Below are 97101 nucleotides of genomic sequence, written 5' to 3'. Positions count from 1 at the left end.
AGACGCGCCCAGGGGTCGTCGAACGCGTGCGCGACGTGATGATAGAACTCCTTGTACTGCTCGTCGGTGATGTCCGACTTCGAGCGGGTCCAAAGGGCGTTGCCCTCGTTGATCTGCTCGGGCGCCTTCGACGCCGCGCCGTCCTTGGCCTCCCCGTCCGGCTTGGCCGCGGTCTGGAGGAGGATCGGCACGGCGATGTGGTCCGAGTAGTTTCGCACGACCTGGCGCAGGCGCCACTCGTCGAGGAACTCCTTGGCGTCGTCGCGCAGGTGCAGGATCACCGTGGTGCCGCGCGGCGCCGCGTCCGCCGCCTCGATGGTGAAGCCGCTGCGGCCGTCGGATCGCCAGCGCCAGGCGTGCTCCTCGCCGGCCCGACGCGAGACGACCTCGACCTCGCTCGCGACCATGAATGCGGAATAGAAGCCGACGCCGAACTGGCCGATCAGGTTCAGATCCGAGGCGTTGTCGCCGCTCAGCTGCTCGACGAACCGCTGGGTGCCGGAGCGGGCGATGGTGCCGAGATTGTCGGCCAGATCGTCCCGGTTCATGCCGATGCCGTTGTCGATCACCGTGAGCGTGCCCGCTACCTGATCGGGCACCAGGACGATCTTCAGCTCGGGATCGTCGCCCAGCAGGCCTGGCTCGGTCAGAGCGGCGTAGCGCAGGCGATCGCAGGCGTCCGAGGCGTTGGAGATCAGCTCGCGCAGGAAGATCTCCTTGTTCGAATACAGCGAGTGCGTCACCAGGTGCAGCAGCTGCTGCACTTCGGCCTGGAAGGAAAGGGTCTGCTTGCTCATGTCGTCGATCTCGTGCGGGTGAAGTCGTCGAAAGCCGGTGCGGCGGCGAGGATTCTGGGGGCGCATCGAAGCAGTTCAAGGCATCCGCTGACAGACGTGTCCTGATTTCGCGGCTATGGTGCGGCTCCTTTTTTTGTGCCCGCGCAATCCATGGATCCGGTCGTCGCCACGCAAAACTTCGCCGCCCGGCTGGCCGCCTCCGCGCCAGGTGCGGAGAGCGTGCCGCTGTGGACGCTCGAAGGCCTGCGTCGCGCCGACCCGGTGCTCGGCATCGCGCTGCTGGTGATCGTCGCGGTGGTGGTCGGCGAAGCGGTGCGGCGCTTCACGCGGTTGCCGCGCGCCTGCGGTCACATGCTGGTCGGCGTCGCGGCGAGCCCGCTGTTCCTGCGGCTGCTTGAGCGCACCGACCTCGACCCCTGGAAGCCGCTGCTCGATCTCGCGGTCGGCGTGCTGGTCTTCGAACTCGGCACGCGCATCCGTCCGCGCTGGCTGCTGGACAACCCGCTGCTCGCGCTGCAATGCGTTGCCGAGGGCCTGCTCGCAGGCGTCGCGGTGACGGGGGTGCTGATCATGCTCGGCGTGCCGGCGCTGTCGGCCGCGTTCGCCGGTGCGGTCGCGATGGCGACCTCGCCGGTGATCGTGATGGCGGCGGTGCACGACGCCGAGCCGCGCGGCCAGGTCACCGAGCGTCTGCTGATGATGACCGCCGTCAGCGGCGTGCTCGCGGTCCTCGCCCTGAAAACCTGGCGCGTGATCGCGCTGGCCGACGCGCCGATCGCCACCGAATGGGTCAGCGCGCTGGTCAACGGCGTGGTTGTGCTGAGCGGCTCCTTCCTGCTCGGTGCGGCGATCGGCCTGCTTCTGACCTGGCTCTCGAAGCCGATGCGGCGCACCTCGGCGAGCGCGGTGCTGCAGATCGGCCTGCTCGTGCTCGGCGCCTTCCTGGCGGCGCAATGGGCCTTGTCGCCGCTGCTGGCGCTGCTGGTGGCCGGCGTCCTGGCGCGTGACCGCATGGGCCACAGCCTCACCGTCGAGCCGCATCTCGGCACCGCGGGTGCGGCGCTTACCGTGCTGCTCTTCGTGAGCATCGGCTTGCTGAGCACGGTCGAGAACGTGACGACGCTGTGGATCTGGGTGCTCGCGATCGTGCTCGCGCGCGCGGCGGGCAAGCTCGTCGCGGTGGTCACGCTCGCGCGGCCGAGCGGCCTGGGCACGCGCCAGTCGCTCGCGCTCGCGCTGGCGCTGCAGCCCATGGCCTCGTCGACGCTGCTGCTGTCGGCCACCACCTTCGGCTGGCCGGCCGACACCCCGCAGCTCGAGGCCGGCCTGCTGCAGGCCTTGTGGATCGCGACGACGCTGATGCAGCTGAGCGGGCCGATCTGGATCGAGCTTGCGCTGCGTCGCGCGGTGCGCGAAGCCGCGTCGAGCTGACGCTTCTCGAGGACAAACGATGGCGCTGCAAGCCTTCACCCCATCCGAGCCGCTGACGCTCGGCGTCGAGCTCGAACTGCAGCTCCTCAGCACCCACGACTTCGACCTCGCACCGCAAGCCGAAGACCTGCTGCGCGAGACCACCAAGCACACCGGCGCCTGGGACATCAAGCCGGAGATCACGCGCTCGATGATCGAGATCGGCAGCTCGATCCAGCGCCGCCACGCGCCGCTGCAGGCCGAGCTGCGCGACATGCGCAAGCAGCTCGCCGCCGCCGCGAAGAAGCTGAACATCGCGATCGCCGGCGGCGGCACGCACGCCTACCAGCACTGGAGCCAGCAGAAGATCTTCCCCGGCGAACGCTTCCACTACATCAGCGAGCTCTACGGCTACCTCGCCAAGCAGTTCACCGTGTTCGGCCAGCACGTGCACGTCGGCTGCCCCGACGGCGACAAGGCGCTGTGGCTGCTGCACGCGCTCTCGCGCTACGTGCCGCACTTCATCGCGCTGTCCGCGTCCTCCCCGTTCGTGCAAGGGCAGGACACCGGCTTCGACTCGGCACGGCTCAACTCGGTGTTCGCGTTCCCGCTGTCGGGCCGCGCGCCCTTCGTGCGCAGCTGGGAGGAATTCGGCAGCTTCTTCGACAAGATGACGGCCACCGGCGTCGTGCAGTCGATGAAGGACTTCTACTGGGACATCCGGCCCAAGCCCGAGTTCGGCACGATCGAGCTGCGCGTGTGCGACACGCCGTTGTCGGTCGACAAGGCGGCGGCGCTCGCCTGCTACCTGCAGTGCCTGTGCCGCCAGCTGGTGGAGGAGCGGCCCTTCGAGCCGACCGAGGACGACTACCTCGTCTACACCTTCAACCGCTTCCAGGCCTGCCGCTTCGGGCTCGACGGCGAGATCGTCGACCCGAAGACCAAGCAGCGCACGCGCTTGCGCGACGACATCCTGCGCAGCATCGCGCGCCTCGACGAGCATGCGCTCGACCTGGAGGCGCTCGATGCGACGCAAGCGCTGCGCGAGTCGCTGTTCGACGGCAACGATGCGCACTGGCTGCGCCAGCTGCGCCAGCCGGCGCGCGGCGCGCCGTTGCCGCTGGCCGCGGTGGTCGAGGCCGCGGCGCGGCGCTGGCTCGACTGACCCACCCCGTTGCGGCTTCGCCGCTCCCCTCAAGGGGCGCCCCGCACGCACCGGCGAAGCCGGACCCGTCGCCGCTGGTCGGCTTCAGGCTGCGCTGGCCCGCTTCGCGGGCGCGCGCTTGACGGCGGCCTTGCCTACCGGCGCCCTCTTGGCGGGAGTCTTCGCGCCGCTCTTGGCCGCCGCCTTCTTCACCGGTGCCGCGCGGCGGCCCTCGAGCGCGGCGACGCGCTTGCCCAGCTCGGCCATCTCCTTGGCCGTCGGCACGCCGAGCCGGCCCATCGCCTTGGCGACGCGCTCCTCGAAGATCGCTTCGAGCTTGTCCCAGTGCTGGCCGGCCTTGTTCTGCACTTCCTCGGACAGCTTGGTCATGCGGCCGCTGACCTCGCCGAGCTTCTCCTCGGCCACCGCCTGCGTCTTGCGCTGGATCGACATGCCTTCCTTGACCAGCGAGTCGAACACCTTGCTGCCCTCGCCCTGCGCCTTCGCGAAGGCGCCGAGGCCGGCCTGCCAGATCTGCGCCGCCGAATCCTTGATCGAGCTGGCGAGCTGGCTGTCGAACAGCTGGGCCATGTTGGGTGCGCCGCCGGTGGCGGCCTTCTTGTCGGCGATCTTCTGCAGCTTCTTGACCATGGCGATGTGCTCCGCACGAGTGAACGAGGCGCGAAATTTAGGAGCCGGCCATGGAGGCCGCAGCCTAAAGCAGTAGGGGCCTTTCCCTAGCAGCGCGTGCTCGGAGCGCCGACAAGAATCGGCGCGGCTCGATCACAACGCCCATCGAGGAGGTTCCATGCGCTACTTCGTCACCGGTGCGACCGGCTTCATCGGCAAACGGCTCGTCAAGCGCTTGCTCGAACGCAAGGGCGCGACGGTGCACTTCCTGTTGCGCAAGGAAAGCGAAGGCAAGCTCGCCGAGTTGCGCGCGTACTGGGGTCTGGCGGGCAACGCGACGAGCCGGGCGGTGCCGGTCTACGGCGACCTCGCGGCGAAGAAGCTGGGTGTCGCGGCCGACGATCTGAAGTCGCTCAAGGGTCAGGTCGATGCGGTCTACCACCTCGCGGCGATCTACGACCTGAGCGCCGACGAGGAGTCGCAGATCGCGGTCAACGTCGAAGGCACGCGGCATGTCGTCGAGTTCGCGCAGGCGGTGCAGGCCGGCCACCTGCACCACGTCAGCTCGATCGCCGCGGCCGGCCTTTACGAAGGCGTGTTCCGCGAAGACATGTTCGACGAGGCGGAGGGCCTCGACCACCCGTACTTCGCGACCAAGCACGAGTCCGAGAAGATCGTGCGCAAGGAATCGAAGACGCCGTGGACGGTGTACCGGCCCGCGATGGTGGTCGGCGACTCCACCACCGGCGAGATGGACAAGATCGACGGGCCCTACTACTTCTTCAAGCTGATCCAGCGCATGCGGCAGATCCTGCCGCCATGGATGCCGAGCGTCGGCCTCGAAGGCGGCCGGGTGAACATCGTGCCGGTGGACTTCGTCGTCGCGGCGCTCGATCACATCAGCCACGCGAAGATCGAGCTGGACCGCCAATGCTTCCATCTCGTCGATCCGGTCGGCTACCGCGTCGGCGACGTGCTCGACATCTTCAGCCGCGCCGCGCACGCGCCGAAGATGAACCTGTTCGTCAACGCCGCGCTGCTCGGCTTCATTCCCAAGAGCTTGAAGAAGGGCCTGATGGCACTCGCGCCGGTGCGCCGCGTGCGTGCCGCCGTGCTGAAGGACCTGGGCCTGCCCGAGGACATGCTGACCTTCGTCAACTACCCGACCCGCTTCGATTGCCGCGGCACGCTCGCGGCGCTGAAGGGCAGCGGCATCGAATGCCCGAACCTGCGCGACTACGCCTGGCGCCTGTGGGACTACTGGGAGCGCCACCTCGACCCGGCACTGTTCATCGACCGCAGCCTGCGCGGCACGGTCGCGGGCAAAGTGGTGCTGGTGACCGGCGGCTCGTCGGGCATCGGCCTGGCGGCCGCCTGCAAGTTCGCCGAGGCCGGCGCGATCACGGTGATCTGCGCGCGCGATGCCGACAAGCTCGACGAAGCCGTGAAGGAGATCAAGGCCTTCGCCGGCAAGGCCGCGACGGTGCACAGCTACTCGGTCGACATCGCCGAGGAGGCCAGCTGCAAGGCCTTCATCGAGCAGCTGACGGCCGAGCACGGCGGCGTCGACTTCCTGATCAACAACGCCGGCCGCTCGATCCGCCGCGCGATCGAGAACAGCTACGACCGCTTCCACGACTTCCAGCGGACGATGGACCTGAACTACTTTGGCTGCCTGCGGGTGACGATGGGGCTACTGCCCGGGATGGTGCAGAAAAAGCGCGGCCACGTCGTGAACATCAGCTCGATCGGGGTGCTGACGAACGCGCCACGCTTCTCGGCCTACGTCGCGAGCAAGGCCGCGCTCGATGCGTGGACGCGCTGCGCGTCCAGCGAGTACGCCGACACCGGCATCACCTTCACCACGATCAACATGCCGCTGGTGCGCACGCCGATGATCGCGCCCACCGCGATCTACAAGAACGTGCCGACGCTCGCGCCCGAGGAGGCGGCCGAGATGATCGCCAACGCCTGCATCAACAAGCCGGTGCGCATCGCGACGCGCATGGGCATCACCGGCGAGCTGCTGCACGCGGCGGCGCCGCGCGTCGCCCAGATCGTGATGAACACGAGCTTCCGCATGTTCCCGGACAGTGCCGCGGCGAAGGGCGACAAGAGCGCGAAGCCCCAGCTGAGCGCCGAGGCGGTGGCGATGCAGCAGATGATGCGGGGCATCCACTTCTGACACGCGGGCCACCTGACGGCGGCTGGCGTCGTGGACTCGAGCCGACTCAGCCCGGCTCGACCTTCGCCGGCTTGCAGGCCGACACACGGGCGTCGGCCCGCTCGCTGCCGCGGCAGCGGTTCACTTCGACCGAGACATGTGCGAGCGACGGGATGTCGCGCAGCCGCTCGCGGTAGACGTCGGCGCTGAGGGGGACGTCGGCCACCAGCGTCACGTGCGCGGAAAAGCAGGTGTCGCTGACGCGGCTCAGGTGCAGGTCGGCCACGCGCGCGTCGCCATCGGCTTCGAGGCGTTCGCGCACGCGGTCGGCGACCGGGTCGTCCATCTCGCGGTCGAGCAGGATCGTCGAGGTGCGGCGCAGCAGGCCGATCGACCACACCGCGATCAGCACCGCGCCGAGCAGACCGACGGCCGGGTCGAGCCAGGTCCACGCGAAGAACTTGCCCGCGAGCAGCGCGGCGATCGCGAGCACCGAGGTCGCCGCGTCGGCGAGCACATGAAGGTAGGCGGCGCGCAGGTTCAGGTCGGCGCCGTGGTCGTCGGCGTGCGGGGGCTCGTGCTGATGTTGGTGCTCGTGATCATGCGCGGCACCGTCGTGCGACGCAGGGCCGTGGGCGTGCCGATGCGCAGCCGCATGCGCCTGGCCGTGGCCGTGGCCCGCGTGCAGCAGCTTCGCGCACACCGCGTTGACGACCAGCCCCAGACCTGCGACGAGCAGCGACTCGTCGTAGGCCACCGCCTGCGGCGTCCACAAGCGCAGCGCCGATTCCACCGCGATGCCGAGCGCGACGACGCCGAGCAGCACCGCGCTGGTGTAGGCGCCCAGCACCTCGACCTTCCACGGCCCGAGCGAGAAGCGCGCGTCGCCCGCCCAGCGACGCGCGAGCGCGTAGCTCAGCGCGGCCACGCCGATGGCCGCCGCGTGCGTGCCCATGTGCCAACCGTCGGCCAGCAGCGCCATCGAATGCCACCACATGCCGGCGCCGATCTCCGCGACCATCGTCGCCAGCGTAATCGCGATGACCCAGCGCGTGCGGCGCTCGGAGGCGCCGCGGTCGGCGCCGAAGGCATGCGCGTGCTGCCAGGGGCTGAGGTCGTGGGTGTGCTCGGGGGCGTGATCGGCCATCGCCGCGCCAGCTTATCGAAGCGGCGATGGCCGCACGCCCGGCCGGGCCGCGTTCAGCCGCGGCTTGCGAGCCACGGCAGCGCAAAGGCGAACGCGCCGCCGATCGCGAACACCACGACCGACGCCAGCCACGTCCGCCACGACCACGCGCGCGTGCGCAGGCAGGCCGCGCGCAGCGCCGGGTCGACCGGGCACGGCGCGCCGCGGTTGCGCCACTGCAGTGCACCGGCGGCCGCGAGCATGGCGCCGGCCGCACCGAACACCGCGGCCTTGTGCTCGCTCAGCCACACCAGCTGCGGCACCGCGGCGACCAGCGACGACAGCGCCGCGCCGGCACCGGCGGCCACCAGCAGCGCCGGCAGCGCGCAGCACACCAGGGTGCCGCCCGAGGCGAGCAGCGCGGCCAGCGAGCTCCATGCGCCGGCGCGCAGCCGGGCCTGGCCGTCGCCGCCGTCTTCGCCGGCTCGTGTCGATGCGGCCGCGCTCACTTCTTCGCCTTGGCCGCGGCGCGGATCGCGTCGATCGGCTGGTCGACCGTCTCGACCTTCACCACGTCGTAGCCGGCTTCCTTGACCTCGGCGCGCAGCTTGTCGACGTCGTTCGTCTGGCCGTCTTTGGCCTGCACCGCGACGATCTTCTGCCCGAGGTTGACGTAGACCGCCTGCGTGGTCGGCAGCGCGCCGAGGCGCTTCTCGATGCCCTGCGCGCAGAACGCGCAGACCATGCCGTTGACGGTGAGCTTGGTGGTCGAGGGCGTCGCGGCCTGGGCCGCGATCGAGGCGAGCGCCAGCGTGCAGGCCAGCGCGAGCTTTTGGATGGAACGCATGATGAAGATGTCCTTTCGATTCAGAAGGTGTACATGAAGCTGAGGCGGGCCTGGCCTTCGATGCTGACGCCCGCCTCGACGAAATAGCTCTTGTGGATGAGCCGGACCATCGGCGTGATCTCGGTCTTTTCCGACAGCCCGCGCATGCGCCGCGCCTCGACGATGAGCCACGGCTGCGTCTCCTCGTACTCGGCCTCGTAGAACGAGAAGCCCGCGCGCACCGCGCCGTAGTCGTGCTTCAGGCCTTCGGCGCGGAACAGCCGGCCGAAGGCCGCCACGTAGACGCGCGTGGTCTCGTAATCCAGCTGGAAGCCGGGCGCGAACAGCGTGCGGGTGCCGGTGAAGTCGTTGCCGCGCACGCCGCCGAGGCCGCCGACGAACCAGGCGTTCGCCTGCGCATGCGGCAGGTTCCAGCGCGCGAGCAGCCGGGTGTAGGTGAGCTCGACGGCTTCGCGCGTGAGGCGCTCGTCGTCGCTGCGCATCCACAGGCTGCCCGCGCCGGCGGCGTCGCGCGCGGTGAAGGCATGGTTGACCCAGGCCTCGCGCCAGTTGGGGCCGAAGTCGCCCATCACCATCTGGCTGCCGGCGAAGCCCATCGGCGCGGCTTGCGCGAAGCCGCAGATCAGCAGCGCCCCAAGTGCGAACAGGCGGCGCCATCGGCGGCGCGGCCTCGGAGGTGAAAGCATGGAAGTCCTCGCGGGATCGTCGGTGGGACCGGCGGCGGAGCCCGCCGGCACGGCGTCGACGACGAGGCCGGCGCGCCGCCCGCAGGCAGCCGCGACCAGGGCCTCGTCAGGCGAGGAAGCTTCGAGGCGGGCGTTCGAGCCCGTCGATCAGCGCGCGGCCGGTGTCGCGGTGGATCGAGCGCGCCGGCACATCGCGCAGTGGCGGCGTGGCAGGCAACTCGACGGCCGGCGGCATCGCCAGCGCGGTATGGCAGGCGTCGCAGGCCTGGCAGGTGGTCGACGCCGCCGGCGCGGCGCCGCCGTCCGCCGCGTCGGCTGCTGCCGTATGACAAGGCATCGCGGCCGTCGCTTCGCCCTGCAGCGCCGCGGCCTGCGTCGCTTGCGCCGCCGTCGGCAGCCCCAGCCCCATGCCGGCCAGTGCCCACCCGCGCAGCGGCAGCAACGCGAGCATCAGCACGAGGATCCAGGAGGTGCGACGCATGGCCTGGAGTCTAGGAGCGCGCAGGCCGGGCCGGGCCCAATCCCGACTTCGCGGCATCCCCGCAGCCGGCGTACGTGAAGCCCTTGACGGCGAAGGCCAAACCTAGAATCCGGCGCCTCGCCAACCACCCTGCCGGAGCCCGCGCCATGGCCGACGCCGCGACCCCCGACCTGACGCACATCGCGCCGCGCGAGCAGGCCGAGATCCTGGCGCAGGCGCTGCCCTATATCCGCCGCTTCCACGGCAAGACGCTGGTGATCAAGTACGGCGGCAATGCAATGACCGACCCGGCGCTGCAGGCCGATTTCGCCGAGGACATCGTGCTGTTGAAGCTGGTGGGCATGAACCCGATCGTCGTGCATGGCGGCGGGCCGCAGATCGACGACGCGCTGGCCAAGATCGGCAAGAAGGGCAGCTTCGTGCAGGGCATGCGGGTGACCGACGAGGAGACGATGGAAGTCGTCGAATGGGTGCTCGCGGGCGAGGTGCAGCAGGACATCGTCGGCCTGATCAACGCCGCCGGCGGCAAGGCCGTGGGACTGACCGGCCGCGACGGCGGACTGATCCGTGCCCAACAGCTCAAGCTGGTCGACAAGGACGACCCGAGCAAGCGGCACGACGTGGGTGCGGTCGGCGAGATCACCGCGATCGACCCGAGCGTCGTGAAGGCGCTGCAGGACGACCAGTTCATCCCGGTCATCAGCCCGATCGGCTTCGGCGAGCACAACGAGAGCTACAACATCAACGCCGATCTGGTCGCCGCCAAGCTGGCCACGGTGCTCAAGGCCGAGAAGCTCGTGATGCTGACCAACATCAAGGGCGTGCTCGACAAGCAGGGCGAGCTGCTCACCGAGCTGAGCGCGCGGCAGATCGACGAGCTGATCGAGGACGGCACGATCTCCGGCGGCATGCTGCCCAAGCTGGCCGGCGCGATCGACGCGGCCAAGAGCGGCGTGAACGCGGTGCACGTGGTCGACGGGCGGGTGCCGCACGCGATGCTGCTGGAGATCCTGACCGACAAGGCCTATGGAACGATGATCCGTTCGCACTGACGCCGAAGCATCAGGCTTCGGCCGAATCGGTCGACCGGAACACGGGCAAGACGCGGATGTAAGCCTTTTCAATCAGGCTCTTCAAAGGCTGACCGTTTTGTTCGATGAGCGAATCGATGTGATTCATCAGCAGCGCGGCGACCAATTCAGGCAGCTCTTCGGATGCGGCCTCGAAGACTCCCGCGTTGGACTCGAAGATCCGGAAGCGGTCGCCCGCCTTTTCACAGGCCCACGCGTGCGGCATCGGGTAGATGTCGATCAGATGATGCTGCCCAGCGCGGGCGTGCAGCAAGCGCGCGCTTATCTGGTCCGCCAGATCGGAGAGCGTTATATCGGGACCGCCTTTGCACAACAGCAGTTTGCCCAACTTGATGCCCTGCAAGTAGCTCGATGATTCGGCGATCTCCTTGTACGAGTGGTACCGGCGAAACGGCATTTCGAGCTGCACCTTGCCGACGTCGCTTTGCAAACGGATCGCATTGGCGGTCTCTTCGCTCGAACTCAGGAAATCGATCCGCTCCTGCGACGACATCGACGGGTTGGCGATGCCCGATTGAAGCCAGAGCAGAGACAAGCCGGCGCAGACGCCCGGATTGTCGCGAGCGCCGAAGCGCTCCAGATATTCCAATTGCGTGAACTGCACGACCGCCTTGGCGACGGCGATCTTGACGAAGTTTTCCTTCAGATCGTTCGTCTTCGACTCGAAGCGCTCGGCTCTGGCCTGGGGATCCATCGATTCGAGCAGCTTCGCGAGCGAGGTCTTCGGAACGTTGTCGAACTCTCCATCTTCGCTGTCGCTGTCGTATTCATCGGAGCGGAACTTGAAATCCCAGCCGATCTGGAGTTTCATCTGCCGCTCGTATTTCTTTTCGTCGAACCCGGGCCCCGCGAATTCGCGCCAGTGCTCTGCCCTGATCGTGCCCGGGTTGCCGATCTTCGCGGGAGGCATGCCGTGGAAGGGACCGGTCGGGTTCTTCAACAAGGCGTTTCTCCGCCCTGCAAAGGGCGAGGCCGACGATGCCATCGACACCCGTCGTGCAGGCGGTCCTGCGGTGAGGGAGTTCGACGCGGACGTCGAGGCGCTCGCCTGCGCTGCAGGACGACCGGTGTTCTGCAGGCCGCTGGAACCAGGAGCGGTGGAATACGCGGCGGCTTGCGATGGCGAAATCTTTTTCAAGGGAAGCTCTTGCGGGTCGAACTGCGACCGCGCGATCACCGAAGCCTACGGACAGGCGGCCTCGCTCGGCCGAAGGGCGGCGAAGAGGCGGCGAGAGGACCGAAACTGGCGCGCCGGCCGTCGCAGGACGTCCACCGGGTCATAGGCAAGCCTCGACGACCGCCCGCCACTTCTTCAAGCGACATGCGACCTTCAAGCGCCCGCGCTTGGCTGTTCGACCTCGACAACACGCTGCACGACGCCTCGCACCGGGTGATGGCGCTGCTCGACGCGTCGATGAACGCGTTCATCGCCGAAGCGCTGGCCGTCGACGAGGCCGAGGCCGACCGTTTGCGGCGCGACTACTGGCGGCGCTTCGGCGCGACGCTGTCCGGACTCGAGCGACTGCACGGCGTCAAGGCGCGCGACTTCATCGAGGCCGCGCACCGTCTGCCCGAGCTGCAGGCCGCGCTGCGCTGGGACCGGCGCGACGTACGGGCGGTCCGCGAGCTCGCGGGCCGCAAGATCCTCGTCACCAACGCGCATTCGGCGTACGCGGTCCGCGTGTTGAGGCGCATCGGTCTCGCGCGCAGCTTCGAAGCCGTGATCGGCATCGATCACATGCGCATGTTCGGGACGACACGACCCAAGCCCGACTCGCGGATGTTCCGGCGGCTGCTCGCACGCTTGAAGCTGCCGGCGAGCCGCTGCGTGCTGGTCGAGGACACGCTCGCGCATCAGCGCGCGGCGCGCTCGGTCGGGCTTGCGACGGTGTGGATGCAAGCACACCTGAAGCGCAACGCGCACGGCCCTGAAGTTGGCGCGCGCTTGCGCCGCCGGCCCGCGTACGTCCATGCAAGAATCCGGGCGCTTCGGGCCTTGCACGGCCTGTCGATCTGACCCCGACCTCCTTTCAGCAGGCGCCCGCCGAGGCGATCGCGGCCATGGCAGACCAACCCCTCGGTGATCCTTCCAGCGACCCTCTCGGCCCCGAAGATGAGGTCGAGGGCGCCGAGCCGCCGGCCGACGCGCAGCCGGCCCGCCGCCGTCCCAAGCCTGGCGAGCGGCGCGTGCAGATCCTGCACACGCTCGCCCAGATGCTCGAACAGCCCGGTGCCGAACGCATCACCACCGCCGGCCTCGCGGCCAAGCTCGAAGTGAGCGAGGCCGCTCTCTACCGCCACTTCGCGAGCAAGGCGCAGATGTTCGAGGGCCTGATCGAGTTCATCGAATCGAGCGTCTTCACGCTCGTCAACCAGGTCCAGCAGCGCGATCTCGCGGCGCGCGAGCAGGCCCGGCTGATGCTCACCGTGCTGCTGCAGTTCGCCGAGAAAAACCCCGGCATGAGCCGCGTGATGGCAGGCGACGCGCTGGTGTTCGAGAACGAACGCCTGACCGCGCGGATGAACCAGTTCTTCGACCGCTTCGAGTCGCAGCTTCGCCAGGCGCTGAAGAGCGCCGGCGATGCCGACGGCTCGGCCACGCCGACGGCCGACGCGCAGGCGCGCGCCTCGGTCGTCGCGAGCTTCGCGCTCGGGCGCATCCAGCGTTTCGCCCGTTCGGGCTTCAAGCGCGTGCCGACCGAACACCTCGACGCGGCGCTCGCGCAGCTCATCTGATCCGGCCGCGTCCGGGTTGTCGCATGTCGGCGGTGCTGTCGCCTCATCCCCAGGCCGTCGGTTGCGAGCACCGCGTCGGCGGCGCGCGGCTCGTACTGCTGCCCGAACTCGCGGTCTGGCTGCCCGAGCAGCGCACGCTGCTGGTCGCCGACGTGCACCTCGGCAAGGCGGCGAGCTTTCGCCGCTTCGGCGTGCCGGTGCCGCGCGGCACGAGCAGCGAATCGCTCGACCGGCTCGGCGCGCTGGCGCGGGCCTGCGGCGCCGCGCGCATCGTCGTGCTCGGCGACTTCCTGCACTCGGCACACGCGCACTGCGCATCGACGCTGGGCGCGCTCGCACGCTGGCGCGCCGCGCATGCCGATCTCGCGGTGACGCTGGTGCGCGGCAACCACGACGCGCACGCCGGCGATCCGCCGGCTTCCGCGGCGATCGAGGTCGTCGACGAGCCGCATTTCCTCCCCGGCCTGCCCGGCCTCGCGCTGTGCCACCACCCGCAGCCGGTGGCAGGCGCCTACGTGCTCGCCGGCCACTGGCATCCCTGCGCCTCGATCGCCTCGCGCGCAGGCGACCGGCTGCGTTTGCCCTGCTTCTGGTTCGGCGACGCGGCAGCGCGGCCGGTCGGCATCCTGCCCGCCTTCGGCAGCTTCACCGGCAAGCACCCGATCGACGCGGCGGCCGGCGACCGCGTCTGGCTGATCGGCGACGGCCGCGTCGTCGAATGGCCCCGGCGTGCCCAGCCCTCCGCTTCGAACTTGACTCGATGACCGCTGCCGACGACCTGTTCCTGCGCGCCGAAGCGCTGCTCGCGCGACTCGAAGCGCTGCTGCCGGCGGCGGGCCGCGCCTCGATCGCCGCGCCGGACTGGTCCGCGTCGATCGCGTTCCGCTACCGCCGCCGCGGCACGCTCGTCGGGGGCGGCTGGCTCGAGCCGGTGAAGCACGTCGCGCCGATCCGGCTCGGACAGCTGCGCGAGGTCGACGCACAGAAGGAACGGCTGCTGCGCAACACACGCCAGTTCGTCGAGGGCCGGCCGGCGAACAACGTCCTGCTGACGGGCGCGCGCGGCACCGGCAAGTCGTCGCTGATCAAGGCCTGCCTGAACGAGTTCGCGCCGCAGGGCTTGCGGCTGATCGAGGTGGACAAGGCCGATCTGGTGGACCTGCCCGATCTCGCCGATGCGATCGCGCACCGCCCCGAGCGCTTCTTCGTCTACTGCGACGACCTGAGCTTCGACGAAGGCGAGCCGGGCTACAAGGCGCTGAAGTCGATCCTCGACGGCTCGGTCGCGCAGGCGGGCGACAACCTGCTGATCGTCGCGACCTCGAACCGGCGCCACCTGCTGCCCGAGTACATGAAGGAGAACCTCAGTTACACGCACACCGACGACGGCGAAGTGCATCCGGGCGAAGTGGTCGAGGAAAAGATCTCGTTGTCGGAACGCTTCGGGCTGTGGCTGAGCTTCTATCCGTTCAGCCAGGCCGAGTACCTGGCGATCGTCGCGCAGTGGTTGCGGGGCTTCGGGTTCGACGAGGCGCAGATTGAAGCGGCGCGGCCCGAGGCGCTGGTCTGGGCGCTGGAGCGGGGCTCGCGCTCGGGTCGCGTGGCGTGGCAGTTCGCGCGCGATGTCGCGGGGCGTGCAGGTGGGTGAACCGCAGCGCCGGCCGGTCGACACGGTGGATCCGGACACGCGCGTTCCGGTGGACGTCGCGGTCGGCATCCTCCTCGACGACGCAGGCCGCTTCCTGATGACCTCGCGCCCCGCGGGCAAGGTCTGCGCCGGCGAGTGGGAGTTCCCGGGCGGCAAGCTGGAGCCGGGCGAGACGGTCGAGCAGGCACTGCGCCGCGAGCTGATCGAGGAGATCGGCCTCGTGATCGGGCCGGCCGAGCCCTGGCGCGTCGAGCTCGTCGACTACCCGCATGCGCGGGTGCGGCTGCACTTCTGCAAGGTGCGCGCGTGGCAGGGCGTGCTTGACATGCGCGAGCAGCAGCAATCGAGCTGGCAGACGCTGCCGGTGCAGGTCGCCCCGGTGCTCAAGGGCGCCCTGCCGGTGCTCGACCGGCTCGCCGACGAGCGCGGCTACGAAGGCGTGCGGCTCGGCTCGCCGTCGGCCGGGTCGTCGTCTTCGCGCGGCGGCGCCGCCTCGACGCGGTAGCGCTCCTCCGCCCAGGCGCCGAGGTCGCCGAGCTTGCAGCGCGTGCTGCAGAACGGCCGGTTCGGGTTGGTGGCGGCGTAGTCACACGGTTTGCTGCAGCCGGGGCAGCGGACGCGGCGGGCGGGGGTCGCGCTCGAACTCATCACCGCAAGCCGGCAAGGCGCATGCGCACAGCCATGCTCAGGCGCAAAGCGTCAGCTCGAAGGTGGCGTCGAGCGCGATCGGCCGAAGCTTGCCTTCCGCGTCGGCGCGCATCAGCCGCACCGCGACCATCAGGCGGTGGCCGGAGATCTCGGGCACGAGGCCGGTGGTCTCGTCCAGACGCACCCGCATCAGCTGGAAGCTCTTGCCGGCCGGCAGGCTCTGCTGATAGACGCCGTTGGTTGCGAGCACCTTGTGCGGCATGCCGGATTCGCGCAGCAGGCCGAGCAGCACTTGCAGCGCATCGGCCAGCGGCAGCAGCGTCGCGGCCCAGGTGCGCAGGTCGGCCTGCCGGCGTTCGCTGCTCTCGTGGCGCCAGGCGTGGTAGGCCGGCAGATCGAATTCGCAGGTGCCGCCGGGAATGCTGATGCGGCTGCGCACCGCCATCAGCCATTCGTTCGCGGTCAGCGTCGCGCCCGCCTTGCCGGGCAGCGCGTGCAGCGCAGCGTGGGTCTCGTCGAGCCGGCCCAGCACCTGGTCGAGCGTCGCCTCGGAGATCGACGGATTGCCGCGGTAGCCGGCGAGCTGGCCCCGGTGACGCTCCAGCTCCTGCAGCAGGTCGCTCTTCAAGTCGGCGCGCGAGGCGACGTCGATGATCTCGAACAGCGTCGCGATCGCGAGGTGGTGGTCGATCGCCGACTCGCGCGCGACCAGCAGCTGCAGTCGCTCGAACAGCGGTTCGAGCCGAAGCATCGTGCGGATGCCTTCGTTGAACGGGTACTCGTAGAGGATCACGCTCGGACTCTCGCGGTGGTGCGACCGGGGTCGGGCCGATCGATTCTTCCACAGGGGTCCGAGCGGTCCGCGTCAGTCGGGCGCCGCGGAAGTCCAGCGGGCCCAGATCGCATCGATGCGCGCGTGCAGCGCGTCGAGGTCGTCGTGCGCGTTGTCGACCACCGCATCGGCCACCGCGCGCCGTTGCTCGCGCGTGGCCTGCTGGGCGATCACGCGCTCGACGGCCTCGCGCGTCCAGCCGGGGCGGCGCAGCACGCGCTCGATCTGCATTTCGTGCGGGCAGTCGATGACGAGGATGCGGTGAACGCGCTGGCGCCAGGCTCCTGACACATCACCCGCCGGCCCCACCAACAGCGGCACGTCGAACACGACGACACCGGCCGTGCAGGCCGCGGCCTGCGCCTGGGCTTCGATGTTGATCAGAGGATGCAGGATCGCTTCGAGGCGGCGGAGCACGCCGGCGTCGGCGAAGGCGCGCTCGCGCATCCAGCTGCGGTCGAGGGCGCCATCGGGGGCGATGGCGACGTCGCCGAACGCGCTGCGCAGCGCGTTGATCGCGGCGCCACCGGGCAAGGTCAGCGCGCGCGCAATCGCGTCGGTATCGACCAGCGCCGCGCCAAGCGCGACCAGCCGGGCCGCCGCGACGCTCTTGCCGCTGCCGATGCCGCCGGTCAGGCCGATGCGCAGCGGTCGCACAGCCACGCGCCGGCTCAGCCGGGAAAGTAAAGGCGCGTCAGCGCGTCGCCGAAGAACACCGCCGCAAGCCCACCGCCGACGAGATACGGCCCGAAGGGCAGCGGCTTGGCCCAGCCGTGGCGCCGCAGCGCGATCAGCGCGATGCCGACCACCGCACCGACCGCCGACGACAGCAGCACGATCGCTGGCAGCACTTTCCAGCCGAGCAGCGCGCCCAGCCCGGCGAGCAGTTTGAAGTCGCCGCCTCCCATGCCGTCGACGCCGCGCACGAGCTTGAACGTCGCGTTGACCGCCCACAGCCCAAACCAGCCGGCGAGCGCGCCCCAGGCCGCGTCGCTCATCGAGACGGGGATCCAGCCGAGGCCAGCGGCGAAGAGGCCGAGCGCGAGCAGCGGCAGCGTCAGGTCGTCGGGCAGGTACTGGGTATCAATGTCGATCATCGTCATCGCGACCAGCAGCGCACCGGCGACGCACCACACGAGCGCGGCCGGCGTCGGGCCGAAGTGCATCGCGAGCGCGAAGAACAATGCGCCGGTCGCGAGCTCGACGACGGGGTAGCGCGCCGAGATCGGCGCGCCGCAGGCGCTGCAGCGACCGCGCAATCTCAGCCACCCGACCAGCGGCAGGTTCTCGTGCCAGGCGATCTTGTGACCGCAGACCGGGCAGGCGGAGCGAGGCCGGGCGAGCCCGAGCGGCGGCAGCGCGTCGAGTCGCTGCTCGACGGCCTCGCCCGCGGTGGCCAGCACCGCCGGCGGCGGCGGCTCCGCGCCGAGCCGCCGCCAGGCTTCGCCGTCCTTCAACTGTGCGGCGATTTCGCCCCACCAGCCGCGCTCCATCATCTGCGGCAGCCGGTGGATCACCACGTTGAGGAAGCTGCCGATCGCCAGACCGAACAGCCCCAGCACCCAGGGCGAAAGCCAGAAGGCGAGCAGGTCGCCGGCCGGCATCAGGGCATCAGACAACTTGGCCGAGCTTGAAGATCGGCAGGTACATCGAGACGACGATGCCGCCGATCACCGTACCGAGCACGACGATGATGATCGGTTCGAGCAGGCTCGACAGGCCCTTCACCGCTTCGTCTACTTCGGCCTCGTAGATCTCGGCCGCCTTCGACAGCATGTGGTCGAGCGCGCCTGACTCCTCGCCGATGCTCGCCATCTGCAGCACCATGATCGGGAAGATGCCGGTGGCCTGCATCGAGGTGGTCAGCGCGGTGCCCGTCGAGACGTCCTTCTGGATCTGCTCGGTCGCTTCGGCGAACACCGCGTTGCCGGCGGCGCCCCCGACCGAATCGAGCGCTTCGACCAACGGCACGCCGGCGGCGAACATCGTCGCGAGCGTGCGCGTCCAGCGCGCGACCGAGGACTTGTAGACGAGCGGGCCGAACACCGGGATGCGCAGCAGCAGGCGGTCCATCGCCTTCTGCATCTTCTCGGAGCGGCGCCAGGCCTGGAAGAAGAAGTAGGTGCCGCCGATGATCACGCCGAAGATCAGCCACCAGTACGAGACGAAGATCTCGGACATGCCCATCACGAACAGCGTCGGTGCGGGAAGGTCGGCGCCGAAGGAGGTGAAGACTTCCTTGAACGCCGGGATCACGAAGATCATGATCACCGCGACCACGACGAAGGCGACGACCAGCACCGCGACCGGATAGATCAGCGCCGACTTGATCTTGCGCTTGATCTCGAGCGTCTTTTCCTGGTACGTCGCGAGACGCTCGAGCAGCGTCTCCAGGATGCCGGCCGCCTCGCCGGCTTCGACGAGGTTGCAATACAGCGCGTCGAAGTACAGCGGGTGCTTGCGAAAGGCGGCCGACAGGCTCGTGCCGGTCTCGATGTCGGAGCGGATGTCGGTCAGCAGCTTGGTGACCCGCGGGTTGGTGCTGCCGCGCGCGACGATGTCGAACGATTGCAGCAGCGGCACGCCGGCGCGCATCATCGTCGCGATCTGGCGCGTGAAGATGGCGATGTCCTTCTGCTTGATCGCCTTGCCGCCGCTCATCCGGCGCTTCTTCACCTTGCTGACGAGGATGCCCTGGCGGCGCAGGCTGGAGCTGACCATCGCTTCCCCGCCCGCGCGCATCTCGCCGCGAACGAGCTTGCCGTTCTTGTCCTTGCCTTCCCACTCGAAGACGAATTCCTTCGCGGTGCGTGCGTTGCCGGCGGCGGCTGCTGCTGTGGCCATGGGCTCTCCGACTTTCCTTGGCCGGGCCGGTCAGCCCGGCTCGACAACCATCACTCGTTGGTGACCGAGATCACCTCTTCCAGCGTCGTCGATCCGCTGCGCACCTTCGCCAGGCCCGACTGCCGCAGATCCCGCACGCCTTCGCGATGCGCCTGCGCCGCGATATCCATCGCATTGCCCTGCGAAAGGATGATGCGCTGGATCTCATCGGTGATCGGCATCACCTGGTAGATGCCGACACGCCCCCGGTAGCCGTTGCTGCAGTTCGAACACCCGACCGCGCGGTACGGCTTCCAGGTGCCATCGAGATCGGTCTCGGCGAAGCCCGCGCGCCGCAACGCTTCGCGAGGGTAATCGGCCGGCGCCTTGCAGTTTTCGCAGAGGCGGCGTGCGAGACGTTGCGCTGTGATGAGGATCACGCTGGACGCGATGTTGAACGGCGCGACGCCCATGTTCATCAGCCGCGTCAACGTGGTGGGCGCGTCGTTGGTGTGCAGCGTGCTCATCACCAGATGGCCGGTCTGCGCGGCCTTGATGGCGATGTCGGCGGTTTCGAGGTCGCGGATCTCGCCGACCATGATGATGTCGGGATCCTGTCGCAGGAAGGCACGCAGCGCGACCGCGAAATTCAGTCCCGCCTTGTCGTTGACGTTGACCTGGTTCACGCCCGGCAAGTTGATTTCGGCCGGGTCCTCGACGGTGGCGATGTTCACGCCGGGCTGGTTGAGGATGTTCAAACAGGTGTAGAGCGACACCGTCTTGCCCGAGCCGGTCGGGCCCGTCACGAGCACCATGCCGTAGGGCCGCTTGATGGCGGCGAGCAGGCGTTCTTTCTCGATCTTCTCGTAGCCCAGCGCGTCGATGCCGAGCTTCGCGCTCGACGGATCGAGGATGCGCACGACGATCTTTTCGCCGAACAACGTGGGCAACGTGCTGACGCGGAAGTCGATCGCCTTGTTGCCGAACTTCAGCTTCATGCGGCCGTCCTGCGGCACGCGCTTCTCCGCGATGTCGAGCCGCGAGATGACCTTGATGCGCGATGCCAGCTTTTCCTTGATCGCGATCGGGGGCTGCGTGATCTCGCGCAGTTCGCCATCGACGCGGAAGCGCACGCGATAGTTGTACTCGAAGGGCTCGAAGTGCAGATCCGAGGCGCGCGCGTTGATCGCGTCGATCAGCATCTTCTGCAAGAAGCGCACGACCGGCGCGTCCTCGACGTCGGCGGTGACTTCGGCGGCTTCGGCGGCGGTCGGATCGTCTTCGGTGACATCGAACTCGAAATCGCCGGAGACCATCGCCTCGAGCGACTCGGCAGCGCTCGCGCTCGCGGCATCGACGAGGCGCAGCAACTTGTCGTATTCGACGATCACCCACTCGGGCGTCAACTGCGTCGCGAATTTGATGCGCTCGGCCGCTTCCTGGTCGGTCGGGTCGGCTCCGGCGATGAAGAGCCGGTTGCCGCGCTTGCCGAGCACCAGCACCTGGTACTGCGTCGCAAGCTTGGCATCGATGACATTGCGCGGCAGGCGTTGCGGATCGACCGCACTCAAGTCGAGCAGGGGTACGGCCAGCACGCTCGACAAGGTATGCGCGAGGTCGGCCGGATTCACCGCGCCGGACGTCAGCACCGCCGAGACGAAGCTGCGCTTTTGCTCCTTGGCGTTGCGGACGAGGTCCTCGGCCGTCTTGATGCTCAGCTTGCCGGCATGCACCAGCACACGAGCGACGCCGGAGAGCGAAGTCTGCGGCGCGTCGGCGACGGTGTCGCCCATGAAGCCGGAGGCGCTGGGTGTCAGGGAAGCCACCGAAGGATGATCGAGGATTCGCCTTGGGCTGTAAATGTCAGCGTTTCACGGCGGTCGCCTGCTTTTACAGCAACGCGACCGCATCGCACCGGAAGGAAAACTGGTCGGGGTGAGAGGATTCGAACCTCCGGCCTCTACGTCCCGAACGTAGCGCTCTACCAGGCTAAGCTACACCCCGAATGCCGCATCTCGCGGCGCTTGCAAAGGGTTCGATCAGGACGATCGGCCCAACGAAGCGGACGCGAAGTCTATCAGACCGTCCTTGTACGGAGATGCTGGCAGTGACTGGACTGCATTGCGCGCCTGCTCCACTTCCGATTTCGCAGCAGCGAGAGTCGCCTCGAGTGCACCGGTGGAACGAACGATGTCCACGACGACCTCGAGCCGATCGACCGCGCCGTTCTCGATCGCGTGGCGCAGCGTCCCACGCTGCTCGGCGCTGCCACGCTCCATCGCCAGCAACATCGGCAGCGTCGGCTTGCCTTCTCGCAGGTCGTCGCCGATGTTCTTGCCCATCGCCTCGGTGGCGCCGGTGTAGTCAAGCATGTCATCGACGAGCTGGAACGCGGTGCCGACCGCACGGCCGTAGCCGGCACAGGACGCCTGCACGCCCGCTTCGGCGTTCGCGAGCATGGCGCCGAGCCGTGCGCTTGCCTCGAACAGCTTGGCGGTCTTGAAGCGGATGACACGCAAATAGGCCTCGACCGTGATGTCGGGGTTGTGCATGTTCATCAGCTGAAGCACTTCGCCCTCGGCGATCACGTTGGTTGCGTCGGCGAGGATCTCGAGGATGTCGAGCCGACCCAGCCCGACCATCATCTGGAAGGCCCGCGAGTACACGAAGTCTCCGACCAGCACGCTGGCTGGATTGCCGAAGCGCGCATTGGCAGTGGCCCGGCCGCGGCGCATCGACGACTCGTCGACCACGTCGTCGTGCAACAACGTCGCGGTGTGGATGAACTCCACGATCGCGGCCAGCTCGTGCGCCTGCGGCCCTTGTTGGCCGAGTGCGCGCGCGAACAGCAGCACGAGCATCGGCCGCACTCGCTTGCCGCCGGCGCCGACGATGTAGCGGCCGATGCTGTTGATCAACGCGATGTCCGAGCCGAGCCGGCGTTCGATGACGGCATCGACCGCCTTCATTTCATCGGACAGCAGCGCCAGCGAAGCCAGCGGCGACCAGGGTTCGGTGCTCACGCGGAGGTTCTGAGGAGGGTCGGACGGCTTGCTACGTGAAAAATTATAGGGACGCGGATTTGCTTGCCCGCGGCCCATGGCACTGCGGACCTCCTGCGACGCCGACCGCTCTGGGCCCTGTGCTACAGTCCTCGGCTTTTCGCGATAGGCCTGCCTGCTTCTTGGGCGCCACGCCTGCCGACGAAATTCCCGACGAGACGAAGTGCCGCGACGGCACGCGAGGTGGCCTTATGTACGCATTGGTTCAAACGGGCGGCAAGCAATACAAGGTGATGGCCGGCGAGACGATCCAGGTCGAGCTGCTGTCGGCTGAAGTGGGCGCCGTCGTGACGCTCGACCATGTGCTGGCCGTCGGTGCGGGCGCCGAATTGAAGCTCGGCGCGCCGTTGGTGGCTGGCGCGAGCGTCAGCGCCACGGTGGTCAAGCACGATCGGCATGACAAGGTCCGCATCTTCAAGATGCGCCGCCGCAAGCACTACCAGAAGCGCCAGGGCCATCGCCAGGGCTACACCGAACTGCGGATCGACGCGGTCAACGGCTGATCGGAAGGAGCATTTCCCATGGCACAGAAAAAGGGCGGCGGCTCGACGCGCAACGGCCGCGACTCGCAACCGAAGATGCTTGGCGTCAAGGTGTACGGCGGACAGGTGGTCTCGGCTGGTTCGATCATTGTGCGCCAGCGCGGTACCCGGTTCCATCCCGGCACCAACGTGGCAGTCGGCCGTGACCACACCCTGTTTGCCTTGGTTGATGGCGAGGTGAATTTCGCCGTCAAAGGCCCGCAGAAGCGCAAGACGGTCAGCGTGAGCGCGGCTTAAGCCCCGCCCCGCGGCGCCGTCGAAGCCCCGGCCCGCCGGGGCTTTTTCAATTACAAGACCTGCAACGCCCCAATCTGCCGCGATGAAGTTCGTCGACGAAGCCGTCATTGACGTGATTTCGGGCAGCGGTGGCAACGGCTGCGCGAGCTTTCGGCGAGAAAAGTTCATTCCGTTCGGCGGCCCCAACGGAGGCGACGGCGGCCGCGGCGGCCACGTGTGGGCCGAGGCCGATCGCAATCTCAACACGCTGGTCGATTTCCGCTTCACGCGACGCCATGAGGCCAGGCACGGGGAGCACGGTCGCGGCTCCGACCAGTACGGCGCCGCCGCCGACGACATCGTGCTGCGCATGCCGGTCGGCACCATCATTCGCGACGCCGAGACCGACGAACTGGTTGCGGAGCTCATGACCGCCGGCGAACGCATCCTGCTCGCCAAAGGCGGCGACGGCGGTTTCGGCAATCTCCACTACAAGACGAGTACCAACCGCGCGCCGCGCCAGAAGACGCCCGGCTGGCCTGGGGAGCACAAGCGGCTGAAGCTCGAGCTGCGCGTGCTCGCCGACGTCGGCTTGCTCGGCATGCCCAACGCCGGCAAGTCCACGCTGATCACCGCGATTTCGAACGCTCGGCCGCGCATCGCCGACTACCCGTTCACCACGCTGCATCCGAACCTTGGCGTCGTGCGCGTCGGGCCTGAGCAGAGCTTCGTCGTCGCCGACGTGCCCGGGCTGATCGAGGGCGCGGCCGACGGGGCGGGGCTCGGGCATCGCTTCCTGCGCCACCTGCAACGCACGCGGCTGCTGCTGCATCTCGTCGATCTCGCGCCCTTCGACGGCAGCGACCCGGTCCGGCACGCACACGCCATCGTCGCCGAGTTGAAGAAGTACGACTCCGAACTGCACGGCAAGCCGCGCTGGCTGGTGCTCAACAAGCTCGACATGGTCCCGGCCGACGAACGCGCCGAGCGCGTCCGCGACTTCGTCAAGCGCTACAAGTGGAAGGGGCCGGTGTTCGAGATTTCGGCACTGACGCGCGAGGGCTGCGAGGCGCTGGTGCAGGCGGTGCACCGGCACGTCGCGAGCTTCCAGACGCGGCATGTGGAGCCGGACGTGCGCTTCGCCGACGACGCGGCGCCCGCCGCGCCGGCGTCCGACGATCCGCGCTTTCGCTGAAGCCGCGGCGATGGCTTTGGACTGGTTGCGCAGCGCGCGCCGCATCGTCGTCAAGGTCGGCTCGAGCCTGGTGACGAACGAGGGCCGGGGCGTCGATCCGGTCGCGATCGGCAACTGGTGCCGCCAGCTCGCAGCGCTCGCCACCGAAGGGCGCGAGCTGGTGATGGTCTCGAGCGGCGCGATCGCCGAAGGCATGAAGCGTCTCGGCTGGTCGGTGCGCCCGCACCAACTGCACGAGTTGCAAGCCGCCGCTGCCGTCGGGCAGATGGGCCTCGCGCAGATGTACGAAAGCAAGTTGTCCGAGCACGGCGTCGGCAGCGCGCAGGTGCTGCTGACGCACGCCGACCTGGCCGACCGCGAGCGCTACCTCAATGCGCGTTCGACGCTGCTCACGCTGCTGGCGTTGAAGGTCATCCCGGTCATCAACGAGAACGACACCGTCGTCAACGACGAGATCAAGTTCGGCGACAACGACACGCTCGGAGCGCTGGTCGCGAACCTCGTCGACGCGGACGCTCTGGTGATCCTGACCGACCAGCCCGGCCTTTACACCGCCGACCCGCGCAAGGACGCGAACGCGCAGTTCGTGCACGAGGCGCGCGCCGGCGACGCCACGCTGGAAGCGATGGCCGGCGGCACCGGGTCCGCGCTCGGCCGCGGCGGCATGCTGACCAAGGTGCTCGCCGCGAAGCGTGCGGCCAGCAGCGGCGCCTCGACCGTGATCGCATGGGGCCGCGAGGCCGACGTGCTGCTGCGCCTCGCGCGCGGTGAGGCCATCGGCACCCGGCTCGTCGCCGGCACCGCGAAGCTGGCGGCGCGCAAGCAATGGATGGTCGATCACCTGATGCTGCGCGGCGCGGTCGTCGTCGATGCCGGCGCCGTCGTGAAGTTGCGCGATGAAGGCAAGAGCCTGCTGCCGATCGGGATGGTCGAAGTGCGCGGCGAGTTCGCGCGCGGCGACGTGATCGCGGTGCTCGACGCCGCCGGCTCCGAGCTGGCGCGCGGCCTGGCCAACTACGCCAGCGGCGAGGCGCGCCGCATCGCGCGCAAGCCGTCGTCGCAGATCGAGGCGCTGCTCGGCTTCTGCAACGAGCCGGAGATGATCCACCGGACCAACCTGGTGCTGCGCTGATGCCCGGCGAGACGACGCGGCTGGACGCGCTCGCGATCGTCTGCCTCGTCGGCTGCTGCGCGCTGTGGGGCTTGAACCAGGTGTCGATCAAGGCGGCGCTGCCCGAAGTGCCGGCTTTCGTGCAGCTGTCGATCCGCAGCGTCGTCGCCTGCGTGCTGCTGCTCGGCTGGATGCGCTGGCGCGGCATCGGGCTGCCGCTGCGCGACGGCACGCTCGCACCCGGCCTGCTCGCGGGCCTGCTGTTCGCCGTCGAGTTCGGCCTGATCTTCTTCGGGCTGCAGTACACGACGGCCGCGCGCTCGGTGGTGTTCATCAACACCTCGCCCTTCGTCGTCGCCGCGGTGCTGGCCGCCGTGCTGCCGGCGGAGCGGTTGAAGCCGCTGCAGGCGCTGGGGCTCGTCGTCGCGTTCGCCGGCGTCGCCTACGCCTTCGTCGAGCCGCCTGCGCAGGCCGCGCAGGCTTCACGCTGGCCGTGGCTCGGCGATGCGCTGATCGTCCTCGCCGCAGCGCTGTGGGGCGCGACGACGATCACGATCCGGCTCAGCGTGTTGCGCCGCGCCCCGGCCGAGACGACGCTGGCCTACCAGTTGATCGTCGCGTCGCTGCTGTCGCCGTTGGCGGCCTGGGCGACCGACAGCACCTGGCCCGCGTCGTGGAGCGCGCTAGCGATCGGCTCGCTCGCCTACCAGGCGGTGATCGTCACCTTCGCGAGCTACCTGCTGTGGTTCTGGCTGCTGACGCGCTACCCGGCGACCAAGGTGCAGGGCTTCGTCGTGCTCACGCCGGTGTTCGGGACCGCCTTCGCGGCCGTTCTGCTCGGCGAAAGCCTGGGGCCGAAGCTGCTGGTCGGGCTGGGCGCCATCGTGGTCGGCCTGACGCTGCTGAACCGCCGCACGTGACGTCGGCCTCGCTCAACGCCCTGTGCCGGGCGCAGCCGGCTCGCTCCCCTCGGGCGGTGGTGCCTGCCAATCGTCGCGCTTTTGCATGCGCACGCCCGAGCGCAGGTAGCGGTTGTGGTGATGCATGCGCGGCAGGAAGCGAGCGAGCTCGGTCAGCGCCATCTGGTAGACGTCCCGCTTGAACTCGATCACCACGTCGAGCGGCACCCAGTACTCGTTCCAGCGCCAGGCGTCGAACTCGGGGTGGTCGCTCGCACGCAGGTTCATGTCGCAGTCGCGGCCCGTCAGCTGCAGCAGGAACCAGATCTGCTTCTGGCCGCGGTAATGACCGCGCGCCTCGCGGCGGATGAAGTGATCGGGGACCTCGTAGCGCAGCCAGTCGCGGGTGCGCGCGAGGATGCGCACGTGCTCGGGCAGCAGCCCCACTTCTTCCTGCAGCTCGCGGTACATCGCCTGCTCGGGCGTCTCGCCGTGTTTGATGCCGCCCTGGGGGAACTGCCAGGAGTGACTTCTGATGCGCTTGCCCCAGAAGACCTGGTTGCGCACATTGAGCAGCACGATGCCGACGTTCGGCCTGAAGCCTTCACGGTCGAGCATGATGAAACCTCGAATCAAGTCTTGAATTTATTATTCCACCGGGCCTGCACCACGCAAGCCTCGGCTGCCCTGATCGACGGGCATGCACCGCCCCCCTCCCGCCCTGCACGGCGCCGCCGCTCGCGTCGCCCCAGCGACATCGCGACATGAAAGCGTCCCAGTTCTTCGTCTCCACGCTCAAGGAAGCGCCGGCCGATGCCGAGGTCGTGAGCCACAAGCTGATGCTGCGCGCCGGCCTCATCAAGCGGCTCGGCGCGGGCATTTACAACTACATGCCGATGGGTCTGCGGGTGATCCGCAAGGTCGAAGCGGTGATCCGCGAGGAGATGGATCGCGCCGGCGCCGTCGAGCTCCTGATGCCCGTCGTGCAGCCGGCCGAGCTCTGGCAGGAAAGCGGCCGCTTCGAGAAGATGGGCCCCGAGCTGCTGCGTGTGAAGGACCGCCACGAACGCGACTTCGTGATCCAGCCCACGAGCGAGGAAGTCGTCACCGACATCGCGCGCCAGGAGCTGCGCAGCTACAAGCAGCTGCCGAAAAACTTCTATCACATCCAGACGAAGTTCCGCGACGAGCGCCGGCCGCGCTTCGGCTTGATGCGCGGGCGCGAGTTCACGATGAAGGACGCCTACTCCTTCGACCGCGACGCGGCCGGCGCTGCGAAGAGCTACCAGGCGATGTTCGACGCCTACAAGCGCATCTTCGACCGCCTCGGCCTGCATTACCGCGCGGTCGCCGCCGACAGCGGCGCGATCGGCGGCGACCTTTCGCAGGAGTTCCACGTGATCGCCGACACCGGCGAGGACGCCCTCGTCTACTGCCCGACCAGCGACTACGCGGCCAACATGGAGCTGGCCGAATCGGTGTCGCTGCTCGCGCAGCGCGTGGCGCCCGGCGAGCCGCTCGCGAAGACGCCGACGCCCGGCAAAAGCACCTGTGCCGACGTCGCGGCGTTCCTGGGCCTGCCGCTCGAGCGCACGGTGAAGTCGCTGGTGCTCGCGACCGACGAACGCGACGAGCGCGGCGACATCACCGGCGCGACGATCTGGCTGCTGCTGCTGCGCGGCGATCACGACATGAACGAGGTCAAGGTCGGCAAGCTGCCTGGTCTGAAAGCGGGTTTCCGCTTCGCGACCGTGGCCGAGATCGAAGGCCACTTCGGCACCAAGCCCGGCTACCTGGGCCCGATCGGCACGCCCGAGCCGGTCAGGGTGATCGCCGACCGCACCGTCGCGAACATGAGCGACTTCGTTTGCGGCGCCAACGATGCCGGCTTTCACTACACCGGCGTCAACTGGGGCCGCGATCTCCCCGAGCCGGAGCTGGTCGCCGACCTGCGCAACGCCGTCGCCGGCGATCCCTCGCCCGACGGCCAGGGCGTGCTCGCGATCCAGCGCGGCATCGAGGTCGGCCACGTGTTCTACCTCGGCACGAAGTACAGCGTCGCGATGAACGCCAACTACCTCGACGAGACCGGCAAGCCGCAGCCGATGGAGATGGGCTGCTACGGCATCGGCGTCACCCGCATCCTCGGCGCCGCGATCGAGCAGGGCCACGACGCCCGCGGCATCGTCTGGCCGGCCGCGATCGCGCCCTTCGAGGCGGTGATCTGCGCGATCGGCTACGAGCGTTCGGCCGAGGTGCGCGAACGCGCCGACGCGCTGCATGCGCAATTGCTCGCGCTCGGCATCGACGCGATCCTCGACGACCGCGGCGAACGACCCGGCGCAATGTTCGCGGACTGGGAGCTGATCGGCGTGCCGCAGCGCGTCGTGATTTCCGAGCGCGGCTTGAAGGAAGGCCAGCTCGAGCTGCAGGGTCGCAGCGAGACGGCGCCGGTCAAGCTCGCCTTCGATGCCGTCGGCGCGGCGCTGCGCGAGCGGCTCGCGCGCGTGCCGGCCTGAACCCGCGCGGCATTGGCTCGCGAACCCTTGATCGACGCCCTGCGGGTCGCCGCGCTCGCGCCGGTGTTCGTCGTCAACCTCGGCAGCTACTCGACGGCCTTCGCGTCCGGCCCGCTGGTGCCGCCCTTCCCGGCCGACGATCCGCTCGCGCAGGCGGCGGCCTTCATCGTCGCCGCGCTGTTCCAAGCCAAGGGCTATCCGCTGCTGGCCTTCGTCTTCGGCTACAGCTTCGCGCTCGCGCGCACGAGCCGCGGGCACGGCGCCGCCGAACGGGCCGACGCGCTCGCGCACCGGCGGCGGCGCATGCTGCGGCTGCTCGGCATCGGCGTCGTGCACGGGCTGTTCGTCTACTGGGGCGACGTGCTGACGATCTACGCCGTCGGCGGTCTGCTGCTGCTTGCCTGCTCGCGCTGGCGGCTGCGCTCGCTGCGCCGGCTGCTGATCGGGCTGGCGGCGCTGGCCTTGCTGCTGCTCGTCGTGCTGATGAGCCTGGGCCCGATGCCGCCGGCGGCCGCGCCTGCGCCGGCCGATCGGCTGCAGGCCGTGCTGCACAACGCCGGCTACTACGGCTTGAGCCTGGTCAACGCGGTCTTCTACCTGCCGCAGACGCTGGCACTGATGCTCGCGGGCTTCGTGGCCGGCCGGCTGCGGCTGCTGCGGCATCGCCGCTGGCGCCCGAGCCTCGCGCGGGTCGCCGCGTGGGCGCTGCCGCTCGGTTTGCTGGGCAACCTGTGCTGGGCCGCGGCGGTCCATGTGCCGGCGGGCTCCGCCCCGCGATCGGGCTTCGATGCAGCGCCGCTGGTCGACGTGCTCGGGCCGCTGCTGCTGGTCGGTCTGGTGGCGCGTGCTGCGATCCGGTGGCAAGCCGGCCGCGCGCGGCTGCTCGCCGCACTGGCGCCGGCAGGACCGCTGGCGCTGTCGATCTACCTCGCCAGTTCGCTGGTGGGCGCGCTGCTGCTCGGCAACGTCGGCCTCGGCTTGCGGCCGCCGACCGGGCTGCTGCTGGTCGGCGCGCTCGCGGCGTGGGCGGCGCTGGTTGCGTTCGCACGCGCGGCGGCGCGGCGCGGCGAGCGCTGGCCGCTCGAAAGCTGGCTGGCTCGCGCATGAGCGCGCTCCTGCCGTTTTCGCCGAAGAGCCCGCGACGCCGCCGGCTGCTGGGCGTGGCGCTGGGCCTGCCGCTGGCGTGCAACGCGCCATGCGCGCATGCCGGCAGGCAGATCGAGGAGCCGCTGGCCGACTCGGTGCGTACCGCGATGTCCGCCGCCATCGCCCAGGACGCGCCGCCGCGCAACGAGTTCGCGAGCACCGAGGCGCGCCTTGCCCACCTGCGCTGGCTCGGCGAGATGAGCCAGCGGCTGCGCCGGCGCAAGGCCGAGCACCCCGCGCGCATCGAGTTCCTGCAGACGCTCTGGTACGAATGCGGCCGCGCGGGGCTCGCGACCGACCTCGTGCTCGGCTTGATCGAAGTCGAGAGCGGTTTTCGCAAGTACGCGATCTCGAGCGTCGGCGCGCGCGGCTACATGCAGGTGATGCCGTTCTGGATCCGCACGATCGGCCGCGACAGCAACGTGGCCGACGCGAGCCGGCTGTTCCACCTGCAGACCAACCTGCGCTTCGGCTGCGTGATCCTGCGCCACTACCTCGACATCGAGCGCGGCGATCTCTTCCTCGCGCTCGGCCGCTACAACGGCAGCCGCGGCAAGGCCGAGTATCCGAACGCGGTGTTCGCGTCGCGGCGGCGCTGGCAGTTCAAGGACGGCGAGCCCATCAAGCCGCCGGCCTGACGCACGCCAGCCGCGTCAGAGCCCCTGCCAGGCACGCGGCCGCGCGCCTTCCAGACCCAGCAGCGCAAGCGCCCGCTCGACGGTGTCGTCGACCATCTCGTCGATGCTCGCCGGCCGGTTGTAGAAGGCCGGCAGCGGCGGAAAGACGATGCCGCCCATCTCGGTCACTGCGGTCATGTTGCGCAGGTGCGCCAGGTTGAACGGCGTCTCGCGCACCAGCAGCACGAGGCGGCGGCGCTCCTTCAGCGTCACGTCGGCCGCGCGGGTCAGCAGGTTGTCGCCGTAGCCGTGGGCGATCGCGGCCAGCGTCTTCATCGAGCAGGGCGCGACCGCCATCGCCGCCGCGTCGAAGCTGCCGCTCGCGATGCAGGCGCCGACGTCGCCCGGCGCATGCGCATGGTCGGCCAGCGCCTCGAGCGCGGACCGGTCGAGCCCGAGTTCGTGGTGCGCATTGAGCACGCCGGCCGGCGTCGCGACCAGGTGCGTCTCGGCGCCGAGCGCCTTCGCGCGTTGCAGCAGCCGCGTGCCGTAGATCGCGCCGCTCGCGCCGGTCAGGCCGACGACCAGGCGCGACGCGCCCACGCGCTTCAAGCCTTCAACAGGTTCTGCAACTCGCCGGCCTGGTGCATCTCCATCATGATGTCCGAGCCGCCGACGAACTCGCCATCGACGTACAGCTGCGGGATCGTCGGCCAGTTGGCGTACTGCTTGATGCCCTGGCGGATCGCCTCGTCCTCGAGCACGTTGACGGTCGCGAAATCGGCGACGCCGTTGGCTTTCAGGATCTGGATCGCGCGGCCCGAGAAGCCGCACATCGGGAACTGCGCGGTGCCCTTCATGAAGAGGACGACGCGCTTGGATTTGACCAGCTGGTCGATGCGCTGCTGAACGTCTTGGGTGGTGGCGTCTGTCATGGGGCGGCCCGTTCGGTGGAAGGCGAGCGGCGGTTATACGGCAAGGCCGCGCCGCCCGGGTCGCCCCCGAGGCAAGCCCCCGGCGCGACGCCGCTCAGAACGAGTACGCCGCGCCCACCTGCAGCAAGGGGCTGAACTGCAGCTCGCGCAGCGCCTCGGCGGCCGGCTGCGCGCCGAAGCGCACCGCCGAGCGCGGCTGCAGCGCCATCACGCCGACGTCGGCGCTGAAGGCCCAGCCGCCGCCGGTCGCACGCAGCGCCTTCAGGCCCGAATAGCCCACGCCGACATAGGGCACCGACGATGCGTCCGGCACATCGCCGGACGCCGCCGGCGCCGCCGGCAGCGCGAGGCCGAAGCCACGCCCCGCGCGGCCCGACGAGCCCAGCGCCGACAAGCCCGAAGCCGACAGGCCGAGCCCGCTGCGCGGCCCGACGAACAGCCCGCCGGTCGCGCGAAAGCCGCTGGACAAGCCCGGCGCGTCGAGTCCGCCGCGGCCGAAGTAGTAGTCGCCGAACAGGCTCAGGCTGCTGCGCGACGACCAGCTTTCGCCGAAGCGGGCGCTGGCGCGGTCGCCGGCGTCGCTGCGATCGACGCGGCCCTGCCAGCCGCGGGCGATGTCGCCGCTGCCGGCGGCCAGCCCGTCGGCGCGTGCCGCGGCGGCGGCGCCGGCGAGCCACGCGGCGGCGATCAGCAGCGGCAGGCTCGCGACGAAGCGGCGCAGGCCGTCGCGAAGCGGGATCGAACGACGCGAAGCGGGGACATCAGCCATGGCAGCCTCCCGAACACGGCGCGCCGCGAAGACGGCGCTGCAAGCCTGAGGGGCATCGTAGGCAGTCGCGGCAGCGACAGGGGCGCGAGGTTGTTGCTCGACCACACCCGCTGTGTCCGCATGCGACGTGTTGCACGCTCAGGCGAAGCGCCCGCCGGTGCAGCGCGGCCGGCCGGCGAGATCGCGGCGGGTCTCGATGCCCGTGAAGCCGGCCGCCTGCAGCAGTCCGGCGACCGCCGCGGCCTGGTCGTGGCCGTGCTCCAGCAGCAGCCGGCCGCCGGGTTGCAGGTGCGGCGCGGCCTGCGCGGTGATCAGCCGCAGGGCGTCCAGGCCGTCGGGCCCGGCGACCAGTGCCAGCGCCGGCTCGTGTTGCAGCGCGGCGAGATGCGGGTCGGCTTCGGCGATGTACGGCGGGTTCGAGACGATCACGTCGAAGCGCCGCCGCGGCTCGCCGGCCAGCGCGTCGAACCACGAGCCGAGCCGCCATGCGACCGCGAAGCCCAGCGCGGCGCCGTTGGCGCGCGCGACGGCCAGCGCGTCGGCGCTGGCATCGACCGCGACGAGCTGCGCGGCCGGCGCGCGCCGGGCGATCGCCAGCGCGATCGCGCCGCTGCCGGTGCCGAGGTCCAGCACCGCGGCCGGGCGGGTCGCGATCGCCTCGAGCGCCCAATCGACCAGCGTCTCGGTGTCGGGCCGCGGCACCAGCACCGCCGGGCTCACCGCAAGCTCGAGGCCGTGGAACTCCTGCCGGCCGCGCAGGTAGGCCAGCGGCTCGCCGCCGGCGAAACGCGCGAGCCATTCGGCGCAGCGCGCGGCCTGCGCTTCATCGAGCACCGCGTCGCCGTGCGCCAGCAGCCAGCTGCGCGGCACGCCGAGCGCGGCCCCCAGCAGCGCCTGCGCCTCGTGCCGTTCCAGCCCCTGCCGGCGCGCCTCGGCCAGGGCCGCGTCCACCCGCAGCACGCTCATCGGTCGCCGATCTCCAGCGCCGCGAGCAGCTGCGCCTCGCGCGCCGCGATCAGCGCCTGCACGACCGGGCCCAGCTCGCCGTCCATCACCGCGCCCAGCTGGTAGAGCGTCAGGTTGATGCGGTGGTCGGTGAGCCGCCCCTGCGGGAAGTTGTAGGTGCGGATGCGGTCGCTGCGGTCGCCGCTGCCGATCAGGCTGCGGCGCTCGGCCGCTTCCTTCGCCTGGCGCTCGAGCTTGTCCTTGTCGCGCAGGCGCGCGGCCAGCACCGCGAGCGCCCGGGCCTTGTTTCGGTGCTGCGAGCGGTCGTCCTGGCACTCGGCGACGAGCCCCGTGGGCAGATGCGTCACGCGCACCGCCGAGTCGGTCTTGTTGATGTGCTGGCCGCCGGCGCCGCTGGCGCGGAAGGTGTCGATGCGCAGCTCGGCCGGGTTCAGCGTGACTTCCTCGGCCTCGTCGGGCTCGGCGAACACCGCGACGGTGCAGGCGCTGGTGTGGATGCGCCCCTGCGTCTCGGTGGCCGGGACGCGCTGCACGCGGTGGCCGCCGGACTCGAACTTCAGGTGCCCGTAGATGCCCGCGGCCGGCGCGTCCTCGCGCGCGGCGCCGTCGATGCGCAGCACCGCGTCCTTGTAGCCGCCGAGTTCGCTGTCGCTGGCCGACAGCAGCTCGACGCGCCAGCCCTGCGCCTCGGCGTAGCGCGTGTACATGCGCACCAGGTCGCCGGCGAACAGCGCCGACTCGTCGCCGCCCGTGCCGGCGCGGATCTCGACGAAGGCGGCGCGCGCGTCGTCCGCATCGCGCGGCAGCAGCAGGCGCTGGAGTTCGGCTTCGAGGCGTTCGAGTTCGGCGGACGCGCTCACGATCTCGTCGGCCGCCAGCCCGGCCATCTCGGGGTCGCGCGCCAGCTCCTCGGCGGAGTGCAGATCCGCTTCGCGTCGCGCGTGCCGATCGGCCCGCTCGACGACACCGGCTACCTCGACGTGCTCGCGGCTCAGCGCCCGAAAACCGGGGCCGTCGCGCATCACCGCGGGGTCGGCGAGCAGGCTGTCGAGTTCGGCGAGGCGCTCGCGGTAGCGGGCGAGTTGCTGGCGCAGGGCGGGTTTCATCGGGCCGGGGAAGGAAGCGTTCGCATGCCGCGACACGCGGCACGCGCGGCGAACGGGTAAGCGTCGCTAGAGCGACGGGTCGCCGCGGGTGGCCGGCGCGTCGGACTGCGCGGCGCGGCGCAGGAACAACCGCGAGACCGTCGCTGCCACCTCGCCGCGCCGCTCGGGCTCGGCGCCCTGCAGCTCGGCGAAGGCGCCGTGCAGCATCTTCTGCGCGAGGCCGCGCGACAGCGCCTCGAGCACCGCATCGACGTTCTCGCCGCGCGCGAGCTGCTTGCGAGCGCGCGCCAGTTCGTGCTCGCGCCAGCTGTCGGCCTGCGCCTGCAGCGCCTGCAGCAGCGGCACGGTGCCGCGCTGGCCCAGCCAGTGCACGAAGCTCTGCACGCCGGCATCGACGATCGCCTCGGCCTGCGCGACCGCGGCCTGGCGCTTCTCGCCGCCGGTCGCGACGATCGCGGAGAGGTCGTCGACGGTGTAGAGGTAGACGTCGTCGAGCCGAGCGACTTCGGGCTCGATGTCGCGCGGCACCGCCAGATCGACCATGAACATCGGCCGGTGTCGGCGCAGCTTCAAGGCGCGCTCGACGGCGCCCAGCCCGATCAGCGGCAACGAGCTCGCGGTGCACGACACCACCGCGTCGAACTCGTGCAGCCGCTGCGGCAGCTCGGTCAGGCGGATCGCCTCGACCGGCGCGCCGCCGGCCGCGAGGCGCGCCGCCAGCACCTCCCCGCGTTCGAGGCTGCGGTTGGCGATCGCCATCGCGCGCGGGCTGCGCGCGGCGAAGTGCGTCGCGGCCAGCTCGATCATTTCGCCGGCACCGACGAACAGCACGCGGATCTCGCGCAGGTCCTCGAACAGCTGCGACGCGAGCCGCACCGCCGCCGCGGCCATGCTGACCGAGTGCGAGCCGATCTCGGTGGCGCTGCGCACCTCCTTCGCGACCGCGAAGCTGCGCTGGAACAGCTGGTGCAGCGTGCTGCCCAGCGTGCCGGCGGCATCGGCCTCGCGCACCGCCTGCTTCATCTGGCCGAGGATCTGCGGCTCGCCGAGCACCATCGAGTCGAGCCCGCTGGCGACACGGAAGGCGTGCCGCGCGGCGGTGGCGTTCTCGAGCACGTAGCTGTGGTCCGAGAGCGTCGTCGCGCCGACGCCGCCCACCCCGGCCAGCCATTCCATCGCCGGGCGCACCAGCTGGGGCTCGGCGGCGACGTAGAGCTCGGTACGGTTGCAGGTGGACAGGATCGCCGCCTCGGCGGCGATCGGCGCCGGACCGGCCGGCGCACCGTGCAGCCGCTCGCGAAAGCTCTGCAGCGTCGGCGCGAGCTGGTCGAGCGTGAACGCGAAACGACCGCGCAGATCGAGCGGCGCGGTCGTGTGGTTCAGGCCCAGGGCGAAGACCGACATGGGGCCGGATCATAAAATGCGGCTTCTTTTTCGCGCTTGTGCGCTGCCGCATCGCGGCCCGCGGGCCCGGCGACCGGTGCCTCGCAATCGCCCTCGGCGCCCGCCGTGCCCTGGCCCTCGGCCGCGGTCCGTTCCTTGCCGCATCGCTCCGTGTCCCCGCTCGACGCCCTCCTCCACCTGTTGAACTTCGCGCTAATGCCGCTGCTGTTCGCCGCTCTCGCGGCCGCGCTCGCGAAGGCGGCCTGGCCGCGCCGGCTCGCCTCGTCCGGCTGGCTGCGTCTGGCCTCGGGAGGCACGGCGGGCGCGCTTGCCGCGCAAGTCGCCGGCGTCGCCTTCAGCGGCCGCGACGGCGCGATCGCCGTCTACCTCGCGATGCTCGCGGGCTGCGCCGCGGGCCTCGCCTGGGCCGGGCGCGGCGCGCTGCTGCGGAGCTGAAGCGGAGCCCGGCGATGAGCTACAGCGTCAAGGAAGTCTTCTACACGCTCCAGGGCGAAGGCCGGCACGCGGGGCGGCCCGCGGTGTTCTGTCGCTTCGCCGGCTGCAACCTGTGGAGCGGGCGCGAGGCCGACCGTGCCGCGGCGGTGTGCCGCTTCTGCGACACCGAGTTCGTCGGCACCGACGGCATCGGCGGCGGGCGCTTCGAGACGGCCGCGCGGCTCGCCGCGCACATCGCCTCGCAGGGGCCGGCCGGCGACGACGGCACACGTTTCGTCGTGATCACCGGCGGCGAGCCGCTGCTGCAGCTCGATGCGCCGCTGATCGACGCGCTGCATGCCGAAGGCTTCGAAATTGCGGTCGAGACCAACGGCACGCTCGAAGCGCCGGCCGGCATCGACTGGCTGTGCGTCAGCCCGAAGGCCGGCGCCGCGCTGAAGCAGCGCAGCGGCGACGAGCTGAAGGTCGTGGTGCCACAGGAAGGCATTGACCTCGAGGCGCTCGAGGCGCTCGACTTCGGCCAGCGCCGCGTGCAGCCGATGGACGGCCCGCGCCTGGCCGAGAACACCGCCTTCGCGGTGCAGTGGTGCCTCGCGCATCCCCGCTGGCAGCTGAGCCTGCAAACCCACAAGATGCTCGGGATCCGATGACACCCACCCGCGCGCAAAGCGATGTTTGAGCTGAGCCAGTCCTTCTATTTCGAGTCGGCGCACACGCTGAAGCGCGCGGTCGAGCGCAACGAGGCCGACGGCAGCCGGCGCGTGCACGGGCACACCTACACCGCGCGCGTCACGGTGCGCGGCGAAGCCGATGCGGCGAGCGGCATGGTGATCGACCTCGCGACGCTGCGTGCCGCGATCGCCGAAGTGCGCGAGCGGCTCGACCACCACTTCCTCGACGAGGTGCCCGGCCTGGACGTCCCGACGCTCGAGAACCTGTGCGTCTTCATCCACCGGGCGATCGCGCCTGCCGTGCCGCAGGTGGCCGAGGTCAGCGTCGAGCGGCTGAGCAGCGGCGACCGCTGCTGCTTTCGTCCATGACGCAGCGGCGAGCGCTGCACCCGCCGAGCATGACGACGGCCGACGACCTCGCCGAGCGCAGCCGGCGCGCCGTCTGGCATCCGTGCACGCAGATGAAGCGGCTCGAGACCGAGCCGCTGCTGCCGATCGCGTCGGCCGAGGGGCCGTGGCTCGTCGGCACCGACGGCCGCCGCTACCTCGACGCGGTCAGCTCCTGGTGGGTCAACCTGTTCGGCCACGGCCATCCGGCGATCCGCGGCGCGATCGAGGACCAGCTCGCCACGCTCGACCACGTGATGCTCGCCGGCCTGACGCACGAGCCCGTGGTGCGGCTCGCCGAGCGGCTCGGCGAGCTTACCGGTCTCGGCCACGCCTTCTTCGCGAGCGACGGCGCCTCGGCCACCGAGATCGCCTTGAAGATGAGCGCGCACGCCTGGCGCAACGCCGGCAAGCCGGCCAAGTGCGAATTCGTCGGCCTGCAAGGCGGCTACCACGGCGAAACCATCGGCGCGCTGGCCGTCACCGACATCCGCCTGTTCCGCGAGGCCTACGCGCCGCTGCTGCGGCTGGCTGCGGTGCTGCCCTCGCCGGACACCCGCCACGCGCTCGCGGGCGAGGACCCGCGGGCGCAGGCCGAGCGCTGCGCGCAGGCGCTGGAGCGCTACCTCGCCGAACACGAGGACCGCACCGCCGCGCTGATCGTCGAGCCGCTGGTGCAGTGCGCCGCCGGCTTCGGCATGCACGACGCGCACTACCTGAAACTCGTGCGGCAGATCTGCCGGCGCCACCAGGTGCACCTGATCTGCGACGAGATCGCGGTCGGCTTCGGCCGCACCGGCACGCTGTTCGCGCACCAGCAGGCGGGGATCGTGCCGGACCTCGTCTGTCTGTCGAAGGGCCTGACCGGCGGCACGCTGCCGCTGTCGGTCGTGCTGAGCAGCGACGCGGTCTACGAGCGCTTCTACGACGACCGCGGCGTGCGCGGCTTCCTGCACTCGCATTCCTACACCGGCAACCCGCTCGCTTGCCGCGCGGCGCTGGCGGTGCTCGACCTGTTCGAGCAGGGCCTGGAAGGCGAGCCCGTCTTCGAGCGCAACCGCCGCAGCACCGAGACGCTGAACGCGCTGACCCGGCCGCTCGACGAGCACCCGCGCGTGCGCGGCCGGCGCCAGCTCGGGATGCTGTGGGCCTGGGACATCGACAGCCGTGGCCTCGACGGCTTCGCCGGCGCCTACCACTTCGCCGCGCGCGAGCAGGGGCTGCTGCTGCGGCCGATCGGCGACACGCTGTACTTCATGCCGCCGTACGTGTGCGACGACGCGGCGCTCGAGCAGCTCGCCGAAGGCGCGCTCGCGGCGCTCGAAGCGGTGACGGCGCAAGCGAGCGGCTGGAGCGTCTCGCTGCGATGAGCGAGCCGGCGCGCGGCTGGTTCGTCACCGGCACCGACACCGGCGTCGGCAAGAGCCGCTGCGCGGTCGCGTTGCTGCATGCGCTGCGAGCGCGCCATGCGCGCTGCGTCGGCATGAAGCCGGTGGCGGCGGGGCTCGATGCGAACGGCGACAACGAGGACGTGCTCGCGCTCGCCGCCGCCGGCACGCAGCCGGTGCCCCGCGAGCGGCTGAACCCCTACGCCTTGCCGCTGGCGGCGTCACCGCATGTCGCGGCGGCTCAGGTGGGTGTCGAGATCGATCTCGGCACGATCGTGCGGGCGCAGCGAACGCTCGCGGCCGAGGCCGATGCGGTCGTCGTCGAAGGTGCCGGCGGCTTTCTCGTGCCGCTGTCGGCGCGCGAGGACGGCGGCGATCTCGCGCAGGCGCTCGGCCTGCCGATCGTGCTGGTCGTGGGCCTGCGGCTCGGCTGCCTGAACCACGCGCTGCTGACGCGCGACGCGATCCGCGCGCGCGGCCTGCGGCTGGCCGGCTGGGTCGCGAACCGGCTCGATCCCTCGATGCCCGCGCAGGACGAGAACCTCGCCTACCTCGCCGAGCAGCTGCCGGCACCGAGGCTGGCCGACTGGCCCTGGGCGCCGGCGCTGGCGCCGCGCGAGCTGCGCTTCGAGCGGCTGCCCGACTGAGCCGTGAGCGAGCTCGCCGCCGCCTTCGCCGCCGAACTCGACGCGCTCGAAGCCGGGCACGCGCGCCGCACCCGGCGCATCGCCGAGCCCGGCCCGGCCGACGCCGGCGCGACGCTGCGGCTCGACGGCCAGCCGCGCCTCGCGTTCGCGAGCAACGACTACCTCGGGCTCGCCGCGCACCCGGCGCTGGCCGAGGCCGCGGCGCGCGGCGCGCGGCGCTACGGCAGCGGCTCGACCGCCTCGCCGCTGATCTGCGGCCACGGGCCCTCGCAGGCCGCGCTCGAGGACGAGCTCGCGCGCTTCGTCGGCCTGCCGGCGGCGCTGTACTTCACCTCCGGCTATGCGGCGAACACCGGCGCGCTGCCGGCGCTCGCGGGCCGCGGCGACGTGCTCGTCTGCGACGCGCTGAATCACGCCAGCCTGATCGACGGCGCGCGGCTCTCGCGCGCCGAGGTCGTCGTCGTGCCGCACCAGGACGTGGGCGCGATCGAGGCGGCGCTGCAGAACGCGAGCGCCGCGCGGCGCCGCTGGATCGCCGTCGATGCCGTCTTCGGCATGGACGGCGATCTCGCGCCGCTGGCCGCGCTGCTCGCGCTGTGCGAGCGCCACGACGCCTGGCTCTACATCGACGACGCGCACGGCTTCGGCGTGCTCGGCGCCGGCGGCCGCGGCAGCGTGGCGCATGCGGGGCTCGACCTCGCGGCGTGCGCGCGGCGGCTCGTCTACATGGCCACGCTCGGCAAGGCCGCCGGGGTCGCGGGCGCCTTCGTCGCCGCCGCCGCGCCGGTGATCGACTGGCTCGCCAACCGCGCGCGGCCCTACTTCTTCGCGACCGGCGCGCCGCCGATGCTCACCGAGGCGCTGCGCGCCAGCCTGCCGCTGATCGAGCACGACGACTGGCGGCGCGCGCGGCTGGTCGAGCTGCGCGAGCGCCTCGCACGCGGCCTTGGCGCGCTGCCCTGGGCCGCGCCGGCCTCGGCCTGCGCGATCCAGCCGCTGATCGTCGGCAGCAACGAGCAGGTGCTCGCGGTGATGCGCGCGCTCGACGCGCAAGGCCTGTGGGTGCCGGCGATCCGCCCGCCGACGGTTCCGGCGGGCAGCGCGCGGCTGCGGATCTCGCTGTCGGCGCTGCACGAAGCGGCCGACGTCGACCGGCTGTGCGCCGCGCTGCACGCGGCGGCGCAGCGGTCGGGCTGAGCCCGGCAAGCCCGTGCGGCGCGCTCAGCCGCGCGCCGAAGCGGGGCGGGCCGGCGAGTCCGGCGCTCGCCGCCGCTTGCCGCCCGCCTGGTTCGCCTGCCGGCTCTTCTTCGCCCCCGCCTCGAGCCGCAGGTAGACGACGATCGCGATCGCCAGCGGCGCCAGGTAGTAGATCGCGCGGTAGGCGATCAAGGCCGCCAGCAGCTCCGGCTTCGCGATCTGGCCGCCGAGCAGCGCGACGAACACCGCCTCCAGCACGCCGAGCCCCGCCGGGATGTGCGCCACGACGCCGGCCACCGCCGCGAGCAGCAGCACGCCCAGCACCACCGGGTAGTCGATGCGCTGGCCCAGCAGCACGAACACCACGCCCGCGATCAGGCTCCAGTTCAGCGTCGACACCCCGAACTGCAGCAGCGCGAGCCGCAGCGGCGGCAGCTCGAAGCTGTGCCCGCGCACGCTCCATTCGCGCCGCTTCGAGAAGGCGCACAGCAGCAGGTAGGCCAGCGCCACGAACAAGAGCCCCGCGCCGAGCCCGCGCAGCGCCAGCGCACCGATCTTCCAGCCTTCGGGCGGCGTGACGATGCCGAGCGCGAACACCACGCCGGCCAGCGCCAGGTAGCCCAGCCAGTTGGTCACCAGGCTCGCGGCGAGCACGCGCGTGGTGGTCGCGTTGTCCAGGCCCAGTCGCGCATAGAGGCGGTAGCGGAACGCGATGCCGCCGACCAGCGAGCCGAGGTTCAAGTTGAACGCATAGCTGACGAAGGTGACCGGCACCACCTGGCGCACGGGCAGGGTGTGGCCGGTCCAGTGCTTGCCGATCAGGTCGAAGCCGCTGTAGATCGCGTGGCTCGCGGCGGCCAGCGCGGCGGCGAGCGCGAGCGTGGTCCACGGGTAGCGCGCGAGCGTCGCGCCGACCTGCGACCACTCGATCTCGCGCGCCTGCTCGTAGAGCAGCCAGCCGACGAGCGCGAAGAAGGCGACGAGCAGCGTGCGCTTCGCCGCCGGCCACCAGGGCCGGCGCGTCAGGCCGGCACCGCGCCGCTTCGGCGCCTGCGCGGCCTTCATGCGGCGTGCTCCGTCGTCGCTGCGCGCTCGGCGCCGTTGCGCAGCGCGGGCGTGGGCTCGGGCGGCGGCGGCTCGCCGGGCTCGCGCACGACGCCCTCCGGCATCGAGGCGATCGTCGGCTTGTGCGCCGGCAGCCGCAGCGCCCAGGCCGGGAAGCGGCGCACGAGGTGGAAGGCGACGACGCCGAGCAGCATCTTGACGAACGAGGCCTTGCGCTTCGGGTCGGCGCGGATCTCCTTGCAGCTGTCGCGCATCAGCCGGTCGAGCCGCTCGCGCAGGTTCGCGACGAAGGCCGCGTCGCGCACGACGACGTTGGCTTCCAGGTTGAGCGACAGGCTGAGCGGATCGAGGTTGCTCGATCCGAAGGTCGCCCATTGATCGTCGATCCACGCGACCTTGCCGTGCAGCGGCCGCTCGCAGTATTCGTGGATGCGCACGCCGGCGCGCAGCAGGTGTTCGTAGAGCGAGCGGGCGCCGAACTTGACGATCGGCATGTCGGGTTCGCCCTGCAGGATCAGGTTGACGCGCACGCCGCGGCGCGCGGCTGCGCGCAGCTCCCGCAGCAGTCGCCAGCCCGGGAAGAAGTAGGCGTTGGCGATCGTGATCTCGCGGCGCGCCGCGCGGATCGCCGCGCGGTAGTGGCGTTCGATGTCGGTGCGGTGGCGGTGGTTGTCGCGGGTGACGAACAGCGCCTTCGCTTCACCGGCCGGCGGCAGCGCGGCCTCCGGCGCGTCGGCACGGCGGCGCCAGCGCCGCTGCGGCGGCGCGCCCGCTTCGTCGGGCAGGCGCAGCACCGCGCGCACGAAGCGGTGGATGTCGCCCACGATCGGCCCGCGGCACTCGACCGCGTAGTCCTGCTTGGCCTGCGGGCCGTAGTCGCCAAGGTGGTCGGCCGAGTAGTTGATGCCGCCGACGAAGGCGAGCCGGCCGTCGATCACGACGATCTTGCGGTGCATGCGCCGCAGGCTGTTCAGGCTGCGGCCGAGCACGCGCCAGATCGGATCGAAGACGTGGAAGGCGACGCCGGCCTCGGTGAGCGCGTGGACGAAGCCAGCGCTCAGGTCGTGCGAGCCCCAGCCGTCGACCGTGAGATGCACCTTGACGCCGCGGCGCGCGGCCGCGATCAGCACCGCGTGCAGCTCGAGGCCCACCTTGTCCTCGAACAGGATGAAGGTCTCGATCAGCACCTCCTCGCGCGCCTGGCCGATCGCGGCGAACACCGCCGGGAAGAAGGCCTCGCCGTTCTCCAGCAACTCGAAGCGGTTGCCGTCCCGCCAGCGGCTGCTCACAGCGTCACCTCCGCCGCCAGCGGCGCATGGTCCGAAAGGTGGGCCCAGGCCTTCGGCGGCAGCGCGATCGGCCGGTGCGATTCGACGTTGCGAACGTAGATGCGGTCGAGCGGCAGCAGCGGCCAGCGGGCCGGGAAGGTGCGCGCGCTGCGGCCGTGCGCGTGGCGGTGCACGTCGACGAGGCCGGCGCAGCGCGCGAGGATGCGGTGCGCTCGCACGCGCCAGTCGTTGAAGTCGCCGGCGATCACCAGCGCCGCGTCGGGCGGCACCTCGATCGACACCATGTGGCACATCAGATCGAGCTGCTGCTTGCGCTGCGCCTCGCCGAGGCCGAGGTGCACGCACACCGCATGCACCGCCTGGCGCGCGCCGGGCACGTCGAGCACGCAATGGAGCAGGCCGCGCTTCTCGCCGTCGCGCCCGGCGATCGAGACGTCGCGGTTCTCGTGGCGAAGGATCGGGTACTTCGACAGCAGCGCGTTGCCGTGGTGGTCGCCGTTCGGGTAGACGGCGTTGCGGCCGTAGGCGAACTGGCCCCAGAGCGCGTCGGCGAGGTATTCGTGGTGGGGCGTCGCTTCCCAGCCGTTCACCCGCTTGGCGTGACGCTCGTGCGCGCCCATCACCTCCTGCAGGAAGACGAGGTCGGCCGCAGTGCTGCGCACCGCCTCGCGCAGGTGCGCGAGCGTGTAGCGGCGGTTGAGGAAGCCGAAGCCCTTGTGGATGTTGACGGTGAGGACGCGCAGCGGGGACATGTCGAGTTCGGTCGGCACGGGCCAGGAGCGGCGAGCTTGCGACACGCGGCGCCGGCCGGCCGTAGGGCCAGTCCGACACGGCTGTCGGCGGATGCCGGCTTTTCGCCCGGTCAGCCGCCCTGGCGCGTCGCGAGCGCGACGGCCGCGGTGCGCGTCTCGACGCCCAGCTTCTCGAACACGTGCTCCAGGTGCTTGTTCACCGTGCGCGGGCTCATGCCGAGGATTTCGGCCACGTCGCGGTTCGTCTTGCCCTTGGCGATCCAGCTCAGCACCTCGGCCTCGCGCGGCGTCAGCGCGGCGAGCCGCGCGTCGGCGGCGGCCGGCGGGCCGGGCTCGGTGAGCAGCCACATCGTCTCGCCGAAGCCGACGCTGCCGAGCCGGCGCGCGACGCGCGCGCCGAGCCGCCGCGTGTCGGCCTCGGCGCCGGCCGCGCTCCAGTCGATCGCCGCGGCGCCCGGCTGCGCTAGCCACGCGCGCGCCCGGGGCGACTGCCACGCCAGCCGCCCGTGCGCATCGACGACGACGAGCCCGTGGCCGCCGATGTCGAGCGCCTCGCGCGCCAGCCGCGTGGCGCGCGCGTTGCGCACGTGCGTCGCCAGGCGCGCCAGCACCTCGGCGGCGCGCACCGGCTTGACGACGTAGTCGACGCCGCCGGCCGCGAAGCCCTCGACGATGTGCGGCGTCTCCGACAGGCCGGTCATGAAGATCACCGGCACGTGCGCCCAGGCCGGCTCGGCCTTGATGCGGCGGCAGGTCTCGAAACCGTCGAGGCCGGGCATGCGCGCGTCGAGCAGGATCGCGTCGGGGCCGACCCATTCGAGCCGCTCGAGCGCCGCCTCGCCGCTGGGCGCGACCAGCACCGTGTAGCCCTCGGACTCCAGCTCGCGGCACAGCGCGCCGAGCGTGTGCGCGGCGTCGTCGACGAGCAGCACGACGTCGCTCATCCGGCGGTCTCCTCGTCGGGCGCGGCTTCGAGCGCGCGCTGCAGCGCGTCGATCAGCTCGGGCCACGCGAAGGCTTCGACGAGCCCGCGCAACGGCGCCAGGCCCGCGGCGGCGGCCGGATGCGCGCGGGCCTGCGCATCGAGCGCGTCGCGCAGCCCCTGCGCGTGGCCGAGCCGCGCGAGCTTCAGCAGCGTGCGCGCCGACTCGGCCGGCAGCGCCGGTGCCGCGGCGCTCGCGAGCGCCGCGCCGCCGTCGCGCCAGCCGGGCATCGGCAGCTCGGCGATCCATTCGAGTTCGAGCTGGCGCTGCAGCACCGCGAGCAGCGCCGACTCGATCACCGGCTTGTCCACGAAGGCCTGCGCGCCCGCGTCGGCGAGCTTGTCCTCCTGGTTCTCGAAGGCGCTGGCCGAGACCATGACGATCGGCATGCCGACGAAGCCGTGCTCGCGGATGCGGCGCGCGGTGGCCCAGCCGTTCATGTCGTCCGTGCCGCCCATCGCGATGTCGAGCAGCACCGCGTCCGGCGGCTGCTCGAGCACGCTTTCGATGCACTCCGGCCCGCTGGCCGCCTCGCGGATGCGAAAGCCCAGCGGCAGCAGCAGGCCGGCGAGCATCTGGCGCTGGATGGGCTGGTCGTCCACCACCAGCAGCGTGCGGCGCGCGCCGAGGTAGCCGGTGACCGGCCGCTTCAGCAGCCCGTGCGGGCCGGCCGGCGGCTCGGCGGTCTCGCTGAGGTAGAGCCGCACGGTGAAGCGGCTGCCCGCGCCGGGCTCGCTGTGCACGGTGAGCTCGCCGCCCATCAGCTGCGTCAGCAGCCGGGTGATCGTGAGGCCGAGGCCGGTGCCCGGCTCGCCGGTGCGGCGGCCCGCGGCGCCGCGCTCGAAGGGCAGGAAGATGCGCTCCAGGTCCTGTTCGGCGATGCCGATGCCGGTGTCCACCACGGAGAAGCGCGCCACCTCGCGGGTGTGGTCGATGTGCAGCACGATGCGCCCGCGCTCGGTGAAGCGCACCGCGTTGCCGAGCAGGTTCAGCAGGATCTGCCGCAGCCGCTTCGCGTCGGCACGCACGAAGCGCGGCATGCGCCCGGCCGTCTCCACCGCGAACGCGAGGCCTTTCGCCTCGGCCTGCGGCGCGACCATGCGCACCAGGTCGTCGACGAACTCCGGCATCGCGAGCGGCGCGATGTCCAGCCGCAGCTTGCCGGCTTCGATGCGCGCGAGGTCGAGCAGGCCGTCGATCAGCCCGTGCAGGTGCTCGCCGCTGCGATGGATGGTCGCGACCGCGGCGCGCCGCTCGCCGCGGACCTGCTCGTCCTTCAGCAGGATCTGCGCGTAGCCGAGGATGCCGTTCAGCGGCGTGCGCAGCTCGTGGGTGATGCCGGTGACGTAGCGCGTCTTGGCCTGGTTCGCGGCCTCGGCGAGATCCTTCGCGGTCTGCAGCGCGGCATCGGTGCGGCGGTGCGCCTCGATCTCCTCGGCGAGCAGCCGGTTGTGGCGGCTCGACTCGGCCTCGGCCATGCGCCGGCTCTCGCTGCCGAGCACGATCCACCACGCGCCCACCGCGATGCCCAGCGACAGCAGCGCGAAGGCCTGCCAGAACGCCGTGCGCAGCGCCGAGCGCGCATCGACGTCCGGCGCTCCGGCGTGGAGCACCGCGTCGTGCAGCGCCTGCTGGTCGTAGACGACGCCGAGCGTGCCGGCGAGCAACGCGATCAAGGACACCGCGACCACCAGGTAGTGCGCGACGCGCAGGTCGACCAGCGCCGAGACCCGCGGCGGCAGCAGCCGGCCGAGCGCGGCGCGCACCTGCTCGGCGGCGCGCGCCTCGGGCTTGCAGCGGTCGTGGCAGCGCGACTCGAGGGTGCAGCACAGCGAGCAGATCGGCGCGCCGTAGGCCGGGCAGCCGGCCATGTCCTCGGACTCGAAGCGGTTCTCGCACACCGCGCAGCGCACCCAGGCGCCCGGCTTCCAGGTGCCTTCGTCCTTGCGTGCGAGGTAGTAGCGCCCGCGGGTCGCCCAGGCGATCGCCGGCGCCGCGGCCATCGCGGTGAACAGCGCGATGAAGGGCGCGTAGGCCTGCGCGGCCTCGCCCATCGCGCCGGCATAGGCCGCGATCGAGAGCGCGGTCGCGATGCCGGTCGCGCCCAGGCCCACCGGGTTCAGGTCGTAGAGGTAGGCGCGCCGGAACTCGATCGCCTTCGGGCTCCAGCCCAGCGGCTTGTTGATGACCAGGTCGGCCACCAGCGCGCCGACCCAGGCGATCGCGACGTTGCTGTAGAGGCCGAGCACGCGCTCCAGGGCCTCGAACACGCCCAGCGTCATCAGCAGCACCGCGATCACCACGTTGAACACCAGCCAGACGACGCGGCCGGGGTGGCTGTGCGTCAGCCGCGCGAAGAAGTTGCTCCAGGCGAGCGAGCCGGCGTAGGCGTTGGTGAGGTTGATCTTGACCTGCGAGACCACGACGAACAGCGCCGCCGCGCCCAGCACCCAGGCCGGGTCGTCGAACAGGTAGGCATAGCCGGCCAGGTACATCTGCATCGGCTCGACGGCCTTGTCCGCCGGCATCTGCTGCTGCAGCACGAGGAAGGCGAGGAAGGCGCCGCCCAGCATCTTCAGCATGCCCGGCACGATCCAGCCCGGCCCGGCGACCAGCACCGCGCCCCACCAGCGCCAGCGGTTCGCGCGCGTCTTCTCCGGCAGGAAGCGCAGGTAGTCGACCTGCTCGCCGATCTGCACGACCAGCGAGAAGGCCACGGTCGCCGCGGCGCCGAACATCAGGCCGTCGAAGCCGGCGCTGCCCGAGACGCGGCCGGCGAGCGTCGAGAACTCGGCGTACTTGCCCGGATCGATCGCCCACACCGCCGCGTACGGCGCGATGCACAGCACGATCCACAGCGGCTGCGTCCACAGCTGCAGCCGCGAGATCAGCGTGATGCCGTGCATCACCAGCGGGATCACACCGAGCGAGGCCACCAGGTAGCACGCCGCGATCGGCCAGCCGGTGACGAGCTCGATCGCGGTGCCGAGGATGGCCGCCTCGAGCGCGAAGAAGATGAAGGTGAAGCTCGCGTAGATCAGCGAGGTCAGCGTCGAGCCGAGGTAGCCGAAGCCGGCGCCGCGGGTGAGCAGGTCCATGTCGAGCCCGTGCCGCGCGGCGTGGTAGCTGATCGGCAGGCCGGTGAGGAAGGTGACGAGCCCGACGACGAGGATCGCCCACAGCGCGTTCGCGAAGCCGTAGCTCAGCGCGATCGCGCCGCCGATCGCCTCGAGCGCGAGGAAGGAGGTCGCGCCGAACGCGGTGTTCGCGACGCGGAACTCGCTCCACTTGCGGAAGTGCCGCGGCGTGTAGCGCAGCGCGTAGTCCTCCATCGTCTCGTTCGCGACCCAGCCGTTGTAGTCGCGGCGGATGCGGAAGATCTTTTGCGGAGCGATGGACGACACGCGGTTCCTCGGCCGTGGCAGCGCTGGCGTTTTTGCAAGAAGCGATCCCGGCGCGTCGCTACGTCGAATGACGTATTCGGCCTGCGCCCCACGGCTTGCACGATGAGCGCCATCGATCGGGGCCATGCCAAGCACACCACGCACACCGCTGGTGCCCCATGCCCCCGCAACGCTCAACCGTCACCGGCAGGAGGCCGACATGTCCCAGTCTTCCGATTCGAACTTCGACGCGCAGCGCCGCCGGCTGATGCAGGCCGCCGCGGCGATGCCGCTGGCCGGCCTGCCGGCCTGGGCCCTGGCCCAGCAGTTCCCGACCGCGAAGGTGAACACCACCAAGCTCGCGGTCACCGACACCGAAGTCACCGTCGGCCAGCTGCACTCGGCCACCGGCACGATGGCGATTTCCGAGACCGGCTCGATCCAGGCCGAGCAGCTCGCGATCGACCAGATCAACGCGATGGGCGGCGTGCTCGGCCGCAAGATCAAGGTCATCAAGGAAGACGGCGCGAGCGACTGGCCGACCTTCGCCGAGAAGAGCAAGAAGCTGCTGGTCAACGACAAGGTCGCGGCCGTGTTCGGCTGCTGGACCAGCGCCTCGCGCAAGGCGGTGCTGCCGATCTTCGAGAAGGAGAACGGCATGCTCTATTACCCGACCTTCTATGAAGGCCTGGAGCAGAGCAAGAACGTCATCTACACCGGGCAGGAAGCGACGCAGCAGATCATCTGGGGCCTCGACTGGGCCAGCAAGGAGAAGAAGGCCAAGAGCTTCTTCCTGATCGGCTCCGACTACATCTGGCCGCGCACCTCGAACAAGATCGCGCGCAAGCACATCGAGAACCAGCTCAAGGGCAAGGTGGTCGGCGAGGAGTACTACCCGCTCGGCCACACCAACTTCAACTCGCTGCTCAACAAGATCAAGGTCGCCAAGCCCGACTGCATCTACGCGGTGGTGGTCGGCGGCTCGAACGTCTCGTTCTACAAGCAGATGAAGGCCGCGGGCATCACGGCCGACAAGCAGTTCCTGCTGACGATCTCGGTCACCGAGGACGAGCTGCTGGGCATCGGCGGCGAGAACACCGCGGGCTTCTACGCCTGCATGAAGTACTTCCAGAGCCTCGACAACCCGAACAACAAGAAGTTCGTCGAGGCCTTCAAGGCCAAGTACGGCGCCAAGTCGGTGATCGGCGACGTCACCCAGGCGGCCTACCTCGGCCCCTGGCTGTGGAAGTTCACGGTCGAAAAGGCCGGCAGCTTCGACATCGACAAGATCGCCGCGGCCAGCGAAGGCGTGGAGTTCAAGGAAGCCCCCGAGGGCTACGTGAAGATCCACAAGAACCACCACCTGTGGAGCAAGGCGCGCATCGGCCAGATGCAGATGGACGGGCAGTTCAAGCTGATCGCCGAATCGCCCAACCTGATCGAGCCCGATCCCTTCCCCAAGGGATATCAATGACGCCCCCGAGGGCCTTCGGCCTTCCCCCCAGGGGACCACGCCAGTGGCCCGGCGAAGCCGGATCCACGGCGTGCGCTGGGTTGGTCAAGGCATGCACGCGGCAGCTCGCTTCTCGGTGACGCCATGACTCTTTCGGACATCCTGAACATCGGCCTGATGCAGGGCTTCGCGGGCATCAGCCTGTTCGCGGTGCTGCTGCTGATGGGCCTGGGGCTCGCGATCATCTTCGGGCAGATGGGCGTCATCAACATGGCGCACGGCGAGTTCATGGCGATCGGCGCGTACACCGTGTTCCTCGGCTCGACGCTCGCCGAGCGGTTCGCGCCGGGTCTGATGCAGGCCTACTTTCCGCTCGCGATCGCGCTGGCCTTCGGCTTCGCGTTCGCGGCCGGCTGGCTGGCCGAGTGGGCGCTGATCCGCCACCTCTACAAGCGCCCGCTCGACACGCTGCTCGCCACCTGGGGCCTGAGCCTCGCGTTGCAGCAGTGCTTTCGCAGCTTCATCAGCGCGAAGGAGGTGAGCCCGACGCTGCCCGACTGGCTGATGGGCTCGTGGGCGCCGAAGGAGGGGCTCGACATCCCGATCAACGGCCTGTTCGTGCTGGCGCTGACCGCGCTCGTCACCGCCGTGGTGATGCTCGCGCTCTACAAGAGCCGCTGGGGCCTGCGGGTGCGCGCGACGGTGGCCAACCGCGCGATGGCCAACGCGACCGGCATCGACACCAAGCGATGCGACCGGCTCACCTTCGCGATCGGCTGCGGCATCGCCGGCATCGCGGGCGCGGCCTTCACCACCATCGGCTCCACCGGGCCCACCTCCGGCTCGCTCTACATCGTCGACGCCTTTCTCGTGGTGACCTTCGGCGGCGCGGCCAGCCTGCTCGGCACGGTGGCCTCGGCCTTCGGCATCGCGCAGATGCAGTCGATCAGCGAGTTCTTCCTGACCGGCTCGATGGCCAAGGTGCTGACGCTGAGCCTGATCGTCGCGATCCTGATGATTCGCCCGCAAGGCCTCTTCGCTGCGAAGGTCCGTCGATGAAGAACGTGCTGAAGACCTGGCTCGACGCATACCGCCTCGGCAGCCTGCTGGCGCTCGCGCTGCTGCTGCTCGTCGTGTTCCCGCTGGCCCTCGACAGCTTCCGGCTCAACCTGGTCGGCAAGTACCTCAGCTATGCCTTCGTCGCGGTCGGCCTCGTCGTGCTGTGGGGCTGGGGCGGCGTGCTGAGCCTCGGCCAGGGCGTGTTCTTCGGCCTCGGCGGCTACGCGATGGCGATGTTCCTGAAGCTGGAAGCCAGCGACCCGGTGAGCACCAAGATCCAGAGCACGCCGGGCATCCCCGACTTCATGGACTGGAACCAGCTCACCGCGCTGCCGCTGTGGTGGGAGCCGTTCCGCAGCCTGCCCTTCGCGCTGATCGCGGTGGTGGCGCTGCCGACGGCGCTGGCCTTCGTGATCGGCTACGCGATGTTCAAGCGGCGCGTGGGCGGCGTGTACTTCGCGATCATCACGCAGGCGGTCGCGCTGATCCTGACCGTGCTCATCATCGGCCAGCAGGGCGTGACCGGCGGGGTCAACGGCATGACCGACCTCAAGACGATGTGGGGCTGGGACATCCGCACCGACTCGGCCAAGCTGATCCTCTACTACGTGTGCGCCGGCACGCTGCTGGCGAGCATCGCGGTGGGGCTGTGGATCCAGCGCAGCAAGTTCGGCACGCTCCTGCTCGCGATGCGCGACAAGGAAGACCGGGTGCGCTTCTCGGGCTACGACGTCGCGATGTTCAAGGTGGCGGCCTTCTGCTCGGCCGCGGCGATCGCCGGCATCGGCGGCGCGATGTTCACGCTGCAGGTGGGCTTCATGTCGCCGAGCTTCGTCGGCATCGTGCCCTCGATCGAGATGGTGATCTTCGCGGCGGTCGGCGGGCGGCACAGCCTGGTCGGCGCGGTGATCGGCGCACTGCTCGTCAATGCCGGCAAGACCTTCTTTTCGGAAAGCTTCCCGGACCTGTGGCTGTTCATGATGGCCGCGCTCTTCATCGGCGTGACCATGGCCTTCCCCGACGGGCTGGCGGGGCTGGTCGAGCAGAAGCTCAAGCCGTGGTGGAAGCGACGCCGCGCCGAGCGGCGCGAGCTGCGCGAGCGCGTGGCCGCGGCGCACGCGGCCTGGCCCGAGCCGCCGAAGCCGCGCGAACCCGCGCCTCCGCTGGCCGGCGGCATCCGTGGCCAGCACGCCTGAAAGGCGACCCGTCATGAGCACCCTGGGAAGCAACACCGACTTCGCGCTCGCGATCGAGGACCTCTCGGTCGCCTTCGACGGCTTCAAGGCCATCGACGCGCTCACGCTCTACATCGACAGGAACGAGCTGCGCGTGATCATCGGCCCGAACGGCGCGGGCAAGACGACGCTGCTCGACCTGATCTGCGGCAAGACCCGCGCCACCGAGGGCAGCATCAAGTTCAAGAACGAGGAGCTGACCAGGCTTCCCGAGCACGCGCGCGTGCGCCGCGGCATCGGGCGCAAGTTCCAGACGCCGTCGATCTACGAGAACCTTTCGGTCTTCAAGAACCTGGAGGTCTCGTACCCGTTAGGCCGCTCGGTGCTCGGCGCGATGTTCTTCCGCTGCACCGACGCCGTGTTGGCGCGGGTACAGGTCGTCGCCGAAGAGATCGGCCTCGCCGGAATGCTCGAGATGGAGGCCGGCCTGCTGAGCCACGGCCAGAAGCAGTGGCTCGAGATCGGCATGCTTTTGATGCAGGAGCCCGAGCTGCTGATGCTCGACGAGCCCATCGCCGGCATGAGCGCGCGCGAGCGCGACCTCACCGCCGAGCTGCTCAAGCGCATCTGCAAGGGGCGCGCGGTGATCGTGATCGAGCACGACATGGACTTCGTCGAGAAGATCGCCGACAAGGTGACGGTGATGCACCAGGGAAGGATCCTCGCCGAAGGGTCGATGGACAAGGTGCAGAACGACCCGAAGGTCATCGACGTGTACCTCGGCCACTGAAGGAGCACGGCGATGCTGAACGTCAAGGAGCTCCACGTGGCCTACGGGCAGAGCGAGGCGCTGCACGGCGTCTCGTTCGAGGCGAAGCCGAAGGAGACGGTCGCGATCATGGGCCGCAACGGCATGGGCAAGACCACGCTGTTCAAGAGCCTGATCGGCCTGCTGCCGGTGAAGAGCGGCTCGATCCAGGTCGGGGCGAACGACGTGACGAGGGACGAGAGCTTCCGGCGCGTCGCCAAGGGCATCGCTTATGTGCCGCAGGGCCGCATGATCTTCTCGACGCTCACCGTCGAAGAGAACATCCAGACCGGCCTGGAGAACGCGAAGGACAAGCGCATCCCCGAGGAGATCTACAAGCTCTTCCCGGTGCTGTGGGACATGCGCCGGCGCAAGGGCGGCAATCTCTCCGGCGGCCAGCAGCAGCAGCTCGCGATCGCGCGCGCGCTGGTCACGCAGCCGAAGGTGCTGCTGCTTGACGAGCCGACCGAAGGCATCCAGCCCTCGATCATCAAGGACATCGCCAAGGCGCTGAACGAGATCCGCCGGCTGCGCGAGATCACGATCGTGGTGAGCGAGCAGGTGCTGAGCTTCGCGATGGACGTGGCCGACCGGCTGTTCGTCATCGAAGGCGGCCGGCTCGTGCACGAGACCGCGCGTGCCGAGACCGACGTCGCGCACATCAAGCAGTACCTCTCCGTCTGACCCTTCCAACGCAGGAGCACGCCATGGCCGAAACGCTGATCAAGGTCGATCTCACCCAGCCCGCGCCCAGCAACGAGCAGGTGCACAACCGCTGGCATCCGGACATCCCGATGGCCTGCTGGGTCAAGCCGGGCGACGAGTTCGTGCTCGAGACCTACGACTGGACCGGCGGCTTCATCAAGAACAACGACAGCGCCGACGACGTGCGCGACATCGACCTGACCACGGTGCACTACCTGAGCGGGCCGGTCGGCGTGAAGGGCGCGGAGCCGGGCGACCTGCTGGTCGTCGATCTGCTCGACATCGGCGCGAAGGCCGACAGCCTCTGGGGTTTCAACGGTTTCTTCTCGAAGAAGAACGGCGGCGGCTTCCTGACCGATCACTTCCCGCAGGCGCAGAAGAGCATCTGGGACTTCCACGGCATGTTCACGAGCAGCCGCCACGTGCCGGGCGTGCACTTCGCGGGCTTGATCCACCCGGGCCTGATCGGCTGCCTGCCCGACCGCAAGATGCTCGACATGTGGAACGAGCGCGAGCTCGGCTTCATCGCGACCGACCCGCAGCGCGTGCCGCCGCTGGCCGCGCCGCCTTCGGCGCCGACCGCGCACATGGGCAAGCTCAAGGGCGACGCCGGCGCGAAGGCCGCCGCCGAGGGCGCGCGCACCGTGCCGCCGCGCGAGCACGGCGGCAACTGCGACATCAAGGACCTCTCGCGCGGCTCGAAGATCTTCTTCCCGGTCTACGTCGACGGCGCGGGGCTGAGCGTCGGCGACCTGCACTTCTCGCAAGGCGACGGCGAGATCACCTTCTGCGGCGCGATCGAGATGGCCGGCTGGGTGCACATGAAGGTGAGCCTCATCAAGGGCGGCATGGCGAAGTACGGCATCAAGAACCCGATCTTCAAGCCCAGCCCGATCACGCCGCACTACAACGACTACCTGATCTTCGAGGGCATCAGCGTCGACGAGCACGGCAAGCAGCACTACCTGGACGTGCACGTCGCCTACCGGCAGGCCTGCCTCAACGCGATCGAGTACCTGACGAAGTTCGGCTACTCGCGCGCCCAGGCGCATTCCATCCTCGGCGTGGCGCCGGTGCAGGGGCACATCAGCGGCGTGGTCGACATCCCGAACGCCTGCGCGACGCTGTGGATCCCGACGCAGATCTTCGACTTCGACATCAACCCGAGCGCGGCCGGGCCGATCAAGCACCTCGACGGCTCGGTGCAGATGCCGCTGTCGCCGGACCTGGCCTGAGATGCCGACCTACGACTACGCCTGCGCGGCCTGCGGCGGCTTCGACGCCTTCCGCGCGCTGGCCGCACGCAACGAGCCGGCCGCCTGCCCCGGCTGCGGCGCCGCGGCGCCGCGCGTCTTCGCGAGCGCGCCGCGGCTGGCGCTGCTCGACGGGCCAACGCGCGGCGCGATCGAGGTCAACGAGCGCGCGCGCCACGCGCCGCAGTCCTCGCGCGACTACGCGCGCCTCGCGCACCCGGCCGGCTGCGGCTGCTGCAAGCCGGGCGCGCGCGGCGCGACGGTGACGGCCGCGAACGGCGCGAAGGCCTTCCCGGGCAAGCGGCCCTGGATGATCAGCCACTGAAGCGCACGGCCGGCGCGGGGCCGGACGATGCCGCGCCGGTCTACCAGCGCGCCGGCAGCGGCTTGAGCAGCAGCAGCGCCTTGCCCTCGGCGCGCAGGTAGCCGCCGGCTTCCAGGTCCTTCATCTGGCGGCTCACCATCTCGCGCGAGCAGCCCAGGCGCGCCGCCATGTCGCGGTGCGTGAGGTGCTCGTCGATGCGGCGCGGGCCGCCCTCGGCCCCCGGCACGTCGCTCGCCTCGCTCGCCAGCGCGTTCAGCAGCGCGACCAGCCGCCCGTACACGTCGTTCAGCGCGAGCTGCTTCGCGGTGAGCGTCGCGGCGCGCGCGCGGCGGATCACCTTGGCGAGCAGCTCGAAGGCGAACTCGGGGTGGTCGGCGATGTGCTGCTCGAGTGCGATGCGGGTGACGATCGCGCACTCGCTGGCTTCCAGCGTCTCGATGCTGGCCGAGCGCGGGCCGCCGTCGAGGCTCATCTCGCCCAGGTATTCGCCGGGGCCGTAGACGCCGTAGGTGATCTCGCGCTCGCGCTCGCCGCTGGCGAAGCAGCGCAGCCGGCCGGCGACGATGATGAACAGCGAATGCCCCGGCTCGCCCTCGTGGACGATCAGCGTGCCCTTGCGGTAGCGCTTGAGCTCGCCGCGCTGCGCGAGCGGGCGCAGCGTGTCGCTCAGGTGGGCGAGTCGATCGGAGGTGGCGGAGGAACCAGGCATGCGGCGGCGCGTTCGGCGCCGCCGATGCTAGCGAGTCGCCCTTGCGCCGCGGCCGCGGCGCATGCGGCCGCCCTCACGCGGCCTGCGGCAGGCGCTGTTGTGCGCTCGCGCGCTCCGGCGGGGACAGGCCGAGCGCCCCCATCAACGGCGGCAGCACCGCCATCTGGCGCACCAGCGAGCAGATGCTGCCGGCGCCCGTCTTCGCGCGGATGCTGTTGATGTGGGTGCGCACGGTCGAGAGGGCCACGCCGAGCATGTCGGCCACCTCGCGCGCGGTGGCGCCTGCGCACAGCTCGGCCAGCACCCGGCCTTCGGTGGGCGTGAGGCCGATGCTGCGCGCGTAGCCGAGCACCGAGAGCTGGCCGACCATCTGCCGCTTGCCGAGCAGGATCAGCACGGTGGGCGCCGACTGCGCCGCGGGCGCGGACGGCTGCGCGCGCCGGCCGAGCGGCACGACCGAGATGCAAAGCTGCTCGGCCTCGCCGCCGATCTTCAGCAGCTTGCGCAGGCCCTGGTGGGCCGCCTGGTGCAGCGCGACGCGCAGCGGCTCGCGATCGCTGCTGGCGCGTGCGCGCAGGAGGCTGCCGAGCAGTTCGAGCGGGTGCGTCGCATCGAGGTCGTGGCGTGCCGCGCGGTTGTGGTGCTGCACGACGCCTTCGGCGCTGACGACCAGCACGCCGTAGTCGATCTCGTCGAGCACCGCGCTCGTCCAGTCGGCCGCGGGCTCGGGCGCGACCACGTCGATGTCGGTCGCGCGCCGGCCGACGCGGCTGGCGAGCACGGCGGCGCGCATCGCGGCGGCGGCCTGTTGCGGGTCGAAGGGAAGCGGGCGCAGGGCGGTGGCGGTGTGCATGGCGTCGTCCTTGTGCGGACGCTTCGCCCCGGAAGCGAGGGTGCCGGGTGCCTGGGAACGTCCTGCCGGTCAGCTTAGGCGGCCGCCTCCAGCGCAGGAGGGAAATACGTTGCGCGATCCCGGTGACTTATTCACCTGCGGCGTTCACGCGCCGGTCGCGCTCATTCGCGGAACAGCCCGCGTGCCGCGAACAGCGGGCTCGCCGGCGGGCGCGAGGGCTCGCGGTGGTAGAGCTCGATGCGCTCGACCTCGCTCTTCGAGCCGAAGACGAGGCCGATGCGCTGGCCGATCGCGCGCGGCACCACGCCCAGCACCGGCTGGCGGCCGGTGCTCGCGCGCCCGCCGGCCTGCTCGACGAGGAAGCCGATCGGGCTGGCCTCGCACAGCAGCCTCAGGCCGCGGGCTTCCGCGAGCGCAGGCTCGCCGCCGGGCGCGCCGGCGCCGGCCGTCGCGCTGCCGTGCGGGTGGATGAACACGCCGCCGCGCATCAGGATGCGGTGCACCTCCGCCACGGTGCTCGCGACCCAGCGCATGTTGAAGTCCTTGCCGCGCGGGCCGGCGCGGCCGGCCTCGCATTCCTCGACGTAGCGCTTGATCGGCGGTTCCCAGAAGCGCGAGTTCGAGGTGTCGATCGCGAACTCCTGCGTCTCGGCCGGCACGCGAAGTTCCGGATGGGTCAGCATGAACTCGCCGAGGTTCGGGTTCAGCGTGAAGCCGGCGACGCCGTTGCCGACGCTCAGCACGAACATCGTGGTCGGGCCGTAGAGCGCGTAGCCGGCGGCGACCTGGGTCGCGCCGGCCTGAAGGAAGTCGGCCGCGGTCGCGTCGCGGCCGCTCGCCACCGCGTCGGCGGGCGCGCGCAGGATCGAGAAGATGCTGCCGACCGACACGTTGCAGTCGAGGCTGCCGGTGCCGTCGAGCGCGTCGAACACCAGCAGGTAGGGGCCGCGCGGATCGCCGGCGGGGATCTGCCAGGGCTCGTCCACCGCGTCGCAGGCCACGCCCGCGAGGTGGCCGTTCCATTCGTTGTGGCGCAGGAAGATCTCGTGCGCGAGGCGGTCGAGCCGCTCGGCGTCGTCGCCGTCGGCGTCGAGCCGGCCCTGCGCGACCACGCGGGCGATCGACTTGCAGGCCAGCGACACGTCCAGGATCAGCCCGTTCAGGCGCCCGCTCGCCTGCGGGAAGCGGCGGCGTTCCTCGATCAGGTAGCGCGTGAGCGTCCAGCGCTGCGATAGCGGCATGGCGAGGGGCGGCGGGGCGGCGAAGGGGGCGCGAGCTTGCCGCGTCGGCCGCGGCGGCACCGGCTTGGGCGAACCGATTCGCGCGTCCGGTCGCGGCTCAGGGATGCCACGCGCCCGGCATCGCGTGCAGCAGCACCAGGGTCATCGTGAGGTAGCGCGCGAACTTGCCGATCGCCATGTAGACGACGCAGGGCCAGAACGGCAGCCGCAGCCAGCCCGCGACGGCGCACAGCGGATCGCCGACCACCGGCAGCCACGAGAGCAGACAGGCCTTCGGCCCGAAGCGCTGCAGCCAGCCCAGCACGCGCGCCTCGGCCGGCTTGTGCTGCACGCGCTCGTAGAGCTTCTCGGCGCCGAAGCCCATCCACCAGCTGATCGCGCCGCCGAGCGTGTTGCCCGCGGTCGCGACCAGGATGGCTGGCCAGAACAGCTCGGGGTTGAGCTTGACGAGCCCGAACACCGCCGGCTCCGAGCCCAGCGGCAGCAGCGTCGCCGAGATCAGCGCGACGACGAACACGGTGCTCAGGCCGAACTTCGGCAGGGCCAGCAGCACGAGCAGCTGCTCCATCCATTGCTGCATCCAGGCTTCCATCGCGCGGCATTGTGTTGGCTCGTCGCGCCACCGCGCATGGCCGAAACGCGCCGAAACGCGTCGCTATACTGCTGCCCTCTTTTTAGGCAACCACCGTCGTGAGTCCTTGCGTGAACACCGTTCGCATCGGCCCCTACACGACGGCGAACCGGTGGTTCGTGGCGCCCATGGCCGGCGTGACCGATCGCCCGTTCCGCCAGCTGTGCCGCCGCCTCGGCGCCGGCCACGCGACGAGCGAGATGGTCACGTCGCGACGCGAGCTGTGGAGCAGCCTCAAGACCTCGCGCCGCGCCGACCACGCCGGCGAGCCGGGCCCGATCGCGGTGCAGATCGCCGGCACCGAGCCGGCCGAGATGGCCGAGGCCGCGCTCTACAACATCGACCGCGGCGCGCAGATCATCGACATCAACATGGGCTGCCCGGCGAAGAAGGTCTGCAAGGCCTGGGCGGGTTCCGCGCTGATGCGCAACGAGCCGCTGGCGCTGCGCATCGTCGAGGCGGTGGTCGCCGCCTGCGCGCCGCGCGGCGTGCCGGTCACCTTGAAGATGCGCAGCGGCTGGAGCGCGGACCACCGCAACGCGGTGGCGATCGCGACGCGCGCCGAGCAGCTCGGCATCGCGCTCTTCACCGTGCACGGCCGAACGCGCGAGCAGGGCTACGGCGGGCAGGCGGAGCACGAGACCGTCGCCGCGGTGAAGGCGGCGGTGCGCGTGCCGGTGGTCGCGAACGGCGACATCGCGACGCCCGAGGAAGCGCGCGACGTGCTGGCCGCCACGGGCTGCGACGCGGTGATGATCGGCCGCGCGGCACAGGGCCGGCCGTGGATCTTTCGCGAGATCGAGCACTTCGTCGCCACCGGCGAACACCTGCCGGCGCCGCGCACGCGCGAGGTGGGGGCATGGCTCGTCGAGCATCTGCACGATCACCACGCGCTGTACGGCGACGCCCCCGGCGGCACCGGCGTGCGCAGCGCGCGCAAGCACATCGGCTGGGCGGTGCGCGGCTTGCCCGGCGGCGAAGCCTTTCGTGCGCGCATGAACACGCTGGAACGCTGCGAACAGCAGCTGGCCACGCTCGCCGACTGGTTCGATGCGCTGGCCGTCGATCACGAACGGCTGCCCCAGGGCGCGAACGACCCCGTGCTGGAAGAAGAAGCCGCATGACGAAGAAGCACATCGACGCCTGCATCCGCGAAAGCCTCGAAACCTATTTCAAGGACCTGCGCGGCGCCGAGCCGCATGCGATCTACGACATGGTGATCCAGGTCGTCGAGAAGCCGCTGCTCGACGTGGTGATGCAGCACGCCGACGGCAACCAGTCGCGCGCGGCCGACTGGCTCGGCATCAACCGCAACACGCTGCGACGCAAGCTCGTCGACCACAAACTCATCAAATGACGAGCGACCTCACCGCGCTGCTTTCGGTCTCCGACAAGACCGGCATCGTCGAACTCGCGCAGGCGCTGCACACGCTCGGCGTGAAGCTGCTGTCCACCGGCGGCACCGCGAGGCTGCTCGCCGACGCCGGCCTGCCGGTGACCGAGGTCGCCGAGCACACCGGCTTTCCCGAGATGCTCGACGGCCGCGTCAAGACGCTGCATCCCGCCATCCACGGCGGCCTGCTGGCGCGGCGCGACCTTCCGGCGCACATGGACGCGCTCGGCGAGCACGGCATCGCGACGATCGACCTGCTCGTCGTGAACCTCTATCCCTTCGAGGCCACCGTCGCGAAGCCCGGCTGCACGCTCGCCGACGCGATCGAGAACATCGACATCGGCGGCCCGGCGATGGTGCGCTCGGCCGCGAAGAACTGGCAGCACGTCGCGGTGCTGACCGACGCCGGGCAGTACGACGGCGTCGTCGCCGAGCTGCGCGCCTACGGCACCGTGAGCCGCGCGACGCGCTTCGCCCTCGCGGTCGCGGCCTTCAACCGCATCGCGGACTACGACGCGGCGATCAGCGAGCACCTCTCCTCGCTCGTGCTGCCCGACAGCGACGAAGCCGTGCCCGAGCGCAGCGAGTTCCCCGCGCGGAGCAACGCCCGCTTCGTCAAGCTGCAGGACCTGCGCTACGGCGAGAACCCGCACCAGCGCGCGGCCTTCTACCGCGACCTGCATCCGGCGCCCGGCTCGCTCGTCACCGCGACGCAGCTTCAGGGCAAGGAGCTTTCGTACAACAACATCGCCGATGCGGATGCGGCCTGGGCGTGCGTGAAAAGCTTCGACGGCCCGGCCTGCGTGATCGTCAAGCACGCGAACCCCTGCGGCGTCGCGCTCGGCGCGGACGCCACCGAGGCCTACGCGAAAGCGTTCAAGACCGATCCCACTTCGGCCTTCGGCGGGATCATCGCGTTCAACAGCGCCGTCGACGAAGCCTGCGCGCGGGCGGTCAGCGGGCAGTTCGTCGAGGTGCTGATCGCGCCGGCCTACAGCGAAGCTGCGCTCGCGGTGCTGAAGGCGAAGGCGAACACGCGCGTGCTCGCGATCTCGCTCGACGGCGTCGACCGCAACGCCGGCGACGCCTGGCACCGCGGCCTCGACGCGCACGACCTGAAGCGCGTCGGCTCGGGCCTGCTGATCCAGAGCGCCGACAACCATGCGCTCGATCCGTCGGCCTTGAAGCTCGTCACGCAACGGGCGCCGACCGAAGCCCAGCAGGCCGACCTGCTGTTCGCCTGGGCCGTCGCGAAGTTCGTCAAGAGCAACGCGATCGTCTTCGCGGGCGGCGGCATGACGCTGGGCGTCGGCGCCGGCCAGATGAGCCGGCTCGACAGCGCGCGCATCGCCGGGATCAAGGCGCAGCACGCGGGCCTGTCGCTGCAGGGCTCGTGCGTGGCCAGCGATGCCTTCTTCCCGTTCCGCGACGGCCTCGACGTGCTGGCCGACGCCGGCTGCGCCTGCGTGATCCAGCCCGGCGGCAGCGTCAAGGACGCCGAGGTGATCGCCGCCGCCGACGAGCGCGGCATCGCGATGCTGTTCACCGGCGTTCGCCACTTCCGGCATTGAGCGGGTGCTTGCCTTGCCCGTCCGAGCCACCCGAAACCAGGAGACACCGATGAACCGCCCAAGCCCCGCCGTCCGACTCGCCTGCCTCGGCGCCTTCGCCTCGATCGCCGCCGCCTCTGCCCACGCGGCCGGCGACGTCTACTTCCAGGGCGGCTTCGCCGGCGGCGGCGTCGGGTATGCGTTGCCGCTCGACGCCCGCTTCGGCCTGCGCGCCGACGTGATGACCGTCGGCAGCCGCCGCGACACCTACACCGACGACGACGGCGTCGAGTACCGCGGCAAGCTGCGCAACGACCGCGTCGCGCTGTTCGGCGACTTCTTCCCCGGCGCGGGCGGTTTCCGCCTTTCCGCCGGCGTCGGCCTGCACGACGCGCGGCTCGACTTGAGCGCGCGCGGCGCCGGCCAGGTGGTGACGATCGGCTCGCGCACGCTCGTGCTGACCGCCGGCGACCGCTTCGACGTGAAGATCGAATACCCGCGCGTGATGCCCTACCTCGGCCTCGGCTACGGCCACCACCGCGCCCAGCCCGGCTGGGGCTTCATCTTCGACGTCGGCCTGTTCTTCGGCCGCACCAAGGTCAGCGGCGGCGCGAGCGGCCCGGGCTTCGCCGCGGCCGGCCTGACGCAGGCCGACGTCGACGCCGAGCTGCAGAGCATCCGCGAGGACGAGGCGGACTGGCGCGTGCTGCCCCAGGTGACCTTCGGCGCGAGCTACAAGTTCTGATTCGGTGACCCTCGCCGTCCGCGCCGCCGAACTCGCGCTCGCCGGCGCGGCGCGGCTCATCACCGGCGCCCAGGGCCACTGGTACGGCTGCCCGCCGAAGGCCGAGCAGCGCATCTACTTCGCCAACCACCAGAGCCATCTCGACTGGGTGCTGATCTGGGCCGCGCTGCCGCGCGAGCTGCGCGCCACCACCCGGCCGATCGCCGCGAAGGACTACTGGCAGGCGACGCCGCTGAAGCACTGGATCACGCGCGAGGTCTTCCATGCCGTGTACGTCGTCAGACAGCGCAGCGACGACCAGGACCCGCTCGAGCCGCTGCTCGAGGCGCTCGCCGCCGGCGACTCGCTGGTGATCTTTCCCGAAGGCACGCGCGGCAGCAGCGGCGTGCCGCAGGCCTTCAAGAGCGGGCTGTTCCACCTCGCGCAGCAGGTGCCGCAGGCGGTGCTGGTGCCGGCGTGGATCGACAACGTGCAGCGCGTGATGCCCAAGGGCGAGGTGGTGCCGGTGCCGATCCTGTGCTCGGTGACCTTCGGCGCGCCGATCGCCGGGCCCGCGGCCGGCGAGGACAAGCGCGCGTTCCTCGAACGGGCGCGCCAGGCGGTCGTCGATCTGGAAGCGGTGGCCGCGTGAGCGCGCGCCGCTCGTTGGCTCTCACGCGATGAGCGCGCTGCGCGACCTGCCCGTCTCGACGCAGGTCGCGCTGCTGTTCGTGCTGCTGTTCGGCGTGCTCGCGCTGGTGACGCTGGCCGCGCTGCTGCACTCGCTGCGCGACGATGCAGGGGGGGACACCCAGACCGCCGAAGGCACAGCGGCCGCCGCGGATCCGGCTCTGCCGGGCCGCCAGCGGCGCCCCCTCGAGGGGGCGCGGCGAAGCCGCAACGGGGGTGAGTCATTCCACCGGGAACTGCGCGCCGTGTGGAGCGGCGCGGTGGTGTTCTGGCTCGCCTGGGTCTCCGGGCCGGCCGGCGCGACGCTGCTGTTCGGGCTGGTCAGCTTCCTCGTGCTGCGCGAGTATCTGAGCCTGATGCACACGCGCCGCGGCGACCATCGCACGCTGATCCTCGCCTTCTTCGTCGTGCTGCCGCTGCAGTACCTGCTGGTCGCGAACCGCAACTTCGATCTCTTCACCGTCTTCATCCCGGTCTACGTGTTCTTCGCGGTGCCGGTGGTCAGCGCGCTGGCCGGCGACCCCGAGCGCTACCTGGAGCGCAACGCGAAGATCCAGTGGGGCTTGACCGTGTGCATCTACGGCCTGTCGCACACGCCGGCGCTGCTGCTGCTCGAGTTCCCGCGCTTCGCCGACCGCGGTGCCTTCCTCGTGTTTTTCCTCGTCGTGGTCGTCGTCACCGCCGAGCTGGTGCAGGACCTCGCGGCGCGCCGCTTCAAGGGCGCGCCGTTCGCGCGGGCGATCAGCACGAGCTTCAGCTACCGCGCCTGGTTCGTCGGCGCCTTCGCGGCCGCCTTCGTCGGCGCGCTGCTGTACTGGATCACCCCGTTCAAGGCCGGCCAGGCCGCGGCGATGGCCTTCATCGCCAGCGGCGCCGGCACGATGGGCGAGTTCGTGATGAAGGCGCTCAAGCGCGACGCCGGCGTGCAGCACTGGGGCAACCAGGCGGCGGTGACCGGCGCGGTCGGGCTGCTGGATCGGGTCGCGCCGCTGTGCTTCGCCGCGCCGGTGTTCTTCCACTCCGCGCGCTGGTGGACCTGACCACCCCCGTTGCGCCTTCGGCGCTCCTCGTCAAGGGGGCGCCGCTGGCGGACCGGCCAAGCCGGATCCGCGGCGGCCGCCGGGGTCAATGCGCTTCGCGCAGCCGCGACAACTTGGCCTCGTAGCGCTGCCGGTCGCCGCCGGCCGGGCTGGCGCGGATCGCGCGCTTCAGATGCTCGCGCAAGCGCGCCGCGTCGCCGAGCCGCAGGTTCGCGAGCGCGAGCCAGAACTGGAACTCGTGGTACTCGCCGTCGCGCGCGGCTTCGCGCTCGAACAGCTCGCGTGCGGCGGTGAAGTCGTTGCGCGCCATCGCGGCGCGACCCAGGTCGAAGAAGTGGAACGGCGGGTGCGGATCGAGCGCCGCGAGCCGCTTGCGCAGCGCCCGCGCTTCGTCGGCCCGACCCAGGCGGTCGGCCACCGCGGCGAGGTTCGACAGCGCCGGCAGATCGTCGGGCGCCGCCGCGAGCGCCTGCTTCAGGGCCTGCTCGGCCAGCGCGAGATCGCCGTGGCGCAGGTAGACGACGCCCAGCGTGTTGTAGGCGGCCGCGAACGCGGGCTCGGCGCGCACCGCCGCGGCCGCCCAGGCATAGGCGTCGTCGATGCCGCCGGCCGCCAGCGCCTCGACCGCGCGGTTGTTGAAGAACATCGCGACCACCGTGGCGCGCCCGATCGCGCGGCTGCGCAGGCGCTGCGCCTGCTCGGGCGGCACGAAGTCGATCGTCACCGCGCCGGGGCGGCCGGGCCCCCCCTCGCGCAGGCTTGGGTCGATGGTCAGGTTCACGTGGCCGCTCTTCAGGTAGAGATCGCCGTTGCGGCTCCAGGTCTCGGGCATCAGCACGAGGTTGAAGCGCACCGGCAGCCGCAGCGCGTCGGCGAAGGCCGTGGCCATCACCACCAGCGCGAGGCAGTTGCCGCTGCGCGACGCGAAAGCCTCGCTCGCGTTGCGGGTGCGCTCGGCGTCGTAGTCGAGCTGGATGTGGCTGCGCGTGCGCAGCGCCTCGACGAGCCCCATCACGTCGCCATGCCGGCGGCGCAGCGTCGCGATGTCCTCGCGCAGGAAGCGCTGCATCGGCTCGCTCAGCGCGAAGATCTCGCCGGCGTCGATGGGCCGCGCCGGCGGCGCGAAGCGCGCGTCGTCGAGCAGCCCGGGCGGCGGCTCGGCCTTCGGCGGCGGGCTCGCGCAGCCGGCGAGCGCCGTCGCGAGCACCGCGCCCAGCAAGGAAAGCAGCCAAGGAAGCAGGCGCTTCGAAGCGAGCATCGCGACCCTCCGGTACCGGCCACTCTAGTGCGCGGCTCGGCTTCCTAGAATCCGGGCCCATGCGGATCCTCGGCATCGACCCCGGCCTGCGGGTCACCGGCTTCGGCCTCGTCGAGTGCGAAGGCAGCCGCACGCACTACGTCGCCAGCGGCACGATCAAGACCGACAGCCTCGCCAACGGCGACCTGCCCGGCCGCCTCAAGCTGATCTTCGAGGGCGTGCGCGAGGTCGTCGCGCGCTACGAGCCGAGCGCCTCGGCGGTCGAGATCGTCTTCGTCAACGTGAATCCGCAGTCGACGCTGCTGCTCGGCCAGGCGCGCGGCGCGGCGCTCGCGGCGCTGGTGTCCGCCGGGCTGCCGGTGGCCGAGTACACCGCGCTGCAGATGAAGAAGGCCGTGGTCGGCCACGGCCAGGCGAAAAAGGAACAGGTGCAGGCAATGGTCGCGCGGCTGCTCGGCCTGAGCGCGCCGCCCGGCAAGGACGCGGCCGACGCGCTGGGCATCGCGATGTGCTGCGCGCAGGCCGGGGCGATGCAGGCCCGCATCGCCGCGGTGACGCCGCTGGCGCGCCGCGCGCACGCGCAGTACGCGCGCGGGCGCAGCTACTGAGCCGCGCGAGCGGCCGGCACGGACGCGACCGCCCGGCGGCGCGCTCAGACGCTTTCGAGCATCGCGCTGTCCAGGAACGCGGTGGTCGGCGCCTCGGCCGAGTGCACGCGGTTGCGGCCGGCCCCCTTCGCCGCGTACAGCGCCACGTCCGCGCGCTGCAGCAGCGAGACGGCGCTTTCGCGGCCCTGCTCGGCGAGCGCCGCGCCGAAGCTCGCGGTGATGCCGCCGACGGACGGCAGCGCCAGCGCCTCGATCGCCGCGCGCAGCTTCTCGGCCACGTGGGCCACGCCCTCGGCGTCGGTCTCGGGCAGCACGACCAGGAACTCCTCGCCGCCGAAGCGCGCCGGCAGGTCGCTGTCGCGCAGCGTTTCGCGCAGGCAGTTCGCCAGCGCCTGCAGCACGCGGTCGCCGACCGCATGCCCGTGGCTGTCGTTGACGCGCTTGAAGTGGTCGATGTCGATCAGCAGCACGCCCAGCGAACGGCCGTAGCGGCGGTGCTGCCGCAGCATGTGGGCGAGCGCGTGATCGGCGGCCCGGCGGTTCGCCAGGCCGGTCAGCGCGTCGCGATGGGCGAGGTGGTCGAGGTCGGCGTTCGCGCGGCCCAGTTCCTCGTTCGCGCGCGCCAGCTCGGCGGTGCGCTCACCCACGCGGCGCTCGAGCTCGCGGTTCGCGTCCTGCAGCGCCTCGCCGTGCTCGACGAGGTGGTGCGTCATCAGCGCGAGCGAGGACGACAGCCGTTCCAGCTCGGACGTGCCGCGCGAGACAGGGATCGCGACCTGCCGGTCGCCGTCGAGGATGTGGTCGGCCACGATGGCGATGCGTTCGAGCGGCCGGCTGAAGCGGCCGGCGACGATCCAGACGATGACCATCGCCGCGCATGCGACGAGGCAGCCGACCGCCCAGGCGGCGCGCTGCGCGGCACGCGCCGCGGCGAGGCCGGCGGCGGCGGGCTGGCGCGCGACGATCAACCAGCCCATGTCGGTGTGCTCGCTGCGCGCCGGCAGCAGCGTGGCGGCGGTCAGGTGGCTGCCGTCGCTCCAGGCGTGCATCTGCGGCTGGATGCCCAGGGCCGGGGCGGTGCGCGCGGTGCCGGAGGCGGCGGCCGAGCCCTGCGGGTCGTGGATGACCTTGCCCGCGCGATCGACGATCAGCACCTCGACGCCCGCATCGCGCGAATCGTCGCTGTGCAGCAGCGCGATCACGTCGCGCGCCCAGCGCCAGTCGGCATGCACGCCGAGCGTGCCGATCAGCCGGCCCTCGGCGTCGCGCAGCGGCGCGGCGAAGTCGATGAAGCGCAGCGGGCCGCCGTCGTCCGACGCCGGCAGCAGCTTGGCGAGCAGCTTGGCGGTGTGCACGTCGCCGACGTAGGCGCCCTTCGTCGCGCCGACGAACCAGGGCCGCTTGGACACGTCGGCGCCGACCAGCAGGCCGTCGCTCGCGGCGACGACGGTGCCGTCGGCATCGGTCACGCCGATCCATGCGTAGTGCGGGCGGCCGCTGCGCAGCCGGTTGATCTCGGTGCGCCACGCCTGCGGATCGAGGCCGATGCGGGCGATCTCGTTGGAGCGCGCGAGCAGATCCACCTCGCGCATGCGCTCGTGCAGGCCCTCGGCCATCAGTGCGGCGGTGGCGTCGGCCAGGTGGCGCAGCGCGTCGCCGCGCTCGTTCGTGGCCTGGTGCGTCAAGCGGTTGCCGAACTCGTACGACAGCACGCCCGCCAACGCGAGGGCGAGCGTGCCGAAGAGCAGGGTCAACTGGGTGCGAAAGCTGCGGAACATGGCGCGGCGGAGCAGTAGGAGCGCGGCGCCATCGTGGCGCGGCACCACGGCGTCCGGTCGGTCGATCAGCGGCCGTGCAGCCGGCCAGATCGTTCGATGGCCGCGCGGGCTGCGCTCGCCGCCCGCGCCGCCTCAGCCGCGCCAGCCGACCCCGTGGCGCGCGAACAGCTCGCGCAGCGCGGGGCCGGCGGTCATCGCGAGCAGGCGGTCCTGCAGCACGCGCGCCAGGTCGTCGGCACCGCGCCTGACCGCGCAGCCGACCACCCAGCCGTTGCGCGGCGCGCGCGCCAGCGGCAGCGGCAGGAGCGCGTAGCGTTCGCGCGCGGCGCGCGTGCGCGCGAGCACCGATTCCAGCTCCGAGGCGAGGCCGGCCGCGGCCTCCGCGTCGCCGGCTTCGAGCGCGCGCGCGGCGTTCACGCCGTCGCCGAAGCGCGTCGACAGCGTCTCGCGCAGGGCCCCGCCGTCGGCACCGGCGAGCAGCGCGCCGGCGAGCGACTGGCCGGCGACCGCGATGCGCCGGCCACGCAGCGCGGCGGCGTCCTGGGGCGGCTCGCCGCCGCGCTCGCGGTCCCAGGCGAGCATCAGCCGCTCGCGGTAGTAGGGCCCGAACACGTCGACCTGCGGGTGCGCCTCGATCAGCAGGCGCTCCATCGGCACGTGCAGCATCACGTCGGCCGGGCCCCAGCCGAGGTAGTGGCCGCGCCAGACGGCGTTGCGCAGGTCGTCGCCGATCGACTCGCCGGCCGGGAAGTCGAGCAGCGACAGCGGCACGCCCACCGCCGCGGCCAGCTCGCCGGCCAGATCGACGTCGATGCCGTGCGGCGCCTTCGGCTCGCCGCTGCAGAACGGCGGCAGGTCCTGGTAGACCGCGACGACCAGCCGGCCCTGCCGGCGCACGCGCGCGAGCGCGGTCTCGCGAGCAGCCTCGCTCGCCGCCTGCGCCCACGCGCCGGGCGCGGTGAGCGCCGCGAGCGCGGCAGCGAGGGCGTGCCGGCGCGTCACAGCGGCTTCTCGCGGCGCGTTTCCAGGTAGCTCTTGATGGCCCACACCGCTTCCTGGTTCAGCACGCCCTCGAACGGCGGCATGTAGACCGCGCCGTTGCGGGTGCGGCCCTTGCGGACGACGCTCGCGTAGTAGTCGTCGGCGTCCTTCACGCAGGCGCTCTTCTTCGCCGCGTCCTTCAGGCTCGCGCATTCGCCGTCGAGCTTGCGCAGATCGGGCGCGATGCCGCCGGAGATCGCCTCGAGCCCGTGGCAGCGCGCGCAGTTCTGGTTGTAGGCGGAGCCGCCGATCTTCACCGCCAGCTCGTTCTTGCGGTACGGGTTCTCCGCGCGCCAGCCGTCGCCGAGCGGCGCGAGGCCCTTGGTGTCGACGGCTTGCGGCGTGACGTCGCCGTGGGCCGAGGCCGCGCCCGCCGCGGCGAGCGTGAGCAGCAGCGCGAGGCATGCGGGAAGAGCGCGGGGGCGGACAAGCAAGGTCATCGAAAGCTCCGGGGGACACATGCGCAGCCGGGGTGCAACGCCTGTGCCACCGGCGCGGGCGCGCCGCGCAGCCCCCGCGGCGGCCTCGCGGGCGGGGTTGCCACCGTCGATCTGCTCCAGCCGGGAGCAGATTCGCTCCCGCGGCGCTGCTGCCGTCGGGACTAGCGAGGCATGCCCGCCGAAGGCGCCGCTGCCTAAGATCCCGGCAGTCCGTCGCAGGACGCCGCGATCCGGGCGCCGCGAACGTGACGCCAGGAGACTTTCGATGAACAGCCCTCCTCCTCGCGTGCCGGCACGCGACGGCCGCCGCAGCGTCGGCTTCGGCCATGCCGCCACCAGCGCCTGGCTGCCGCCGGACCCGGGCCACGTCGATGCCATCCAGCAGTCGCACGAGCGCTGCACCACGCTGCGCATCAGCCCGATCCGCGCGCCCGACCATTCGCCGATGGCGCGCGCCGACCTGTCGGTCGCGCGCGAGCGCAACAGCCGGCTGTCGCAGCACGCGGTGCCGGTGATGGAGATGCTGCTCGAGCAGATCCTCGCGACGCAGAGCATGGTGCTGCTGACCGACGTGCAGGGCACGGTGCTGCATTCGATCGGCCACGACGACTTCCTCGCGAAGGCCAGCAAGGTCGCGCTCGCGCCGGGCGTGAACTGGAGCGAGTCGAACAAGGGCACGAACGCGATCGGCACCGCGCTCGTCACCGAGACGCCGACGATCGTCCACGCCGACGAGCACTTCGTCCACGCGAACCACTTCCTCACCTGCTCGGCCTCGCCGGTGTTCGACCCGCGCGGCAACCTCGTCGGCGTGCTCGACGTGACCGGCGACCACCACTCCTTCCACGCGCACACGATGGGGCTGGTGAAGATGTCGGCGCGGATGATCCAGAACCACTGGCTCATCGACGACAGCCGCCAGACGCTGCGCCTGCACTTCCATCCGCGCCCGGAATACCTCGGCACGCTGATGGAGGGGATCGTCTCGGTCGCGCCCGACGGCAAGCTGCTCGGCGCGAACCGCGCGGCGCTCGACCTGCTGCGCATGTCCGGCGCGGCACTGCGGATGAACACGCTGACCGGCCTGTTCGGCACCTCGGTCGATGCGCTCGTGGATCACTTCGGCTCGGCGCTCGCGCTGCCGCTGCAGCTGGCCGTGCCCGACGGCCGCATCGTCCACCTGCAGGCGCGCTTCAGCGGCCACCACTGGCAGGCCTTCGCGCCGGGCGCGACCGGCGGCGGCAAGGTCGTGCCCTTCGAGAAGCGCGCCGAGCGCGAGGACGCGCCCGCGCCGGCCGAGGCGCCGCCCGCGCCGGTGTTCGCGCCCGCGCCGGCGTCCACGCCGAGCCTGCGCCAGCTCCAGACCGGCGACGCGCGCATGGACGACGTCGTCGCGCGCGTCAAGCGCGTGATCGACCGCGACATCGCGGTGCTGATCCAGGGCGAGACGGGCGCCGGCAAGGAGGTGCTGGCCCGCGCGATCCACCAGGCCAGCCGCCGCGCGGGCCAGGCCTTCGTGGCGGTCAACTGCGCCTCGATCCCCGAGACGCTGATCGAGTCCGAGCTGTTCGGCTACGAGGAAGGCGCCTTCACCGGCGCGCGCCGCAAGGGCGCGGTCGGCAAGGTGCTGCAGGCGCACGGCGGCACGCTGTTCCTCGACGAGATCGGCGACATGCCGCTCGCGTTGCAGGCCCGCTTGCTGCGCGTGCTGCAGGAGCGCGAGGTGATCCCGCTCGGCGGCACCCGCGCGCTGCCGGTGGACGTGACCATCATCAGCGCCACCCACCAGCCGCTGCGCGACATGATCGAGCGCCGCGCCTTCCGCGAGGACCTGTACTACCGGCTCAACGGCCTGGTCGTGCAGCTGCCGGCGCTGCGCGATCGCAGCGACCTGATGGTGCTGGCCGAGAAGCTGCTCAAGCGCGAATGCCGCGGCCAGCGCCTGCCGCGGCTCGACGACGAAGTGGTGCGCCTGATGCAGGGCTTCCGCTGGCCGGGCAACGTGCGCCAGCTCGCGAACATGCTGCGCACCGCGGTCGCGATGGCGGGCGATGCGTCGGTCATCACGGTCGAGCACCTGTCGGAGGACTTCCTGCTCGAAGCACGCCGGGCACAGCCGGCCGCGGCGGCGTCCGAGCCGGCGCCCGGCGCCCCCGCCGCCGCCACGGCGCCCGCGCCGACCCAGCCGCCGGGCAAGAGCGTGCTGCAGCAGCTCGAGCACGAGACGGTGCGGCGCGCGCTCGCCGAGGCCGGCGGGAACATCTCGGTGGCCGCGCGCAAGCTGGGGATCAGCCGCAACACCATCTACCGCAAGCTCTACTGGCCTCCGGGTGCGGGGAGGTGACCCACCCCCGTTGCGGCTTCGCCGCTCCCCCTCGAGGGGGCGACGCTGGCGGACCGGCGGAGCCGGATCCGCGGCGTCTGCTGGCGGTCCGACTTGCCCGCGCGACGTCGGTGGTCGAGCCGCTGTGGCTTGAATGGCTCGCGCTCGGCGGCATCCTCGTCTTCGCGACCTGGCTGCTCGGCGTGCGCGGCGTCTGGGCGCTGCTGCTCGCCGCCGACCCGACCGGCATCACGCTGGTGATCCTGGTGGTGTTCGCCGCCTCGACGCTGTGGTGCGGCGCCCGCGCGCGCGAGCTGCAGCGCCAGCGCAGCGGCGGCGACCGGCCCGGTTCGTGGCTGCGCGACTACCGCGACGCGCTGGCTCGCGCGCCGCGCGACGCCGCCGCACCGCTGGACCTGCTGCTCGAACAGACGCACGGCCCGCACGCGACCGCGTGGTGGGTCAACGGCATCCAGCTGAAGCTCGGGCTGCTCGGCAAGGTGATCGGCTTTTCGATCCTGGCGCTGGAGATCGGCCGCGCGCCGAACTTCGACCCGGCGCAGTCGCAGGACCTGCTCAAGAGCCTGACCACCGGGCTGGGCGTCGCGCTGCTGACCACGATGGTCGGGCTGGTCGGCAACATCCTGCTCGGGCTGCAGCTGACACGGCTCGACCGCTATGCCGACGCGCTGGTGGCCGAGGCGCAGCGCAGCGGCCTCGACGCCGGCTGAGGCGATGCGACGACGCGGCCGGCTCGCGCGCGAGAGCGAGGTCGATCCCTTCTACGACATGTTGTTCAACATGCTGATCGCCTTCGTCTTCTGCTTCATCGTCGCGCTGATCGCGATGAACCCGAAGGCGCTGAAGGCCGGCGACATCCCGTCGAAGGCCGAGTTCATCGTCAACGTCGCCTGGCCCGACCTTGACCCGAACGACATCGACACCTGGGTGCAGGACCCGGCGGGCAACCTGGTGTGGTTCCGCGCGCGCGAGGCCGGGCTGATGCACCTGGACCGCGACGACCGCGGGCTCCAGGGCGACGTGATCCTGGTCGACGGCCGCGAGGTGGTGAACCCGCTGAACCAGGAGGTGGTGACGGTCCGCGGCGTCGAGCCGGGCGAGTTCACCGTCAACCTGCAGTACTACGAGAGCCGCAACGGCCAGCCGGTGGAGGCGAACGTCTCGGTGATCAAGGTCAACCCGCGCGCGGAGGTCGTCTTCTACGGCGCCGTGCCGCTCGCGCGCAAGGGCGACGAGGCGACCGCGGTGCGCTTCTCGGTGCTGCCGGACGGCAGCGTCGCGAACGTCAACACGCTGGCCAAGCCGCTCGTCACCACCCCGCCCTGACCCGCCCACATGACCACCCCGATCGTCCTGAGCTTCTGCGCGCTGCTGCTGGTTTGCGCGCTTGCGCTGCTGGCCTCGCGCTGGCCGGCGTGGATGAAGGCGCTGCTGGTGGCGGGCGTCAGCGTCTTCTACTTCTACGCCGACGACGCGGTGCACGGCCTGTGGGGCTGGCCGAGCGAAAACGCGCTGCCCGAGCGCTTCACGCTGCTGGCCGCGGTGATCGACGAGCCCGGCGCGAAGTCGGCCGGCGCGCTCTACGTCTGGGTCAACGCGATCGAGGAGGGCAAGCCGGCCGCACAGCCGCGCGCCTACCGGCTGCCGTACTCGAAGGACCTGCACAGCCTGCTGGACGAAGGCATGAAGAAGGTCCGCCAGGGCGTGAGCCAGATCGGCACCGCCGAGCCGAAGGCCGGCAGGCAGGGCCTCGCCTGGCTGCGGCCCGGAAGCCAGGAGCAGGAGATCAAGATCCGCGACCTGCCGACGCCGCAGTTGCCCGAGAAATGAGGCGCGCGAACCTTGTCGCCGGCGTCGTCGCGGCCGTCGGCGCGCTCGGCGCCTGCGACAGGCAGCCGCCGTCGGCCGAGCTGTTCCCGCTGGAACCCGGCCACCGCTGGACCTACCGCCAGACGCTCGAGCTCGACGACGGCAGCCGCGAGGTCACGAAGCTCGAACTCTCGACGCTTCCGAGCGAGCCCTACGAAGGCGCGACCGCCTGGCGCCGCCGCAGCGCCGACGGCAACGACTGGTGGCTGCGCCGCGACGCGAGCGGCATCTACCGCGTCGCCGCCAAGCACGACCAGCAGGCCGAGCCGCAGCCCGACGCGCAGCCGCGCTACGTGCTGAAGGAGCCGCTGGCCGCCGGCACCGAATGGCCGGCGCCGACGCTGCCCTACCTGCTCAAGCGCCGGCAGGGTTTCCCGCCCGAGCTGCGCCACGACCATCCGAGCGTGCCGATGCGCTATGCGATCGCGGCGCTCGACGAGACCGTCACCGTGCCCGCGGGCCGCTGGGAGCGTTGCCTGCGCGTGCGCGGCGAGGCCGCGGTGCGGCTCTATGCCGACGGCATGAGCGGCTGGAAGGACGTGCCGCTCGTCACCACCGAGTGGTACTGCCCCGGGCCGGGGCTGGTGAAGCTGGAGCGCAACGAGACGGTGAGCTCGCCCTTCCTTACCGGTGGCCGGCTCACGCTGGAACTGCAAGCGTGGCGCACGCCGTGAACGCGGCCTTTGCGTCGCGGTAGCACGCGAGACGGAATCCTGCAGGCCGGGCGCCGGGTGCCGCAGCGAAAGGCCGCGAAATCTTTCGTAACGCTTCGCTCGATACATTCGCCGGCTGATCCCGCGGCACGGCCACCGGGCCCGCGGCCGCGCGCCGCGCCGGCCCCGGCCGCGCCTCCCAGCCAAAGGAAGTCATGAGCGAACTCGACGAGGCCCGGCCGTCCCCGGCGTCATGGCCCGCGGTGCGGCGCCTCGCCGCCGCCGCGACGCTGGTGCTGGTCGTCGGCTGCGGCGCGCAGCGCGACGAGCCGTCGCGGCAGGCGGCAGCCGCGCCGCCGCCGGAAGTCGGCGTGGTCACCGTGGAGCTCGGGCCGGTCGGCCTGGTGGACGAGTTGCCGGGCCGGCTCGAAGCCTCGCGCGTCGCGCAGGTGCGTGCGCGTGCCACCGGCATCCTGCAGAAACGCCTGTTCCGCGAGGGCAGCGACGTGAAGGCCGGCCAGCCGCTGTTCCTGATCGACCCGGCGCCCTTGCGCGCGACGCTTGCGAGCGCCCAGGCTTCGCTGGCCCGCGCGCAGGCCAACCTCGCGCAGGCGACCGCGCAGGCCGAACGCTACAAGCCGCTGGTCGAGGCCAACGCGGTCAGCCAGCAGGAGTTCGTCAACGCCCAGGCGGCGCAAAAGCAGGCCGAGGCCGACGTCGCCGCGGGCCGCGCCTCGGTGCAGACAGCGCAGATCAACCTCGGCTACGCGAGCGTCAACGCGCCGATCGCCGGGCGCATCGGCCGCGCGCTGGTGACCGAGGGCGCGCTGGTCGGCCAGGGCGAGGCGACCCAGCTCGCGGTCGTGCAGCAGATCGATCCGATCTACGTCAACTTCACCCAGCCGGCGGCCGAGGCGCTGCGCTTGCGCGCGGCGATCGAGAAGGGCCGCCTCGCGCCCGTGTCCGGCCGCGATGCCGGCGAGGTGCGCGTGGTGCTCGAGGACGGCAGCGTCCATCCGCAAGCGGGCCGGCTGCTGTTCAGCGACCTCACCGTCGATCCGACCTCCGGCCAGATCACGCTGCGCGCCGAGCTGCCGAACCCGCAGGGCGCGCTGCTGCCGGGCCTGTACGTGCGCGTGCGCCTCGAACAGGCGCAGGCGCAGCAGGCGGTGCTGCTGCCGCAGCCGGCGGTCGCGCGCGCGAGCCAGGGCGACAGCGTGCGGATCGTCGGCGCCGACGGCCGCGTCGAGACGCGCAGCGTGCGCGTGGGCGGCTCGCAGGCGGGCCGGTGGGTCGTGCTCGAGGGCCTGAAGGGCGGCGAGCAGGTGATCGTCGACGGCTTCCAGAAGATCCGCGCCGGCGCGCCGGTCAAGCCGGTGCCGTGGCGGCCGCCCGGGGCGGCGCCCGTGGCGGGTGCGCCGGCCTCGGCGGCCTCCGCCGCGCCGGCTGCGGCCGCGTCGGCCGCGGGCCGCTGAAGGAGCGCTCGCGATGGCGCAGTTTTTCATCGACCGGCCGATCTTCGCGTGGGTGCTCGCGCTGTTCATCGTCGTGCTCGGCGGCGTGGCGATCACGCAGTTGCCGGTCGCGCAGTACCCGCCGGTCGCACCGCCCGCGATCCAGCTCAACGTCACCTACCCCGGCGCCTCGGCGCAGACGCTCGAGGACAGCGTCATCAGCGTCATCGAGCGCGAGATGAACGGCTCGCCGGGGCTGATCTACATGGAGTCGGTCACGCAGGCCGACGGCACCGGATCGATCACGCTGAGCTTCGAACCCGGCACCTCGCCGGCGCTGGCCCAGGTGGACGTGCAGAACCGCCTGAGCCGCGCCAGCCCGCGGCTGCCGCAGGCGGTGACGCAGCAGGGCGTGCGCGTCGACAAGGCCAACCCGAACTTCCTGCTGTTCGTGATCCTCTCCAGCGAGGGCGGCGCGCTCGATCCGGTCGCGCTCGGCGACTACGCCTCGCGCACGCTGCTGCCGGAGATCCAGCGGGTCAACGGCGTCGGCCAGGCGCAGCTGTTCGGCACCGAGCGCGCGATGCGCATCTGGATCGATCCTGCCAAGCTGGTCGGCTACCGCCTGTCGACCGCCGACGTGACGGCGGCGATCGCCGCGCAGAACGCGCAGGTCGCCTCGGGCACGGTCGGCGACACGCCGAACGTGCCGGGCCAGGGCATCTTCGCGACGGTGGTCGTGCGCGGCCAGCTCACCGACGCCGCCCAGTTCGCCGAGATCGTGCTGCGCGCGAGCCCGGACGGCTCGACGGTGCGGCTGAAGGACGTTGCGCGCGTCGAGCTCGGCGCGCAGACCTACGGCTTTCGCACGAGGCTCAACGGCGAGCCTTCCACGGGCATCGGCGTGCAGCTGGCCCCCGACGCCAACGCGCTCGAGACCGCGAAGGCCATCAAGCAGCGCGTCGCCGAGCTGTCGCCGTTCTTTCCGGCCGGCGTGAAGGCGACGATCCCCTTCGACGGCTCGACCTTCATCAGCATCTCGATCGAGCAGGTGGTCGTCACGCTGATCGAGGCGGTGGTGCTGGTGTTCCTGGTGATGTTCCTGTTCCTGCAGAACATCCGCTACACGCTGATCCCGACGCTGGTGGTGCCGATCGCGCTGCTCGGCAGCTTTGCGACGTTGCTCGCGCTCGGCTTCTCGATCAACGTGCTCACGCTGTTCGGCATGGTGCTGGTGATCGGCATCGTGGTCGACGACGCGATCGTCGTGGTCGAGAACGTCGAACGCATCATGAGCGAGGAGGGGCTGAGCCCGCTCGTGGCCACGCGCAAGGCGATGGGGCAGATCTCGGGCGCGATCGTCGGCGTCACCGTCGTGCTGATCTCGGTGTTCGTGCCGCTGGCCTTCTTCAGCGGCGCGGTCGGCAACATCTACCGGCAGTTCTCGGCGGTGATGGTCAGCGCGATCGCGTTCTCGGCCTTCCTCGCGCTGACGCTGACGCCCGCGCTGTGCGCGACGCTGCTCAAGCCGGTGGCCGCCGGCCACGGCCAGGCGAAACGCGGCTTCTTCGGCTGGTTCAACCGCGGCTTCACGCGCACCGCGAAGTCCTACGAAGGACTGGTCGCGCGCATGCTCCGGCGCGCGGCGTGGTGGCTGCTGCTGTACGCGGCGATCGTCGCGGTGGTGGCGCTGCTGTTCGCCCGGCTGCCCACGGCCTTCATCCCGAACGAGGACCAGGGGAACATCCTGGTCAACGTGCAGCTGCCGCCGGGCGCGACCCAGCAGCGCACGCTCGACGTGATGCAGCAGGCGGAGCAGTTCATGCTCGCCCAGCCCGAGGTGAAGGCGATGGTCAGCGTGCTCGGCTTCAGCTTCTCGGGCAGCGGCCAGAACGCGGCGCTCGGCTTCGTCACGCTGACCGACTGGGACGAGCGCGAAGGCGAGGGCCAGTCGGCGCAGGCGCTGGTCGGCCGCGCCTTCGGCGCCCTGGGCAAGCTGCGCGACGCGACCGTGTTCCCGGTAAGCCCGCCGCCGATCCGCGAGCTGGGCCGCGCCAACGGCTTCGCGTTCCGCCTGCAGGACCGCGGCGGCGCCGGCCGCGAGGCGCTGCTGGCCGCGCGCAACCAGCTGCTCGGCGCCGCGGCGAAGAGCCCGCTGCTCACCGCCGTGCGGCCCGACGGGCTCGAGGACGCCGCGCAGCTCCAGCTCGACATCGATCGCGACCGCGCGCAGGCGCTGGGCGTCAGCTTCGCCGCGATCAACGCCGCGCTGTCCACCGCCATGGGCTCGGCCTACGTCAACGACTTCCCGAACGCGGGCCGCCTGCAGCGCGTCGTGGTGCAGGCCGACGCGCCCGCCCGCATGCAGCCGGACGACCTGCTGAAGATCAACGCGCTGAACACCGCCGGCCAGCCGGTGCCGCTGGCGGCCTTCGCGACGACGCGGTGGGCCACCGGGCCGATGCAGACCGTCCGCTACAACGGCTATCCGGCGATGCGCATCGCCGGCGAGCCGGCCGCCGGCGTGAGCTCGGGCGCGGCGATCGCCGAGATGGAGCGCCTGGCGGGGCAGCTGCCGAGCGGCTTCGGCTACGAATGGACCGGCCAGACGCGCGAGGAGAAGCTCTCCGGCGCGACCGCCTTCATCCTGTTCGCCTTCTCGCTGCTCGCGGTGTTCCTCTGCCTCGCGGCGCTCTACGAGAGCTGGTCGATCCCGCTGGCGGTGATCCTCGTCGTGCCGCTGGGCGTGCTCGGCGTCGTGACGGCCGCGACCTTCCGCGGGCTGGAGAACGACGTGTACTTCAAGGTCGGCCTGATCACGATCATCGGCCTGTCGGCGAAGAACGCGGTGCTGATCATCGAGTTCGCGAAGGACCTGCACGCGCAGGGCAAGAGCACGGTGGAGGCGGTGCTCGAGGCGGCGCACCTGCGCTTCCGGCCGATCCTGATGACCTCGCTGGCCTTCATCCTGGGCGTGCTGCCGCTGGCGATCGCCAGCGGGGCCGGCTCGGCGAGCCAGCGCGCGATCGGCACCGGCGTGATGGGCGGCATGGTGAGCGCGACGGTCCTCGCGGTCTTCTTCGTGCCGGTGTTCTACGTGGTCGTGACCCGCCTGTTCAAGGGCAGCGACCGGCAGCGCCGCCGCTGGGCGCACGAAGGCGAGCCGGGCACGACGCCCGGCGGCCGCGTCGGCGAGGAGGGGCGCGGATGAAGGCGCTGCACCTGCTGCCCGCCGCCGCTGCCGCGCTGCTGATCGGCGGCTGCTCGTCGATGGCGCCGCGCCACGAGCGCCCCGCCGCGCCGGTGCCGGCCACCTTCCCGAACGCCGACGCCTCGACGGCCGGCGCGGCGACGCCCGCGGCCGACCTCGCGTGGCAGGACTTCTTCGCCGACGCCCGCCTGAAGCGGCTGATCGCGATCGCGCTCGCCAACAACCGCGACCTGCGCGTCGCGGCGCTGAACATCGAGCAGGCGCGCGCGCAGGTCGACGTGCGGCGCGCCGATCTGTGGCCCACCCTCAACGCCGGCCTCACCGCCGCGCGCCAGCCGACCGCCGGCGGCGCGCTGGCGCGCAGCTGGCAGGCCGGGCTGGTCGTCACCGGCTACGAGCTCGACCTCTTCGGCCGCGTGCGCAGCCTCGGCGACGCCGCGCTCGCGCAGTACCTGGGCACCGAGGAGGCGCGCAAGGCGGCGCAGATCAGCCTGGTCGCCACCGTCGCGGCCACCCACCTCGCGCTGCAGGTCGACGACGAGCTGCTGCGCATCACGCGGCAGACGCTCGCGACCCGCGAGGACTCGCTGCGCCTGACCCGGCTGAAGTTCGACAACGGCGTCAGCTCCGAGCTCGACCTGCGCCAGGCCGAATCGCTGCTCGAAGCCGCGCGCGTCGCGCTCGCGCAGCAGACGCGGCAACGCGCGCTCGACGAGAACGCGCTCACGCTGCTGCTCGGCCAGCCGCTGCCGGCGGACTTGCCGGCGCCCGTCGCCTTCCCGTCGGACGCGGGCCTGCCCGACGTGCCGGCCGGCGTGCCTTCCGAGGTGCTGACGCGCCGGCCCGACGTGCGCCAGGCCGAGCAGCAGCTGGTCGCCGCGAACGCGAACATCGGGGCGGCGCGGGCGGCCTTCTTTCCGCGCATCGCGCTGACCACCAGTGCGGGCAGCGCAAGCCGCGAGCTTTCCGGCCTGTTCGAATCCGGCAGCTTCGCCTGGACCTGGACCGCGCAGCTGCTGCAGCCGATCTTCGACGCCGGCCGCAACGAGGCGAACCTGTCGATCGCGAAGACCGGCCGCGAGATCGCGGTGGCCCAGTACGAACGCGCGATCCAGAGCGCCTTCCGCGAGGTGGCGGACGCCCTCGCCGGCCGCGCGACGCTCGACGAGCAGCTGCGCGCGCAAGCCGCCCAGACGCGCGCCGAGCAACGCCGCTTCGAGCTCGCCGACCTGCGCTACCGCAACGGTGCGGCCAGCTACCTCGACGTGCTCGACGCGCAGCGCTCGCTGTTCACCGCCCAGCAGCAGCTGGTGCAGGTGCAGGCGCAGCAGGTGCAGAGCCGGGTGACGCTGTACCGGGTGCTCGGCGGCGGGTGGGACGCGGGCAGCGAAGCGCCGCCGCGATGACCGCCGCTTCGCGGGCTTCGCGTACTCGAAACCGCGAACGCTCGACGAACCGCACGCAAACCGCACGAAGTGACGGCCGACCTGGTCGACGAGATGTTCCGTCAGAACGGCGTGTTCAACGCCAACGACGCGGCCGAGGTCCCCTACCCGAAGCTGCGCGACTTCTTCGGCGCCGACGCCGCCGTCTACCTGCAGGTGAAGAAGTACGGCACGAGCTACGCGGTGATCTCGAGCGAGACGCGGGTCGAAGTCACCGGCCGCATCGTCGATCTGCGCACGGGCGAGCTGTTGTGGCAAGGCAGTGCCGCCGCCTCGTCGGCCGAGCAGCAGCAGCAGGCGCAGGGCGGGCTGATCGGACTGCTGGTCACGGCGGTGGTCAAGCAGATCATCGGCACCGCGACCGACGCGGCCTACAACTACGCCGGCATCGCGAACCAGCGCATGCTGGGCGCGCCGCGATACAACGGCGTGCTGCCTGGGCCGCGTTCCCCGCTGTACGGGCAGGTACCGACGCAGCAGTGAGCTGACCCTGCGGCTAAGAACGGCGGCCTCGGCGCTTGCAGCGCCGGGGCCGTCGCCTTCGCCGCTCGACCTACTTCGCCGCGTCCGCCACCGGCGTGTTGGCTCGGCCCGCCTCGGCCGTGACACCGCCGGCGCCCATCAGCTTGAACACCCAGACGCTGCCGCCCTGCTCGAGGAAGCTGACCTTCTTCGCGACGTCGCCGCCCCACAGCGGCACCGCGCCGCCCCAGCCGGAGACGACGGCGACGTACTGCTCGCCACCCTCCTGCCAGGTGACCGGCGGCGCGACGACGCCGGAGCCCGTCTGGAACTGCCAGACGACCTTGCCGGTCTTGGCGTCGGCCGCCTTCAGGTAGCCCTCGGGCGTGCCCCAGAAGACCAGGTTGCCGCCGGTGGTCAGCACGCCGCTCCACAGCGGCGCGTTGTTCTTCACCTCCCAGACCGTCTTGCCCGACTTCGGATCGATCGCGCGCAGCGCGCCGATGTAGCTGTCGTCGATGGTCTTGATCGTGAAGCCGGCGCCGAGGTAGGCCGCGCCCTTCTTGTAGGTGACCGGCTCGTTCCAGATCTCCATGCCCCATTCGTTGCTCGGCACGTAGAAGAGCTTCGTGTCGGGCGAATAGGCCATCGGCATCTGGTTCTTGCCGCCGAGGAAGCTCGGCGCGGCGAAGACGGTGTTGCCTTTCTTGCCGTCGGCGCCGGCGGTCGGGTCGCCGGGGCGGTTCTCGGGCACGTAGTTCGGCCGCCCGGTCTTCAGGTCGATGCCGGTGGCCCAGGTCACTTTCTTGACGAACGGGAAGGCGTTGAGCAGCTTGCCGCTCTTCGCGTCGTTCACGTAGAAGAAGCCGTTGCGGTCGGCCTTGGCGCCGACGCGCTGGCCGTCCATGTCGAAGGTGACGAACTCGTTGACGCCGTCGAAGTCCCAGCCGTCGTTGGGCGTGTTCTGGTAGCTCCAGACGATCTGGCCGGTCTTCACGTCGACCGCGACGGTGCTGCACGAATAGAGGTTGTCGCCCTTGCGCAGGTGGCTGTTCCACGGGCCCGGGTTGCCGGTGCCGAAGTAGGCGAGGCCGGTGGTCTTGTCGTAGGTGCCGCCGAGCCAGGTGCTAGCGCCGCCGGCCTTGTACATGTCGCCCGGCCAGGTGGCGTTGGTCTTGCCCGAGACGCCGGCTTCCTTCTTGTTGCCGTCCTTGTCCCAGGTGTAGCCCATGTGGCCTTCGACGGTCGGGCGCAGCCAGACCATCTTGCCGGTCCTCGGATCGCGCGCCTCGACGCGGCCGATCACGCCGAACTCGCCGCCCGACACCCCGGTGAGCAGCAGGCCGCCCGCGATCAGCGGCGCGGCGGTGTAGCTGTAGCCGGCGGCGTAGTCGTCGATCTTCTCCTTCCACACCACGTCGCCGGTCTTCTGGTCGAGCGCGACGAGCTGCGCGTCGAGCGTGCCGAAGATGACGAGGTTGTCGTAGAGCGCGGCGCCGCGGTTGATCACGTCGCAGCACGGCATGATCCCCTCGGGCAGCCGGTGCTCGTACTTCCACAGCTTCTGCCCGGTCTTCACGTCGAGCGCATAGATGCGCGAGTACGAGCCGGTGACGAACATCCTGCCCTCGTGCACCAGCGGCTGGCTCTGCTGGCCGCGCTGCTTCTCGCCGCCGAAGCTGAAGCTCCACGCGGGCACGAGGCGGTTGATGGTCTGCGCGTTCACCTGCTTCAGCGGCGAATAGCGCTGGCCTTGCGAGCCGAGTCCCCAGCTGAGGATGTCGTTCGGCGTGGCCGCGTCGTTGTCGATCATCGCGTCGGTGACGCCGGCCGCATGCGCACCGAAGGTCGCGCAGGCTGCCGACACCAACACCGCGAGCAGAGGCTTGCGCATGGTCTTGTCTCCTGAAGTCGAACGCTCCCGGCAAGCCGCTCGACATGGCGGCCCCGCGCGTTCCGGAGGGCCCTCAGCGCAATCGGCATGCCATCGCCCGGATGCGGCGCGGCACGTGCCGCGGCGCGGGTAAGCCCCGCCGCGTCCGCCGCGCGCTGCTGCGCGGTGGAGCAGCGCTGCTTCCGCGCGCGGGAGCGGCTCCGTCAGCGCGACAGCAGCGCGCGCTGCTCGTAGGCCGGGTAGAGGTGCGCGACGTTGCGCGGGTACTCGGTCGCGAACGCGGCCCAGTCGCGAAACGGCGACGGGGCGGGCTGCGCGAGCAGCTCGGTCATCTCGCGGCCCTGCGTCGCGGCAGCCGTGAAGCTGCGGTCGAGCCAGCGCAGGTAGGCCTGCGTCTGCGCGAGGCCGTCGCGCCCGCGCGCCGCCGGCCCGTGGCTCGGCACGAGCCGATCGATCCCCGGCTCGCGCGCCAGTTGCGCGAGGCTCGCGAGCCAGGGCTCCAGGCGCGCATGCGGCGTCGTCGGCACCCGCTCGGCGAACACCAGGCCGCCGGCGAAGGCGGTGCGCGAGGCGCGGTCGATCAGCACGAGGTCCGACGCGGTGTGGCCCTGCCAGTGCCGCAGCTCGAAGCGGCCGGCGCCCACCGGCAAGGTCGTCGCGTCGTCGGCGAGCACGCGGTCGGGCAGCATCGCCTCGGTGCCCTTCATCCAGTCGCCGCAGGTGCGGTAGAGGTTGTCCTCGTAGGCCCGCGCCTCGGCGTGCATGCCGGCGAGCGTCGCGGCGGTCGCGTAGCGCGGCACGTCGGCGAAGGCCTGGTTGCCGAGGAAGTAGTCGGGATGCAGGTTCAGGTGCAGCACCGCGCGGATCGGCCGCGGCGTCGTGCGCTCGATCAAGGCGCGCAGCTGCTCGCCGTAGCGCCGGCTCGGGCCGGTGTTGACGACGAGCACGCCGTCGTCGGCGACGACGAAGCCGGTGTTGATGATGTTGCAGCCGTTGGCGGGCGCGAAATCGGCGTTCGCGCCTTCGACGACGTAGACGCCGGGGGCGAGCGCACGCGCTTCGAGCCGGTAGTCGAGCGTCGCGCGGTCCGCGCTGCGCGGCTGCGCGAACACCGCCGTGCCGGCGACGGCGACCGCCAGCACGAGCCCGGCCGCCCTTCGAAGGCGCCGGCTCATCCGATCTCCGTCTCGATGCGGTTGCCGTTGTTGTCGCTGCCGCTCACCCGCAACGGCCCGCTCGGCCGCTGCGCGAGATCGAAGGAGAACACCGGGTTCTCGCTGACCGGCTCCCAGGTGGCGAGCCGGAGCAGCTCGTCGCCGAGCGCGGTGCTCACGACCAGGCGGTTCAGGTAGAAGGCCGGGATGCCGGCGACCAGGCCGGTGTCCATCGGGTGCATCACCCGCACGCGCAGGCGCGCGCCGCCCTCCGGGTCGGCGAAGAGCTTGCCGCTGACCTGCCCGAGCGTGCGCGTCCAGCTGCCGTCCTGGCGCGTCGCGCCGCTGACCGTGCAGCCGCCGCCGGCCGAATCGACCCAGCCGCCGCCGACGTGCCAGAGCCCGTCGTCCGCCAGCACCGCGGCGCGCACCGCGCTCGCCTGTTCGAGCTTGAAGCGGAAGGCCACCGCTGGCTTGACGCCGCGCTTCGGCTCGAAGTCGAGCACCTTGCGGATCGGGTTGCGATCGACCAGCGCGACGATGCGCCGCACCGGCCCGAGCCCGGGCGCCACCGCCACCGAGATCGGCACGACCACCGGGTTCTCGGCGGTCACCGGGCCGCGCACCTGCACCCGCGGATCGAACACGACGCGCGCGTCCGCGCCGAGGAACTCGCGGCGCATGTCGGGCCAGGGATGGGACTTGTAGGGATCGCCTTCGAAAGGATCGCCCGCGGCGTGCAGCGACGGCGCGGCGATCGAGGCGAGCGGCAAGAGCGGAGCGAGCGCGGCGCGCTTCAGGACGTCACGGCGCTTGGGATCTGCTGCAGACGGGAACATCGGACACCTCCGGGCCCCTGCAACGCAAACCGCAGGCCACCACGGGCCTGCGCCGAGCGCTCAGCTCACGATCCCCCAGATCTGCAGCAGCGTCCAGACGATGTGCTTGAAGATCGCGATGTTGAAGGTGCCGAGCCCGAACACCACGGTCCAGCGCCAGGCGGCGGCCGCGACGTCCTTGTAGCGCTCGTCGCCGGTGGCGATGTTGGCCATGAAGGCGCCGGAGGTGATCGCGAAGCTCAGCAGCACGATGGTCCCCGCGATCCACCAGAACACCGTCATCGTCGTCCCTCCCCAGCCGTCGTTGTCGTTCGGCGGGCGGTCTCAGACCGCCATCGCCATGCGTTCGAGCGCGAGCACCGCGAAGAACGCCAGCCCCGCCACCACCGCCCACTTGACGACGGTCAAGCCGCGCCGGCGCCACGCCACCTGGCCGGTGCCGATGTACATCGCGAAACACAGGATGCCGGCGATCAACAGCAGCAACAGGACCCACCGGAACACCAGCATCGCGAAAGTCTAAGCGAGCGTTCCGGCGTGGCCGCGTGCGCCGCAGCCGCGCGGCGCGGTGGCGGCTACCAGGCCGGCGCGGGCTCGGCGAAGCCGCGCGGCGCATCGGCCGCGCGCTCGAAGCTCACCACCTCGCAGGCGCCGGGCGTCGCGAACAGCTTGCGCAGCAGCTGGTTGTTCAGCGCATGGCCGCCGCGGAACGAGGTGTAGCTCGCGAGCAGCGGATGGCCGGCGATGTAGAGGTCGCCGATCGCGTCGAGCAGCTTGTGCTTGACGAATTCGTCGTCGTAGCGAAGGCCGTCGGCATTGAGCACGCGCGCGTCGTCCACGACGATGGCGTTGCCCATGCTGCCGCCGAGGCCCAGGCCGCGCGCGCGCATCGCGTCCACGTCCTTCGTGAAGCCGAAGGTGCGCGCGCGGGCGATGTCGCGCGGGTAGCGGCCTTCGGAGAAGTCGAACTCGACGCGCTGGCCGGTCTGGTTGACCGCCGGGTGGTCGAACAGGATCTCGAAGGCGAGCTTCCAGCCGTGGAAGGGCTCGAGCCGCGCCCATTTCAGCGCCGCGCCCTCGCCCTCGCGCACTTCCACGCCCTGCAGCACGCGCAGGAATTTCTTCGGCGCCGGCTGCTCGGTGATGCCCGCGCTTTGCAGCAGGAAGACGAAGCTGGCCGCCGAGCCGTCGAGGATCGGCATCTCGTCGCCGTTGATCTCGACCAGCAGGTTGTCCACGCCCAGGCCGGCGCAGGCCGACATGAAGTGCTCGATGGTCTGCACCTTGGGCGCGCCCGCGTCGCCGCCGGCAGCAATGGTCGAGGCCATGCGGGTGTCGGACACCGAGTCGAAGCGCGCGGGGATGTCCACCGGCTTGGGCAGGTCGGTGCGGCGGAACACGATGCCGGTGTCCGGCGCCGCGGGCTTCAAGGTCAGCTCGACGCGACGGCCGCTGTGCACGCCGACGCCGACGGCGCGGGTGATCGACTTCAAGGTCCGTTGGGCGAGCATGGCGCGATTGTCTTCGCCTTCGCACGGCGGTGGCATCGCAGGGGCTCGTGCAAGCCCGCAAGGCTCGCGACCGCTCGATGAGCACAATTCATGCTCCATCCCGATTCCGCCCCGGCGGGCGCCGCGTCACGAGCGCGACGACCGCCGGCCCTGCGCTCACCTCTCAACCGGCCGGCTCGACCCCGGCCCGCATCGACGTGAAGAATCCGCCCGCCCGCGCCTTGCGCGCCGCCCTCGCCTTCGGCTTCGCCGCGGCCGGCGCCAGCCTCACGGCCCATGCGGCCGGCACGCTGATCTACTGCTCCGAAGGCAGCCCCGAGGGCTTCGACGTCGCCCGCTACACCGCCGGCACCACCTTCAACGCGAGCTCGCAGCCGCTGTTCAACCGGCTGGTCGAGTTCGAGCGCGGCGGCACCGCGGTGGTGCCCGGCCTTGCGGAGAAGTGGACCGTCAGCGCCGATGGCCTCGTCTACACCTTCGCCCTGCGCCGCGGCGTCAAGTTCCACAGCACCGACTGGTTCAAGCCGACGCGCGACTTCGACGCCGACGACGTCGTGTTCACCTTCGACCGCATGGTCAACAAGGACAACGCCTTCCACAAGGCGCAGCCGCAGTCCTACCAGTACGCGAACGACATGGGTCTGCCGGCCAACCTCGTCAAGCTCGAGAAGGTGGACGCGCACACGGTGCGCATGACGCTGAAGGAGGTGGACGCCGCCTTCGTGGCCAACCTCGCGATGGACTTCGCGTCGATCCAGTCGGCCGAATACGGCGCGCAGATGCTGAAGGCCGGTGCGGTGGGCGACATCAACACCAAGCCGGTCGGCACCGGCCCCTTCGTGCTGCGGCGCTACGAGAAGGACGCGCAGATCCGCTACGCGGCGCACGCCGCCTACTGGGGCGGCAAGCCGCAGATCGACAACCTCATCTACTCGATCACGATCGACTCCGCGGTGCGGATGCAAAAGCTCAAGGCCGGCGAATGCCACGTCGGCATCTACCCTAAGCCGGCCGAGGTGGAGGTGCTGAAGAAGGACCCGAAGATCGAGCTGCTGTCGCTGCCGGGCCTGAACGTCGGCTACCTGAGCCTGAACGTCAAGCGCAAGCCTTTCGACAACGCCGACGTGCGCCGCGCGGTCAACCTGGCGATCGACAAGAAGGCTCTGGTCGATGCCGTCTACCAGGGCGTCGGCACGCCTGCGGTGAACCCGATGCCCCCGACGCTGTGGGGCTACAACAAGCGGGTCAAGGGCTACGAGCACGACCCGGCCAAGGCGCGCGCGCTGCTCGCGAAGGCCGGCCTGCCCAACGGCTTCGAGACCAAGCTCTGGGCGCTGCCGGTGCAGCGGCCCTACAACCCCAACGGTCAGCAGGCGGCGGAGTTGATCCAGGCCGATCTGGCCAAGGTCGGCATCAAGGCCAGCATCGTCAAGTACGAATGGGCCGAATACCTCAAGCGCGCGAAGAACGCCGAGAGCGACATCGGCATGTTCGGCTGGAACGGCGACAACGGCGACCCGGACAACTTCCTCGCCACGCTGCTCGGCTGCGCCGCGGTCGGCGGCACCAACTACGGCCAGTGGTGCGACCCGGAGTACGACGCGCTCGTGGTCAAGGCCAAGCGCACGACCGACCGCGCCGAGCGCACCCGGCTCTACGAGCAGGCGCAGGAGGTCTTCCACCGCGAAGCGCCCTGGGTGCCGATGGCGCATTCGATCGTCTACCAGCCGGTCTCCAAGCGCGTGCAGGGCTACCGGATGAGCCCGTTCGGCTCGGTGCAGTTCTTTGGTGTGAGCTTGAAATGAAGGGCGTGGCGATGAAGAGATTCGGGATCGGCGCGGTGCTGTCGCTCGCGCTGTTCGGCGCCTCGGCGCAAGTGTTGACCGTCTGCACCGAGGCCGCGTTCGACGGCTTCGACCCGAGCCAGTACACCTCGGCCGTCACGCGCGACGCGATCGGCGCAACGATCTTCGACCAGCTGATGCACAACGACCGCAAGACCGGCGAGGCGGTGCCCGCGCTGGCCGAAAAGATGGAGGTCGCGCCCGACGGACTGAGCTACACCGCGCGCCTGCGCAAGGGCGTGAAGTTCCAGACCACGCCGTGGTTCAAGCCGACGCGCGACATGAACGCCGACGACGTGATGTTCTCGGTGAACCGCCTGATGGACCGCAACAGCCCGTGGCGCGCCGTCACCAAGGGCGGCTTCATCGCCTGGGACGCCTACGGGCCGGCCGAGTACATCAAGTCGGTCGAGAAGCTCGACGACATGACGGTGCGCTTCCACCTCAAGAAGCGCAACGCGGCGTTCATCGAGCACTTCGCCAACTACAACGAGTTCTCGGTCTACTCGGCCGAATACGGCGCGCAGCTGATGAAGGCCGGCACGCTGGAGAAGATCAACACAGAGCCGGTCGGCACCGGCCCCTGGCAGCTACGGAGCTACCAGAAGGACGCCGTGCTCCGGCTCAGCGCCCATCCGAACCACTGGCGCGGCAAGCAGCCGATCGAGACGCTGGTCTTCGCGATCACGCTCGACGCGAACGTGCGCGTGCAGAAGCTCAAGGCGGGCGAATGCCTGGTCGGCTCGAACATGCGCGCCGAGACCATCGAATCGCTGAAGGGCGCGCCGGTCGAGGTGCTGGGCCGCACCGCGCTGCTCAGCGGCTTCATCCCGCTGAACACCCAGCGCAAGTGGCTCTCGGACAAGCGCTTCCGCGAAGCCTTGTGGCTGGGCTTCGACAAGGCGACCTGGATCAAGTCCGTCTACGCCGGCCGCGCAAGACCGGCCGCGAGCTTCATCCCGCCCGACTCCTGGGGCCACGATGCGAGCCTTGCGAACCGCTACGACCCCGAGCGCGCCAAGGCCCTGGTAAGGGCCAGCGGCTACGACGGCAGCGAGCTGGAGATCGCCACCCGCATCGGCGGCAGCATCGACGGAAAGCGCGCCGCCGAGCTGATGCAGGCGGACTGGGCGCGCATCGGCGTGAAGACGCGCATCCAGATGATCGAGTGGGGCGAGATGCTCAAGCGCACCGGCAACGGCAACTTCGACATCAGCTTCCTCAACTGGATCGGCAGCGTCGATCCCGACGGCTTCCTCACGCCCGTGCTGACCTGCGCCGCGCTGGCCGGTGGCAACAACCGCAGCCAGTGGTGCAACAAGGACTTCGACGCGCAGGTCGACGCGGGCCTCAACACCAACGACCGCGCCAAGCGCATCGAGCTCTACAAGAAGGCCCAGCGCATCCTCTACGACGAGGTGCCGCTGATCCCGACCGTCTACCCCGAGTACTTCACCGTGGTGAACAAGCGGGTCAAGGGCTTCGTCGCCGGGCCGCTGGCCGACCTCGACTTCCGCGGCGTCAGCGTCGGCGCGCCTTGAAACCGATGCGTCTTGCGGCCGCCGCGGCGCTCGCGTCCGCGGCGGCGATGCAGGCGGGTGCCGCGACGCTGACCGTCTGCAGCGCCGCGCCGCCCGACGGCTTCGATCCGACGCAGTTCACCTCGTCGACCACCCGCGACATGGCGGGCTTCCCGATCTACGACCAGCTGCTGTCGGTCAAGCGCGGCACGAGCGAGCTCGCGCCCGGGCTCGCGCAACGCTGGGAAGCGAGTGCCGACGGCCGGCAGATCACGCTGCACCTCCGGCGCGACGTCGCCTTCCACACGACGCCGTGGTTCAAGCCGACGCGCGCGATGAACGCCGACGACGTGCTGTTCTCGCTGCAGCGGCTGATCGACGCGACGCGCACGCCGAAGGCCAGCCCGTGGCTCGCATCGGCGAAGGCCGGCTTCGAGGCCTGGGCGTCGAACGGCCTGGGCGAGCTGGTGACGGGCATCGAGAAGCTCGACGCGCAGACGGTGCGCATCGCGCTGGCGCGGCCGTCCGCGCCCTTCCTCGCGCTGCTGGCCGACGACAAGATCGCCACCGTGTTCTCCGCCGAGTACGGCGCGGCGCTGCTGAAGAACGGCCGCGTCGAGGAGCTCAACACCCAGCCGGTGGGCACCGGCCCGTGGCTGTTCAAGAGCTACCAGAAGGACGCGGTCCTGCGGCTCGCGGCGCACCCCGGCCACTGGGCCGGCAAGCCGGCGATCGACCAGCTCGTGTTCGCGATGACGCCCGACGGCAAGGTGCGCGCGCAGCGGGTCAAGGCGGGCGAATGCCTGGTCGGCTCCTACATGCGCGCCGAAGCGATCGAGGCGTTCAAGGGCACGACGGTGCGCCTGCTCGGCGGGCCGGTGCTGATCACCAGCTACATCCTGGTCAACACCCGGCGGCGCTTCCTCTCGGACCCGCGCTTCCGCGAGGCGCTGTGGCTGGGCATCGACAAGAAGAGCTACGTCGCCTCGGTCTACGGCGGCCGGGCCGAGGTGGCGAACAGCTTCCTCCCCTCGGTGATGTGGGGCCACGACGCGAGCCTCGAGCGCGCCTTCGATCCCGAGCGCGCGAAGGCGCTCGTCAAGGCCAGCGGCTACGACGGCGCGCCGATCACGCTGTCGATGGCGGTCGGCGGCAGCATCGACGGCAAGCGCGCCGGCGAGCTGCTGCAGGCCGACTGGGCGCGCATCGGCGTCAAGCTGAAGGTCGAGATGGTCGAGTGGGGCGAACTGCTGCGCCGCACCGCGCGCGGCGACTACGACCTGAGTCACCTGAACCAGGGCAACGGCGCCGATCCCGACAGCATGCTGACGCCCGACCTGAGCTGCGGCGCGGTCGCCTCCGGCGGCAACCGCAGCGGCTGGTGCGACCGGCGCCTCGACGAGCTGCTCGACCGCGCGCGCGTCACCGCCGACCGCGACGAGCGCGCCGCGCTCTACCGCCGGGCCCAGCGCATCGTCTTCGACGCGGTGCCGGTGATCCCGACCGTCTACCCGCACTACTACACCGCGGTGAGCGCGAAGGTGAAGGGCTTCGTGCCCGGCCCGCTTTCGGATCTCGACTTCCGCGGCGTGAGCCTTGATTGACCACCCCCGTTGCGGCTTCGCCGCTCCCCCTCAAGGGGGCGCCGCTGGCGGCCCGGCGAAGCCGGATCCGCGGCGGCCGCTCGGTTGAGGCCGCACGCCTTCGATCACCGCTTTAAGTTGACACTGACCTGCCGTGCTTGCCTTCATCCTGCGCCGCCTCGCCGTCGTGATCCCGACCTTCCTCGGCATCACGCTGCTCGCGTTCTCGCTGATCCACCTGATCCCCGGCGACCCGGTGCAGGTGATGGCCGGCGAGCGCAGGCTCGATCCCGTCTTCTATGCGGAGGCCATGCAGCGCCTCGGGCTCGACCAGCCGTTGTGGAAGCAGTACCTCGTCTACCTGTGGAAGGCCCTGCAGCTCGACCTCGGCGAGTCGTTCGTGACGCAGGAGGCGGTGTGGAGCGAGTTCCTCAAGCTGTTCCCGGCGACGGTGGAGCTGTCGGTCTGCGCGCTGCTGTTCGCGAGCGTGTTCGGGCTGCTGGCCGGCATGCTCGCGGCGATCAAGCGCGGCTCGCTGCTCGACCACGGCGTGATGGGGCTCGCGCTGACCGGCTTCTCGATGCCGATCTTCTGGTGGGGCCTGCTGCTCATCATGTTCTTCTCGGTGCAGATGCAGGGCATCGCGCCCGAGCTCGCGCTGCCGGTGTCGGGCCGCGTGGCGCTGCAGTACGACGTGACGCCGGTGACCGGCTTCATGCTGATCGACGCCTGGCTGTCGCCCGACGAAGGCGCGTGGCGCTCGGCGGTGTCTCACCTGGTGCTGCCCTCGATCGTGCTCGGCACGATCCCGCTCGCGGTGATCGCGCGGATGACGCGCTCGTCGATGCTCGAGGTGCTGCGCGAGGACTACGTGCGCACGGCCCGCGCGAAGGGGCTGTCGCCCGCGCGCGTGGTGTTCGTGCATGCGCTGCGCAACGCGCTGGTGCCGGTGGTCACGGTGATCGGCCTGCAGGTGGGCGCGCTGCTGGCCGGCGCGGTGCTGACCGAAACCATCTTCTCCTGGCCCGGCGTGGGCAAGTGGCTGATCGATGCGATCGGCCGGCGCGACTACCCGGTCGTGCAAGGCGGCATCCTGATCACCGCGACGACGGTGATCGTGGTGAACCTCATCGTCGACGTGATGTACGGGCTGGTGAACCCGCGCATCCGCCACGCAAGGTGAAGCCGATGAGCGCCGTCCTCTCCTCGAACGACCCCACCACCGCCGGCGCGCCGCCGTCGAGCCTCCAGGATTTCTGGCGCAGCTTCTCCGCCAACCGCGGCGCGCTCGGCGGGCTCGTCTTCCTGGTGCTCGTCGTGCTGGCCGCCTTGCTGGCCGGCGTGCTGGCGCCGCACAGCCCGATCGAGCAGTACCGCGACGCGCTGCTCGCGCCGCCGATGTGGCACGCCGACGGCAGCGCCCGCTTCCCGCTCGGCACCGACGACGTCGGCCGCGACATCCTTTCGCGCCTGCTGCACGGCGCGCGGCTGTCGCTGGCGATCGGCGTCGTGGCGGTCGCTCTTTCGATGCTGCCCGGCATCGTGCTGGGCCTGCTCGCGGCCTTCTTCCCCAGGCGCCTGGGCGTCGCGATCCTGCGGGTGATGGACGTGATGCTCGCGCTGCCGAGCCTGCTGCTGGCGATCGCGGTGGTCGCGGTGCTGGGCCCGGGCCTGTTCAACACGATGCTCGCGATCGCGATCGTCTCGATCCCGGGCTATGTGCGCCTCGTGCGCGCCTCGGCGCTCGGCGAGCTGCAGAAGGACTACGTGATCGCCTCGCGCCTCGCCGGCGCAGGCCCGTTGCGGCTGATGTTCGACACGGTGCTGCCCAACTGCATGGCGCCGGTGATCGTCACCGCGACGATGGGCTTTTCCGAAGCGATCCTGACCGCCGCCGCGCTCGGCTTCCTCGGCCTGGGCGCGCAGCCGCCGATGCCCGAGTGGGGCACGATGCTGGCGTCGGCGCGCGACTACATCGAGCGGGCCAACTGGGTCGTCACCTTGCCGGGACTCGCGATCCTCTCGACCGTGCTTGCGATCAACCTGATGGGCGACGGGCTGCGCGATGCGCTGGACCCGAAGCTGAAGAAGCTGCAATGACCCGCCCCCGTTGCGGCTTCGCCGCTCCCCCTCAAGGGGGCGCCGCTGGCGGCCCGGCAAAGCCGGATCCGCGGCGGCTGCGGGTGGGTGCCTTTTGCTGTCAGCACGTCGTGTGGATGGAGTTGCAGTGGGCCTTCTAGAAATCCGCAACCTTACGGTCGAGTTCGGCTCGCTCGACCGGCCCTTCGCCGCGGTGCAGGGCGTCGATCTCGACGTGCAGCGCGGCGAGCTGCTCGGCATCGTCGGCGAGTCCGGCTCGGGCAAGAGCGTCAGCATGCTCGCGGTGATGGGCCTGATCGACGAGCCCGGCCGCGTGCGCGCCGACGTGATGCGCTTCGACGGCGTGGACCTCCTGGCCCTGAAGCCGAAGCAGCGCCGCGAAATCGTCGGCCGCGACATCGCGATGATTTTTCAGGACCCGATGACGAGCCTGAACCCGAGCTACACCGTCGGCTTCCAGATCGTCGAGACGCTGAAGGTGCATCACAAGGGCAGCGGCTCGGCCTTGAAGGACCGCGCGCTGGAGCTGCTCAAGCTCGTCGAGATCCCCGACGCCGCCTCGCGCCTCTCGGCCTACCCGCACCAGCTGTCCGGCGGCATGAGCCAGCGCGTGATGATCGCGATGGCGCTGGCCTGCGCGCCGAAGCTGCTGATCGCCGACGAGCCGACCACCGCGCTCGACGTGACGATCCAGGCGCAGGTGCTCGACCTGCTGGTCGGCCTGCAGCGCCAGCGCGAGATGGCGCTGATCCTGATCACCCACGACCTCGCGCTGCTCGCCGGCCATGCCCGGCGCATCGCGGTGATGTACGCCGGCGAGGTGGTCGAGGTGCAGCCGGTGCCGGCGCTGTTCGACGCGCCGCACCACCCCTACACCGAGGCGCTGCTCGCGGCGATCCCCGAGCGCAGCCGCGGCGCGGCGCGCCTGCCGACGCTCGCGGGCCTGGTGCCCGGCCAGCACGACCGGCCGGCCGGCTGCCTGCTGTCGCCGCGCTGCCCGTACGTGATCGAGAGCTGCCGCGCCAAGCACCCGGCACTCGACGCGATGCCCGACGGCGGCCTGGCGCGCTGCATCCGGCCGCGGTTATGACCCACCCCCGTTGCGGCTTCGCCGCTCCCCCTCGAGGGGGCGCCCCGAACGGACCGGCAAAGCCGGATCCGTCGCGGCTGCTTGAAGGTGCTTGACGCAGAAGCTGCTGCTTTTGCCATGCCGCACTCGCCATAGCGCACTTGTCATGAACGCCCTGCCCGAATCGACGCTGCTCGCGATGCCGCATCTGCTCGAAGCCGAGGGGCTGACGCGCCACTACAGCGTCTCGCGCGGCTTCATGAAGCCGGCCGCGACGGTGCGCGCGCTCGAAGGCGTCAGCTTCACGCTCGAGGCGGGCGAGACGCTGGCGGTGGTCGGCGAATCGGGTTGCGGCAAGTCGACGCTCGCCCGCGCGTTGACGCTGGTCGAGACGCCGACCGCGGGCCGTCTGACGATCGACGGCATCGACGTCGGCACCGCCAGCGTCGAGCAGAAGCGCGTGTTGCGCCGCTCGGTGCAGATGGTGTTCCAGAACCCCTACGCCTCGCTGAACCCGCGCAAGCGCGTCGCGCAGATGCTCGACGAGCCGCTCGCGCTGAACACCGGGCTCGACGCCGCGCAACGCCGCGAGCGCATCGGCGCGATGCTCGCGCAGGTGGGCCTGCGGCCCGAGCACGCGTCGCGCTATCCGCACATGTTCTCGGGCGGCCAGCGCCAGCGCATCGCGATCGCGCGCGCGATGGTGCTGGCGCCCCGGCTGCTGGTCGCCGACGAGCCCACCTCGGCGCTCGACGTCTCCATCCAGGCGCAGATCCTCAACCTGCTGATGGACCTGCAGCAGCAAAGCGGCGTGGCCTACGTGTTCATCTCGCACAACCTGTCGGTCGTCGAGCACATCGCGCAGCGGGTGATGGTCATGTACTTCGGCCGGGTGGTCGAGGAAGCGCCGAAGGCCGCGCTGTTCGGCCGGCCGCTGCATCCGTACACGAAGGCGCTGCTGTCGGCGACGCCCAGCCTCGACCCCGCCCGGCGCGCGCAGAAGATCCGGCTCGTCGGCGAGCTGCCGTCGCCGCTGAGCCCGCCGTCGGGCTGCGTCTTCCACGGGCGCTGCCCGTTCGCGGACGAGCGCTGTCGCGTCGAGGTGCCGGCGCTGCGCGAGCTCGGCGCGAGCCGCGTCGCCTGCCACTACGCGGAAGGGCTCGCGACGCAACGCGATTGAGGCAGCACCGCTTCGCGGCCGCCGGCCGACCCGGCTTTGGGTGTTCCAACGTCGTCCGGCCGCTGGCTGCCGCTCGCCTCCCGCATTCCCGACCGGGAGGCGCTTGCGTCGCGGCACGCGTGGATCGGAGGAGCCGGCTCGCGCCGGCTCCTCGCCCACGCGCTCCTCAGTCCGCCTGCCGGCGCAGGAAGGCCGGGATGTCGATCTCGTCCATGCCGTTGCTCGCCAGCGCATCCACCTTGGCCGCGGCCTGGGTGCGGCCGTTGCGCCAGACGCTGGGCACGTCCATGCCGGCGTAGCTGTTGACCGGCTGGGCTGGCATCACGACCTGCGGCTGGACCTGCGAGGCATGGACGACCGGATGGTTCAGCACCGGCAGGTTGTCGGTGCCGGTGCGCTGCAGCGGCTGGCTGTGCACCACCGCGATCGGCGGGTGCTGCTGGGCATGCGGCTGGTGTCCGCCGTGCGCCGGGCGCAGCACGCCGCGCTGCGGCGCAAGGCCGGTGGCGATCACGGTGACGCGCAGCTGGTCGCCCAGGCTGTCGTCGTGCGCCGCGCCGAAGATCACGTGCGCCTCTTCCGACGCATAGCGGCGGATCGTGTTCATCGCGTTCTTGCTCTCGCTGAGCTTGAGGCTCGACTTGCTCGCCGCGATCAGCACCAGCACGCCGCGCGCGCCCGACAGGTCGATGCCTTCGAGCAGCGGGCAGGCCACCGCGGCATCGGCGGCCTTGTTCGCGCGGTCCGGGCCGGTCGCGACGGCCGTGCCCATCATCGCCTTGCCCGGCTCGCTCATCACCGTGCGCACGTCCTCGAAGTCGACGTTGATCGAGGCGTCGATGTGGATGATGTCGGCGATGCCGCCGACCGCGTTCTTCAGCACGTCATTGGCCTGCTTGAAGGCCTGGTCCTGCGAGATGTCGTCGCCGAGCACCTCGATCAGCTTCTCGTTGAGGATCACGATCAGCGAGTCGACGTTCGCCTCCAGCTCGGACAGGCCCTGCTCGGCCTGCTTCATGCGCCGCCCGCCCTCGAACTCGAAGGGCTTGGTGACGACGCCCACCGTCAGCACGCCCATCTCCTTTGCGATGCGCGCGATCACCGGCGCCGCGCCGGTGCCGGTGCCGCCGCCCATGCCGGCGGCGAGGAACACCATGTGCGAGCCGGCCAGCGCCTCGCGGATGCGGCCTTCGGCCTCCTCGGCCGCGGCCTTGCCGACCTGGGGCTTGCTGCCGGCGCCGAGGCCGGTCTTGCCGAGCTGGATCAGCTCGCCGGCCTTCGAGCGGCGCAGCGCCTGCGCGTCGGTGTTCGCGCAGATGAACTCGACGCCTTGCACGCCTTCGGAAATCATGTGATCGACGGCGTTGCCGCCGCCGCCGCCGACGCCGATGACCTTGATCTTGGTGCCGAGCTCGAACAAGTCCTCTTCGATCATTTCGATGGGCATGGTGGTTCTCCTTGCGTGTGCAGTTGCCTGGCGATGGGGGTGGGTGGGTTCATCAAAAACGGAGCGTGGTCCGGGAAGCGAGCCGCTCTCTTGTTCGGGGAAGTTCATTCAGAAGTTGCCGACGAAGAAGTCGCGCACGCGCGCGAGCAGCGAGCCGACGCCGCCGCTCGCCGGCAGCGCCTTCAGGCCGCGCGTGCGTGCGAGCCGGGCCTCTTCGAGCAGGCCCATCACGGTGGCCGAGCGCGGGCTGGCCACCATGTCGTTCAGTGCGCCGGCGTACAGCGGCAGTCCACGGCGCACCGGCTTGAGAAAGATGTCCTCGCCGAGCTCGACCATGCCCGGCATCACCGAGGCGCCGCCGGTGATCACGATGCCGCTGGAGAGCAGCTCCTCGTAGCCGCTGTCGCGGATCACCTGGTGCACCAGCGCGTAGATCTCCTCGATGCGCGGCTCGATCACGCCGCTCAGGGCCTGCCGGCTGAGAAGACGCGGCGCGCGGTCGCCGAGGCCGGGCACCTCGACCTGCTCGTTCGGGTCGGCCAGCAGCTGCTTGGCGACGCCGTGGTCGATCTTGATCTCCTCGGCGTCCTTGGTCGGCGTGCGCAGCGCCATCGCGATGTCGCTGGTGATCAGGTCGCCGGCGATCGGGATGACCGAGGTGTGGCGGATCGCGCCGCCGGTGAAGATGGCCACGTCGGTGGTGCCCGCGCCGATGTCGACCAGCGCCACGCCCAGTTCCTTCTCGTCTTCCGACAGCACCGCCTGGCTGGACGCCAGCGGGTTCAGCAGCAGCTGCTCGACCTCCAGGCCGCAGCGCCGCACGCACTTGATGATGTTCTCGGCCGCGCTCTGGGCGCCGGTGACGATGTGCACCTTGGCTTCCAGCCGGATGCCGCTCATGCCGATCGGCTCCTTCACGTCCTGGCCGTCGATCACGAATTCCTGCGGCTCCACCAGCAGCAGGCGCTGGTCCGTGGAGATGTTGATCGCGCGGGCGGTCTCGACGACGCGCGCCACGTCGGCGGGCGTCACCTCGCGGTC

96 protein-coding genes and 1 tRNA gene are annotated in these 97101 nt (G+C 70.9%); 53 read left to right on the top strand and 44 right to left on the bottom strand.

Translation table 11 applies throughout. The annotated features are described in order from the left end of the window. Positions 1-797, bottom strand: a 797-nt coding sequence (htpG, locus tag VFR90_RS04640) for a molecular chaperone HtpG (protein ID WP_326404880.1), incomplete at its 3' end; no start/stop codon positions are given. Positions 798-947: 150 nt separating this feature from the next. On the opposite strand from htpG, the gene VFR90_RS04635 reads away from it, so the two are divergent. Together VFR90_RS04635 and VFR90_RS04630 are read left to right on the top strand one after the other, a co-directional pair. Continuing rightward, on the top strand, positions 948-2228 hold the full coding sequence (locus VFR90_RS04635) for a cation:proton antiporter (protein ID WP_326404879.1): 1281 nt from the start codon (positions 948-950) through the stop codon (positions 2226-2228). A gap of 19 nt (positions 2229-2247) precedes the next feature. Beyond that, on the top strand, positions 2248-3372 hold the full coding sequence (locus VFR90_RS04630; protein ID WP_326404878.1) for a YbdK family carboxylate-amine ligase: 1125 nt from the start codon (positions 2248-2250) through the stop codon (positions 3370-3372). An 84-nt stretch (positions 3373-3456) separates the two neighbouring features. Here the strand turns inward: VFR90_RS04630 and VFR90_RS04625 are convergent, their stop codons facing one another. Further along, complete coding sequence (locus tag VFR90_RS04625) at positions 3457-4002, bottom strand: phasin family protein (protein WP_326404877.1); 546 nt, start codon at positions 4000-4002, stop codon at positions 3457-3459. Between the two features lie 157 nt (positions 4003-4159). Between VFR90_RS04625 and VFR90_RS04620 the strand changes: the two genes are divergently transcribed. Continuing rightward, on the top strand, positions 4160-6166 hold the full coding sequence (locus tag VFR90_RS04620; protein ID WP_326404876.1) for an SDR family oxidoreductase: 2007 nt from the start codon (positions 4160-4162) through the stop codon (positions 6164-6166). 46 nt (positions 6167-6212) lie between these two features. On the opposite strand, the gene dmeF is transcribed toward VFR90_RS04620, so the two are convergent. The 5 genes from dmeF to VFR90_RS04595 form a co-directional block, all read right to left on the bottom strand. Beyond that, positions 6213-7292, bottom strand: a complete 1080-nt coding sequence (gene dmeF, locus VFR90_RS04615) for a CDF family Co(II)/Ni(II) efflux transporter DmeF (protein ID WP_326404875.1) — start codon at positions 7290-7292, stop codon at positions 6213-6215. Positions 7293-7345: 53 nt separating this feature from the next. Next, positions 7346-7780, bottom strand: coding sequence for a hypothetical protein (locus VFR90_RS04610; RefSeq protein WP_326404874.1), 435 nt, complete (start codon positions 7778-7780; stop codon positions 7346-7348). Further along, positions 7777-8118, bottom strand: a complete 342-nt coding sequence (locus VFR90_RS04605) for a heavy-metal-associated domain-containing protein (protein WP_326404873.1) — start codon at positions 8116-8118, stop codon at positions 7777-7779. Before VFR90_RS04605 ends, VFR90_RS04610 begins: the two co-directional genes overlap by 4 nt. Before the next feature lie 20 nt (positions 8119-8138). Next, positions 8139-8804, bottom strand: a complete 666-nt coding sequence (locus VFR90_RS04600; protein ID WP_326404872.1) for a hypothetical protein — start codon at positions 8802-8804, stop codon at positions 8139-8141. A gap of 106 nt (positions 8805-8910) precedes the next feature. After that, complete coding sequence (locus tag VFR90_RS04595) at positions 8911-9285, bottom strand: hypothetical protein (protein WP_326404871.1); 375 nt, start codon at positions 9283-9285, stop codon at positions 8911-8913. Between the two features lie 146 nt (positions 9286-9431). On the opposite strand from VFR90_RS04595, the gene argB reads away from it, so the two are divergent. Further along, entirely contained in the window at positions 9432-10337 is a 906-nt protein-coding gene (gene argB / locus VFR90_RS04590; RefSeq protein ID WP_326404869.1) for an acetylglutamate kinase, read from the top strand. 10 nt (positions 10338-10347) lie between these two features. Here the strand turns inward: argB and VFR90_RS04585 are convergent, their stop codons facing one another. Beyond that, entirely contained in the window at positions 10348-11553 is a 1206-nt protein-coding gene (locus VFR90_RS04585; protein ID WP_326404867.1) for a hypothetical protein, read from the bottom strand. Positions 11554-11697: 144 nt separating this feature from the next. Between VFR90_RS04585 and VFR90_RS04580 the strand changes: the two genes are divergently transcribed. From VFR90_RS04580 to VFR90_RS04560, 5 genes are read left to right on the top strand one after another with little or no spacing between them, the layout of a single operon-like run. Continuing rightward, positions 11698-12393 carry a pyrimidine 5'-nucleotidase gene (locus VFR90_RS04580; RefSeq protein WP_326404866.1) on the top strand — a complete coding sequence of 232 codons (696 nt, stop codon included), beginning with the start codon at positions 11698-11700 and terminating at the stop codon, positions 12391-12393. 44 nt (positions 12394-12437) lie between these two features. Then, complete coding sequence (gene slmA / locus VFR90_RS04575; RefSeq protein ID WP_326404865.1) at positions 12438-13112, top strand: nucleoid occlusion factor SlmA; 675 nt, start codon at positions 12438-12440, stop codon at positions 13110-13112. Between the two features lie 23 nt (positions 13113-13135). After that, positions 13136-13876 (top strand): ligase-associated DNA damage response endonuclease PdeM, encoded by a 741-nt coding sequence (gene pdeM / locus VFR90_RS04570; protein ID WP_326404864.1) that lies wholly within the window; start codon positions 13136-13138, stop codon positions 13874-13876. Continuing rightward, positions 13873-14760: an ATP-binding protein gene (locus VFR90_RS04565; RefSeq protein ID WP_326404863.1), complete on the top strand. Its 888-nt coding sequence runs from the start codon at positions 13873-13875 to the stop codon at positions 14758-14760. The genes pdeM and VFR90_RS04565 overlap by 4 nt, the downstream gene beginning before the upstream one ends. A 49-nt stretch (positions 14761-14809) precedes the next feature. Beyond that, on the top strand, positions 14810-15265 hold the full coding sequence (locus VFR90_RS04560; RefSeq protein ID WP_326404862.1) for a (deoxy)nucleoside triphosphate pyrophosphohydrolase: 456 nt from the start codon (positions 14810-14812) through the stop codon (positions 15263-15265). Here the strand turns inward: VFR90_RS04560 and VFR90_RS04555 are convergent. The 8 genes from VFR90_RS04555 to VFR90_RS04520 form a co-directional block, all read right to left on the bottom strand. Continuing rightward, on the bottom strand, positions 15190-15408 hold the full coding sequence (locus VFR90_RS04555; protein ID WP_326404861.1) for a DNA gyrase inhibitor YacG: 219 nt from the start codon (positions 15406-15408) through the stop codon (positions 15190-15192). The genes VFR90_RS04560 and VFR90_RS04555 overlap by 76 nt on opposite strands. Positions 15409-15445: 37 nt before the next feature. Continuing rightward, a complete protein-coding gene (gene zapD / locus VFR90_RS04550) occupies positions 15446-16201 on the bottom strand; it encodes a cell division protein ZapD (protein WP_326404860.1) in 756 nt (251 codons plus the stop codon). Between the two features lie 72 nt (positions 16202-16273). Beyond that, positions 16274-16903: a dephospho-CoA kinase gene (gene coaE / locus VFR90_RS04545; protein WP_326404859.1), complete on the bottom strand. Its 630-nt coding sequence runs from the start codon at positions 16901-16903 to the stop codon at positions 16274-16276. A gap of 8 nt (positions 16904-16911) precedes the next feature. Beyond that, positions 16912-17859 carry a prepilin peptidase gene (locus VFR90_RS04540; protein ID WP_326404858.1) on the bottom strand — a complete coding sequence of 316 codons (948 nt, stop codon included), beginning with the start codon at positions 17857-17859 and terminating at the stop codon, positions 16912-16914. Then, positions 17852-19084 carry a type II secretion system F family protein gene (locus VFR90_RS04535; RefSeq protein ID WP_326404856.1) on the bottom strand — a complete coding sequence of 411 codons (1233 nt, stop codon included), beginning with the start codon at positions 19082-19084 and terminating at the stop codon, positions 17852-17854. The genes VFR90_RS04540 and VFR90_RS04535 overlap by 8 nt, the downstream gene beginning before the upstream one ends. Positions 19085-19134: 50 nt before the next feature. Then, positions 19135-20856, bottom strand: coding sequence for a type IV-A pilus assembly ATPase PilB (gene pilB, locus VFR90_RS04530; protein WP_326404886.1), 1722 nt, complete (start codon positions 20854-20856; stop codon positions 19135-19137). A gap of 134 nt (positions 20857-20990) precedes the next feature. Next, positions 20991-21067, bottom strand: a tRNA-Pro gene (locus tag VFR90_RS04525). A 35-nt stretch (positions 21068-21102) separates the two neighbouring features. Continuing rightward, positions 21103-22032: a polyprenyl synthetase family protein gene (locus tag VFR90_RS04520; protein WP_326404885.1), complete on the bottom strand. Its 930-nt coding sequence runs from the start codon at positions 22030-22032 to the stop codon at positions 21103-21105. Between the two features lie 284 nt (positions 22033-22316). On the opposite strand from VFR90_RS04520, the gene rplU reads away from it, so the two are divergent. The 5 genes from rplU (at position 22317) to VFR90_RS04495 (ending at position 26109) form a co-directional block, all read left to right on the top strand. Then, positions 22317-22628 (top strand): 50S ribosomal protein L21, encoded by a 312-nt coding sequence (gene rplU / locus VFR90_RS04515; RefSeq protein WP_326404884.1) that lies wholly within the window; start codon positions 22317-22319, stop codon positions 22626-22628. 18 nt (positions 22629-22646) lie between these two features. After that, positions 22647-22904 (top strand): 50S ribosomal protein L27, encoded by a 258-nt coding sequence (gene rpmA / locus VFR90_RS04510; RefSeq protein WP_326404854.1) that lies wholly within the window; start codon positions 22647-22649, stop codon positions 22902-22904. A gap of 82 nt (positions 22905-22986) precedes the next feature. Then, the gene (cgtA, locus tag VFR90_RS04505; RefSeq protein ID WP_326404852.1) at positions 22987-24078 is read left to right on the top strand and encodes an Obg family GTPase CgtA; all 1092 of its coding nucleotides are present in this window, start codon (positions 22987-22989) and stop codon (positions 24076-24078) included. Between the two features lie 10 nt (positions 24079-24088). After that, entirely contained in the window at positions 24089-25210 is a 1122-nt protein-coding gene (gene proB, locus VFR90_RS04500) for a glutamate 5-kinase (protein WP_326404850.1), read from the top strand. Continuing rightward, positions 25210-26109, top strand: a complete 900-nt coding sequence (locus VFR90_RS04495) for a DMT family transporter (RefSeq protein WP_326404849.1) — start codon at positions 25210-25212, stop codon at positions 26107-26109. The genes proB and VFR90_RS04495 overlap by 1 nt, the downstream gene beginning before the upstream one ends. Before the next feature lie 12 nt (positions 26110-26121). Here VFR90_RS04495 and VFR90_RS04490 read toward each other — a convergent pair whose 3' ends face one another. Beyond that, positions 26122-26706 carry an RNA pyrophosphohydrolase gene (locus tag VFR90_RS04490; protein ID WP_326404847.1) on the bottom strand — a complete coding sequence of 195 codons (585 nt, stop codon included), beginning with the start codon at positions 26704-26706 and terminating at the stop codon, positions 26122-26124. A gap of 146 nt (positions 26707-26852) precedes the next feature. Here VFR90_RS04490 and VFR90_RS04485 point away from each other — a divergent pair, with 146 nt between their 5' ends. Genes VFR90_RS04485 through VFR90_RS04475 form a run of 3 tightly spaced genes read left to right on the top strand, consistent with a single transcriptional unit; the run spans position 26853 to position 30391 of the window. Next, positions 26853-28607: a proline--tRNA ligase gene (locus VFR90_RS04485; RefSeq protein ID WP_326404846.1), complete on the top strand. Its 1755-nt coding sequence runs from the start codon at positions 26853-26855 to the stop codon at positions 28605-28607. A gap of 27 nt (positions 28608-28634) precedes the next feature. Continuing rightward, entirely contained in the window at positions 28635-29714 is a 1080-nt protein-coding gene (locus VFR90_RS04480) for a DUF418 domain-containing protein (RefSeq protein ID WP_326404845.1), read from the top strand. After that, complete coding sequence (locus VFR90_RS04475; protein WP_326404843.1) at positions 29711-30391, top strand: lytic transglycosylase domain-containing protein; 681 nt, start codon at positions 29711-29713, stop codon at positions 30389-30391. The genes VFR90_RS04480 and VFR90_RS04475 overlap by 4 nt, the downstream gene beginning before the upstream one ends. Positions 30392-30406: 15 nt before the next feature. Here the strand turns inward: VFR90_RS04475 and VFR90_RS04470 are convergent, their stop codons facing one another. From VFR90_RS04470 to hemA, 6 genes are all read right to left on the bottom strand, one after another. Next, positions 30407-30973 (bottom strand): UbiX family flavin prenyltransferase, encoded by a 567-nt coding sequence (locus VFR90_RS04470; RefSeq protein ID WP_326404841.1) that lies wholly within the window; start codon positions 30971-30973, stop codon positions 30407-30409. Positions 30974-30978: 5 nt separating this feature from the next. Then, a complete protein-coding gene (gene grxD / locus VFR90_RS04465; RefSeq protein WP_326404840.1) occupies positions 30979-31305 on the bottom strand; it encodes a Grx4 family monothiol glutaredoxin in 327 nt (108 codons plus the stop codon). 94 nt (positions 31306-31399) lie between these two features. Beyond that, positions 31400-32074 (bottom strand): hypothetical protein, encoded by a 675-nt coding sequence (locus tag VFR90_RS04460; RefSeq protein WP_326404839.1) that lies wholly within the window; start codon positions 32072-32074, stop codon positions 31400-31402. Positions 32075-32212: 138 nt separating this feature from the next. After that, on the bottom strand, positions 32213-33040 hold the full coding sequence (gene prmC, locus VFR90_RS04455) for a peptide chain release factor N(5)-glutamine methyltransferase (RefSeq protein ID WP_326404837.1): 828 nt from the start codon (positions 33038-33040) through the stop codon (positions 32213-32215). Beyond that, positions 33037-34146 carry a peptide chain release factor 1 gene (gene prfA / locus VFR90_RS04450; protein WP_326404836.1) on the bottom strand — a complete coding sequence of 370 codons (1110 nt, stop codon included), beginning with the start codon at positions 34144-34146 and terminating at the stop codon, positions 33037-33039. Before prfA ends, prmC begins: the two co-directional genes overlap by 4 nt. 66 nt (positions 34147-34212) lie before the next feature. Next, the gene (gene hemA / locus VFR90_RS04445; RefSeq protein ID WP_326404835.1) at positions 34213-35550 is read right to left on the bottom strand and encodes a glutamyl-tRNA reductase; all 1338 of its coding nucleotides are present in this window, start codon (positions 35548-35550) and stop codon (positions 34213-34215) included. Positions 35551-35700: 150 nt separating this feature from the next. Between hemA and VFR90_RS04440 the strand changes: the two genes are divergently transcribed. Genes VFR90_RS04440 through bioF form a run of 6 tightly spaced genes read left to right on the top strand, consistent with a single transcriptional unit; the run spans position 35701 to position 40275 of the window. Next, the gene (locus VFR90_RS04440; RefSeq protein ID WP_326404834.1) at positions 35701-35985 is read left to right on the top strand and encodes a hypothetical protein; all 285 of its coding nucleotides are present in this window, start codon (positions 35701-35703) and stop codon (positions 35983-35985) included. A gap of 14 nt (positions 35986-35999) precedes the next feature. Next, positions 36000-36635, top strand: a complete 636-nt coding sequence (queE, locus tag VFR90_RS04435; protein ID WP_326404833.1) for a 7-carboxy-7-deazaguanine synthase — start codon at positions 36000-36002, stop codon at positions 36633-36635. A gap of 21 nt (positions 36636-36656) precedes the next feature. Continuing rightward, positions 36657-37025: a 6-pyruvoyl trahydropterin synthase family protein gene (locus VFR90_RS04430; RefSeq protein ID WP_326404832.1), complete on the top strand. Its 369-nt coding sequence runs from the start codon at positions 36657-36659 to the stop codon at positions 37023-37025. Further along, the gene (gene bioA / locus VFR90_RS04425; protein WP_326404831.1) at positions 37022-38413 is read left to right on the top strand and encodes an adenosylmethionine--8-amino-7-oxononanoate transaminase; all 1392 of its coding nucleotides are present in this window, start codon (positions 37022-37024) and stop codon (positions 38411-38413) included. Before VFR90_RS04430 ends, bioA begins: the two co-directional genes overlap by 4 nt. Next, a complete protein-coding gene (gene bioD, locus VFR90_RS04420; RefSeq protein ID WP_326404830.1) occupies positions 38410-39078 on the top strand; it encodes a dethiobiotin synthase in 669 nt (222 codons plus the stop codon). Before bioA ends, bioD begins: the two co-directional genes overlap by 4 nt. 3 nt (positions 39079-39081) lie before the next feature. Beyond that, positions 39082-40275: an 8-amino-7-oxononanoate synthase gene (gene bioF, locus VFR90_RS04415; RefSeq protein WP_326404829.1), complete on the top strand. Its 1194-nt coding sequence runs from the start codon at positions 39082-39084 to the stop codon at positions 40273-40275. Between the two features lie 24 nt (positions 40276-40299). On the opposite strand, the gene VFR90_RS04410 is transcribed toward bioF, so the two are convergent. The 5 genes from VFR90_RS04410 to VFR90_RS04390 form a co-directional block, all read right to left on the bottom strand. Beyond that, the gene (locus VFR90_RS04410; RefSeq protein WP_326404828.1) at positions 40300-41340 is read right to left on the bottom strand and encodes a lysylphosphatidylglycerol synthase domain-containing protein; all 1041 of its coding nucleotides are present in this window, start codon (positions 41338-41340) and stop codon (positions 40300-40302) included. Continuing rightward, positions 41337-42629, bottom strand: a complete 1293-nt coding sequence (gene clsB / locus VFR90_RS04405) for a cardiolipin synthase ClsB (protein WP_326404827.1) — start codon at positions 42627-42629, stop codon at positions 41337-41339. Before clsB ends, VFR90_RS04410 begins: the two co-directional genes overlap by 4 nt. After that, positions 42626-43381 carry an endonuclease/exonuclease/phosphatase family protein gene (locus tag VFR90_RS04400; protein ID WP_326404826.1) on the bottom strand — a complete coding sequence of 252 codons (756 nt, stop codon included), beginning with the start codon at positions 43379-43381 and terminating at the stop codon, positions 42626-42628. The genes clsB and VFR90_RS04400 overlap by 4 nt, the downstream gene beginning before the upstream one ends. Positions 43382-43491: 110 nt before the next feature. Continuing rightward, a complete protein-coding gene (locus VFR90_RS04395) occupies positions 43492-44325 on the bottom strand; it encodes a response regulator (RefSeq protein WP_326404824.1) in 834 nt (277 codons plus the stop codon). Next, positions 44322-47768: a hybrid sensor histidine kinase/response regulator gene (locus VFR90_RS04390; RefSeq protein WP_326404823.1), complete on the bottom strand. Its 3447-nt coding sequence runs from the start codon at positions 47766-47768 to the stop codon at positions 44322-44324. Before VFR90_RS04390 ends, VFR90_RS04395 begins: the two co-directional genes overlap by 4 nt. A gap of 199 nt (positions 47769-47967) precedes the next feature. Between VFR90_RS04390 and urtA the strand changes: the two genes are divergently transcribed. The 7 genes from urtA (at position 47968) to VFR90_RS04355 (ending at position 54525) form a co-directional block, all read left to right on the top strand. Next, positions 47968-49221, top strand: coding sequence for an urea ABC transporter substrate-binding protein (urtA, locus tag VFR90_RS04385; RefSeq protein ID WP_326404822.1), 1254 nt, complete (start codon positions 47968-47970; stop codon positions 49219-49221). 123 nt (positions 49222-49344) lie between these two features. Continuing rightward, positions 49345-50259: an urea ABC transporter permease subunit UrtB gene (gene urtB, locus VFR90_RS04380; RefSeq protein WP_326404821.1), complete on the top strand. Its 915-nt coding sequence runs from the start codon at positions 49345-49347 to the stop codon at positions 50257-50259. Beyond that, positions 50256-51455: an urea ABC transporter permease subunit UrtC gene (gene urtC / locus VFR90_RS04375; RefSeq protein ID WP_326404820.1), complete on the top strand. Its 1200-nt coding sequence runs from the start codon at positions 50256-50258 to the stop codon at positions 51453-51455. The genes urtB and urtC overlap by 4 nt, the downstream gene beginning before the upstream one ends. A gap of 13 nt (positions 51456-51468) precedes the next feature. Then, positions 51469-52224, top strand: coding sequence for an urea ABC transporter ATP-binding protein UrtD (gene urtD / locus VFR90_RS04370; RefSeq protein ID WP_326404819.1), 756 nt, complete (start codon positions 51469-51471; stop codon positions 52222-52224). Between the two features lie 12 nt (positions 52225-52236). Further along, a complete protein-coding gene (gene urtE / locus VFR90_RS04365; protein WP_326404818.1) occupies positions 52237-52926 on the top strand; it encodes an urea ABC transporter ATP-binding subunit UrtE in 690 nt (229 codons plus the stop codon). Positions 52927-52949: 23 nt separating this feature from the next. Beyond that, positions 52950-54182 (top strand): formamidase, encoded by a 1233-nt coding sequence (fmdA, locus tag VFR90_RS04360; protein WP_326404817.1) that lies wholly within the window; start codon positions 52950-52952, stop codon positions 54180-54182. A gap of 1 nt (position 54183) precedes the next feature. Further along, positions 54184-54525, top strand: coding sequence for an FmdB family zinc ribbon protein (locus VFR90_RS04355; protein ID WP_326404816.1), 342 nt, complete (start codon positions 54184-54186; stop codon positions 54523-54525). A gap of 40 nt (positions 54526-54565) precedes the next feature. Here the strand turns inward: VFR90_RS04355 and VFR90_RS04350 are convergent, their stop codons facing one another. From VFR90_RS04350 to VFR90_RS04335, 4 genes are all read right to left on the bottom strand, one after another. Further along, entirely contained in the window at positions 54566-55234 is a 669-nt protein-coding gene (locus tag VFR90_RS04350; RefSeq protein ID WP_326404815.1) for a Crp/Fnr family transcriptional regulator, read from the bottom strand. A gap of 73 nt (positions 55235-55307) precedes the next feature. Then, positions 55308-56087 carry a helix-turn-helix transcriptional regulator gene (locus VFR90_RS04345; RefSeq protein ID WP_326404814.1) on the bottom strand — a complete coding sequence of 260 codons (780 nt, stop codon included), beginning with the start codon at positions 56085-56087 and terminating at the stop codon, positions 55308-55310. A gap of 161 nt (positions 56088-56248) precedes the next feature. Next, entirely contained in the window at positions 56249-57328 is a 1080-nt protein-coding gene (locus VFR90_RS04340) for a class 1 fructose-bisphosphatase (RefSeq protein WP_326404813.1), read from the bottom strand. A 97-nt stretch (positions 57329-57425) separates the two neighbouring features. After that, the gene (locus VFR90_RS04335; protein ID WP_326404882.1) at positions 57426-57908 is read right to left on the bottom strand and encodes a YqaA family protein; all 483 of its coding nucleotides are present in this window, start codon (positions 57906-57908) and stop codon (positions 57426-57428) included. Positions 57909-58087: 179 nt separating this feature from the next. Here VFR90_RS04335 and dusB point away from each other — a divergent pair, with 179 nt between their 5' ends. From dusB to VFR90_RS04305, 6 genes are read left to right on the top strand one after another with little or no spacing between them, the layout of a single operon-like run. Continuing rightward, positions 58088-59083, top strand: coding sequence for a tRNA dihydrouridine synthase DusB (dusB, locus tag VFR90_RS04330; protein WP_414676488.1), 996 nt, complete (start codon positions 58088-58090; stop codon positions 59081-59083). Beyond that, positions 59080-59316 (top strand): Fis family transcriptional regulator, encoded by a 237-nt coding sequence (locus VFR90_RS04325; protein WP_326404811.1) that lies wholly within the window; start codon positions 59080-59082, stop codon positions 59314-59316. The genes dusB and VFR90_RS04325 overlap by 4 nt, the downstream gene beginning before the upstream one ends. Continuing rightward, positions 59313-60923, top strand: a complete 1611-nt coding sequence (gene purH / locus VFR90_RS04320) for a bifunctional phosphoribosylaminoimidazolecarboxamide formyltransferase/IMP cyclohydrolase (protein WP_326404810.1) — start codon at positions 59313-59315, stop codon at positions 60921-60923. The genes VFR90_RS04325 and purH overlap by 4 nt, the downstream gene beginning before the upstream one ends. Positions 60924-60972: 49 nt before the next feature. Further along, the gene (locus VFR90_RS04315) at positions 60973-61647 is read left to right on the top strand and encodes a hypothetical protein (protein WP_326404808.1); all 675 of its coding nucleotides are present in this window, start codon (positions 60973-60975) and stop codon (positions 61645-61647) included. A 4-nt stretch (positions 61648-61651) separates the two neighbouring features. After that, complete coding sequence (locus VFR90_RS04310; RefSeq protein WP_326404807.1) at positions 61652-62278, top strand: lysophospholipid acyltransferase family protein; 627 nt, start codon at positions 61652-61654, stop codon at positions 62276-62278. Between the two features lie 28 nt (positions 62279-62306). Next, positions 62307-63356 (top strand): phosphatidate cytidylyltransferase, encoded by a 1050-nt coding sequence (locus tag VFR90_RS04305; protein WP_326404806.1) that lies wholly within the window; start codon positions 62307-62309, stop codon positions 63354-63356. 85 nt (positions 63357-63441) lie between these two features. On the opposite strand, the gene VFR90_RS04300 is transcribed toward VFR90_RS04305, so the two are convergent. After that, a complete protein-coding gene (locus tag VFR90_RS04300) occupies positions 63442-64614 on the bottom strand; it encodes a tetratricopeptide repeat protein (RefSeq protein WP_326404805.1) in 1173 nt (390 codons plus the stop codon). 59 nt (positions 64615-64673) lie between these two features. Between VFR90_RS04300 and ruvC the strand changes: the two genes are divergently transcribed. Further along, the gene (ruvC, locus tag VFR90_RS04295; protein ID WP_326404804.1) at positions 64674-65222 is read left to right on the top strand and encodes a crossover junction endodeoxyribonuclease RuvC; all 549 of its coding nucleotides are present in this window, start codon (positions 64674-64676) and stop codon (positions 65220-65222) included. A gap of 44 nt (positions 65223-65266) precedes the next feature. Here the strand turns inward: ruvC and VFR90_RS04290 are convergent, their stop codons facing one another. The 3 genes from VFR90_RS04290 to pedF form a co-directional block, all read right to left on the bottom strand. After that, positions 65267-67000, bottom strand: coding sequence for a diguanylate cyclase (locus VFR90_RS04290; protein ID WP_326404803.1), 1734 nt, complete (start codon positions 66998-67000; stop codon positions 65267-65269). A gap of 132 nt (positions 67001-67132) precedes the next feature. Then, positions 67133-68002: a substrate-binding periplasmic protein gene (locus tag VFR90_RS04285; protein WP_326404801.1), complete on the bottom strand. Its 870-nt coding sequence runs from the start codon at positions 68000-68002 to the stop codon at positions 67133-67135. Further along, complete coding sequence (gene pedF, locus VFR90_RS04280; protein ID WP_326404799.1) at positions 67999-68481, bottom strand: cytochrome c-550 PedF; 483 nt, start codon at positions 68479-68481, stop codon at positions 67999-68001. The genes VFR90_RS04285 and pedF overlap by 4 nt, the downstream gene beginning before the upstream one ends. 265 nt (positions 68482-68746) lie before the next feature. Between pedF and VFR90_RS04275 the strand changes: the two genes are divergently transcribed. The 9 genes from VFR90_RS04275 to VFR90_RS04235 all read left to right on the top strand — a co-directional run bounded on the left by VFR90_RS04275 (position 68747) and on the right by VFR90_RS04235 (position 79940). Continuing rightward, positions 68747-70825 carry a sigma-54-dependent Fis family transcriptional regulator gene (locus VFR90_RS04275; protein WP_326404798.1) on the top strand — a complete coding sequence of 693 codons (2079 nt, stop codon included), beginning with the start codon at positions 68747-68749 and terminating at the stop codon, positions 70823-70825. Between the two features lie 110 nt (positions 70826-70935). After that, positions 70936-71535, top strand: a complete 600-nt coding sequence (locus VFR90_RS04270; RefSeq protein WP_326404797.1) for a hypothetical protein — start codon at positions 70936-70938, stop codon at positions 71533-71535. 4 nt (positions 71536-71539) lie between these two features. Beyond that, positions 71540-72151 (top strand): hypothetical protein, encoded by a 612-nt coding sequence (locus VFR90_RS04265; protein ID WP_326404795.1) that lies wholly within the window; start codon positions 71540-71542, stop codon positions 72149-72151. Positions 72152-72160: 9 nt separating this feature from the next. After that, entirely contained in the window at positions 72161-72655 is a 495-nt protein-coding gene (locus VFR90_RS04260; protein ID WP_326404794.1) for a hypothetical protein, read from the top strand. Then, positions 72652-73368, top strand: a complete 717-nt coding sequence (locus VFR90_RS04255; RefSeq protein WP_326404792.1) for a hypothetical protein — start codon at positions 72652-72654, stop codon at positions 73366-73368. The genes VFR90_RS04260 and VFR90_RS04255 overlap by 4 nt, the downstream gene beginning before the upstream one ends. A gap of 194 nt (positions 73369-73562) precedes the next feature. Next, positions 73563-74822 (top strand): efflux RND transporter periplasmic adaptor subunit, encoded by a 1260-nt coding sequence (locus tag VFR90_RS04250; RefSeq protein ID WP_326404791.1) that lies wholly within the window; start codon positions 73563-73565, stop codon positions 74820-74822. A gap of 13 nt (positions 74823-74835) precedes the next feature. Further along, positions 74836-78012 carry an efflux RND transporter permease subunit gene (locus tag VFR90_RS04245; protein WP_326404789.1) on the top strand — a complete coding sequence of 1059 codons (3177 nt, stop codon included), beginning with the start codon at positions 74836-74838 and terminating at the stop codon, positions 78010-78012. Beyond that, on the top strand, positions 78009-79418 hold the full coding sequence (locus tag VFR90_RS04240; protein ID WP_326404788.1) for an efflux transporter outer membrane subunit: 1410 nt from the start codon (positions 78009-78011) through the stop codon (positions 79416-79418). Before VFR90_RS04245 ends, VFR90_RS04240 begins: the two co-directional genes overlap by 4 nt. Positions 79419-79487: 69 nt before the next feature. After that, the gene (locus VFR90_RS04235) at positions 79488-79940 is read left to right on the top strand and encodes a GNA1162 family protein (protein WP_326404787.1); all 453 of its coding nucleotides are present in this window, start codon (positions 79488-79490) and stop codon (positions 79938-79940) included. Positions 79941-80010: 70 nt separating this feature from the next. On the opposite strand, the gene VFR90_RS04230 is transcribed toward VFR90_RS04235, so the two are convergent. The 6 genes from VFR90_RS04230 to lpxC form a co-directional block, all read right to left on the bottom strand. Next, positions 80011-81813 (bottom strand): PQQ-dependent methanol/ethanol family dehydrogenase, encoded by a 1803-nt coding sequence (locus VFR90_RS04230; RefSeq protein WP_326404786.1) that lies wholly within the window; start codon positions 81811-81813, stop codon positions 80011-80013. Between the two features lie 203 nt (positions 81814-82016). Continuing rightward, a complete protein-coding gene (locus VFR90_RS04225; protein WP_326404785.1) occupies positions 82017-82988 on the bottom strand; it encodes a quinoprotein relay system zinc metallohydrolase 1 in 972 nt (323 codons plus the stop codon). Next, positions 82985-83806: a quinoprotein dehydrogenase-associated SoxYZ-like carrier gene (locus VFR90_RS04220; RefSeq protein ID WP_326404783.1), complete on the bottom strand. Its 822-nt coding sequence runs from the start codon at positions 83804-83806 to the stop codon at positions 82985-82987. Before VFR90_RS04220 ends, VFR90_RS04225 begins: the two co-directional genes overlap by 4 nt. Positions 83807-83866: 60 nt before the next feature. Beyond that, positions 83867-84088: a hypothetical protein gene (locus VFR90_RS04215; protein WP_326404782.1), complete on the bottom strand. Its 222-nt coding sequence runs from the start codon at positions 84086-84088 to the stop codon at positions 83867-83869. Positions 84089-84130: 42 nt separating this feature from the next. Then, positions 84131-84316 carry a hypothetical protein gene (locus tag VFR90_RS04210; protein ID WP_326404780.1) on the bottom strand — a complete coding sequence of 62 codons (186 nt, stop codon included), beginning with the start codon at positions 84314-84316 and terminating at the stop codon, positions 84131-84133. A gap of 65 nt (positions 84317-84381) precedes the next feature. Further along, on the bottom strand, positions 84382-85317 hold the full coding sequence (lpxC, locus tag VFR90_RS04205) for a UDP-3-O-acyl-N-acetylglucosamine deacetylase (protein WP_326404779.1): 936 nt from the start codon (positions 85315-85317) through the stop codon (positions 84382-84384). Positions 85318-85514: 197 nt separating this feature from the next. Here lpxC and VFR90_RS04200 point away from each other — a divergent pair, with 197 nt between their 5' ends. The 7 genes from VFR90_RS04200 to VFR90_RS04170 all read left to right on the top strand — a co-directional run bounded on the left by VFR90_RS04200 (position 85515) and on the right by VFR90_RS04170 (position 94613). Beyond that, the gene (locus VFR90_RS04200; RefSeq protein WP_326404778.1) at positions 85515-87122 is read left to right on the top strand and encodes an ABC transporter substrate-binding protein; all 1608 of its coding nucleotides are present in this window, start codon (positions 85515-85517) and stop codon (positions 87120-87122) included. Positions 87123-87133: 11 nt separating this feature from the next. Beyond that, positions 87134-88702, top strand: coding sequence for an ABC transporter substrate-binding protein (locus tag VFR90_RS04195; protein ID WP_326404777.1), 1569 nt, complete (start codon positions 87134-87136; stop codon positions 88700-88702). A 5-nt stretch (positions 88703-88707) separates the two neighbouring features. Then, positions 88708-90285, top strand: coding sequence for an ABC transporter substrate-binding protein (locus VFR90_RS04190; RefSeq protein WP_326404776.1), 1578 nt, complete (start codon positions 88708-88710; stop codon positions 90283-90285). A 133-nt stretch (positions 90286-90418) separates the two neighbouring features. Next, positions 90419-91447 carry an ABC transporter permease subunit gene (locus VFR90_RS04185; RefSeq protein ID WP_326404775.1) on the top strand — a complete coding sequence of 343 codons (1029 nt, stop codon included), beginning with the start codon at positions 90419-90421 and terminating at the stop codon, positions 91445-91447. A gap of 5 nt (positions 91448-91452) precedes the next feature. After that, on the top strand, positions 91453-92364 hold the full coding sequence (locus VFR90_RS04180) for an ABC transporter permease subunit (RefSeq protein WP_326404774.1): 912 nt from the start codon (positions 91453-91455) through the stop codon (positions 92362-92364). 127 nt (positions 92365-92491) lie between these two features. Next, the gene (locus VFR90_RS04175) at positions 92492-93454 is read left to right on the top strand and encodes an ABC transporter ATP-binding protein (protein WP_414676487.1); all 963 of its coding nucleotides are present in this window, start codon (positions 92492-92494) and stop codon (positions 93452-93454) included. 145 nt (positions 93455-93599) lie between these two features. Continuing rightward, the gene (locus VFR90_RS04170) at positions 93600-94613 is read left to right on the top strand and encodes a dipeptide ABC transporter ATP-binding protein (protein ID WP_326404773.1); all 1014 of its coding nucleotides are present in this window, start codon (positions 93600-93602) and stop codon (positions 94611-94613) included. 166 nt (positions 94614-94779) lie between these two features. Here VFR90_RS04170 and ftsZ read toward each other — a convergent pair whose 3' ends face one another. Further along, a complete protein-coding gene (gene ftsZ, locus VFR90_RS04165; protein ID WP_326404772.1) occupies positions 94780-96060 on the bottom strand; it encodes a cell division protein FtsZ in 1281 nt (426 codons plus the stop codon). A 108-nt stretch (positions 96061-96168) separates the two neighbouring features. Then, the coding region (gene ftsA / locus VFR90_RS04160) for a cell division protein FtsA (protein WP_326404771.1) at positions 96169-97101 on the bottom strand (933 nt) is incomplete at its 5' end.

This window comes from Methylibium sp. (assembly GCF_035762065.1).
In the GTDB taxonomy this organism is placed as follows: Bacteria; Pseudomonadota; Gammaproteobacteria; order Burkholderiales; family Burkholderiaceae_C; genus Methylibium.
This window is presented reverse-complemented; position numbering and strand designations above follow the sequence as displayed.

Excerpts from the sequence above, each read along its gene's own strand:
- VFR90_RS04635 (WP_326404879.1), top strand. The coding sequence starts at position 948 with ATGGATCCGGTCGTCGCCACGCAAAACTTCGCCGCCCGGCTGGCCGCC.
- VFR90_RS04630 (WP_326404878.1), top strand. The coding sequence starts at position 2,248 with ATGGCGCTGCAAGCCTTCACCCCATCCGAGCCGCTGACGCTCGGCGTC.
- VFR90_RS04625 (WP_326404877.1), bottom strand. The coding sequence starts at position 4,002 with ATGGTCAAGAAGCTGCAGAAGATCGCCGACAAGAAGGCCGCCACCGGC.
- VFR90_RS04620 (WP_326404876.1), top strand. The coding sequence starts at position 4,160 with ATGCGCTACTTCGTCACCGGTGCGACCGGCTTCATCGGCAAACGGCTC.
- dmeF (WP_326404875.1), bottom strand. The coding sequence starts at position 7,292 with ATGGCCGATCACGCCCCCGAGCACACCCACGACCTCAGCCCCTGGCAG.
- VFR90_RS04605 (WP_326404873.1), bottom strand. The coding sequence starts at position 8,118 with ATGCGTTCCATCCAAAAGCTCGCGCTGGCCTGCACGCTGGCGCTCGCC.
- VFR90_RS04600 (WP_326404872.1), bottom strand. The coding sequence starts at position 8,804 with ATGCTTTCACCTCCGAGGCCGCGCCGCCGATGGCGCCGCCTGTTCGCA.
- VFR90_RS04595 (WP_326404871.1), bottom strand. The coding sequence starts at position 9,285 with ATGCGTCGCACCTCCTGGATCCTCGTGCTGATGCTCGCGTTGCTGCCG.
- argB (WP_326404869.1), top strand. The coding sequence starts at position 9,432 with ATGGCCGACGCCGCGACCCCCGACCTGACGCACATCGCGCCGCGCGAG.
- VFR90_RS04580 (WP_326404866.1), top strand. The coding sequence starts at position 11,698 with ATGCGACCTTCAAGCGCCCGCGCTTGGCTGTTCGACCTCGACAACACG.
- slmA (WP_326404865.1), top strand. The coding sequence starts at position 12,438 with ATGGCAGACCAACCCCTCGGTGATCCTTCCAGCGACCCTCTCGGCCCC.
- pdeM (WP_326404864.1), top strand. The coding sequence starts at position 13,136 with ATGTCGGCGGTGCTGTCGCCTCATCCCCAGGCCGTCGGTTGCGAGCAC.
- VFR90_RS04565 (WP_326404863.1), top strand. The coding sequence starts at position 13,873 with ATGACCGCTGCCGACGACCTGTTCCTGCGCGCCGAAGCGCTGCTCGCG.
- VFR90_RS04555 (WP_326404861.1), bottom strand. The coding sequence starts at position 15,408 with ATGAGTTCGAGCGCGACCCCCGCCCGCCGCGTCCGCTGCCCCGGCTGC.
- VFR90_RS04535 (WP_326404856.1), bottom strand. The coding sequence starts at position 19,084 with ATGGCCACAGCAGCAGCCGCCGCCGGCAACGCACGCACCGCGAAGGAA.
- pilB (WP_326404886.1), bottom strand. The coding sequence starts at position 20,856 with ATGGGCGACACCGTCGCCGACGCGCCGCAGACTTCGCTCTCCGGCGTC.
- VFR90_RS04520 (WP_326404885.1), bottom strand. The coding sequence starts at position 22,032 with ATGAAGGCGGTCGATGCCGTCATCGAACGCCGGCTCGGCTCGGACATC.
- rplU (WP_326404884.1), top strand. The coding sequence starts at position 22,317 with ATGTACGCATTGGTTCAAACGGGCGGCAAGCAATACAAGGTGATGGCC.
- rpmA (WP_326404854.1), top strand. The coding sequence starts at position 22,647 with ATGGCACAGAAAAAGGGCGGCGGCTCGACGCGCAACGGCCGCGACTCG.
- cgtA (WP_326404852.1), top strand. The coding sequence starts at position 22,987 with ATGAAGTTCGTCGACGAAGCCGTCATTGACGTGATTTCGGGCAGCGGT.
- proB (WP_326404850.1), top strand. The coding sequence starts at position 24,089 with ATGGCTTTGGACTGGTTGCGCAGCGCGCGCCGCATCGTCGTCAAGGTC.
- VFR90_RS04495 (WP_326404849.1), top strand. The coding sequence starts at position 25,210 with ATGCCCGGCGAGACGACGCGGCTGGACGCGCTCGCGATCGTCTGCCTC.
- VFR90_RS04490 (WP_326404847.1), bottom strand. The coding sequence starts at position 26,706 with ATGCTCGACCGTGAAGGCTTCAGGCCGAACGTCGGCATCGTGCTGCTC.
- VFR90_RS04485 (WP_326404846.1), top strand. The coding sequence starts at position 26,853 with ATGAAAGCGTCCCAGTTCTTCGTCTCCACGCTCAAGGAAGCGCCGGCC.
- VFR90_RS04475 (WP_326404843.1), top strand. The coding sequence starts at position 29,711 with ATGAGCGCGCTCCTGCCGTTTTCGCCGAAGAGCCCGCGACGCCGCCGG.
- grxD (WP_326404840.1), bottom strand. The coding sequence starts at position 31,305 with ATGACAGACGCCACCACCCAAGACGTTCAGCAGCGCATCGACCAGCTG.
- VFR90_RS04460 (WP_326404839.1), bottom strand. The coding sequence starts at position 32,074 with ATGGCTGATGTCCCCGCTTCGCGTCGTTCGATCCCGCTTCGCGACGGC.
- prmC (WP_326404837.1), bottom strand. The coding sequence starts at position 33,040 with ATGAGCGTGCTGCGGGTGGACGCGGCCCTGGCCGAGGCGCGCCGGCAG.
- prfA (WP_326404836.1), bottom strand. The coding sequence starts at position 34,146 with ATGAAACCCGCCCTGCGCCAGCAACTCGCCCGCTACCGCGAGCGCCTC.
- hemA (WP_326404835.1), bottom strand. The coding sequence starts at position 35,550 with ATGTCGGTCTTCGCCCTGGGCCTGAACCACACGACCGCGCCGCTCGAT.
- queE (WP_326404833.1), top strand. The coding sequence starts at position 36,000 with ATGAGCTACAGCGTCAAGGAAGTCTTCTACACGCTCCAGGGCGAAGGC.
- VFR90_RS04430 (WP_326404832.1), top strand. The coding sequence starts at position 36,657 with ATGTTTGAGCTGAGCCAGTCCTTCTATTTCGAGTCGGCGCACACGCTG.
- bioA (WP_326404831.1), top strand. The coding sequence starts at position 37,022 with ATGACGCAGCGGCGAGCGCTGCACCCGCCGAGCATGACGACGGCCGAC.
- bioD (WP_326404830.1), top strand. The coding sequence starts at position 38,410 with ATGAGCGAGCCGGCGCGCGGCTGGTTCGTCACCGGCACCGACACCGGC.
- VFR90_RS04410 (WP_326404828.1), bottom strand. The coding sequence starts at position 41,340 with ATGAAGGCCGCGCAGGCGCCGAAGCGGCGCGGTGCCGGCCTGACGCGC.
- VFR90_RS04400 (WP_326404826.1), bottom strand. The coding sequence starts at position 43,381 with ATGTCCCCGCTGCGCGTCCTCACCGTCAACATCCACAAGGGCTTCGGC.
- VFR90_RS04395 (WP_326404824.1), bottom strand. The coding sequence starts at position 44,325 with ATGAGCGACGTCGTGCTGCTCGTCGACGACGCCGCGCACACGCTCGGC.
- urtA (WP_326404822.1), top strand. The coding sequence starts at position 47,968 with ATGTCCCAGTCTTCCGATTCGAACTTCGACGCGCAGCGCCGCCGGCTG.
- urtB (WP_326404821.1), top strand. The coding sequence starts at position 49,345 with ATGACTCTTTCGGACATCCTGAACATCGGCCTGATGCAGGGCTTCGCG.
- urtC (WP_326404820.1), top strand. The coding sequence starts at position 50,256 with ATGAAGAACGTGCTGAAGACCTGGCTCGACGCATACCGCCTCGGCAGC.
- urtD (WP_326404819.1), top strand. The coding sequence starts at position 51,469 with ATGAGCACCCTGGGAAGCAACACCGACTTCGCGCTCGCGATCGAGGAC.
- urtE (WP_326404818.1), top strand. The coding sequence starts at position 52,237 with ATGCTGAACGTCAAGGAGCTCCACGTGGCCTACGGGCAGAGCGAGGCG.
- fmdA (WP_326404817.1), top strand. The coding sequence starts at position 52,950 with ATGGCCGAAACGCTGATCAAGGTCGATCTCACCCAGCCCGCGCCCAGC.
- VFR90_RS04355 (WP_326404816.1), top strand. The coding sequence starts at position 54,184 with ATGCCGACCTACGACTACGCCTGCGCGGCCTGCGGCGGCTTCGACGCC.
- VFR90_RS04350 (WP_326404815.1), bottom strand. The coding sequence starts at position 55,234 with ATGCCTGGTTCCTCCGCCACCTCCGATCGACTCGCCCACCTGAGCGAC.
- VFR90_RS04345 (WP_326404814.1), bottom strand. The coding sequence starts at position 56,087 with ATGCACACCGCCACCGCCCTGCGCCCGCTTCCCTTCGACCCGCAACAG.
- VFR90_RS04340 (WP_326404813.1), bottom strand. The coding sequence starts at position 57,328 with ATGCCGCTATCGCAGCGCTGGACGCTCACGCGCTACCTGATCGAGGAA.
- VFR90_RS04335 (WP_326404882.1), bottom strand. The coding sequence starts at position 57,908 with ATGCAGCAATGGATGGAGCAGCTGCTCGTGCTGCTGGCCCTGCCGAAG.
- dusB (WP_414676488.1), top strand. The coding sequence starts at position 58,088 with ATGGCCGGCGTGACCGATCGCCCGTTCCGCCAGCTGTGCCGCCGCCTC.
- VFR90_RS04325 (WP_326404811.1), top strand. The coding sequence starts at position 59,080 with ATGACGAAGAAGCACATCGACGCCTGCATCCGCGAAAGCCTCGAAACC.
- purH (WP_326404810.1), top strand. The coding sequence starts at position 59,313 with ATGACGAGCGACCTCACCGCGCTGCTTTCGGTCTCCGACAAGACCGGC.
- VFR90_RS04315 (WP_326404808.1), top strand. The coding sequence starts at position 60,973 with ATGAACCGCCCAAGCCCCGCCGTCCGACTCGCCTGCCTCGGCGCCTTC.
- VFR90_RS04305 (WP_326404806.1), top strand. The coding sequence starts at position 62,307 with ATGAGCGCGCTGCGCGACCTGCCCGTCTCGACGCAGGTCGCGCTGCTG.
- VFR90_RS04300 (WP_326404805.1), bottom strand. The coding sequence starts at position 64,614 with ATGCTCGCTTCGAAGCGCCTGCTTCCTTGGCTGCTTTCCTTGCTGGGC.
- ruvC (WP_326404804.1), top strand. The coding sequence starts at position 64,674 with ATGCGGATCCTCGGCATCGACCCCGGCCTGCGGGTCACCGGCTTCGGC.
- VFR90_RS04290 (WP_326404803.1), bottom strand. The coding sequence starts at position 67,000 with ATGTTCCGCAGCTTTCGCACCCAGTTGACCCTGCTCTTCGGCACGCTC.
- pedF (WP_326404799.1), bottom strand. The coding sequence starts at position 68,481 with ATGACCTTGCTTGTCCGCCCCCGCGCTCTTCCCGCATGCCTCGCGCTG.
- VFR90_RS04275 (WP_326404798.1), top strand. The coding sequence starts at position 68,747 with ATGAACAGCCCTCCTCCTCGCGTGCCGGCACGCGACGGCCGCCGCAGC.
- VFR90_RS04265 (WP_326404795.1), top strand. The coding sequence starts at position 71,540 with ATGCGACGACGCGGCCGGCTCGCGCGCGAGAGCGAGGTCGATCCCTTC.
- VFR90_RS04260 (WP_326404794.1), top strand. The coding sequence starts at position 72,161 with ATGACCACCCCGATCGTCCTGAGCTTCTGCGCGCTGCTGCTGGTTTGC.
- VFR90_RS04255 (WP_326404792.1), top strand. The coding sequence starts at position 72,652 with ATGAGGCGCGCGAACCTTGTCGCCGGCGTCGTCGCGGCCGTCGGCGCG.
- VFR90_RS04250 (WP_326404791.1), top strand. The coding sequence starts at position 73,563 with ATGAGCGAACTCGACGAGGCCCGGCCGTCCCCGGCGTCATGGCCCGCG.
- VFR90_RS04245 (WP_326404789.1), top strand. The coding sequence starts at position 74,836 with ATGGCGCAGTTTTTCATCGACCGGCCGATCTTCGCGTGGGTGCTCGCG.
- VFR90_RS04240 (WP_326404788.1), top strand. The coding sequence starts at position 78,009 with ATGAAGGCGCTGCACCTGCTGCCCGCCGCCGCTGCCGCGCTGCTGATC.
- VFR90_RS04230 (WP_326404786.1), bottom strand. The coding sequence starts at position 81,813 with ATGCGCAAGCCTCTGCTCGCGGTGTTGGTGTCGGCAGCCTGCGCGACC.
- VFR90_RS04225 (WP_326404785.1), bottom strand. The coding sequence starts at position 82,988 with ATGAGCCGGCGCCTTCGAAGGGCGGCCGGGCTCGTGCTGGCGGTCGCC.
- VFR90_RS04220 (WP_326404783.1), bottom strand. The coding sequence starts at position 83,806 with ATGTTCCCGTCTGCAGCAGATCCCAAGCGCCGTGACGTCCTGAAGCGC.
- VFR90_RS04215 (WP_326404782.1), bottom strand. The coding sequence starts at position 84,088 with ATGACGGTGTTCTGGTGGATCGCGGGGACCATCGTGCTGCTGAGCTTC.
- VFR90_RS04210 (WP_326404780.1), bottom strand. The coding sequence starts at position 84,316 with ATGCTGGTGTTCCGGTGGGTCCTGTTGCTGCTGTTGATCGCCGGCATC.
- lpxC (WP_326404779.1), bottom strand. The coding sequence starts at position 85,317 with ATGCTCGCCCAACGGACCTTGAAGTCGATCACCCGCGCCGTCGGCGTC.
- VFR90_RS04195 (WP_326404777.1), top strand. The coding sequence starts at position 87,134 with ATGAAGAGATTCGGGATCGGCGCGGTGCTGTCGCTCGCGCTGTTCGGC.
- VFR90_RS04190 (WP_326404776.1), top strand. The coding sequence starts at position 88,708 with ATGCGTCTTGCGGCCGCCGCGGCGCTCGCGTCCGCGGCGGCGATGCAG.
- VFR90_RS04180 (WP_326404774.1), top strand. The coding sequence starts at position 91,453 with ATGAGCGCCGTCCTCTCCTCGAACGACCCCACCACCGCCGGCGCGCCG.
- VFR90_RS04170 (WP_326404773.1), top strand. The coding sequence starts at position 93,600 with ATGAACGCCCTGCCCGAATCGACGCTGCTCGCGATGCCGCATCTGCTC.
- ftsZ (WP_326404772.1), bottom strand. The coding sequence starts at position 96,060 with ATGCCCATCGAAATGATCGAAGAGGACTTGTTCGAGCTCGGCACCAAG.